Consider the following 109,663-nt stretch of genomic DNA (forward strand, 5'->3'; position numbering starts at 1 on the left):
GCTGACCGCTACCGGCGCGCGCTGCATCTTGAGCCGGTATTCCGGATCGGCCTGGCCCTTCTCGATTTCGTCCTGCGTCAGTTCGCCCGAGTGGAGCGGGTCGCGACCGGTGTACTTGCTGCTGGCGAGATCGTCGGCCATGGCCTGGACTTCCAGGATGTGGAGGCCGCAGAATTCGGCGATCTGCTCGAACGAGAGACCGGTGTTGTCGACCAGCCAGGTGGCGGTCGCATGCGGCATCAGCGGAGTGGGTTGGTCGGCCATGAATATGCCTTTTCTCAAGTCTGAAAATAGAAGGGCCGCCCCTCGCGGAGCGGCCGTTGCCCTTCGCATGTAGGCGACAGGCGCGGATTCGGCAAGCGCGATAAGCCTGCCGCGCTCAGGCGCGGATTGGTTCGCGGTGCGAGAGCGGCGCAAGTCCGTCGAGGAATTGCGCGCTGGCCGCTTCCCACGAATACTGCCGCGCAAAACGGGCGCAGGCCTTGCGGTCGCAATAAAGTGCGGCATCGATCGCACGGTCGAGCTGGAACGACAGCGCCCCCACCTCGTCAGACACGATGTCGCGCGGTCCGGCGACAGGAAATGCGGCCACAGGGGTTCCGCAGGCCAGCGCCTCTATCATGACGAGGCCGAAGGTGTCGGTGAGGCTGGGAAAGACAAAGACGTCCGCCCCGGCATAGCAACCGGCAAGCTCGCTGCCGGTCCTGCGGCCAAGGAAGAGGGCATCGGGATAAGCCCTGCGCAATTGCTCGAGCGCCGGACCGTCGCCGACCACGACCTTGCTGCCCGGACGCGAGGAGTCGAGAAAAGCTTCGAGATTCTTCTCGACCGATACTCTCCCGACGTAAAGCTGGATCGGCCGCTGCAGGCTCTCGAACTCCGGTGGTGGTGGCGCTTCGGGGGTAAAGCAGGCGAGGTCGACGCCCCTGCTCCAGTGATGGAGCCGGTCCAGGCCATGCTCCCTAAGTTCCGTGCGGATGCTCGGCGTGGCCACCAGGATCCGGCTAGCGGGTCGATGGAACCAGCCGATGTAGCGCCAGAACCAGTCGCTTGGCAGCGGGGTGCGCTTCGCCAGATAGTCAGGAAACTGGGTATGGTAGGCGGTGGTGAATTCGATGTAATGCTTCACGCAGTGATGGCGCGCCGCCAGTCCCAGCGGGCCTTCGGTCGCGATATGGATGGCATCCGGGGTGAAGGCACTCAGGCGCGCGGAGATCGTCGCCGGCCTCGCCAGTGCGAGCCTGATTTCGGGATATGTCGGGCACGGCACGCTGCGGAAAGCATCGGGCGATATCACCATCACATCATGCCCCAATCTGCGCAGATGGTCGCACGTCGTGGTGAGCGTGCGGACCACGCCGTTCATCTGCGGCAACCAAGCATCGGTGACGATGGCAATCCGCTGGGGGGTAATGGCAGACCCCTCGAATTCGAGGGAGAGGCGCTGCGCGTTCATGCGGCCTGCATGGCCGGTGCCGCCGTCGCGGGTTTTTCGGCCTCGCGCTTGGCGATTTCGTCGGGCCAGTGGAGGATTTCCATGGTGCCGTCGAAATGCTCGACGAGCGCGGTGCAGCCTTCGACCCAGTCGCCGTCATTATAATAGGCGACCTCGCCCTCGCCGTGCTTGAAGTCGCGCATTTCCGCGGTGTGGATATGGCCGCAGACCACGCCGTCGACACCGCGTTCGCCCGCGGCCCGTGCGACTACCGATTCGTACTTCGAGATGAACTCGACGGCATTCTTCACCTTGTGCTTGGCCGCTTTCGAAATCGACCAGTACGGCAGGCCCAGCAGCTTGCGCACCGAGGCGACCCAGCCGTTCAGCTGCATCATGGCATGGTAAAGCGCGTCGCCCACAAAGGCGAGCCAGCGGTGGGCCAGCATGACCGTATCGAATTCGTCGCCATGCAAGACCATCAGCCGGCGGCCATCGGCGGTATCGTGAAACGCCGCGCGAGCGATCTCCACCCCGCCGAAATTCATGCCCGAGAACGGCCGCACCATCTCGTCGTGATTGCCGGGAATGTAGACGATGCGCGTACCGCGATGCGCGCGCTTCAGGATGCGCCAGACGATGTCGTTGTGTTCGGCTGGCCAGTAGAACTTCTTCTTAAGCCGCCAACCATCGATGATGTCGCCGACCAGATACATCGTGTCGCTGTCGGTGTGGTCGAGGAAGTCGATCAGCAGTTCGGCATTGCAGCCCTTCGTGCCGAGATGGATGTCGCTTATCCAGATCGTGCGGAAGCGGCGGCGCTCCTCCATGCTGGTACGCTCGGGCACCTTCGGCTTGACCGGCAGGAAGCTGGAAACATTGGCGAAAGCGGTAAGGTCGGGCGTGAGATCGGTCATGCACATTCCCCCTGAATCTGGGGCGTGCATGGCAGGGAATTGTTACGTCAGCATCGCAGGCGCATTACACAAGCGCGTCTTTGCTACGGTTCGGAGTCAGCTTTCGCCGGACACCTTGAGCACGATCTTGCCGATGTGGTCGCCCGCTTCCATGCGGGCATGGGCCGCGCCGACTTCTTCCAGCGGGAACACCTCGTCCATGACCGGAGCGACCGTGCCGTCCTCGAACAGGGGCCACGCATGATTGTAGATTTCGTCTGCCAGCAAGGCCTTGAACTCGTCCGAGCGCGGGCGCAGCGTCGAGCCGGTCAGCGTCTGCCGTTTGCTCATCAGCTTCGCCATGTTGATTTCCGCCTTCAGCCCGCCGAGCACGGCAATCGTCACATGACGCCCGTCGACAGCGAGGCAGTCCAGGTTTCGCTGCACGTAATCGCCCGACACCATGTCGAGGATGACATCCGCCCCCTCGCCATTGGTAAACTCGTTCACCTTCTCGACGAAGTCGTCGGTCTTGTAATTGATCGCGAGATCCGCGCCGACGCCGCGTGCAGCCTCGCACTTTTCGTCGCTTCCGGCCGTGGTCACGACCTTGAGGCCGAATTCCTTGGCAAGCTGGATCGCCATCGTTCCAATCCCGCTGGTCCCGCCGTGAACGAGGAAAGTTTCTCCATCGCGCGCCCAGCCTCGCTCGAAGACATTGTGCCACACGGTGAACAGTGTTTCGGGAATTGCTGCAGCGGTTGCCATGTCCATGCCCTGCGGGACCGAGAGGCAATGTTCCGCATGGGCGAGGCAATACTCGGCATAGCCGCCACCCGACACCAGCGCGCAGACGCGGCGGTTGAGCATCTCCGGCGCGGCTTCGTCACCGACCGCCATGATCGTACCCGACACCTCCAGCCCCGGGATGTGCGAGGCACCCGGCGGAGGCGGATAGAAGCCCTGGCGCTGGATTACATCGGGCCGGTTCACGCCGGCATGGTCGACCTTGATCAGCACCTGCTTGCCGGTGGGCACCGGGACGGGCAGGGTTTCGGCACGAAAAACATCCGGACCACCCGGTGCATCAAAGCCCATCGCGGTCATCGTTTCCGGCAGATTGCTGGCCAAACCTTCCCCCTTTTCAAATGTGCGGCCTGGCGGCCACGAAGCGGTGCATTAACGCGCAGCCGTGTTGACAGCAACCGCGCAAAGGCAGAGCATGGCCGCCATGGATGACGACGCCCGTCCACGCCCCAAAGGCGATGCCGCCAGCCTCCTCGCCGGAGAAGACCTGGCCCCCTATTCCATCGACGAACTGGCCGACCGCATCCGCCTCCTCGAAGACGAGATCGCGCGGGTCGAAAAGCACCGCCTGAAAGCCGCCGCACACCGCGACGCGGCCGACGCCCTGTTCGGGCGAAAGGACTAGGCGGTGATCGGGGGGCTGAAATTCCGCCGCCCGCTTCCCATATGCACGAAACACGCCGCCGCGTGGTCAGCTTTCGTCAAGCTTGACCCCTTAGGCTCTCCCTGTCTCGCCGTTCTGCGAGTCCCTCGAAAGTAGGATCCGAATGCCAAGCTTCGCCGCGAACCTCGAAAAGACCCTTCACGCAGCCCTCACCGATGCGGGCGAGCGTCGCCACGAATATGCGACGCTGGAGCACCTGCTGCTCGCGCTTATCGGCGATGAGGACGCCGCCCAGGTCATGACCGCTTGCGGTGTGGAGTTGGGTGAACTCACGACTGTCGTGACCCAATATCTCGAGCAGGAATACCAGTCGCTCAAATCGGACGATGGCGCCGATCCGCAGCCGACCGCCGGTTTCCAGCGGGTGATCCAGCGCGCAATCCTGCATGTGCAGTCCTCGGGCAAGGACACGGTGACCGGCGCAAACGTGCTGGTGGCCCTGTTCTCCGAACGCGACAGCTATGCGGTCTATTTCCTGCAGCAGCAGGACATGAGCCGTCTCGATGCGGTCAGCTTCATCAGCCACGGCATCGGCAAGGGTGGCAAACAGGTCGAAGGCCGTCCCCCGCAAGGCGCGGAAGAAGCGCAAAGTCCCGATGCCCCCGATCAGGCGAAGGGTGGCGACAAGAAGGAAACCGCGCTCGACCAGTTCACGGTCAATCTCAACCAGAAGGCCGAAGACGGTCGTATCGATCCGCTGATCGGCCGCGGTCCGGAAGTGGGCCGCACGGTCCAGATCCTGTGCCGCCGGTCGAAAAACAACCCGCTTTATGTGGGTGATCCGGGCGTCGGCAAAACCGCCATCGCGGAAGGCCTGGCGCGCAAGATCGTCGAAGGCGACGTGCCCGAAGTGCTGCAGGATGCGGTCATCTACTCGCTCGACATGGGCGCCCTGCTTGCAGGAACGCGCTATCGCGGCGATTTCGAAGAACGGCTGAAACAGGTCGTGAACGAGCTCGAGGGCATGCCCGAGGCCGTGCTCTTCATCGACGAGATCCACACGGTGATCGGTGCCGGCGCGACCAGCGGCGGCGCGATGGACGCGTCGAACCTGTTGAAGCCGGCGCTTTCGAGCGGTTCGATCCGCTGCATCGGTTCGACCACCTACAAGGAATTCCGCAACCACTTCGAAAAGGACCGCGCCCTACTGCGCCGGTTCCAGAAGATCGATGTGAACGAGCCCACGATCGAGGACACGATCAAGATCCTCAAGGGCCTGCGCAGCGCCTTCGAAGAGCATCACAAGGTCAAGTATACCCCCGATGCGCTCAAGACCGCAGTCGAACTGTCGGCACGCTACATCAACGACCGCAAGCTGCCCGACAAGGCGATCGACGTGATCGACGAAGTGGGTGCGATGCAGATGCTGGTGCCGCCGAGCCGCCGCAAGAAGAAGATTACCGCGCGCGAGATCGAGGCCGTCATCGCGACCATGGCCCGCATCCCGCCGAAATCGGTGTCGAGCGACGACAAGAAGGCACTCGAAAACCTCGAGCGCGACCTCAAGCACGTCGTCTTCGGCCAGGACGCGGCAGTCGAGAAACTGTCGACGGCCATGAAGCTGTCGCGTGCGGGTCTGCGCGATCCCGACAAGCCGATCGGCTCGTTCCTGTTCAGCGGACCGACCGGCGTCGGCAAGACCGAAGTCGCCCGCCAGCTCGCCTCGATCATGGGTATCGAACTCAAACGCTTCGACATGTCCGAGTATATGGAGCGCCATTCGATCAGCCGCCTGATCGGTGCACCTCCAGGTTATGTTGGTTACGACCAGGGTGGTCTTTTAACCGATGCGGTTGATCAAAACCCGCATTGCGTGCTGCTGCTCGACGAAATCGAGAAGGCCCACCCGGACCTGTTCAACATTCTGCTGCAGGTAATGGATAACGGTCGCCTGACCGACCATCACGGCAAGACGGTCGATTTCCGCAACGTGGTCCTCATCATGACGACCAATGCCGGCGCGTCCGACATGGCGCGCCAGGGCATCGGCTTTGGTGACGTGTCCAAGGAAGATGCGAGCGAGGAAGCGGTGAAGCGTATGTTTACGCCGGAATTCCGCAACCGTCTCGATGCAATCGTGCCCTTCGGTTACCTCAACAAGGCAACCGTCGCCCGCGTGGTCGACAAGTTCATCCTCCAGCTCGAACTGCAGCTGGCCGAACAGAATGTCGATATCCAGTTCGACAAGGAAAGTCGCGCCTGGCTCGCCGACAAGGGCTATGACAAGCTTTACGGCGCACGTCCGATGGGCCGCCTGATCCAGGAAAAGATCAAGCAGCCGCTCGCCGAAGAACTGTTGTTCGGCAAGCTGGCGGATGGCGGCGAGGTCGCGGTGACGATGAAGGATGGCAAACCGTCCTTCGAACTTACCCCTGCTCCGCCCAAGACCAAGCCGAAACGCAAGCCTGCGGCGAAAAAGAAGGCAGCACCCAAGAAGAAGCCCGACGCAGATGCCAGCGAAAGCGGCAGCACGGGCGATAAGGGCAAGGACTGACAGCCTGCCATAAGCAATCGAAGGGGCGCGGATCGGGAACGGTTCGCGCCCCTTTCGCTTGAGTCGGCGATGGCCGCGCCTTTTTCCTGGATCAAACCCGAACCACACGGGATCTACATCGAGCCGGCCGATTGCTGGGTCGATCCTTCGCGAGCCGTAGACAAGGCGCTGGTCACCCACGGCCATGCCGACCACGCGCGTGGAGGTCACGGCCAGACCGTCGCAACCCCCGAAACGTTGGCGATCATGAAGTTGCGCTACGCAACTTCCGACGGCGCTACCCCGGTCGAATATGGCGAAACGATCCGCCTGCCCGGCGGCGTCGATGCGACCTATATCCCGGCAGGCCATGTCCTTGGCAGCGCTCAGATATTGCTGGAGCATGCGGGGGAGCGCGTGATCGTGACGGGCGACTACAAACGCCGCGCCGACCCCACTTGCCCGCCCTTCGAGGTCACGGCTTGCGACATCTTCATCACCGAGGCGACATTCGGCCTGCCAGTCTTCTGCCATCCCCCGATCGAGGAGGAGATGCAAAAGCTGCTGGATCGCCTGGCTGCCCACCCGGATCGCTGCGTGCTCATTGGCGCCTATGCCTTGGGCAAGGCGCAGCGCGTCATCGCCGAGTTGCGGGCGGCGGGGCACACCGACCCGATCTACCTCCACGGCGCGATGGAGAAGATGTGTCGTCTTTACGAAGAGCACGGTGTCGACCTGGGCGAACTTCGCATGGTTGCAGAGCACACGAAAGAGGACATGCGCGGAGCCATCGTCATATGCCCGCCTTCCGCGCTCAATGACCGCTGGAGCCGCAGGCTGCCCGATCCGATCACGGCCATGGCCAGCGGATGGATGCGCGTACGCCAGCGGGCACGCCAGCGAAACGTCGAATTGCCGCTGGTGATCTCGGACCACGCGGATTGGGGCGAGCTCACCCGCACGATCCGCGAAGTCGATGCCCAGGAAAACTGGATTACCCACGGACGCGAGGATGCGTTGCTGCGCTGGTGCCAGTTGCACCAACGGCGCGCCCGCGCGCTGGCTCTCGTCGGATATGAAGACGAGGACGATTGAGCGTGGACGAATTCGCGGCCCTCGTCGACGCCCTGGTCTACACGCGTTCGCGCAACGAGAAGTTGCGCCTGATCGCGGAATATCTGAGGGCCACACCCGATCCCGACCGCGGCTGGGCACTGGCCGCACTTGCCGATGGGCTGGATTTTCCAGCCGTGAAGAGTTCGACGATCCGCAATCTGATGAAGGACCGCGTCGATCCGATCCTGTGGACGCTCAGCCGCGACTTCGTCGGTGATACGGCGGAAACCGCCAGCCTTCTCTGGCCGGCACCGGAAGAACCACCCTCCCCGCCCACGGTGAGCGAGGCGGTCGAGCTCCTTTCCTCGATGAACCGCAAGAGCGTGGTCATCGAACTGCCGCACCTGCTCGACCGGCTTGACGCTTCCGGGCGCTATGCCTTGCTCAAGCTGGCGACCGGCGGAATGCGCATCGGCGTCTCGAGCCGCCTGGCGAAGACCGCCTTTGCGCAGGCGTTCGACGTGTCGGTCGACGAGGTGGAGGAGTATTGGCACGGCCTGGCCGCGCCTTATCCCGAACTGTTCGACTGGGCGGCCAACGGGGAAGACCCGCCCGATATCGAGAACCTGCCAACCTTCCGCCCTTTCATGCTCGCGCATCCGCTTGAAGAAACGGTCGTCGACCTGGCGGAATATGCCGCGGAGTGGAAATGGGACGGCATCCGCGTGCAACTGGTGCGCGCCGGCGGTGAAACCCGGCTCTATTCGCGCAGCGGCGACGATATTTCCGCGACGTTTCCCGAACTTCTAGATGTGTTGCCATTCAATGCCGTGCTCGACGGCGAATTGCTGGTGCGAGGCAATGTACAGGGCGGCGAGGCAGGCGGAGCGGCCAGTTTCAACGCGTTGCAACAAAGACTCGGCCGCAAGACCGTGAGCAAGAAAATGCTCAAGGAGGCGCCCGCCTTCGTGCGCCTCTATGACGTCCTCATCGCCGAGGGGAACGACCTGCGGGAAAAGGACTGGACCAGTCGCAGGGCCGCACTTGAACAGCTGATCGCACGCTTACCGGAAAGCCATTTCGACCTCTCGAGCCTGGTGGAGGCCCGCGATTTCGAGCACCTGGCAGAGATCCGCGAAGGCAGCCGCGACGATGCGATCGAGGGCCTCATGCTCAAGCGCAAGGACAGTCCCTATATCGCGGGACGACGCGTCGGATACTGGTACAAGTGGAAACGCGATCCGCTGCTGGTCGACTGCGTGCTGATGTACGCCCAGCGTGGCAGCGGCAAGCGGTCCAGCTTCTTCTCCGATTACACCTTCGGTTGCTGGGACGGCGATCCCGACCAAGGAGCCGACCTGCTGCCTGTCGGGAAAGCCTATTCCGGATTCACCGACGAGGAACTGAAAAAGCTCGACCGCCATGTGCGTAGCAATACCGTCAACCGGTTCGGGCCGGTGCGCGAGACCGACAAGAGCCTCGTCTTCGAGGTGGCTTTCGATAGCGTACACGAAAGCAAGCGGCACAAGTCCGGCCTCGCGATGCGCTTCCCCCGCATCCATCGCATCCGCTGGGACAAGCCGCCGCACGAAGCGGACCGCATCGAAGCGCTGCGCGCGCTGATCAGGGATTGATCAGCGCGCGCAGTAAATCTTAGAAACTGCGTTCCGGCTTATTGAGCCAGTCGCCGCAGCTGTAATTGTATGACGCCCACTCCCTCGTAATGCGAACGACGAAGACCTTGTCATTCTTGTCGATCAAGGCCTTCAATTCATCGCGGATGGTCCCTGGACTCTTCAACGTGTCCAGGACCCACACGGATTCCAAGCCCTTGCAGTGGGTGTATTGCTTCAAATAGTTATGCAGAGGGGCATAGTTTCGACCCGGCGCGCACAGGTCGTAGGTAACAAGAACGGTAGCCATGATGATTGTGTCCTTCCAACTGACGCAATCGCCTTGACCTCCTGAACACGCGGGGTAACGTGAACCCCGCTCACCAGAGCTCATGCCCGCCGACGACTGCAAATTCGAGGCGGAATGATCCGGGGGGCCGAGGTTCCGACTCGGCCTCCCATTTCATGTCAAATCACATGATTCCCGGTGGTGGCGCGATTCACGAGTCGGGCGGGAGAGTTATCCACACGCAGCGCCTCCCGCTTCTCGCGCTAAATCCGCAGAATTTCGAGCACTTTCTCGCGAGAAGTCGCGCCGCGCACAATCCGACAGAGTGACGTTGGCACTCCAAGGGCGCGCGCCACCAGCTTTTCGACCGAGGCGTTCGCGTCGCCATCAGTCGGCTTGGCGCGTACTTTCACCAGTACGCGCTCGCCGTCGATGACAATGCTATCGCTGCGGGCACCGGGCGTGACCCGCACGCGCAGGTGCCCGTCCGCGACGAGAGCTTGCAACTCTGCGCTGTCCGGGAAATCAGCCTTGGGTCGCGGCATCGACGGCGGCGGCGTGCGCCTTCGCGTTTTCCGCATAATGTACGACGCCCATGCGCATTCCGGCGATTGCCGCATCGTCGAGATCGCGCATCTTTCGCGCAGGGCGGCCGCCCCACAATTCGCGCTCTCCCATGACCTTGCCTTCGGTGAGCATGGCGCCCGCGGCGAGCATGGCATCGCTGCCGATCACGGCCTTGTTCATCGCGATTGCGCCCAACCCGACGAAACCCCGGTTCTCGATCACGCAACCGTGGATCATGGCCATGTGGCCAATGAGGACGTCGTCGCCGATGATCAGCGGGCTGCCGTCGGGATCACCGGGACGTTCGGGGTCGCAGTGCAGCACGCTGCCATCCTGCACATTGGTCCGCTCCCCGATGACGATGCGGCTTACATCTGCGCGCAGTACGCAATTGTACCAGATCGAGCTTTCCGCGCCGATCGTCACGTCCCCGATGATCGTGCAGCCGGGCGCAATGAATGCGCTTTCGTCGATCTTCGGGGTCTTGCCGTGGATCGGCACGATATTCACGCCGGGGCGGTTCATTGTTTCTTCTCCCATTCCTCGCGGGTCAGGCTGTACTGGATCACGCGCCGGTCTTCGGGCGGGTAATCCGGATCGTCGAAATCGAGATCGCTGCGCCGCGTCATGCCGAGCTTTTCCATCAGTTTCCAGCTTCCCACATTGGCCTCGCTCGTCAAGGCGACAACATGCGGTGCGTCGACCCGGCCGAATGCCCATTGGAGAACTGCTTCCATCCCTTCCCGCGCGTAGCCACGCCTCCACCGGTCTTCGCGCACCAGCCAGCCCACTTCGAAATCACCCCGGTTTGGCGCGAGGGGGCTATCGACCTGCTTGATGCCGCAATGCCCGACAAGATCGCCTGTTTCCTTTTCGATCATCATCAGGAAGCCGAAACCGTGCCGAGAATAGAGCGCCTGCGCCTTGGCATGCTTCGCCTCGATCTCGTGCAATTCCTTTACACCGCCCAGCCGCGCCATGACCGCAGGCGTATTGAGAACGCGCATTTGCTCTGCGGCGTCACTCTCCTCGATGGTCCGCAACACGAGGCGCTCGGTCTCGGCAATGATGTCAGCCACGCCAGCTGTCCTTGTCGATAGAATAGACGATGATTACGGGATTCTGCTTGTCGAACTCATCATTCGCGAAATCGAGGTCTTCGCGCCGTTTCATCCCGAGCCGCTCCATCAGGCCCCAGCTGGACGAATTGCCCCGGACGGTCAGCGCGATCACTTCCCCCGCACCGAAGCGGGAGAAAGCGAGGTCGAGCGACGCGATGGCGGCTTCTTTTGCATAGCCCTTGCCCCACGCATCTTCGCGCAGCCGCCAGCCGACCTCCATCATGCCGACGGGGCCGCCCGCCTGGTTGCAGCGCTTCAGGCCGCAAAAACCGAGTATTGCACCGTCTTCCTTGCGCTCGATGACCCAGAAAGTGTGGCCGTACTCTTTCTCATAGGAAAGCAGCCGGCCTTGCGCTGCCGCGCGCTTCTCATCGTCGCACACCCCGCCCAGCCAGCGCATGACCGACGGCGTATTGGTGACCTCCCAGAAAAGTGGCCAGTCCGCGTCGGTCCAGTCGCGCAGGACCAGTCTCTCTGTCTCGTGCCGGAACGAGATACCGCTCACTCTACTAGCTTGATTTTGAGATGCGGGAGGACCGATGCGTAATCGTCGGTCCAGAGTCTGTCGGCAGGCTCGCCAAGCGGCTCCCAGCCTTCCTGCGCAGTGATGCGCTCGAATTTGGAAGCGTCGGCGCTGAGCGCGATCCAGCCGGAGGTGAACGTGCGCGCGCTCTTGTCTTCCATATCGTTGCGAATGGTGGCGGATAGCCCCGCATCGCGGGCCAAGGCCTCGATCACCGGTTGAAGCTGGATGAAGCGATTGCTGATATGGATGAGCAGCACGCCGTCCGGCTGCATCACCCGCCGGTAAACTGCGATCGCTTCGCGGGTGAGCAGGTGAAGCGGAATGGAATCGGACGAAAACGCGTCGATCACGAGCACATCGAAAGCGCCGTCCGGCAGGGCCGCAAGCTCGAGACGCGCATCCCCGATGATCGTTCGGGCATCGGGCGTGCATTCGGAAAGATAGGTGAATTGCCCCCGGGTCGAATAGTCGAGAACCGCAGGGTCGATCTCGAAATAGGTCCATTGCTGCCCCGGCTGGCGATAACAGGCGAGCGTCCCGACACCGAGACCGACCACGCCGATCCGCGCATCGTCGCCGAACAGTTCCGGTGCCCGGGTCAACACCCGGCCAACGCCGGAATTGCGCCCGTAATAGGTCGTTGGCTGTGTGCTTCCGTCGACCTGCATTCCATGGGTAGTGGTGCCATGTATGAGCCAGCGCGTACCGTCCTCCGGCTCGGCAACCGTATATATCCCGAAGTAGCTGCGCGTCCTGTCTCCCACGGTGCTGAGGGCAATCTGCGTCGTGAGGCCGGTGACCATCATGACGCCGAAGACGGCCACGACCAGCCCTGTACGGATAAATGCCTGGCGGATCTGGATCCGTTCGAAGAGCGGTTTCCAGCCCTCCAGCGGCAAGAGCGCCACCAGCGCGAGGATCAGGATCGGATGTTCCCAGGTCCAGTCGAAGAGAAGCGGAGCGAACAAGGCGGTAAAGGCTCCGCCGATTACGCCGCCCAGCGACATGAAGAGGTAGAAGCGCGTTAGCTCGCTCGCGGGCGGACGTAGGGAATAAAGACGCGAATGAAGCGCGACGGCACCGATGAAAAGCAAGGCGATCGTGGCAATCCCGGCGGTGACGCCGAGATCCGCTTTCTCGCCGATCGACAGCGCGGCGCATAGCGGCACGAGGACCGGCGCAGCCAGCACGAACAACCGGGCCAGTGTCCTGTTTTCCGCAAAGGCTATCGAGAAGGAGAGCAGGTAAAGGCCGAGCGGGATCACCCACAACAGCGGCATCGCCATAATGTCGGTCGTAAGGAATGTGGTGGTCGAGAGCATGAGGCCGGACGGTACGGCGGACAGGATCAGCCAGAACGCAATCGTGGAGCCCTTGATTGCCGTGCGAGGCTCTTCGGCGACATGGGTTACGGCAACCGCCTTGCGCCGCGCGAGGGCGACGCTCGCGACCAGCAGGACCAGGGCGCCATATCCGACCGCCCAGAGCTGGCTTTGCTCGCCTAGAGGCAGGATGGGCTCTACCAGGAGCGGGTAGGCAAGCAGGCCGCCGAAGCTGCCCAGATTGCTGGCGGCATAAAGCGGGTAGGGATCGCCTGCCCCGTCTCCTGCCGCATACCAGCTTTGCATCAGCGGTGCCTGTGCCGACACGGCGAAGAACACGGGGCCCACGGTCAACAGGAAGAGCCATGGCACCCAGACGACTTCCCAGCCCGGCGAGGCGGCGCCTGCAGTTGTCAGGGCGAGCGGCAAGGTCAGGCCGGCGAGGACGAGCAGGGTCACGTGGACGATCGCTTGCCGCCTTATCGTGAACCTGCCGATGAAGTGCGCGTAGGCGTACCCGGCGAGAAGCAGCGCCTGGTAGACCAGCATGGCGCTGTTCCAGACGTTTGGCGCTCCGCCGAGACGCGGCAGTGCCATGCGGGCAACCATCGGTTGCACCATGAACAGCAAGAAGCTGCCCACGAGTATGGTGAGGGTGAAAAGCCAGCGGCGTGATGCGCTGCCCGCTTCAGCCATTGAGCAGCCTTGCCGCCACCGGCGCGTGATAGGTCAGCACGCCGGAACAGCCTGCGCGCTTGAACGCGACCAGCTTCTCCATGAGCAGGGCATCGCGGTCCCCGATGCCCGCTGCAGCGCCAGCCTCGATCAGCGCGTATTCACCGCTGACCTGATAGGCATAGACAGGTACGCCGAACGCCTGTTTCGCCCGCCAGATCACATCGAGGTAGGCGAGACCGGGTTTGACCATGACGCTGTCCGCACCTTCGGCAATGTCGAGCGCGATTTCCCGCAGGGCCTCGTCGCCATTGGCCGGATCCATCTGGTAGCTCTTCTTGTCGCCTTTCAGCAGTCCGCCGGATCCCACGGCGTCACGGAACGGGCCATAGAAAGCCGAGGCGTACTTCGCCGCATAGCTCATGATCTGGACATTGGGGTGTCCGTTCATCTCGAGCGCCATGCGAATGGCTTTCACGCGGCCGTCCATCATGTCGGACGGAGCGACGATATCCGCCCCCGCTTCGGCCTGGACCAGTGCCTGGTCGACGAGGACCGCGACGGTGTCATCGTTCAGGACATATCCGGTCTCATCGACAAGGCCGTCCTGACCGTGGCTGGTGTAAGGGTCGAGCGCGACGTCGGTCAGGATGCCGATGTCGGTCCCGCAGGCATCGCGCACGGCCTTGATCGCCCGGCACATCAGATTGTCGGGATTGAACGCTTCCGCACCGTCTTCGCTTCGTTTGCCGGAAGGCGTGTTGGGAAACAGGGCGATGCATGGAATGCCAAGCTCGACGGCTTCGCGGGCGCGCTGCGCGATCCCGTCGACCGACCAGCGGGAAACACCCGGCAGGCTTTTGACGGGATCTTCGACGCCGCTACCTTGGGTGACGAAGAGTGGCCAGATAAGGTCGTCGGTCGTCAGCACGGTCTCGCGCTGCATACGGCGGCTCCAGTCGTGAGCTCGTGTGCGGCGCATGCGTGTGGCTGGATAGGATGCGTTGATCGTCATGTGGCCCCTGTGTCGCAAATGCCTTGACGGTTCAATCTCAGGACACCGGCTTGGGCGCGTTGAGCTTGTCGATTTCCCGCTTCGGTGCCTCCTGCGCCGCTTCGTCGGCAGTAGGGGCGAGATCTTCCAGCGCCGCGCCCGCCTCGACCGTTTTGATCTTGCGCAAGGCGTCGCGGAATTTCTGCAACTCCTCACCCGAAAGCTGCGCACGCGTGACGAACTTCACAGAGGCCGGATTGACCGAGCGGCCGCCGCGATACATCTCGTAGTGAAGATGCGGTCCGGTCGAAAGGCCGGTCGACCCGACATAGCCGATGACCTGTCCGCGCTTGACCGATTGGCCGCCGCGCACCGCGATCCGGCTCATGTGGCAATAGCGCGTGTCGATGCCATTGCCGTGACGCAGTCGTACGGCATTGCCGCAGCCGCCCATACGGCCCGCCCCGGTAACCCGGCCGTCGGTTACAGCGACGATTGGCGTTCCATGTCGTGCCTTGAAGTCGACCCCGGCATGCATCCTGCGATAACCGAGGATCGGGTGGCGCCGCATGCCGTAACTCGAGCTCATCCGGCCCGGGACCGGTGCCACCAGCCCGCCGCGCTCTTCGCCTACGCCCGATGCCTCGTAGAATTGCCCGTCCTTGCCCCAGCGCATCAGCTGGATCGGCTGGCGCGATCCGCGCTCGAGACCAGCAAACAGGAGCTGCCCGGCCTGGCGCTCACCCGTGGCGGCGCGGCGATGCGACAGGATCATGTCGAACGTGTCGGTCTCGCGAACCTCGCTGTCCAGACTGACCTGTGCTGACAGTGCCTTGAGATAGGCCTGGATCGCGCTCGCGGGTGCGCCGGCAGCGCGGGCCGAGCGGTACAGGCTGTCGCCAACTGTCCCACGGATACGCAGCGGCGTCTCGTCGACCCGGATGATCTTGCGCGACAGGGTCAGGTCTGCGCCGGGATCCAGCCGACTTACTGCCAGCTCGAGGTCGAAACGCGCACGGAATTTCAGCTCTTCCAGCGGACGTGAAGCACCCGGAGCGGGCCGACGGCCCAGGGTGATATCGATCTGGGTGCCGGGCTCCAGCTCACTGACCGGCATGGCGCGTTCTACCAGCGACAGCACGTCCTGCGCCTCCGCGCGCCCTACACCCGCGCGCAGCAGCGTCCGCTCGAAGCTGCCGCCTGAACCGAGGGTCGCCAACATCTGGAGCTGGGGCCTCTCGGGTGCCTCGGCCAGGGGGCGGACGAGGTTGCTCGGTCCCATGCGGCGCCCGGTATCGGCCCCAAGGGCAAGCGGAAGGATTGCCTGGCTGTGATATTCATCCAGCACTTCGCTGTCGTCCGGCAGCGGAGAAGCGGCTTCCAGCGGCGCGAAATCGGGCCAGAATGCCAGCGCCAGGACGGACAGGCCCACGAAGGTGCCCAGCCCCCTGAACCAGCGCTTCGAACCGATGTCGGCCCCGAGATCGGGCGCGATGTCGAGGTTCTCGATGCGCTCGAAAACCTGGAATTTAAGGGTAGCGAGGGAAAAGCTGGCAGACTTGCCTGTCCGCGGCGCGCTCTCCACCACGGGAGTGGTAGCGGGACCGCTTTCTCCGGTCGCGCCCTGCTCCGTCGCCTGCTCTGGATTGTCCAGTGTGGACACCTGCACCTGAATTCCTCCGTCACGACGATTGGCGCGATCCCGCGCGCCCGCCGATCTATCCGTTCGGATTAGTCTATGCCGGATTCAAGGTAAAGGCGCGCTTAACTTCGCCCCCAAACGCCGATATTCGCGCCCAATTGCGGGTATTGCGGGCCAAGCGGTTGCGAAGCCTGCAGCGCACTGCCACCTAGGTTTCGTGAAAGACGCCTCGATCAAGGCGGTCCTCGGGCCCACCAACACCGGCAAGACCCACCTCGCCATCGAACGGATGTGCGCGCATTCGAGCGGGGTCATCGGTTTCCCGCTGAGGCTGCTCGCACGAGAAGTTTATGACCGCCTTGTGGCGATCAAGGGCGAGAAGGCGGTCGCGCTCATTACCGGTGAGCAGCGCATCGAGCCCGCGGGGGCGCGGTACCTGTGCTGCACGGTGGAGGCCATGCCTCGCTCGCCCGACGCAGCCTTCGTCGCACTCGACGAAGCACAACTCTCCGCCGACCGCGAACGCGGGCACGTCTTTACCGATCGACTGCTCAATGCGCGCGGGCGTGAAGAAACCATGCTGCTGGGTGCCGCGACCCTGGAGCCGATGGTCAAGGCGCTCGTTCCCGACGCCGAGATATCCGACAGGCCGCGCTTTTCGACGCTCACCCATATTGGACCGAGAAAACTTTCGCGCCTGCCGCCGCGCAGCGCGATTGTCGCGTTCAGCTCCGAAGCGGTTTACGCCGTCGCCGAAATGCTCCGCAGGTTTCGCGGCGGTGCAGCTGTCGTCATGGGGGCGTTGTCACCGGAAACGCGAAACAAGCAAGTCGAATTGTTCCAGAACGGTGAGGTGGATTACATCGTAGCGACCGATGCGATCGGGATGGGTCTAAATCTCGATGTGAACCACGTCGCCTTTGCAGGGCTGACGAAATTCGACGGGGTACGGATGCGCAGGCTTCATCCAGCCGAGATGGCCCAGATTGCAGGACGTGCAGGCCGCCACCAACGTGACGGGACCTTCGGCACCCTTGCGGGGGCAGGCGGCAAGATGGGCCCCGCCCCCGAATTTACCGAGGAAGAGGTGTACGCGATCGAGGAGCACCGTTTCGCGCCAATCACGAAGCTCTTCTGGAGAGAGGCCGAGCCACGTTTTGACAGCATCGCCACGTTGATCGGCGATCTCGAGACCCCGCCGCAGCACGAAGCCCTCCGCCTTGCACCCGAAGCGATCGATCTTGCGACGCTGAAGCGCCTCGCCGAAGAGCCCTTCGCCGCCGCCATCCGGGGCCACGGACAGGTACGCCGGTTCTGGGAGGCCTGCTCGCTACCCGATTTCCGCCAGCGCGGTCCGGACGTTCACGCGCGCTTTGTCGCGCGGCTGTGGCAGGACCTGCAGCGAGGCTATATCGGCGCTGACTTCGTCGCCGCGCGGATCTCGGAACTCGACAACACCGGAGGCGACATCGATACGCTGCAAGGGCGGATCGCCGCGATTCGCTCCTGGGCCTATATCTGCCAGCGCCCGGACTGGGTTCTGGCGCGTGACGAAATGGCGTCGCGCGCCCGCGCAGTCGAAGCAAAACTATCGGACGCGCTCCATGCGCGACTGACCGAAAGATTCGTGAACCGAAGGACGGCTATCCTGATGAAATCGCTGGGACAGGACGCATCCATGCTCCCCATAACTCTGACCGAAGACAATATCCTGAAGGTCGAGGACGAGCCCTTGGGCCATGTCGAGGGGTTCCGCTTCGTCGTCGATGCCGCGGCCAATCATGCGGACCGCAAGATGCTGCTGGCCGCCGCCGAAAAGGCCCTTCCGCGCCTGCTCGGCGAACGGGCCGATGCCCTTGCCGCTTCCAGCCTGGAAGATATCGAACTGGGGCGCGGAGCCATTCGGTGGAAGGGGCACATGCTTGCGAAATTGCGCACGCGCGACGGGCAGGTGAAGCCGGAGCTCGAACCTGCGCGCGAACTGGCAAGCCTGCCGGACGCATCGCGGGCCAATCTGATGGCGGCGCTGGACACATGGCTCGACAAGCAGCTCGAGCCGCTCGAACCGCTGCGCAAGATGCATATCGCCGCGACCAACCCCGATGCGGGATCGCAGGCGCGCGCCCTGTTGCTGAACCTGATTTCGGGACACGGTTTCGTCACGCGGGAGAAAGCCGGGATCGAGCATTTGCCGAAAGAGATGCGGCCATTCCTTCGCAAAATCGGGGTGACGTTCGGCGCATTGGACATTTATTCGCCGATGCTGCTCAAACCTGCGCCGCGCCAGCTGCTCAGCGCGCTCGGCATTGATCGCCGTCCCCTGCAGGAGGCCATGCTCCCGGTCATTCCGGACGCCAAGAAATTGCCTTCGGGCTATCGCCATGCCGGCTCGCAAGCGATCCGGCTCGACCTTGCAGAAAAGATCTTTCGCTCCGCCCACGAAGCGAGGGCTAAGGCGGACAAGAGCCGCAAGTTCCGCCTCGACCTGGCCCTTCCGATCTCGATCGGCCTGGAAGAAAAGAATGCCGAGCGCCTGCTGGGCCAGGCCGGATTCCGGGTCCAGCGTGCACGACCGCTGGCAGAGGCCGCCTTTGGCCCGCCGCGTCCCGACAGCTGGGAGTGGCGCCCTTCGCGCCGCAAGCAGCAACGCAGCGCCCCGGCACCGGTCCAACCTCGCGAAGGCAGCGCATTCGCCGGACTTGCCGATCTGATGAAGCAAGGCTGAGCGTGCGGATCGATCGCTTGTTATGCCTGCTCCGCTTTGTGAGAACGCGCAGCGCTGCGAACAAGCTGGTCGGTGAGGGTCACATCCGGCGCAATGGCGAGCGCGTCACCAGGTCCGGCCGGGATATCCAGCCGGGCGATGTGCTCACCCTGCCCCTCGGGAACACAGTGCGGCTGATCGAAGTTCTCTCCCTACCCGATCGCCGCGGACCCCCAAGAGAAGCCCAGGCTTGTTACCGCGAGCTTGACCCGGACGGACAAAATGGAAATAGCAGCGGCACGACCACTGCGAGACAGGGAAATATCGCACCATGACCTATGTCGTCACCGACGCCTGTATCAAATGCAAATACACCGATTGCGTCGAGGTCTGCCCCGTCGACTGCTTCTACGAGGGCGAGAACATGCTCGTCATCAACCCGTCGGAATGCATCGACTGCGGCGTGTGCGAACCGGAGTGCCCGGCCGAAGCCATCCTTCCGGACACTGAGGACAATCTGGAAAAGTGGCTGGAGCTGAACACCAAGTTCTCCGCCGAATGGCCGAACATCACCAGCCAGAAAGAACCGCCCGCAGATGCCGATGAGCACAAGGGCGAAGAGGGCAAGTTCGACAAGTACTTCTCGCCCGAGCCCGGCGAAGGCGACTGATCCAGACATCGACTTGCTGGACGATCTGAAAGCCGCCTGGTCCAAGGGCAGCGACAATAACATCGGCATCATTGCTGCAGGTGTGGCGCATTACGCGCTGCTCGCGCTGGTGCCTGCACTCGGCGCGCTGGTCCTGGGCTACGGCCTCTTCGCCAACCCGGAGACGGTGGCAGGCCATATTGCGACACTATCGGAGAATTTGCCCGCATCGGCGGCCGAACTCATCGGCGATCAGTTGAGGAATGTGAGCGAGGGGGCGGCCGGGGCGAAGGGATTCGGCTTGCTGCTATCGCTTGCAGTTGCCCTGTTCGGCGCCCGCAACGGAGCGCGCGCCTTGATTACAGGCTTGAACATCGCTTTCGGCGCGAAGGAAGAGCGCGGCTTCGTCAAAGGTAACTTGGTTGCGCTGCTAATAACGATAGCAGGCGTCATGGGACTGGCCGCCGCTGGCGGGGTGATTACCGCCATCGCCGCTTTGTCCGGCCCGATCGGCGATATCGCGGGTTTCGCGACCCTCCTGCTCGTCGCCAGCGGTGCGGCCGCCCTGCTCTACCGTTTCGCACCCAACAAGCCCGCGCCCGGCTGGGATGTCATCTGGCCCGGTGCGGTACTATTCGCAGTAACCTGGATCGTAGCGACAGCGGCCTTTGCCTATTACGCAGCAAATTTCGGTAATTATAACGCCACTTACGGTTCACTGGGCGCCGTGATCGTCCTGATCACCTGGTTCTACGCCAGCGGGTTCTTCCTGCTTCTCGGGGCGGAACTGGTGGCGCAACGCTCGCAGAAGCAGCGATCCGGATGGACCGAAAGCGTCTCGGACTCGCAATAATCCACTTTCCGTGCTATATAATGCAACAACTGCGCCGGTGTGCTCCCGGCCAGATGTGAGAATCGAAAGGGCCGGAAGAGCATTCACTCTGCATTTTGACCGTTTGACCGCACTCCGCCGAGGATTGCGGACAGGGACTTTCGCAGTACGAGAATCTTGATCGGCCCGTTGAAAGGATTGATGCATGGCGAGCAAGGCTGATGCCTTCGACGTTGGCGATTACGTCGTTTACCCCAAGCACGGTGTGGGCCGTGTAATCGAACTGCAGAGCGAGGAAATCGCCGGAATGCAGCTCGATCTCTATGTTCTTCGCTTCGAAAAAGAACGGATGACCCTGCGTGTCCCGGTCAACAAGGTCGAATCGATCGGCATGCGCAAGCTGTCTTCCGACAAGACGCTCAAGGAAGCGATGGAAACCCTGAAGGGCAAGCCAAAGGTGAAGCGCACCATGTGGTCGCGCCGTGCGCAGGAATACGAAGCCAAGATCAACTCGGGCGAAATCGTCCTTATCGCCGAAGTTACGCGCGATCTCTTCCGTCCGGACGACCAGCCGGAACAAAGCTATTCGGAACGCCAGATCTTCGAAGCGGCATCGAGCCGCCTCGCTCGCGAACTCGCCGCGATGGAAGAAACGGACGAGGCGACTGCGCTCGAAAAAATCCTCGATGTGCTGCGCGAACATGCGCCGCAATATTACGAGAACACCGAAGAAGCCTGATCGGCGAACGCCATCGGGAATTCGACGAAGGGGCTGCTCCGCAAGGGGCGGCCCTTTTCGTTCGCCTTGAACTCGCGGGCTCAGTGTATTACCTAAGCAATACGGAAAACGCGGACAATAGAGGGAAACCGCCAATGCTGACCAGAATTCTCAAGGGCCTCGCGCCCGTCGCCGCCTTGGCCGCCAGCACGCTGATCGCTGGATGCGACGGGGTGAACGTCACCATCGGTGATAGCGAAGGCGTCCCGCTGGCAGAAGTCGACATGGCAGGTGCGAATCCTTCGGAAATCGTCTTGGCCTCGCCCGACACGATCATCATCAGCAAGGGCGACGCGCTCGATATCGAAGTCTCGGGCGATCAGGCGGCGGTTGACGCGCTGCGCTTCCACCTCGACAAGGATTCGCTTGCCGTGAGCCGTGAAAAGGATAGCGGCAAGAATCTTGGCACCGCCACCGTTCGGGTCACGGTGCCCAGCCTGACTGCAATGGTCCTTGCTGGGTCCGGCACGATCGAAGCCGACGAGATGAGCGGCCCCGCCGAAGCTACCATTGCGGGTTCCGGCTCCGCCAAGGTCGGCAGCATCGACGCCGAGAAACTGGAAGTGACGATTGCCGGCTCGGGCGATTTCGAGGCATCCGGCAACGCCAAGTCGCTCGAAATGACCATTGCCGGAACCGGCAAGGGCGCGATGAGCAATCTTCAGGTCGACACCGCGGAAGTTACCGTCGCCGGTTCGGGCGATGCGGAATTCTCGTCCGATGGTACCGTCGAGGCGAATATCGTCGGATCGGGAACGGTGACGGTCAACGGCAGCGCAACATGCGAAGTCTCGTCGATGGGATCGGGCAAGCTGGTATGTCGCAGCGGCGCAAAACCGGCGCCGGAAGCGCAGGCGGAAGATTCCGAAGCCTAAGTCATCGCCCGGTAAGGGAATTTGGGCTAGGCGGCTGAGCGAAAGGATTTCGCATGCGCCGCCTAGCTACTTTTTCCCTACCCCTTGCCGCTCTTTCCACGAGCGGCTGCGTGGGTACACTCGTCGATGTTGCGACCGCTCCCGTAAAGGTTGTGAGCAAAGGTGTAGACCTGGCGACTACCAGCCAGTCGGAAGCCGATGAAAAGCGCGGGCGCGAAATTCGCCGTCGCGAGGAGCGCCTGGCCAAGCTGGAACGCGAGTACGAAAAACAACTGGATGAGTGCGAAGAAGGCGATCGGCGCGCCTGCAGCGAAGCGCGCGATACCTACGCCGAGATGCAACAAATCCTCCCGACCATCCCGGTCGAACCTGAAGACGACTAATCAGGCGGTGTTGCGGCGCGCCTCAGGCGGTCGTTGATCGCCAAACCGATTTCCCGATCGGGAATGGATGCAACAGCGATACGCGGTTTGCCCGACCGAGCGCCTGCGTGGAGGCAGGCATAAAGTCGTGACGCCGCTTCTTCCAGATTGCCGGTCTCGGAGAGCGTGCAATCACCGGTTATCGCGCCGAAGCCGATCATGAACTCGTCGGCAGCATGCTCGTCGGCATGCAGACGGAGGGGTTTACCGGGAGCATAGTGGCTGGCGAGCTGGCCGGGTGCCTCGATGGCTCCGGAGCCGGAGGACGAGTTGCGCGGCGCAACTTCAATGGGGCCCGGGCGAAGCTGCTCTAAACTACCGTCCTCCCGCACCGCGACGATCGTCGATTCCAGGCCCGACCGCGAGGGTCCGCCATCGATCACCGCATCGATACGGCCATCCAAGGAGGCAAGCACATGTTTCGCACTCGTCGGGCTGATGAACCCGCTGCGATTTGCGGACGGGGCCGCCAGGGGAAAGTCGACCGCTTCGAGCAAGGCCGCCATTACAGGATGATCGGGCATACGCAGCGCCAGGGTCGGCAGTCCGGCGGTAACCCTCGCTGCCAGGCTCGCCCTTTCGCGCTTCGGCAGGACAAGGGTCAGGGGGCCGGGCCAGTTGTCCTGCGCCAGCTCCCGCGCTTTTGCGCTGAAGAGAGCAAGGCTCTCCGCCCGTTCTACGGACGGCACGTGGACGATCAGCGGATTGAAGCTCGGTCGGCCCTTCGCCTCGTAAATGCGGCCCACCGCTTCTTCGCTATCCGCCCTCGCCGCGAGGCCATAGACCGTTTCCGTCGGCACTGCGACGAGCCCGCCGGCGCGCAAAATCGCTGCGGCACGCGCTATGCCACTTTCGTTCGCCTGAAGCGTTTCCGTAGCGTATTTGCCGCTCATGCCCGCGCGCTATATCTGACGCTCGAGAAAGCCAAGAGGAATGCATTCGTGACTTACACTCCCGCCACCCAGGACCAGCTGCTCGCCATTCGGGTAAATGCCGGAATCGAAGAGCTCGCGGCGAGCGAGAAGTTCGCTGCTGCCGAGCCCGACATGGTCGAGGCTATCGTCGAAGGCGTCGGACAGTTTGCGGCAGGGGAATTCGCCCCGCTCAACCGGATCGGCGATCTGGAAGGTGCGAAGCTCGAAAATGGCGTGGTGCGCCTGCCGGACGGCTTCGACACTGCCTATGAGGCCTATGTCGAGCAGGGTTGGAATGCGATCGCGTCCCCCGCCGAATTCGGCGGACAGGGCCTCCCCTTCACTCTTGCCTGCAACGTGCTCGAAAACCTTGGCACGGCGAACATGGCCTTTAACCTCCTGCCGATGCTGAGCGTGGGCGCGATCGAAGCCCTCGAACATCACGGTTCGGAAGAACTACAGCAGAAGTATCTTCCGAAACTGGTTAGCGGCGAATGGTCCGGGACGATGAACCTGACCGAGCCGCAGGCCGGCAGCGACGTTGGTGCCCTGAGGGCAACCGCCATCCCGATCGAGGACGGCGAGCATGCCGGAAAATACCTCATCAAGGGTCAGAAGATCTACATCACCTGGGGCGAGCACGAGCTTTCCAAAAATATCATCCATCTCGTGTTGGCCCGGCTGCCGGATGCGCCGGAAGGCAGCAGGGGCATTTCCCTCTTCGTCGTGCCAAAATATCATGTCGATGCAGAAGGAAACCTCGGCACGAGAAATGACGTGCGCTGTGTCAGCCTCGAACATAAGCTTGGTATCAACGCCTCGCCCACCTGCGTGATGAGCTATGGCGATAACGACGAATGCATCGGTGAGATGGTCGGGGCTCCGCACCGCGGCCTGATGGCCATGTTCACGATGATGAACAACGCGCGCATCAATGTCGGCAACCAGGGCGTGCAGATCGGGGAGCGCGCGACCCAGCAGGCGATGGATTACGCGAAAGAGCGCGTCCAGTCGGCGCGCGCCGGCTCTCCCGATCGCAATCCCGTTTCGATTATCGAGCATCCCGATGTGCGGCGGATGCTGCTGAGGATGAAGGCACTGACGGAAGGTTCGCGTGCCCTGCTCTATTACACTGCCGGCCAGGTCGATCGCGGAACGCTCGGCGATGATGCGGCCCGGGCGCGAGGCGAAGTCCTGACGCCGCTGGTCAAGGCCTGGGGTACAGATATCGGGATCGAGGTCGCCAGCCTTGGCATCCAGGTCCACGGAGGCATGGGTTTCGTCGAGGAAACCGGTGCGGCCCAGCACTGGCGCGATTCGCGCATTGCTCCGATTTATGAAGGCACGAACGGTATCCAGGCGGCCGACCTCGTCACCCGCAAACTGGGCATGGACGACGGTCAGGCACTGATTTCGCTCACCGAAGACATCGCCCGCGAATGTGCGGACGAACCGGCACTGTTTTCTCTCGCGGGCGATTGCGCAGCCGTCGCCAAGTGGATGCGTGAAGAAGCCAGCCTGGACGATCGTCTTTCGGGCAGCGTTCCGTTCACGACCATGCTGTCGGTAGCCGTTGCCGGATGGCAGCTCCTTCGCCAGCTGCGCGCCGTAGAGGCTGGAAGTGCTCCTTCACTGGCGAAGACCAAGCCCGCGACCGTGCGCTTCTTCCTCGACCGGATCGTGCCGGAGGCGTCCGGCCTGCGCGCCGCTGCTACGGCGGGCTCGGAAGGTCTCTACGCCATCGACACGCAGGCACTCTTGGGCTGACGCAAGTTGCGCCGCGCGACTTAGTCGACAGTCACTTCCCGGGCGAAGTCCTCTCCGGAGAAAGTCGCAGACTGCCCTCTCAGCTCACGCTGCGGAGGCAGGCTGCGTCCGGTGACCCGCTCGATCCCGCCCTGCGGCGCTGCGCCCGGCGCGCTTACCCGCCAGATGATACCTGCGGTGTCGTCGCTGACGAGAAGCGAACCGTCCTGCGCCCATTCGACCCAGGTCGGGCGGCCACGGGTCTTGCCGTCGCCGGTCAGGAAACCGCCAAGCACCTCGATCGGCTGGCCCGTCGGGTTTCCACGGTCGTCGAAGGGAACATAAACGACATCGTAGCCGGATGGCGGCTTGCGGTTCCAGGAGCCGTGACGCGCGATAAACGCCCCGCTCGAGAACCCTTCACCCAAGGCAGCCCCTTCGCGGCTGAAGACAAGTCCTAGCGCGGCGACATGGGGTCCGAGAGCATATTCCGGCGTGCGGATATAGTTGATGTAGGACGGATAGGGATATTTGACCCGGCGATCGAAATTGTCCCCCCAATATACCCATGGCCATCCATATTGCGCGCCCACAGGGACATTGGTGAGATAGTCCGGGACCAGATCCGAGCCGAGCATGTCGCGCTCGTTCACAGTCGTCCAGAGCTCGCCAGACCATGGGCTGAAATCGAGCCCGTTGGCGTTACGCAGGCCACCTGCAAAAACCCGCTGGGTTCCCGATTCGAGGTTCAGCTCCCAGATCAGGGCGCGGCCTTTTTCTGCCTCCATGCCCTTGTCGCCGATATTGGTGTCGGAGCCGACCGCTACGTATAGCCGATCGCCGTCCGGATGCAGGGCCAGGTTGCGCATCCAGTGCCCTCCGCCAGGCGCAAGGTCGGCCAGCTTCTTGGAAGGCCCCGAGACAGTTTGGGCACCCAGCTCGTAAGGGAAAGCGAGTACTTCGTCGTGATTGGCGACGTAAAGCGTCCCATCGTTCCAGGCGAGACCCGACGGCGAATCGAGATCTTCCAACAGGACGAGCTTCGTTTCCGCAGCCCCGTCCCCGTCGGCGTCGCGCAGCAAGACGACCTGGTTGGGCGATTCGCCGCCAGCTCCGGCGCGGCTCTTCAGCAAATCGGCAATCCACGCTGTCAGCCCGCCCTCGTCCTTGGCGGGAGCGCGCGTCAGGGAGACCAGAATATCGCCGTTCGGCAATGCCTGCAGCGTGCGGGGATGTTCGAGGCCGTCGGCAAAGCGCTGGACCTGCAGACCTTCCGCAGCGGTCGGCACCTCGTCCGCCTTCCATCCGATCGGCTCGGCAATGGCAACAGTGGGAAAAGCCTCGGCATCCGGTTCGTCCAGGCGGGGGTCGGTCCCGACGACTTCATCGAACGGAATGTCCGCCGTATCGCCCCTCGAGAGGAAGTAGAAAACGATCGCCAGCACGGCGATGACGACAAGGAGGGCGATGCCCAGCTTCTTGAGGATGCTCATGGAGCCTAGCGTTACGCCAGCAAGGCATGGGCCGCAACGCCCCTTGCATACCGTGTCCTTTGACCTAGATCGCCATCATGTACGATTTCCGTCCGGCAGACGACTGCCCGAAGCCCGAGGCCTACCGTCAACTCATCGACGCTGCGGACGCATTGACGTCCGGAGAAAGCGATGCAGTGGCGAATATGGCGAATATCGCAGCCCTGCTTTGGGAGTTCCTGCCCGACCTGAATTGGGCTGGCTTCTACCGCGTGGTCGGGGACGAACTCGTGCTCGGGCCGTTCATGGGGCGCCCTGCGTGTATTCGCATCCCTCTCGGAAATGGCGTTTGCGGGGCGGCTGCCAAGTCGGGGGGCACGCAACTGGTCGAGGATGTACACGCCTTTCCGGGGCACATTGCATGTGACGCCGTGACGAATTCCGAACTGGTCGTGCCCGTGCTTCGGGATGGCCGCGTAGTTGGCGTGATCGATCTCGATAGCCCCACGAAAGCGCGATTCGACGAGGATGATCGCGCCGGTATCGAGGGACTGGCTTCGGTTCTTTCCGACCGGATTTAACCTGCCCCGGGATAAGACGGGTCGATTGTCCTCTTTGCGCGATGGCGTCTGCCTTGGTAGTTGCAGCACCATTCCTGTCCCGCTTGCGGAGAACCAGAATGAAGTGCGCATCCCTCGTTATCGCCAGCATCACTCTTATCACAACCGCTCCGGCCGTTGCGCAGGGCCAAGCGGCTGCGGAAGAGGTAAGCGCTGGAGCGCAGGCTGACGTTCAAGTCAGCAACGAGGTGGTCGAAACCAATTTCCCCGCCCAGAGCGTCATTCCGCCGCGACCCGCCCCAGTCATCATAGAGCGCGTGGAAATCGAGGGGGTCCCCACCCGTGCAGGGGCCGATTTCGTTCGCTCCGGCACGCAAACGGGCCCGGTTGCTGCCTATCGTATGCAGCGGACATATCTTGAGCAGGCCGACGGTTCGCGCGTGGAGGTCGTGGGTCTGCCCACAGGGGCTCGGGTAGTAAGCTTCAATCGTGAAGCCTGGCTGTCCGAGTGCCGAAACCGGCTTGCGACTCATGACGAGAGCGAGCGTGGAAAGGTTATCGGCGCCCTCGCAGGGGCAGCGCTCGGGGGCGTGGCAGGAAATCGCATTGCCGGGAGCGGCAACCGGTTGGTGGGAACGGTCGCTGGTGCAGCAGTTGGCGCACTTGCGGGAGGCGCGATCCGGGATTCGATCGACGACAATAAAACTGCGCCGGCCTCCGCTTACGGAGAGTGCGAAGCGTATCTCGACGACTACATGCAGACCGCGATCAATGGCGGCTTTGGCAATCGACCAAGCTACGCAGGAGAGGAGTACATGCTTGTCCCGGTAACGGTCTCCGAACCGCAGAAAGCCGTCTATCGGGAAGTTGCACCCAGCGAGTAAACTAGCACCGCTGAATGCAAACCCCTGTTAAATAAAAGGGATTTTTCTAAATATCACCACCGGTAAGGCGCTGGCAGATCAGGTCGAGCTGGTCGAGCGTTCGATAACGGATCGTCACTGTACCCGTGCTCGGCGTTTCATCAGTCCTGATCTTGACCGGCAAACCCAGAAATTCCTCCAGATGGCCCTGCACCGCCGCGATGTCGGCATCCGTTTCCGCCTCGGGCACGGCAGGTTTTGGACCGCGAGCGCGAACGGGCGCCTTACCCTTGCGGACAAGCTTCTCGACTTCGCGTACCGAAAGACCTTCCTTGGCAGCGCGTGCAGCAATTTCGGACGCATCATCATTGCCGATCAGCGCGCGTGCGTGTCCCATCGATAGCCTTGAGGCCGCCAGCAAATCGAGCACATCTTCAGGCAAGGCGAGCAAGCGCTGCAAATTGGCAATGTGACTGCGTGATTTGTCGACAAGTCCTGCAATCTCGGCCTGCGTCATGCCCTCGTCTTCGGAGAGCTTTTGATAAGCCCGCGCTTCCTCAAGTGGGTTCAGGTCTTCGCGCTGCAGGTTCTCGATAAGGGCGAGCGCCAATACTTCCCGCTCGTCCAGTTCGCGGACAATTGCGGGGATCTGGTGCAAACGGGCGCGTTGTGCGGCGCGCCAGCGACGCTCACCGGCTACCAGGCGGTATTTACCGCCCCCTTTCGAGGTCACTATGACCGGCTGTATGACCCCCCGTTGGGCGATTGAGGCTGCCAGCTCGTCGAGAGCCTCGTCATCGAAGTGCGTTCGTGGCTGACCAGGTAGCGGTTCGATGTCCGCAACCGGAATTGCCGAAAGCCCCGACGCAGCGCTAGCGGCGCCCGCAGCTTCCATTTCGTTGCTTTCGTTACTAGAACTGACCAACGGCTCTTCGCGCTGGACCTCGCCAAGCAAGGCGCCCAGCCCGCGGCCCAGTTTCTTCTTACGGTCGATAGCCTGGCTCACGCGGCCTTCCTCCTCTCGGGTAGTCTTCCGATCAATTCGCGCGCCAAACCGATGTAGGCACGGCTGCCCGGACAATTATGGTCATAGACAAGCGCCGGCATCCCGTGGCTGGGCGCTTCGGACAAACGTACATTGCGCGGAATGACGTTCTCGAACACGAGATTGCCGAGGCAATCCCTTACATCGTCCGCCACCTGATCGGTCAGGCGATTGCGGCGGTCGAACATGGTCAGGGCGATCCCCACGATCCCGAGGTCGGGGTTGAAGCGTTGCTGCACCCTTTCGACCGTTTGCAGGAGCTGGCTAAGTCCCTCGAGCGCAAAAAACTCGCACTGGAGGGGGACGAGGAGCGTATCTGCAGCGCCAAGCGCATTCAAGGTAAGGAGACCCAAGGAAGGCGGGCAATCGATGAAACAGATATCGTAACTTGCGAAACCATTCTGACCGGATTGTGCAAGCGCCTTCGAAAGCCGTGAAGTCCGATCATCGACTGCGACAAGTTCCACCTCCGCCCCGGACAAATCCTGAGTAGCGGGAACGATATCCAACCCGGGAATTTCAGTGGGCTGGGCGCATTGCGTCAGTTCAGCTTCCTCCAGAAGCAGATCATAGCTCGAATTGACACGATGGGCGCTATCGATGCCCATCCCCGTCGAAGCATTACCCTGCGGATCGAGATCTATCAGGAGAGTTTTCCAGCCGGTCGCGGCCATCGCCGTGGCAATATTGATAGCGGTAGTGGTTTTACCGACTCCGCCTTTCTGGTTGGCAATTGCAACGGTAATCACTTTTTGTCCCTCACCTTGCCTCGGCCAACGATAATCCCCGCCTCGGAGCTCGTAATCGATTGTTCCACGTGAAACATTCTCGACTCTTGTTCGGGAAGATTTTGTACTTCTTGGGCTGCCGAACGCCCTTTCGGCAACACCCAATACGTGTCGGCTGTGGAGAAGCGTGCGGATAAACGCAGGAGTTTGTCCAGCGGTGCGAAAGCCCGCGCACTAATAGCGTCGGCTTGAACGGTATCTACCAACTCCAATCGCGACCCCTCGATCGTGCAATTCCGCAGGTCCATTTCCGCTTTCATTTTCTTGAGCCATTCAACCCTCAATGCGCGAGATTCTATAAGGGTGAACGACATTTCCGGCCGCAATGTTGCGAGGACCAATCCAGGAAAGCCCGCCCCGCTTCCCAGGTCGAGCCACGGCCCCTGTGTTTCACGTGGAACAAACCTCAGCAATTGGGCAGAATCCAGAAAGTGTCGTACCCACAGGCTGTCTAGGGAGCCTCTGGCCACCAGGTTCTGCCGAAAATTTTCTTCCTTCAGGCGCCCAGCCAACAGCTCAAGGCGCTTAATTGCGTCATCCCCGCCAAGATCCGAAATATACGCGCGAGCGCGACTTTCTTCCGATATGATCACGCTAGCGCCCCTTGTTCGCGCTTTACGTGAACCATCAGTGCCGCGAGCGCCGACGGGGTAATTCCCGGAACACGGCCGGCCGCAGCGAGTGTGGCAGGCCTTGCATTACTTAGGCGCTCGACCATTTCGTTCGAAAGGCCGGGTACCCCAGCATAAGCGAACGCGTCGGGGATTTTTAGATGCTCACCCGCGCTCAGTTCGCGTAGTTCGGCGTCCTGGCGGTCGAGATATGGGGCATAGAATGCATCTTCGGCGAGCTCGACGGCAAGGGCGTCCTTATGATCCAATCGTTCCAGGTGGTCAGCAATGTCGGCAAGGGACACGTGTCCCCCACGCAGCCAATCCCGTGCGCTGCGAGGCCCAGCATCTTGCTTCACTTTATGACCGGATTGGTGGAGCGTTTTCCCGGCGATCGGTTGAGACAACAGGTCATCTATAGCTTCGCGTCGCTTTTCGCGGGCCTCGAACCAAACCTTGCGGTCCTTGCCGATGATCCCTGCGATCAGCCCCAATGGTGTCAGCCGTGTGTCGGCATTGGCCGCCCGAAGCCGCAATCGATACTCTGCCCGCGAGGTCAGCATGCGATAAGGTTCAGTAACGCCCTGCAATGTCAGGTCGTCGATCATCACCGCCATATAGGAGTTTGCACGATTTAGCTCGACCGGCTCCTTCGAAAGCACTTTCGCAGCCGCATTCATCCCGGCAATGAGTCCCTGTGCCGCAGCCTCTTCATAGCCCGTGGTCCCATTGATCTGTCCTGCACAATAAAGGCCCGGAACATCTCGAACCTCAAGCGTAGCTCGCAGCACCCTAGGGTCTATATGATCATATTCGACCGCGTAGCCCGGAACCTCCATCACCACTTTCTCAAGTCCCTCCATTGCCCTCAGCATGTCCAGCTGGACGTCGACCGGCAAAGAAGTGCTGATCCCGTTTGGATAGACGAGGTGAGTCGAAAGCCCCTCGGGTTCGAGGAAGATTTGATGTCCGTCACGATCACCGAAGCGATGGATTTTGTCCTCGATTGACGGGCAATATCGAGGTCCTGCGGCACCGATTGCTCCCGAAAACAACGGAGAGCGATCGAGGTTCGCTCTGATTATGTCATGCGATTGCCCATTGGTTCGGCTGATGGCGCAGTAGACCTGAGGATTCACCCGCCGCTCGCTCAAAGACGACATCGTCCAGCTGTCACCATCCGAGGGCTGCTCTTCCAGCTTCGCCCAATCGATAGTACGCCCGTCAAGCCGGGGCGGCGTACCCGTCTTGAGACGCGCCATCGGAAGGTCTGCGTCGCGCAATTGCTGGGCGAGCCGTTGCGCTGCGTTCTCCCCGATGCGCCCGCCGGTGAAACGTTCTTCACCGCGAAACAGCGTTCCACCCAGGAATGTCCCGGTACAGAGAACGACCGCGCCACCTTGGATAGCCTGACCATCGGCAAGTTCGATCCCTTCAACCTTACCGCCCAAAAGTCTTAGTGCGGCAGCCTCGCCCTCAATCAATGTCAAATTCGGATAGTTGCTGACCACGCTCTGCACGGCCCGATGGAACAGCGCCCGATCGGCCTGCACCCGCGGCCCCCAAACTGCGCTACCCTTAGAGCGATTGAGCATCCGGTAGTGAATGGCTGCAGCGTCGGCAGCACGTCCGAGCACTCCATCCAGTGCGTCCACCTCACGAACAAGGTGGCCTTTACCCAAGCCGCCGATGGCCGGGTTGCAACTCATCGCTCCGATCTTTGACAGGTCAAAGCTTACGAGGGCTGTGCGCGCACCCATGCGCGCCGAAGCACAAGCGGCCTCCACGCCGGCGTGGCCGCCGCCGATAACGATAATGTCGAAGCTTTGCATGTGTTCGCCGATAAATGGGTTTTGTTATCGGGTCAAAGCCCGTCGTGTTCCACGTGGAACAATCCTACTTTCCGATGCAGAAGCGGCCGAAAAGGGCATCGAGCACCTCCTCCGTAGATTGACGACCAAGCAGACGGTCGAACGCCCGCCTTGCCAGCCGTAGCCGCTCCCCCGTTATAAGAAGGTCTCCTTCCGGAATGATCTCCTGGAGCGCAGACACTGCCTCGGCCAGCGCTTGCGATTGGCGAAGGTTGAAAGCCGCCTCACCGGGCTTCGGGATCAATTTCTTCGCCCTCCCGACCAATTCCTCGACAAGTTCATCGAGCCCTGTTCCATCGAGAGCGGATACCGCATGGCTGGCGCCGGGCTTAATCGCGACGCCGAGGTCCGCTTTGGATGAAACCTCTACGCAGCCCACAGGCCCCTCGCCTTCGGCCCCAAGCCAAAGGACGATGTCGGCCCTTTCCAATTCCCTGCGCGCACGATCGATGCCGATCGCCTCGATCTCGGCAGCGCCTTCGTCCCTTAGGCCGGCCGTATCGATGAGGACGAACGGCACGCCACCGAATGCTATCGGTCGCTCGATGACATCGCGCGTGGTTCCCGCCTCGTCGGCCACGATGGCCGCGCCCTCATCCAGTAAGGCGTTGAAGAGAGAAGATTTGCCTGCGTTCGGCGGCCCCGCCAATACAACCCTGACCCCGTCCCGCAGGCGCTCGGCGCGCGGAACGCTCAACGCCTTCTCAATTTCGCCGATAATCTCGGTGAGCCCGGACTCGAAAGCCTCTGGAAGCCCCTCGACATCGTCTTCATCTGAGAAGTCGAGCGCCGCTTCCACGAAGGCAGACAGCGTCAACACCCTGCTGCGCCAACCATCGACCTTGGCGGAAAGCACGCCGCCCGCAGAGGCCTGCGCCGCTATCCTTTGGAGCTCGGTTTCCGCAGACAAGAGATCGGCAAGGCCCTCGGCCTCCGCTAGATCCATCACGCCATTTGCAAACGCGCGACGCGTAAACTCGCCCGGCTCCGCGCGGCGCAAGCCGTCCAAGGCCTCCAGGGCCTTCTCGACTGCCGCGATCACTGCCCTGCCCCCGTGGCAGTGTATCTCCACAAGGTCCTCGCCTGTGGCTGTCTTCGGGCCATCGAACCGAAGCACAAGCGCCCGGTCCACAACCTCACCGGATGCGTCCCTGATCGAGCGCAGTGCCGCTCGCCGTGCTTCGGGAAGTGCGCCCGAAACAGATTCGAGAGCGCTTTTCGCCCTGCTTCCGCTGATCCTGATCACCCCGATTGCAGCTGGGGGCGACCCGCTCGAAAGAGCGAAGATCGTATCACTCATGACAAAACGGCGAGCCTAGTCGTCGGAGGACTTGTCGGATTTCGATGTGCTGCGCGCCGCGTTAGCGCCTTCCATGAAACTCTGAAACAGCTTGAATCCAGCCTGGCCCATGGGTGCGAGCTGGCGCGCGTACTCCTGGAGCTGGTCCGGGCTCGACACGCCCTTCATCGCCTTCGACATCATATCGACATAGACGGCGTTCGCCTTGCCGACATCCGGCAAGCCCATAAAGGTCCGCGCCTCCTCCGGCGTACAATCTATTTCGATATGGACCTTCATCGCGTTTCCTCCGTTGAACTCCAGAAGACCTCTGGGTCTTTTGTTATCTGGGTTTGCCAGCCCCGCAGCGCAAGCGCTAGGCCTGCAAACGATAAAGGGAGAATACACGCATGAGCGAAATGGTCACCATCTCCACTCTCGACGGAGAGAACACCTTCAACGCCTACGTGGCCCGCCCTGCCGGAGAGGCGAAGGCGGCGATCGTGGTCATCCAGGAAATCTTCGGGATCAACGCAGGCATCCGGCGCAAGTGCGACAAGCTGGCGGAAGATGGTTACCTCGCGGTGGCTCCCGACCTTTTCTGGCAATTCGAGGACGGGATCGAACTCGATCCGGATATCGAACCGGAAATGAACAAGGCCTTGGATTTGTTCGGTAAGTTCGATCAGGATCAGGGCGTCAGGGATATCGAGGCGGCGATCAAGTACGCTCGCGCCGAAGGCTGCTCCAAGGTTGGCGCAGTCGGGTACTGCCTTGGCGGACGCCTCGCCTACATGACCGCCGCACGCACGGACAGTGATGCCACCGTCGGATATTATGCCGTCGGCATCGACAACCTCCTCGACGAGAAGCACGCCATCGCAAATCCCCTCATGCTGCATATCCCCACAGAGGACGGCTTCGTGGACAAGGATACGCAGGCAGCGATGCATGCCGGCCTCGACGACCACCCCAAGGTAACGCTCCACGACTACGAAGGCCTGGATCATGGATTTGCGACCGAATTCGGCAATCGCCGCAGCGAGGAAGCAGCAAATCTCGCCGATAGCCGCACGAGCGAGTTTTTCGCGAAACACCTGGCCTGAAGGCGTCGGTCCCGATGGATAAGCTCCCTTTCCGGTACATTATCCCCGTCCTCCTTTACGCTTTGGTGGCGATTGCCGGACTGTGGGAACCGGCGAGGTGGTCCCTGTGGATCCTCGTACCCGCTCTGCTGGTCGCAGTTTGGGATTTCTCGCAGGAAAAACATACGCTTAGGAGAAATTATCCGCTGATTGCCCGGATCCGGTGGATCATGGAGGATCTGCGTCCCTTCGCTCAATCCTATGTCGTCGAAGGGGATCTCGAAGGCAGGCCCTTCAGCCACCAGGCTCGCGCACTCGTTTACGCAAGGGCAAAGGGCGATCTGGATTCCCATCCCATGGGTACCGAACTGGATGTGTACTCCGACGAGTATGAATGGGTCGGGCATTCGATCGCCCCGTCCTCCGCAGCGCCCGAAGAGTGGCGCGTCACGGTCGGCGAGAAAACTTGCGCCAAACCGTACTCGTCGTCCCTGCTCAATATTTCGGCGATGAGCTTCGGCTCGCTGTCCGGTCGTGCGATCGAAGCTCTCAACGCCGGCGCAAAGGAAGGAAACTTTGCGCACAACACCGGCGAAGGCTCGATCAGCAAATACCACCGCAAGCCCGGCGGCGACCTGATCTGGGAGCTTGGCAGCGGGTATTTCGGCGCCAGGGCGAAGGACGGCCGTTTCGATCCCGACCAGTTCAAGGAGAATGCTAGCTCCGACCAGGTCAAGATGATCGAGCTGAAACTAAGCCAGGGTGCAAAGCCGGGTCATGGGGGCGTCTTGCCCGGAGCTAAAGTGACCAAGGAAATTGCCGAAGCTCGCGGTGTGCCGGTGGGCGAGACCGTAACCTCCCCGGCAGCACATCCGGAATTCGCCACGCCTATCGAAATGCTCGAGTTCGTCACGAGACTGCGCGAATTGTCGGGCGGAATACCTGTCGGCATCAAGCTTTGCGTGGGCCTCCCGCACGAGATCTTCGCCGTTGGAAAGGCGATGCTCGAAACGGGGATGCACCCCGATTTCATCACCGTAGATGGCGCGGAAGGCGGGACCGGGGCCGCGCCGCTCGAACTGTCGAATTCGGTCGGAATGCCGCTGCGCGAAGGCCAGATTTTCGTACGGAACATGCTGGTGGGCACCGGCCTGCGCGACAAGGTCAAAATTGCTACGTCCGGCAAGATCCATTCGGGCGCGCAAATGGCCAAGAGCTTCGCCCTCGGTGCCGACTGGTGCAATGCGGCGCGGCCTTTCATGTTCTCGCTCGGCTGCGTGCAGTCGATGAATTGTCACAAGGGCACCTGCCCTACGGGCATCGCGACACAGGAAGAGTGGCGTCAGCGTGGCCTGATTGTCGAAGACAAGGCCCCGCGCGTAGCCCGCTTCCAGCGGCAGACCCTGCATTCCTTGCGCGAGATCACGATCGCCATGGGGCTCGATAACCCGTGGGACATGAAACCGCTTGATATGCGCGAGCGGATCAATGGGGCGCGATCCGATGCCTTCGACAAGATATACTATTTTGCCGAAGCGGGCGTGCTGCTCGACAAGCCCTCCTCCACTCCCCTCGCCCGCCATTGGGAGGCGGCGAGAGCCGACAGTTTCCGGAGGCACGCATGAGCGCCAAGATCGGTTTGAAGCGATGGCATGAGGTAATCGATGCCGGGTCGCAGCCGGAGGACCTCGCCGCAATCATCCGGGAAGATGCCCGGTTCCACTCACCCGTGGTGCATACGCCGCAAGAGGGCCGGGATCTGGTGGTCGGTTACCTCTCCGCTGCAGGCAAGACCCTTGGAAACGACAGTTTCACCTATGTCCGCGAACTCGTGGACGGCCCCCACGCCATGCTGGAATTCACTACGGAAATGGGCGGGATACACGTCAACGGGATCGACCTGATCGAATTCGACGACGCCGGTATGATCGTGGATTTCAAGGTGATGGTGAGACCGCTGAAGGCAGTAAACAAGGTCTGGGAAGAAATGGCAGCCATGCTGCAAAAGCAGGCGAGCTGACCTACTGACCAGCTCTCTCGGGCAAGGTTTATTTTCCCAGGAAATCATCCACCAGCGCGAAGATCTCCCGGCCGCCGGGCTTGGGCGCCAGTTTGCGCCTCAATTCCTCAATGGCCGGCTCAGCCGAAAAAGAAATCAGGTGCTTCATTTCCCAATCGGGAAACCAGCGCTCGTCTGCCGCACTGCGGTGCAGGACCTCGATAGTGTGATGCCTCGGATCCGCTTCCAGGTCTTCCAGCAAGGCTTGGAGCGCCAATGCCGGTCCTTCGATCATCTGTAAGAAGCGGTCCGCATCGTACAGCAGAAAGCCTGTCACCGCACGCTTGGGATTGTTGCGCGCCGAAACCTCCACGATCTCGAACACGTCGGGCGTGTCGGTGCCTTTGGCGGCGATGCTGCTGTAGACGATCCGATCCACTGAAGTGCCGCACGGCGGGGCGGGCCCGCCGTACCTCGTCCTCCTACTGGTTCATATTGGCGAAGAAGTCTTCGTTGGTCTTGGAATCCTTCATCTTGTCGAGGAGGAATTCCATCGCATCGACCGTGCCCATCTGCATGAGGATACGGCGCAGGACCCACATCTTCGAAAGCTTGTCCTTCTCGACCAGCAGTTCTTCCTTGCGGGTACCGGACTTGCCGACGTCCAAAGCCGGGAAGATGCGCTTGTCGGCAACCTTGCGGTCGAGGACGATTTCGCTGTTACCCGTGCCCTTGAATTCTTCGAAGATGACCTCGTCCATGCGGCTGCCGGTGTCGATCAGCGCGGTGGCGATGATGGACAGCGAGCCACCTTCTTCGATGTTACGCGCAGCACCGAAGAAGCGCTTGGGGCGCTGGAGGGCATTGGCATCGACACCGCCGGTGAGCACCTTGCCCGAGCTGGGCACAACGGTGTTGTAGGCGCGGCCGAGACGGGTGATGGAGTCGAGCAGGATGACGACGTCGCGCTTGTGCTCGACGAGACGCTTCGCCTTCTCGATCACCATTTCGGCGACCTGGACGTGGCGGTTTGCGGGTTCGTCGAAGGTCGAGGAGATCACTTCACCCTTCACGCTGCGCTGCATGTCGGTGACCTCTTCCGGACGCTCATCGACGAGCAGGACCAAGAGGAAGACTTCCGGATGGTTGTCGGTGATCGCCTTGGCGATATTCTGCAGCAGGACGGTCTTACCGGTACGCGGCGGAGCGACGATCAGCGCGCGCTGCCCCTTGCCCTGCGGCGAGATGATATCGATCACGCGCGCCGACTTGTCCTGGACCGTCGGATCGAGCGTATCGAGCGACAGCTTCTGTTCCGGATAAAGCGGGGTCAGGTTGTCGAAATTGGTGCGGTGGCGGACCTGGTCAGGATCTTCGAAATTGACGCTGGTCAGCTTCGTCAGCGCGAAATAGCGCTCGCCTTCCTTCGGCGCGCGGATTTCACCTTCGACCGTGTCACCGGTGCGCAGGCCCCATTTGCGGACCTGGTTCGGCGAGACGTAGATATCGTCGGGACCGGCGAGATAATTCGCTTCTGGGCTGCGCAGGAAGCCGAAGCCGTCCTGCAGCACTTCGATCGTGCCGATGCCCATGATCTTTTCGTCGTATTCTTCATCTTCCGCCAGTTCGCGCAGAATGCAGAACATGAGGTCCTGACGGCGCATGGTGGAAGCGCCCTCGACGCCCAGTTCCTCGGCCATTGCCACGAGGTCTGCAGGCGCTTTTGCTTTCAAATCTTTGAGATGCATGTGTTTTTACTCAGGTATGTGGAATAGCCGGCGGGTCGGTATGGGCTTGGAGAAAGCAGACCCGGCACCCTTTTGAATCGCGGGGGCCTATCGCCGGTTGGTGGAATGCAGATAAATGTCGCCCCGCCCGCCGTCAATCGGCAAACGATGGTCGCGACCGGCGTCAGAACGGTTTGACGATCACCAGGACGACAATCACCGCAAGCAGGATGCCGGGCACTTCGCCGTACAGCCGCAACTGCTTTTCGCTCAGCGGGCGGTCCCCTTTCGACATGGCCTTCGACTTGGCGACCATGAATCCGTGAAAACCGGTCAGAAGCAGCACGAACAGCAGTTTCGCATGAAACCAGCCTTGGTCGAAGGCACCGATGCTCATCGCAAGCGCGAGACCAAGGACCCAGACGACGATCAGGCTGGGCGTGAGGATGATCTTGCGCAGCAGGCCCATGCGCTTGGCCCAAGTCGCTTCCTCTTCGGATCCCGCCGCGGCCTCGTGGCAGTAAATCATCTGGCGCGGGAGCATGAACAGGCCGGCCATCCAGAACACCATGAAAATGATGTGGCCGGCCTTGAGCCAAAGATAGGTCATCGCAAGAATATCCTGCATGCAGTCGATGTAGGGATCGCAGGCGGCTTCGTCACCCCTGCCAGCCCCTGACGGTGGCGATCAACCGCTCGACATGTGCGATCGGAGTGCGGCGATCGATGCCGTGTCCCAAGTTGAAGACGTGCGGGCGGTCCGAAAAAGCCTCGAGGATTGTCTCGATGCGCGTTTCGAGGGCCGGACTACCCGAAAGCAGCAGAAGCGGGTCCAGATTGCCCTGAACGGCCATTCCAGCTGGCAATTCGCGCGCGACCCACACTGGATCGAGCGTTTCATCGACCCCTACGGCCTTCACACCGGTTTCGCGGGCATAGGCAGGGAGCTTTTCGCCAGCACCCTTCGGAAAGCCGATGATGGGCGTTTCGGGATGTCGCTCGGCCAGCGCCGTCACGATCTTAGCATTGGGAGCGATGACCCAGCGTTCGAATTCATCGGGCGCGAGACTGCCGGCCCAGCTGTCGAACAGCTGGACGGCTTCCGCCCCTGCCTCGATCTGGCCGGACAGATACTCGATCGTCTCATGGGCAATCGCATCGAGGATCGCCTGCAATTTGCCCGGGTCGCGATAGGCCATGGCCCGCGCATCGTGCTGATCGCGGCTCCCCTCGCCGGCCACCATGTAGGTCGCGACGGTCCACGGACTACCCGCAAAGCCGAGCATCGTGACATCTTGCGATAGACGCTTGCGGCAGAGCCGGACCGTCTCATAGATCGGGTTATAGCGGGAGCGGTCGGGATTCAATCCGTCGAGATCGGCATCCACCAGTGGCGGGGAAAGCTTTGGGCCTTCGCCTGCGAGGAACTCGAGATGCTGGCCAAGCGCATGGGGCACGATCAGGATATCGGAGAACAGGATCGCTCCGTCGAAGCCGAACCGGTCGATCGGCTGCATCGTGATCTCGCAAGCCGCTTCGCTGTCGTAAGCCATTGCGAGGAACCCACCCTTCTCGGCGCGCAATTCGCGATATTCGGGAAGGTACCGGCCAGCCTGGCGCATGAGCCAGAGCGGCACCTTGTCAGCGCGCTTACCGTTCAGAGTGTCGAGCAGAAGGCCGGGCATCGAGAGAGAGTCCAATCCAATAAATAAGTATTATTATAAGAGTTGAAGGAGTCTGTTGGCCCTGTGGATATCGGGCATAGCCGCCCCCTGCCCCATTTCTCCCGCAAGGAAAAGGCCGGATGCCGGATTGCGACTCGTGGCAGGCCGTGAGTCGAGTCAAACTTATCCCGCTTCTCCCCAGCCTGCGCACAAGTTCCATTTGCTGTGCGGGAATCGCCCCCGAAGAGGACTCGTTATGGGGAGTGAATCGATCCCCGAACTTGTCGCCAGACTTGTGCCGTGGTTTATCCGGTGCTTCTCCACAGGCCGAAAGTGACCACCATCGCCGACCGTATCCATCTCCACCTGCTATCCGATTCCACCGGTGAAACGCTGGAAATGCTGGCCAAGGCCGCGCTCGCCCAGTTCGACGATGCCGATGTCGTGCGCCATTTCTGGCCGATGGTCCGCTCGCGCCAGCATCTCGACCGGATCGTGCCCGAACTCAAGGCCAATCCTGGCCTCGTGCTTTTCACGCTCGTCAATCCCGAAGCGCGTGCCCGGCTTGAAGAGGTGTGCACGCAAAACGGCTTGCCCGCTGTGCCGATCCTCGACCGTGTGACCGAAGCTTTAGAGAAAGCTCTCGGCCAGGAAGCCCACGGCCGACCGGGACGCCAGCACCAGATGGACAAGGCCTATTTCGAACGGGTCGAGGCTATCCAGTTCACCATCGCCCACGATGACGGGATCGGGTGGGAAAACTGGGAGGAAGCGGACATCGTCCTTGCGGGCGTGTCGCGCAGTTCAAAAACCCCTACCAGCATCTATCTGGCCAACCGCGGGTTCAAGGTCGCGAACATTCCACTGGTCGTGGAAAGCCCCCCGCCGCCCAAGCTTTTCGAGCTGCGCAAACCGCTGGTCGTGGGCCTTACCACCGCGCCTGAGCGCCTGGTCCAGATCCGCCGCAACCGGCTGCTCACGCTGAACGAGCAATCGCAGACCGCCTATATCGACAACGAACGGGTCAAATCGGAAGTGGCCTTCGCGCGCCGCATGTTTGCAGACAATGGATGGCCGGTCATCGATGTGACGAGGCGCTCGATCGAGGAGACTGCAGCCGCCATCATTCGCCTGTGCAGCGAGCGCAGTCACAGTTCAGGCGGCGATTTCGAAGGGGTGAAGGCCATATGAGCGGCATTGCAGGTACCGGCATTGTGCTCGCCTCGAATTCCGCCTCGCGCAAGGCGATGCTCGATGCTGCAGGCGTTTCCTATGTCGCACAGGCCGCCGATATCGACGAGCGTGCGCTCGAAGCCGAGATGGAGGGTGCCGATCCTGCGGAAATCGCGCAGGCCCTGGCTGCAGCGAAGGCCACAGCGGTATCGTCGGACAAACTTGTTCTGGGCAGCGATTCCCTTGTCGAGGTCGACGGGCGAAGGTTCGACAAGCCAGCAACCCGCAATCAGGCGGCCGAACACCTCCGCTTCTTCTCCGGCAAGGTAATGACACTGCATAGCGCGGCTGCGCTGGCGCTCGACGGCCGGATTGTCTGGATGGGATCGGATTTCGCGCGCCTCCGGGTGCGCGAGCTCACCGACGAGTTTATCGAGGCATACCTCCAGGCGGAGTGGCCCGAAGTTTCCTATTGTGTGGGCGTTTTCCGGATCGAGGGTCCGGGCGTGCAATTGTTCGAAAGCATCATGGGCGACCAGTTCACGGTGCTGGGAATGCCGTTGCTCCAGGTTCTCGACGCGCTGCGCGATGAAGGCGCCCTTCCCTCGTGAAGCCTTATGCAGAAGTCATCGGCGATCCGATCGCCCAGTCGAAATCGCCTGTGATCCACGGCTTCTGGATCGAGAAGCTCGGGATCGATGCGGAATATCGCGCGCATCATGTCATACCGGGCGATCTGGAGGCGTATCTTACCGACAGGCGCAAGAATGCCGACTGGCGCGGTTGCAACGTGACCATGCCACACAAGCAGGCGATCATTCCTTATCTCGACAGGATGGAGCCGCTGGCAAAGCGGGTCGGCGCTGTAAACACGATCGTCAGGGCCAAGGATGGCGCGCTCGTCGGGCGCAATACGGATGTCGCGGGCTTCCTAGAGCCTTTATGTAAGGAGCTTGCGGCGACCCATTATTTCCGCATGGCGCGCATCCTCGGAACAGGGGGTGCGGCGCGCGCAATCGTGGCAGGCCTTGCGAAGGAAGGGTTCACCCTCGTCCTCGCCGGACGCGATACCGACAAGGCACGCGCTCTTCTCGACGAGCTGGCCGAGGGTGAACATCATGTCGCGCCTCTGTCGCATTTTGCCGAAGAAACGGACTTCGCCTTCGACGACCGCAACGGCTGCTGCGATTTGGTCATCAATGCCAGTCCTCTGGGAATGCGGGGCCAGCCGCCGCTGCCGTTCGACTGGAGCCATGCTCCACCCGGATCCATCGCCTATGACATTGTCACCGACCCGCTCGAGACAGCCTTCCTGAAGTCGGCGCGCGATGCAGGGCTGCAGACTATCGATGGCCTTTCCATGCTGATCGGTCAGGCTGCGGCCGCCTTTCGATTTTTCTTCGGCATAGCGGCACCGCGAGAGCATGATGGCGAGCTGCGCGAAAGGCTGACCTCGTGACCCGCCCGACCATAATCGGGCTCACCGGCTCCATTGGGATGGGCAAGTCTACGGTCGCCGCGATGTTCGAACGTGCTGGCGTCCCTGTTTTCGATGCGGACAGGGAAGTGCGCCGGATGCAGGGCCCCGGCGGGAGGCTCGTCGCTGCTATCGAAGGGGAATTTCCGGGCAGCACGGATGAAACCGGTGTTCTGCGTGACAAGCTTGGCAAGCTGGTGTTCGGGGACAAGGCCGCCCTGGCCCGCCTCGAGGCAATCGTTCATCCGGCGGTTGCCGAGGAAAGGGGGGCTTTCCTGATCGAACACGCAGGTCAGGACATGGTGGTATTCGACATCCCCCTGCTGTTCGAAAAAGGCGGCCACGAAGCGGTCGATGTCATCGTGGTCGTTTCGGCCCCGGCCGAGGTCCAGCGCGAACGGGTTCTTGCCCGCCCCGATATGACGCCCGAAAAGTTCGCGCATATCCTCTCGCTCCAGGTCGCGGATATCGAGAAGCGCGCTCGCGCCGACCACATCATCGATACTGGAACGACGCTTTCGCAAACCGAACAGGCGGTGCGCACCCTCATCGACGAATTGCGTAGCCAGTCGCGAATCTAAAAACCTTGTAATCCGACAGCACGAGTCCGATAGTCCCTGCAATGCGCGAGATCGTTTTCGATACTGAGACCACCGGCCTCGATCCCAAGACAGGCGACCGGATGGTCGAAATCGGTTGCGTGGAAATGGTCAATCTCGTCCCTACGGGTGAGGTGTTCCACGCTTATTACAACCCGGAACGCGATATGCCCGCAGGGGCAGAGGCTGTGCACGGATTGTCTGCGGCGTTCCTGTCCGACAAGCCGCTATTCCGCGATACCGCGCATGAATTGATCGATTTCATCGGTGACGCGCCTCTCATCGCTCACAATGCCGGGTTCGATTTCGCCTTTTTGAATGCCGAATTGACCCTGTGCGAGCGCGAAGCCATCTGCATGAGCAGGATGGTCGACACCGTCGCCATGGCCAAGAAAAGGCATCCGGGCGCCAAGCTGTCTCTGGACGCCCTTTGTTCACGCTATGGCATCGATCGCAGCCATCGCGTCAAACACGGCGCCCTGCTCGATGCGGAATTGCTCGCTCAGGTCTATGTTGAACTCAAGGGCGGTCGCCAGATCGGCTTGGAACTTGCGGCAGAGCGGGTGCAGGTCATCGAGCAGGAAGTGGTCGCCGTTCGCCAGGCCCCGGACCGTCCGCGCCGCGAACCGCGGGCTCATTCGCCCAGCGAAGAAGAGCTTGCGCGCCACAGGAAGTTCATGAGCGGGATCGAAAACCCGCTTTGGGGTTAGTTTCGTAAGAGAGCGCGGCGCGTGTCGCCACGTTCCCGACCGGCATGCTGCGGTAAAGGAGAGAAATATGGATATTCGCGTCTCGGGTCATCAGATCGATACCGGCGCTGCGCTGCAGACCCATGTCGAAGACCGTATGCAGGGCATCGTGGACAAGTACTTCAACCGCGCGATTTCCTCGCACGTGACATTCGGCAAGGCGGCTGGCGGCGCGTTCTCTTCGGATATCGTCACCCATGTGATGCAAGGCCTCATCCTTAAAGGTCATGCCGAGGCGCACGACATCCACCAGGCATTCGACCAGGCGGCGAACAAGATCGAAAAGCAGCTGCGCCGCTACAAGAGGCGGATACAGGACCGGCACGAGCAGGCGCAGTATGCCATGCGCGAGGAAGAGGCCGCCTATACGATCTTCGCCGCGCCCGAGCCGGAGAACGATGACGAGGTTACCTCGGACAGCCCGCCGATCGTCGCCGAAACCAGTGCGATGATACCGGAATGCTCGGTAGCGGACGCGGTCATGATGCTCGACCTGCAGAACACGAATGCGCTGCTGTTCAAGAACGGCGCTACGGAAGCGCACAACATGGTCTACCGCCGGCCCGATGGTTCGATCGGCTGGGTTGAGCCGCGCTGACGGGACAATTCGATGGCAATGTCTGGCAATAGCGGCGCGGAGGGTCACTGGCGCGCCCTTGAGGGATTGTACGCCTCTGCACCCGTAAACGGCCTGTTCGATTCCTCGCTCGAGATCACCGGAGAAGGCAGTGCACGCATCACTTTCGATGTGACCGAGGCTGCCTATCATGCCGCCGGCGCCGCGCACGGGACGATCTACTTCAAGATGCTCGACGATGCGGCATTCTATGCGGCGAATACGCTTGTCACGGACCGTTTCCTGCTGACCACGTCCTTCAACCTCCATTTCACCAAGCCGGTCCGCGAAGGGCGCGTTACTGCCGAAGGGCGCTGGGTCAGCGGCAAGCGCAGGGTGTTTGTGGCCGAATCGCGGCTTGTCGATGCCGAAGGGGACGAAATAGGCCGCGGAACCGGGACCTTCATGAAATCACGCATCTCACTCTCCGGCCTGCCGGGATATGCCGCTTGAGCCACGGCTTTGAAGACGCACGACTGCCGACACATATCGAGGTGAGCGGCCTGATACGCCAGGCCCAGGCCGCCGGAGGTTTTGCTACCGTCCTGCAATCGGGCGAGCGCGATGCAGGAACGCTGGGCATATTAACCACGCAAAGTGGCAAAAATACAATGTTTTGGGAGCGCATGCCGCAGCTGGATGGGACACGCCGCTTTCAGGTCACAAGAACCCAAGTCACTGAAAATGCGCGGGAATTTGACGAGTATATCCGCCGCCGCATGGATCAGGACCCCGATCTTTGGATTTTGGAGCTGGATGGCCCCGAAATGGAACGGCTCATCGATTCCGGCCCCCGTTAACTTGACACGGTTTCAATTGTGACTATTTGGCTGCCCAGCTTCGATGCGTAGGCGGCTTTGGACGACAATGGGGTCGGCAAGCTAGCACGCAGACGGGGAACGACCGGCAGGCTCGAAAAACGGATCTGAATAGCATGGCACAAGTAACGTGCCTCTGATCCCGGCCTGCGACTGCGAGTTCACCGCTTAGTCACTCGGAATAATGCGAAAGACTTACCTAGCCCTCGCGGCGAGCGCAGTTACGCTTGTTGCAAGTTTTGCCGGTGCAGAAGAAACCGGTTCCATCGCCTTCGCTGCCGAAGCGGATGGTGAAACGACCGTCTCCGAAACCGAACTGACCGATGAGGTCGTCCCGGTTTTCGTCGAAGGCGAAGTCGTCCAAGAGCTTCCTGAAGAAACGGAAGCCACCGAGGAAATTCCTGCGGAAGCGCCGAAGGCCGAAAGCCTGCACGCCCTCGTTTCCGCCATGCCGGCAGCCGGACAGCTGTCGGAAGAGATGCGCTGCCTTGCCGGCGCCGTCTATTTCGAATCGCGCGGTGAGCCGCTCGAAGGCCAGCTGGCCGTTGCCCAGGTCGTTATCAACCGTAGCGAATCGCGCCAGTTCCCCTCCAGCTATTGCGGCGTGGTTTACCAGCGTGCCCAGTTCAGCTTCGTCCGCGGTGGCAAGATGCCGCGCATCAAGCAGGGCTCTGCCGCGTGGAAGCGCGCCAAGGCCGTTGCGCGCATCGCCCATCAGGGCCTGTGGGACAGCGAAGCAGACGATTCGCTCTATTTCCATGCGAACTACGTCCGCCCCAGCTGGGCGAAGCGCAAGGTCGCTCGCGCGACCATCAAGACGCACATCTTCTACCGGTAAATTTCCCTGGACGGGAATATGAGGCCGCTGCGCTCAGGCGTGGCGGCCTTTTGCTTTCGGATCGTCAGTCGGCGATCTCGACCCAGACCGGAGTGTGGTCGCTGGACTTCTCGCGACCGCGATATTCCTTGTCGACGCCGGCTGCCGTCATCCGGTCGGCGAGTTCGGGCGAGAGCAGCAGGTGGTCGATCCTGAAACCATGGTCGCGCTGCCATGCGCCTGCCTGGTAGTCCCAATAAGTCCACACGCCGCCGCGCGGATTGAGCGTATCGATCGCATCGGTCCAGCCATCGCCAAGCAGCCGAAAATAGGCATTGCGCGATTCCGGTTGCATCAATGCATCGGACGCCATCGCCTTGGGCGACCATACGTCCTTGTCTTCAGGAATGACGTTGAAGTCGCCCAGCACGACGGCAGGCACTTCTTCGTCCCACACGGCCTTCATCCGCGCGCGAAGCTTCTCCATCCAGGCCAGCTTGTAATCGAATTTCGGCCCCGGATGCGGATTCCCGTTCGGCAGGTACAGGTTGCAGATGCGAACTCCGTTCACCTCCGCCTCCAGGTAGCGGGCCTGTTCGCCCTCCCCGTCCTTTGGTCCGTCGATGCCGAGACCGCGCTGGATTTCGACCGGCTTCACGCCATCGGCCAGGATTGCGACGCCATTGAAGCTCTTCTGGCCGTGCCAGATCGCGTGATAGCCGATGCTTTCGAATTCCTCGGCCGGAAACCCTTCGTCCATCGTCTTGATTTCCTGCAGGCAGGCGACAGTGGGGCGCGTTTCTTCCAGCCATTCCTTGAGGCGTGGCAGGCGGGCCTTGATCCCGTTGATGTTGAAGGTGGCAATACGCATGGGCGGTCTGATGCCCGAAAGCAGCGCGCGGGTCTAACCTAAATCCCGAAGCTCGAACCGCATCCACATCCGGCAGCAGCCTGGGGATTTTCAACCTTGAATGCAGCCCCGCCGAGGGATTCGACGAAGTCTACCGTGCTTCCCGCGACCAGATCGAGGCTTACAGGGTCAACCACGAGGCGCACGCCATCGGTTTCGCTGACGCTATCCTCCGCATCGGGACCGTCGGACAGATCGAACTTGTACTGGAAACCCGAACAGCCGCCGCCCTCCACCGAAAGGCGCAGGATGGCAGGTTTCGCCTGCTTTTCGGCAATGGCGGCGACTCGCGCAGCCGCCGAGGGAGTGAGGGTGAGCATATCGGCCATGTGGGTCATGTAGGGAGCAGGTCGGCCCTGCTCAAGCGTGCGTGATGTAATCCCGCAAGGCCTCGGCTTCGTGCTGGACCTCGTCGAAGCGTGACTTCACCAGGTCGCCGATCGAGATGAAGCCGCACATCGCCTCGCTCTCGATCACCGGTAGGTGGCGAATACGGCGACGCGTCATGAGTGCCAGAGCGTCGTCGATGAGCGTTGCCCGCTCGACGGTAATCGCCGGGGAGGTCATCACGTCGCCGACACGCTGCTCGAGGCAGCTTTGCCCCTCTTCGGCCAAGCGGTGGATGACATCGCGCTCCGAGAAAATACCGGCAACTCGCCCATGTTCGAGGACGGGGAGGGCGCCGATCCGTTTCTCGGCCAGGATGCGAACCGCATCGCCCACGGTCTGGCCCACTTCCACCGAGATGATGTCCGAACTTGCCCGACCCTCGATAAGTGTGCCGATATTCATGCGCGCCTCCGTGTTTCGCCTGACAAGAGAATGCCATTTTTTACCCATCTTGGCGAGTCGGCCGCGTTACGCTTGTTGAAGAGCGTTGCCGCAATCGCCATGAGGGGGTTCATGACCAGACACTCGCCGCTCGACGATCCCCAACAGGCCGCATACGCCTGGGCGCGATTCCGCCGTCTCATGCGGTTCCTTTTCCTGCTGACCGTCGGCATCGTCGCGATCGCAATGGCGCTGCTGTACAAGCAGGGAAGCGCGGCCTCGGTCCATTATTATATCGCGATCGCACTCGGCATCGGCTTTACCATGCTGCTGACCGGGGCGCTGATGGGGCTGATGTTCCTATCGTCCGGCACCGGGCATGACGAATCGGTCGAAGACCCGACCCGCGACAGCTGGCAGGACAAGGACCCGGACTAGGACAGGGGGCTATTCGGGCGCGTGAAGCCGGTATTCTTCTACCGGAACGCCGCCGATCAGATGGCGCTGGATGATGGCTTCGAGAACTTCTTCATTGCAGGAGTGGTACCAGACATTCTCCGGCCACACGACGGCGATCGGCCCTTTCGCGCAAATCTGGAGGCAGTCGGCCTTGGTGCGCTGGACCGTCGCTTCCCGGCCAACGAGGCCAAGTTCCTTCATCCTCTTCTTGAGGTAATTCCACGCCGCCTTGCCGTCCTCACGCGAGCAGCATTTCTGCTTCTCGCTTACGGCGCACAGGAAAATCTGCCGCTCGACAGTGCCCGCTCCGATCTTGGCAAAGGCGCGCCGGGCTTTCTCCAGCGACTTACTCACTATCGCTTTCCGGTTTCAGCCAGCGGTCGAGCCAGGCGAATACGGTCTCATGCCACTGAAGCGAATTCTTCGCCCCGAGCACCCAGTGGTTTTCGGTCGGGAAAACCAGCAGCTGGCTCGGGATCTGGCGCTCCTGCAGGGCAGTGAAGCTCGCGAGGCCTTGCGTGTAGGGAACGCGGAAGTCCTGTTCGCCGGCAATGACGAGCATGGGTGTCTGCCAGTTTTCGACGTAGTTCACCGGATTCCAGCGCTCGTAAGCTTCGCTGTTTTCCGCATAGGAGCCTTCGAACTCCCACTTGGGAAACCACAGTTCTTCCGTCGTGTAGTAGAAGCTGCGCATGTCGAAGAGGCCGTCGTGCTGGACAAGGCAATCGAACCGGTCGGGCCATTGCCCGGCGATCCAGTTCATCATGTACCCGCCATAGCTTGCGCCCATTGCACAAGCCCGGGTGCCGTCGATCTGGCTATCCTTCTCCAGCGCTGCAGCGAGGCCCAGCTGCAGGTCTTCGAGGGGCTTGCCGCCCCAATCATTGCGGATGCTATCGGTGAAGGCCTGCCCATAGCCCGTCGACCCATGGAAATCGACGGAGATGACGGCATAGCCCTGGCTGGCGACGACGCGGGGGTTCCACCGGCTCGACCAGCCGTCGTTGAACGATCCTTGAGGTCCGCCGTGCACATAAAGGATGGCGGGCATTGGCCCTTCGCGACCGTCGAGCTTGGTAATCTGGCCCCACACGGTATCGCCGCCCGCTCCGGTGAAGCTGAAGCGTTCGACCACGACAGGAGCGAGCCGCTCCATGACGCCGGCCGCGACCTGCGTCATCGGCTTGGCCTGGCCCCAGTCACGTGACAGGTACATTTCGGACGGCGCACCGATCGAATTGCGCGTGAACACCAGATCGCCGCCATGCAGCGGCGTGATGTCGGAAATCCGGGCCTCGTTCCCGGCCATCAGGTCGAGCCGCTCGACCGATCCGTTGCGAGGATCGATACGGTATGCGGGCGTGTCGAGAACATCCTGTGCCCCGGCAACCAGCCAGCGCGAATCGGGGGTCCAGGCAAGGCTCTGGAAGCTGCGATCGAAGGCTGAGGTAAGGGCGGTCGTCACGCCGGTCTTGAGATCGCGCAGCATGACCACCTGGCGGTCGGCCTCGTAGGTGGGGCGCGCCATGGCGACATAGGCCAGATACTGGCCGTCGGGCGAGGGGGTGGGAAGCGCATCGAGCGCCTCGTTCTCGGCGGTCAGGTTGACCGGCGCATCACCGGACAGGTCCGAGAACCAGATGTCGAGATTGGTGGAGTAGGGCTCGCCCGCGCCGGTTTCGCGCGCGGTAAAGAACACGCCGTCGCCATCGCTCGACCATGCGACGTCTTCTCCGCCGCCGAAGGGCATCGTCGGGGTATCGCCGTTCGGGCCGCCTGCACCCAGCGAGCCGTCGACAGCCGTACCTGTGCCTTTAGCGACGCCGTTTTCTATCGGGAAGGTAAAGACACGGCTGAGCGTGCCGGGCGTTTCCCAGCTATCCCAATGCCGGTAAAATCCGCCGTCACCTTCGTAGAGTCGACCGTCGCCTGGGCCGGGCAGGTGCGCCTTGGCGCTGTCATCGCAATCGATGGCGGTGCAGGTGCGTGCAATGTCGGTCCAGATCGCGATACGCTCGCCGTCGGGCGAGACGCGGTATCCGTGAACTGCGCGGGGCAAGGCGGTAACCTGGCCCTTCTCGGAAACCGTTCCGTCGGCAGCGATCCGCGCGCGCCAGACCTGGCTCGTTGCGTCTTCGCCTTCGCCGTCCGCGATGAAATAGAGCCAGTCAGCGTCGCCGAAAGATGCCGAGCTGCCGTCGAGATCGAGTTCGATAGGACTGCTGCCGGGCTGCGAAAGCGAGCTCAGGAAGAGAGTGCTCGTCCGCTTGTAGCTTTCCGGGTCGGTCGTCGTCACTGCATAGACTGCGTGGGTCCCCTCGGAATTGACCGTCGGGCTTCCTAGGCGCGGCATCGTGACGAGGTCCTGCGCGCTCATCGGTGCGGCTGCATCTTGCGCAGCGAGCGGCGTAGCGAGGAGCGCGAATGCGCTAGCGAGCGGGAGTGCGGCCCGGATGTTATGCTTCATGGCGCGCGGTGTAGCGCGCAGAAGTGGCCAAGGGTAGGGGGATTAGCTCTTCTTGCCGGCGATGCGGGCAATCTCGGCTTTCACGAGTTCTTCGACCATGCCGGGCAGGTTCGTTTCCAGCCAGTCGGCCAGCATCGGACGGAGCATGTCGCGCACCAGGCCTTCCAGCGAGGTTTCGCCCTGGCGTACGATCTGTGGCTGCTTTCCGGGTTGCGAGAGCATAGCCAGCGCCGCGAAGTTGTCGCGCATCGCCTGGCGCGTATCGCCGCGGGTCAGGGCGTCAGCATCGTAATCCTCATCGACCGAAGACGCTGTATCGGCGTCTCTACCGGCAGCCGCGGCATCGACATCGATTTCCTCGCCTAGATCATTACCCAGTTCGAGGACGTCTTCAGCTTCCTGCTCGTCGACCGGTTCGCTCGGCTCGGCTGGCGCTGCACGGCGGCTGCGACGCTCGGCAATCATCTCGCTGCGCTCTTCGCTATCGCGCGCGATGACTTTCTTGATCGAGTCGAGGATTTCTTCGACCGAAGGTTCGCCGTGCTGTCCCATGCCTGTCCCTGTTGCCTCCAACGCATCCCGAATCGGGGCGCTTGATATAGACCAGCCTAGTCGGCCGAGTCAGCAGTTTCGGGGATTTCTGCAGTTGCAGCAGGCACATCCACCGTCCGCGGCGACTGTGCCACCGGGTCGGGGTCCCTTGCCCAGTCGAAGATATTGCCGCGCACGCGGTCGTAATTGACGACCGGATCGTAGAGCACACCTTCGTCCGCGAGGCCGAGATCGCGCGCTTCGGCGCGGCCCATGGCGGCAAGTAGGCTGAAGCCCGCGACATAGGCATTGCGGCGCGCGGTCACGAGCTGGACGCGGCTTTGCAGCAATTCCTGTTCGGCATTGAGCACGTCGAGGATCGTGCGGTTGCCGATCGAGTTTTCCGCACGTACGCCTTCGAGGCTCAGTTCGGCGGCGGAAACTGCCGATTGCGAGCTTTCGATGATGGCGAGGCTGGCCTGCCAGCTTGACCACGAAGCCCTGACCTGCGCGATGACATCTCGCTCTGCGGCGATGACGTTCTCGAGCGCTGCGGAAGCGCGGGCCTGTGCCTGGCGCTGGAGAGCTGCCGTCCGGCCACCCTGGAAAATCGGAAGCCGCAGCGAAACGCCCATCGAAGCGCCCGATGCGGTCTGGTCGCTCGGGACGATCGGGCTGTCGGGATCGGTGGGATCGAGGCGCCCGTCGGCCACGCTGCCGAGGAAGTTCTGGTAATCGTAACCGGCAAAGACCGAAACGCGCGGGAGGCGGCCCGAGCCGGCGACGTCGATATCGTAGCCCGCAGCTGCCGCACGCTCGCGCGCGGCGATGAGGTCCGGATTGTATTCGAGAGCGATCTCGACCGCCGTTGCCACATCCTCCGGAAATCCCGGCAGCGGGGGAGGGGGCGCCAGATCGGTCGGAGCATCGCCTACAAGAGCGATATAGGTTTCGCGCGCCGCAATGAGATTGGCCTGCGCGCTGCGCAAGTCGCCCTGGGCGACGGCAAGGCGTGCCTCGGACTGGGCGACGTCGGTGCGAGTGAGATCGCCGATTTCGAAGCGATCGCTCGTGGCATCCACATTGACCGACAGAACATCGACCTGGTTCGACGACAGGGCGACCAGGGCCTGTCCGCGCAGCACATCCATATAGGCGGCCACGACCTGGCTGAAGATCGCGCTTTCCGTGGCGCGCAGATCGGCGCGTCCGGCCTCGACGCGTTGTTCCGCAGAACGGACCGCATTCTTGACCGCGCCGCCCGAGTAGATCGGAACACCCAGATCGACCCCGGCATTAAGCGAACGGCCGGGGGCGAAGAAACTGGTCGAATTCTGCTTCAGGACTTCGGTGTAGGTCGCAGTGCCATCGACCGACGGCAGGCCCGCAGCGCGCTCCAGAGGCACTCCGGCGTCGACCGCACGCAATTGCGCGCGCGCGGCCTCGAGTGTCGGATTATTCAAATAAGCGTCGGTAAGCGCTTCCTGCAGCGTGTCGGCAAGCGCAGCACCCTGCGGAACGGCGATTGCCCCGACCGCTGCCGAAAGCGCCAGAATTTTGCGGACCCCTCCCGAAATCATTCAGAAACTCCAGCTTTCCGGTTTATCGAATGCACCGAGGCGCGGAACGCCCATTTCGGCGAGCGGCAGAAGCGCCAGCGCCTTGCCCGACTTGCGGCCCGTGGCGAGGCGGGTGACGCCGCGCTCGACCAGGCCGGTGACGATCCGCCCTTCCTCGGCCACCAACTTGGCTACATTGGCGGGAATGTGTTCTACTGCACCGTCGATCAGGACGAGCGTGTAATCGCCCTTTTTCTTCGTTGCCGCAGCCTTGTCCGCACTCAACACCTCGACCGAAGCAACGAGGGGTTCGACCAGGGCGGGCAAATATCCGCTGCCGCCGTCGATCACGAGTACACGGTCCTCGCTCGACGGGCGCGCTTCGGCCAGCATCGCACCGTGAAACAGCGGTGCAGGCAGGAAGCCGCCATCGGCAAGACGAATGGCGCGGTCCATGTAGGCCGTGCCCTTCGCGTTTTCGGGGACGAAATCCTCGCGCGGGACGGTGCTCATGCGTTCGAGGACGAAAGCTTCGTTGACGCCGCTGGTGCGCAACTGGCTGTCGATCATCGCCTTGCGGGCGACGGAATATTCGGGGCGAGTGGTCGTTGTCGTGTTCATGGCTATCCGCGAGCTGTATTACAATAATAACACGCTTATGCAAGCTCCCGTTGCCTTAGGCGCAAGACCCGTTGCTTCCAAGCGCTTTGACCGATGGCCTCAAACGCGCCTATCGGGGAGCGCAAATCTGCAACATGGGAACGCGCGGCGATGAGCGACATGACGACCATCAAGGAACAGGACCTGATCGAGAGCGTCGCCGACGCTCTGCAATACATCTCCTATTATCATCCGATGGATTACATCCGCGCGCTGGGAGAAGCCTACGAGGCGGAGAAGGGGCCTGCGGCCAAGGACGCTATCGCGCAAATCCTGACGAACAGCCGCATGTGCGCGGAAGGTCATCGTCCGATCTGCCAGGATACAGGCATCGTCAATGTCTTCGTGAAGTGGGGCATGAATTGCCGCCTCGATTCGAAACGCTCCCTCCAGGAAGTCGTCGATGAGGGCGTGCGCCAGGCCTACAACCATCCCGACAACAAGCTGCGCGCCTCGATCCTGGCCGACCCCGCCTTCACCCGCCGCAACACGCGCGACAACACGCCCAGCGTCCTTTCGGTAGAGATGGTCCCCGGCGACACGGTCGAGATCGACGTGGCAGCGAAGGGCGGCGGCAGCGAGAACAAATCGAAGTTCAAGATGATGAACCCGTCCGACAACATCGTCGACTGGGTGGTCGAGCAGCTACCCTCCATGGGTGCCGGCTGGTGCCCTCCGGGCATGCTCGGCATCGGGATCGGGGGCACGGCCGAACACTGCATGAAGCTGGCCAAGCTTTCGTTGATGGACCCGATCGACATGGGGCAGCTCAAGCAGCGCGGTGCGCAGACGGATCTCGAACAGCTGCGGATCGATATCTTTGATGCGGTCAATGCGCAGGGCATCGGCGCGCAGGGGCTGGGTGGCCTGTCGACCGTGCTCGATGTGAAGATCATGGATGCGCCCTGTCATGCTGCGGGCAAGCCCGTGGCGATGATTCCCAATTGCGCTGCAACGCGCCACGCTCACTTTACCCTCGACGGATCGGGCCCCGCCTATCTCGACCCGCCTAACATCGACGAATATCCGCAGGTCACGTGGAAGCCGGATTCAGCCGCGCGGCGCGTAGACCTCAATTCGCTGACGCAGGAAGAGGTCGCCAGCTGGAAACATGGCGACCGCCTGCTCCTTTCCGGCAAGATGCTGACGGGTCGCGACGCTGCGCACAAGCGCATCAAGGACATGCTGGAGGCCGGTGAAGAGCTCCCCGTCGAATTCAGGGGCAGGGCCATCTATTATGTCGGCCCCGTCGATCCGGTTATGGGCGAGGTCGTCGGTCCCGCAGGGCCGACCACGGCGACCCGCATGGACAAATTCACCGAGATGATGCTCGACCTCGGCCTTCTCGCCATGATCGGCAAGGCAGAGCGCGGCCACGACGCGGTCGAGGTCATCAGCAGGTTCAAGGTGGCCTACCTCATGGCCACGGGCGGGGCCGCCTACCTGGTCAGCCGCGCGATCAAGGGTGCCGAGGTCGTCGCTTTCGAGGATCTGGGCATGGAGGCAATCTACGAATTCGAAGTGCAGGATATGCCTGTCACCGTTGCCGTGGATAGCGAAGGCAAGAACGTCCACACACTCGCCCCTGCCGAATGGCGTCGGCGGATTGCGGAAAACGATCTCGAACCCGCCGAATAGCGCCCATCATCGACCAACGGCATGAGCCGTTCGACCGCCGGACTTCCCTTGCGCGAGGCAGACGGGCACATAGAGCCTGTTTTGAACGCTGAACGCCAGATGAATTCGGAAGTCGCCAACGTACCCGTCCGGACGATCCTCGTCTCGATCGCGGGGCTTTGGCTCGCCTATTTCCTTCTGATCACGGCTCGTGGTGCCGTGGTCGGGCTCGAGATGCAGGACGCGCTGCTCTGGCGGCGTTTCATGGTCTGTGTCGCCGGGGCCGGGGTAACCGTCCTTCTGTGGCTCTGCATCCGGCTATTCATGCGGTATTCGCTGGCGGTGAAGATGTGGGTTGCCATTGTCCTGGCGGCACCCGCCTCGCTCCTCATCGCGCAAATCAACACAATGGTTTTTTCGCCGATCGAGGACCAGGTGCGGCAGGAAATAGGGGCCAAGCGGGGCCTCAACATCCGCCGCGACGAATCCGGCAACCTCCTCCTCGACGTACCGGCACCCATTCCGGATAGCGGCGCGGCAGGTGGCAGCCCGGACGATGCCGACAGCCAGCCGGTGACCGCTTCCATCGTCATCGAACCCGCACCGACCGCCGCGGACACCTGGAGGCGACTGACGGATCTGGCCCTGAGCCGGTATTTCCTGCTGCTCGCATGGGCGGCGCTTTACCTCGCGATGTTTGCGGGGGTTCAGGCGAGAGCGGCCGAGCGGCGCGGGGAGCGTTTCAGGAGCGCAGCGAAAGCCGCAGAATTGCGCAGCCTGCGCTACCAGGTAAATCCGCACTTCCTGTTCAACACGCTCAATTCTCTCTCGGCTCTGGTAATGACCGGAAAAGAGGACCGGGCGGAGCAGATGATCCAGTCCATCTCGCGGTTCTACCGCCATTCGCTTGCCGATGATTCGACCGGCGACGTGACGCTCGAAGACGAGATCGATCTGCAGGAGCACTATCTCGAAATCGAATCCGTCCGGTTCCCCGACCGCCTGAAAGTCGACATCGACCTTCCCCGCGAGCTGTCGCAGTTCAAGGTTCCGGGCATGATCCTCCAGCCGCTGGTAGAGAACTCCGTCAAATACGGCGTTTCCGCTAGTAACAAGCCCGTCACCATTCGAATCGTGGCGCGCGAGGAATACGGACGCCTCGTCTTGCGGGTGAGCGATAACGGTCCGGGCATGCCGGCCGGTCACAAGGGCGGCTTCGGTATCGGTCTTGCCAATGTGCGCGACCGCATCGAGGCGCGATTCGGACATGAGGCCTCGATCAGTTCGGGCGCATCGCTCGACGGCTACGAAACAGAACTTCGACTACCGATGGTGAAACATGGCGGATGATAACGGCGAGAAACTCAAGACGCTGATCGTCGACGACGAACCACTCGCGGTGGAGCGCATGCAGGTGATCTGCGCCAAGATGGACGCCCTGTCGGTCGTCGGCACTGCGAGCGACGGCGCTCAGGCGCTCAGGCTGATCGAAGCGCTCGGACCGGATCTCATCCTGCTGGACATGACCATGCCCGAAGTCGACGGCCTGTCGGTCGCGCGCGAGCTTGCCGGCCAGGATGAACGGCCGGCGGTCGTGTTCGTGACCGCGCATGACAATTATGCGGTGGAAGCTTTCGATCTCGACGCCGTCGATTACGTCCTGAAGCCGGTAAAGCCGGAACGCCTCGAGCGCGCAATCCAGCGCGCCCTTTCGCGCCGCAGCGATACCGAGCGCAGCGAAAGCAAGTGGCTGGAAGAGCTGTGGATCCCGCATCGCAGCGAGTTGATCAGGATAGAGACCGACGAAGTCAGCCGGATCGACGCCGAGCGCGACTATGTCCGCCTGCACGTTGGCGACCGGTCCTACCTGCTGCTGCAGACGATCGCCGGCCTCGAAAAGCGGCTGGATCCGGCAAAGTTCATCCGCATCCATCGCTCCACCATCCTCAAAAAGGAACACATCAAGGGCCTGCGCCATGATGGACTTGGCGTTTGGTCGGTCGAGATGGACGACGGGGAAGCGCTGCGCATCGGCAGGACCTATCTGCCCAAGGTGAAGGCGATGGCGGGGCGCTGAGCAGTGGCAGTCTCTCCCGGGAAAAGGGAGGACCCCGACCGGGGGACTGCATTCCGATCGGGGTCCAGAGGATTAGACGGACTGGGGGTATCAGCCGCCTTTTGCTTGCCGTTCTACGACGGCAGCAAACTGGGCATCGATCATTTCCTTGGTTTCATCGTAGCAGCGCTGCGCATCCCGGTTGCGGATGCGTGAACCGAGGCTCGATTCGTCGAGGCCGCAAACCTTCCGTGCTGCCGCTTCGACACGATATTCGAGGCGTTCCAGGCCTTCCGGCGAGGACAGGTTGAGGTCGCGATATTCGATCGCGATCGATTCTTCCTGTGCCTTGGCTGCCGACGCGGCGCCGGGCACTGCAAGAGCGAGGGCGGTGAGCATAATCAGGGGGGTTTTCATAACATCTCTCCAGTTGGCAGCAGGCCCCGGGTGTCTAGGGGGACTGTTGGGGTAGGGCCTGCTGCTGCACACCGTATTACTCAGCTACAACTGTAGTCGCACGGCCGTATCGACCGGCGGCGAGAGCCATTGGACGATATGCGTTCGAATGCCGACGAAGGGCGATTGGCAATCTGCGAACGACGAGCCTATTCTTTCGCCACTATGCTTCTGGTTGTTCTTTTTGTTCTCGGGATCGCCAACTTCGCTGTGCACCGGGCCGTCCTCGACAGTGGACACCCCATGCTGGACGCGCTTCCCGGCTTCTATCGCGCTGCTGGCGGCCGCATGTCGCTCGGCTTCGAGTTCCTGGTGCTGCTTACCGCCATGCTGCTGGCAGGGAACGGCTGGCCCGGCGCGGTGACCGCATACTGCGTCTACAGCCTGCTCAACCTCGGGACTGCGTGGCTCGTGCTTTCCGGCAAGCTATAGGAGAGGGAACCGCTGGGTATCTGGCGCGCTGAACTCCCATGGCGACTGAAGAAACCATCTGGCTCTTGTGCAACGCCGAAAGCGGGAGCAACAGCGATGCAGCGCTCCAGACGCTCGAGACATACTGCTGCGACCATGGTTTCAACATCTCGCGGCGGATTTGCTTTCCCGATGAAGCGCTCCCGACAGCGAGCGAGCTTGAGGAAGCAGGCATTAATCGTCTCGCGATTTTCACCGGGGACGGGACGCTGAACGCAGCGATTACCAATCTCTATGGATGGTCCGGATCGATCCTGGTTCTGCCGGGCGGCACGATGAACCTTCTTAGCAAGCGGCTGCACGGCGACGACGCCGATCTCGAGACCATCGTGAGCCGAATAGCCACGGGCGCCTTTCGCACGGTTAGACCCAATGTCGCACGCTGCGAAGCGGGAGATGCGCTTGCAGGATTGCTTGTAGGGCCGGCGACCGCGTGGGGCGACGTGCGCGAAGCCATGCGAGACGTGGATGTCGCCGCGGTTTCGGAAGAGGCGAACGATGCGGTCGCCCAGACCGCGGGAGGCGACAAGATCCACTGCTTGCGGCCTGAATTAGGCCGAAAAGAGGGCTATCCCCTCGTCGAAATCACGCCTTCCCATCGCGGGATGCAGCTGGACGGCTATTACGCCGACACGACGACCGATTACCTGCGCCACGGCTTTTCGCTGTTGCGCCGCAGGTTTCGCGAAGGTCCGCATGAGCGGCTGGGCCTGGTCGATGAAATGGTTTTCGAAAGCGAGCAGAAGCGCGATATTCCCGTCCTCGTGGACGGAGAGAAAGGCGAAGTGAGCGCCGGATCCGCATTCACGGTGGCTGAATGCGCCGTCGATCTGCTAGCGACCCACCATGGCTACTGACGCACGGCGCATCTTCCATCTTTCGGACATTCATTTCGGGCTCGAGAACAATCGCGCACTCGACTGGGTGAAGCAGGAAATTTCCGAGAAACGTCCCGATGCCGTGGCCATTACGGGCGACTTGACCATGCGGGCGCGGCATCGTGAATTCGCGGCGGCGACAAGCTGGATCAACTCGCTGGACGCACCGGTGACTGTCGAAGTCGGCAACCACGACATGCCCTATTTCAACCCGATCGAACGCTTCTTCGATCCTTATCGCCGCTTTCGCGGCATGAGCGAGAAGGTCGAACGCGAAATCGACCTGGGCTGTCTTGCCATCATACCCCTAAAGACAGCGGTTCGCGCACAGCCGCGCCTTAACTGGTCCAAGGGATGGGTCACCGATGCCGCGCTCGAAAAATGCCTTCGGATGATCGACAAGCTGCCAGCGGGCGAGCAGGCTCTTGTCACAGTCCATCACCCGCTTCGCGAGGTCGGCACGCAAGGGACTGCGCTGACCAAGAATGGCGACAAGGCCTTGCGCGAACTGGCCAAGCGGCCGGTTGCAGCCGTCCTGTCGGGCCATGTGCATGATGCCTTCGACATTCTCGAAGACACTGTAGAGGGCTCGGTCCGGATGATCGGTGCCGGTACGCTGTCGAAGAGGACGCGGTCGACACCGCCCAGTTTCAACGAGATTGCCTGGGACGGCGAGCGGCTCTCTGTCACAGTACGCAATCTGGAGGACGTCCAGACCGGCGACATGCAGATCGACGATGTCCCTGAAAATGCACTGCCTCCCCGCGGCCCGGGAGAACCGGTGGCGCCCGTCCGGCAAATCCCTCGCGTAGACCCACCGGTTCACTGATCGTTCGACTAAGCAGTTTTTAACCAGTTTCTGCGATGTCGGTTTTCTACAAAGGGAAACTGGCGATGGAATTTGTCAAAGCTGTGCCCCTTGGGGGCATCCTGACCTTCGTGGTCGCACTGATCATCGGATCGCAGGGGTCGCGCGGCGGCTTCCTGTCGATCTTTCGTGCCGACATGATGCAGTACGAGTTCTGGTGGAGCTGGCCGCTGTTCTTCGCGGGAACCGGCCTCGCCTGGATGATCATGATGATCCAGCGCTGACTGCCGGACGACCGGCGGCACACACATTTGGTTCAGTCCAACGGAAAAGGGCGGCCCCAACCGGAGCCGCCCTTCCTCGGTGTTCGTGAAAAACGTCGGGAAGCGAATTAACGCTTCGAGAACTGGAAGCTGCGACGTGCCTTGGCGCGGCCGTACTTCTTACGCTCGACCACGCGGCTGTCGCGGGTGAGGAAGCCGGCGGCCTTGACCGTCGACCGCAGGGCTGGCTCGTACTTGGCGAGAGCCTGCGAGATACCATGCTTCACGGCGCCTGCCTGGCCCGAGAGACCGCCACCCTTGACGGTAGCGACCACGTCGTACTGGCCCTGGCGTTCGGTGATGGCGAACGGCTGGTCGATCACGAGGCGCAGCGTCGGACGTGCGAAATACACTTCCTGGTCGCGGCCGTTGACGGTGACCTTGCCGCTGCCGGGGACGAGCCAGACGCGTGCGGTAGCGTCCTTACGACGACCGGTTGCATAAGCGCGGCCCTGTGCGTCGAGTTCCTGCTCGCGCAGGGGAACGTCGGCCTTGGCAGCGATTTCAGCCGAATCACCCTCGGGTGCGTCGCCGGCGATGTCCTTCAGATCTGCGAGATCCGAGACGGTTTCGTTCTTGGTTTCGTCAGCCATTATGCAACAGCCTTGTTCTTGCGGTTCATCGAAGCGACGTCGAGCGTCTTGGGCTTCTGGCCCTCATGCGGATGCTCGGTGCCGTTGTAGAGGTGGAGCGCCTTCATCTGCGCACGGCCGAGCGGGCCACGCGGGATCATGCGCTGCACGGCCTTTTCCAGGACGCGCTCGGGGAAACGGCCTTCCAGCACCTTGGCCGGGGTCGTTTCCTTGATGCCGCCGGGGTGGCCGGTGTGCTTGTAATAGATCTTGTCGGTCATCTTCTTGCCGGTGAACTTCACCTTATCGGCATTGATGACGATGACGTGATCGCCGCAATCGACGTGCGGAGTGTAGCTCGGCTTGTGCTTGCCGCGCAGGATGTTGGCGATGATCGCCGCAAGACGGCCGACGACGAGGTTTTCCCCGTCGATGATGTGCCAGTCCTTTTCGACCTCTGCCGGCTTGGCCGACTGGGTCACCTTGGTGAGAGCCTTCATGGCTTGATGTCCGTTTTCTCGAGTTCAACGTGCCGTAAGCCGACACGAAATCACATCGCAAGCCTTGAATCAGACCTGCTGAGCGCGCGCCAAATGGCGTTTGAACCTCGATTCGTCAAGCATTTCTGCGCGTCTTGGAGGAGGTAAAATAATACGCATGGGAAATGATCAGAGGATTTCCCATACCTCGCTGGACAGGCGTGCACTGTCGCCGACCCTGGTGGTTACGCTTCGTTCGAAACTGCGCAGAAGGCCGGTCTCGTCATGTACTTCCGCACCAATCATCACTTCGTAAGAGCCGGTCATACCGTCAGCCAGTTCGACCGGCCGCGCCTCGACCTTTCTCCCGGGCGTGGGAAAGAGGAGATCGCGGGGAATCTGGCTGACCAGCTCTGCCGCCATCCTGCCGACGCTCACGACGAATTCGCTCGTCGTCTGCTTGTCACCCGCCTTGCCGACCGATTTGTCGAACATGTCGATCGCTCGCCTGACAGCTTCGTCCACTCCCGAACCTGTCTCATGCGACCACTCCACGATCAGGCCAGTCCGATCCAGTTCGAGAGGCAGGAAGCCGCTCGCATTCCGGGCTTCCTCGATCGCGGCCATCGCCTTCAGAGCCGGCGGCGCTGCGACCTCGACAGCAACCTGGCGACCATGCATCCGCGCACCCGCGCCCAGTTTTTCGAACTGGCAGGACCATTCGCGGATCACATCGATCGTGGCCCCGTCCTTCAGACTGCGCACAAGCGTGCGCCTCAACCGGATGGGGTCCTGCGGGAACGACACCGCCGCCCTCGTCGCGGCGATTGCTCTCGTGCCGGTCAGCGGCACCAGCGCCAATGCAACCATGGCGCGAAGAAGGCTGCGCCTGTCATTGTTATTCATCCGGCCCGCTCCCCAATTGCCTAAGCCAGTCGGTCGTGGCCGATCCGCCGACGCAGGGCCATCCGAGTATCGCCGGACTGTCGTAGGGGTGCAAGTCCTCCAGCCGCGCGATTGCTCGGTCCAGAAGAATGGCGTCGGTCTTGATCAGCGCGGGAATTTCTTTCTCTTCACCCCGCTCACCGGCCCAGCTGAAAAGGGATTGGATCGCAGGGCCAATATTGATGCAGCCGATCAATTCCTCATCAAGGAGGACGCGGCCGGCTTCGCGCGCACCCTCCTCGTCGGGAAAGGGGCAGTAGATGAGTGCGGTCACACCCTGCGCCCGAGAAGATGTGCGGCCCATACGAAGGCTGCGACCAGCAGTGCGCCGACCACCTGGTGCGAAACCGCGATCCAGAGCGAGACCCCCGTCATCACGGTGGCGATGCCGAGCAGGATTTGCGTGCCGAACGCCGAATGGATCGCGACAGAAGCCTTGCGTTCAAGCGGCCGGACCTTGCGCGCCAGCACGATCAATGCCGCCACGGCCACCCAAGCCCACCAACGGTGCATCCAGTGGATCAGATAGGGATCGTGGGTCATCGCATAGAACAAGCCACGCGAATTATCGTATTCCGGGATAAAGCGTCCCTGCATCAGCGGCCAGGTGTCGCTGGCGAGCCCGGCATTGAGTCCGGCAACCCATGCGGCGAGGAGCAGCTGGATGAACAGCACTGCGCCGACCCAGCTCGCCGTCGCGGTCCAGTGAGCCATGCGCTTGTTACCGCGCGCGAATTGCCTGAGATCGAGCGCAACCCAGACCAGCGCGCCGAGAGTCAGCATGGCGGTGAGGAAATGCAGCGACAGCATGAAGTGGCTGACGTCGGTCATCGTCTCGTTGAGACCGCTCTTCACCATGAACCAGCCGAAGACGCCCTGCAGGCCGCCAAGCGCGAGGAGTGCGACCAGGCGAAGCTTGTAGCCTTGCGGGATCGCCTTGCGGACCCAGAACCAGGCGAGTGGCAGAGCGAAGGCAAGGCCGATCAAGCGGCCCCAGAGCCGGTGGAACCATTCCCAGAAATAGATGAACTTGAAGGCGGCCAGGTCCATCCCCGCTGGCCCGGTGACATTCTTGTATTCGCCGGTCGCCTTGTAGAGGTCGAACTCCGCCTGCCATGACGCCTCGCTCAATGGCGGGATCGCGCCCGTTATCGGCTTCCATTCGGTAATCGACAGGCCGCTTTCGGTGAGGCGCGTAATGCCTCCCACGGCAACCATCACGATAACCATGGCGGCGACGAAAAAGAGCCAGTTTGCAAGGGCAATCGGGCGAAGTTGCGCAGGATTGGAAATCATGACGCGCCTGTTTGCCGCCGCAGCGCCGTAGCGCAAGTGAGAATCGCTCAACCGAAGGTACGCCTCCTGCAAGTCCGGAAAAAGAAAGGTTTTAACGCGAGACCCTTGTATCACGTGATACTATCACATATCTCGCATGACATGTTGCAACGCGCCATTTCTCCGATTCGTCGGCGTCTCGACCGTGTCGGGATCGGCCTGTCGGGCCTGTGCGCGCTTCATTGTTTGCTTTCGATCGTTCTCGTTTCCGGCCTCGGCATCGGCGGGGAATTTTTCCTCGCGCCCGAACTGCACCGCTGGGGGCTGGTTGTCGCAACGCTGATTGCAGCGGTCGCGATCGGATGGGGCGCACTGCGCCACCGGATGGCTGCGCCTTTCGTTATCGCCATGACCGGATTGACCTTCATGGGCGGTGCGCTGGCCGTGCCGCACGGGTTCAAGGAAGCCGTCCTGACAATCATCGGGGTCGCGCTGGTCTCGCTCGGTCACGTGTTGAATATGCGTCACTGCCACTCCGCCGCTTGCAAGGAGCGCTGCGGAGACTAAGTCGGGCGCATGATTGCGCTGACTGTAAATGGCGAAACCCGCCGAACCGCTGCCTCGACCATCGCCGAACTCGTGCGTGAACTCGAACTCGACCCGGCCAAGGTCGCCGTCGAGCGCAATGGCGTTATCGCTCCGCGCAGCGAACTCGATTCGCATGCCATCGCGGAAGGGGACACGCTTGAGATCGTCCATTTCGTGGGCGGCGGGCAGGGCGACGACAGCTGGAGCGTTGCGGGCAGGACCTTCAAGAGCCGCCTCATCGTGGGCACGGGCAAGTACAAGGATTTCGAACAGAACGCGGCCGCCCTCGAAGCGAGCGGGGCGGAAATAGTCACCGTGGCCGTTCGGCGGGTCAACGTCAGCGATCCCAAGGCGCCCATGCTGACCGACTATATCGATCCGAAGAAAGTGACGTATCTGCCGAACACCGCGGGATGCTTCACTTCCGAAGACGCCATCCGCACCTTGCGGCTTGCGCGCGAGGCGGGCGGCTGGGACCTCGTCAAGCTGGAGGTGCTGGGCGAGGCGCGCACGCTGTATCCGAACATGCGCGAAACCCTCACCGCGACGGAAACGCTCGCCAAGGAAGGCTTTCTTCCGATGGTCTATTGCGTCGACGATCCCATTGCAGCCAAGCAGCTCGAGGATGCGGGCGCGGTAGCGGTCATGCCTCTCGGCGCACCCATCGGATCGGGCCTCGGCATCCAGAACCGCGTCACGATCCGGCTCATCAAGGAAGGGGCAAACGTCCCCGTGCTCGTCGACGCAGGTGTCGGAACGGCGAGCGATGCTGCGGTGGCCATGGAACTTGGGTGTGACGGCGTGCTGATGAATACCGCGATCGCCGAAGCGAAGGACCCGATCCGCATGGCCCGTGCGATGAAGCGGGCGGTCGAGGCCGGGCGCGATGCCTATCTCGCCGGGCGCATGGCGACGCGTAAATACGCTGATCCGTCGAGCCCGCTTGCAGGCCTTATCTGACGCTGCGCGGCGCGCTTACCGGACGTTAACCATATTCGCGGACACTCTGCCTGTAATAGGGGGGTGCCGATCATGGCCGTTGCAAATACCGCTTCGATGACCATCGCAGAGATGCGCGAGTTCGCCAGCTTCACTGCGGCGGAACAGCGATACATCCGGCGTAGCCTCGATATCGGCCTCGGCCGGTGCGATGCATTTCGTATCTGGGGGCGCAATGCGGGCGAGAACGCAGCCATCCGTAGCCAGTATGTGACCTATCAGGAGCTCAAGGCCCTGCGCGGTTCGATCCCGGTGGATTCGAGCCTCGACCGGATCGAAGGCTTCGTTGGCAAGCTGACCCGCGTTGCCGCCTTCGACCTGGCGCAGGAGCGGATCGACAGCTTCTCGGCCTTCCGGTTCCTTTACGAACGCCTGCTCGGTGCCGACGCACGGCCCTGGTTGCCGAGCGCCTTCTGCGCCGCAGCCGCCCTGCCGCAAATCAGGCCCGAACGGCGCAAGATGTTGCTGCAATCGCTCAGCGAAGCCGCCGCGACCGCACCCGGCTGGTCCGACCGCGCGCCGAGCTTCTATCCCGAATTTATCGAGGAAGCGGCGGCTTGATCGATGCCCGGCGCACTCGGCCCGATCGCGCTCGCGTGAGAGGCTGAGCTTTCAAACAACTGAGTGGTCGACTAGGGGCGGTTCCGCAAAGGGATCAGTGCCGCCTAACCCCGGTAAAGCCCGTCCAGTCGGTCGCCATAGCGTTCCCTGATCTTGTGGCGGCGGATTTTCATCGAGGGGGTCATTTCCTCGTTCTCGATGCTGAAGGCCTCGTCCGAAAAGGTGAACTGGCGGACTTTCTCGATGACCGAGAGATCCTTGTTTACGCGGTCGACCGCCTTGCGCACCGCGCTGCGAAATTCGGGATCGTCCTGCAACGCCTTGAGATCGAATTTCTTGCCGTTGGCGCGCGCCCACTCGACCGCCCATTCTGCGTCGGGCACCAGCAGTCCGACGATATAAGGGCGCTTGTCGCCCGCCACCATGGCCTGCCCGATTTCCGGCTGCAGCGTCAGCATGCCTTCGATCTTCTGGGGCGCGACATTGTCGCCCTTGTCGTTGACGATCATGTCCTTCTTGCGATCGGTGATCACGATGCGGTCTTTCTCGTCCAGATGGCCGATATCGCCCGTGTGCAGCCAGCCGTCCTTGATCGTGCGATCTGTTTCGGACTCGTTCTGCCAATAGCCGTGCATGACGAGCTCGCCCCGGCACAGGATTTCGCCGTCTTCGGCGATCTTAACATCGACCCCGCGCATGGCCGGACCGACGGAATGCATCGCAATACCGATCTTGGGGCGATTGCAAGCGATAACGGGACCGGCTTCTGTCTGGCCATAGCCTTGCAGCATGGTCAGGCCCATCGAATCGAAGAAGATGCCGACTTCGGGATTGAGCGGTGCACCGCCAGAGACCATCGCCTTCATTCGGCCGCCGAAGCGCTGGCGGATCTTCGGCTTCAACAGCCGCCCAACCATCGCATCCTTGAACCCGTCGCCGAACTGGCGCTTTCCTTCCGCCCGCCGTGCGCCGACTTCGAGCGCGGTGTTCATCAGCTTTTCTGCAAGCCCGCCCTGCTTCTGGACCTGCTTCATGATCCGCGTGCGCAGCACTTCGAACAGGCGCGGCACGACGACCATGATGGTGGGGCGGGTTTCCTCGATATTGCTGGCGAGCTTTTCCAGCCCTTCGGAATAGAAGATTTGCGCGCCGACGCTGATCGGCAGGAACTGGCCGCCCGTGTGCTCATAGGCGTGGGACAGCGGGAGGAAGGAGAGGAAGCGTTCCTCATCGCCGAGCCCGAAATCCTCGATCAGGATTTCCGCTGCGCCGGCGGAATTGCACAGGATAGCGCCATGATGCTGCTTTACACCGCGCGGTGCCCCGCCGGTGCCGCTGGTGTAGATGATACAGGCCGTATCGCCGCGTCCGATATCGGCAATGCGTTTCTCGACCGCAGCACGGGCGGCGACGGCATCGCCTTCGATCAGCGCGGACCAGTCGTGGTAGGTGAAACTGCCCGACTGCTGGCGATGCAGGTCCTCGATACCGATGACGTGTTCGGCAATGCCGGTCGATTGCAGCGCGCCGTGGAGCGGCTTGAGCAGCTTTTCGGTCGAGACGATGACGGCGCGCGAGCCCGAATTGTCGAGGATATGCGCGTGGTCCCGCTCGGTATTGGTGACGTAGGCAGGCACGGTGACGCAGCCTGCGGCCATGATCGCGAGATCGGCGATGCACCATTCCGGGCGATTTTCGGAAACGAGACACACTCGGTCGCCGTCCTTGAGGCCGAGTCCGCGCAAGGCTTCCGCAAGCAGGCAAACGCGGTTTGCCGCTTCGCCCCAGGTCATCGTCTGCCAGCTGCCGTCCTCTTTCCAGCCGAGGAACGGCTGGTCGGATTTGGCGTCGGCGCGCTTCAGGAAAAGTTCGACCAGATTGTTCGCGGAATCGATATCCGACAGCACAGGCAGGCTCCTCGAAAAACGTATTTTCTGTTCTGTTCTGATGCGGCAAATCCGCACGGCAGGGGCTTAGGCTCACGCCGCCGCCACGGCAAGAGAGGCGGGCCCGGCCCTCAGGGCATGTCGACAAAACCTTCGAGGCGCGGATCGCGTGCGCTGTGCCATTCCCCCGCCCGGTAGAGCAGTGCCCCGGCCTTGATCGGCGCCTGCCGCATGACAAGTTCTTCATGACCCAGCGCGCGGAACGCATCGGCTTTGGTTTCCAGCCAGGTGCCTTTTTCCAGCATTACGCGGTCGCCGAATGCCATCAGGAAGGGCAGGCGCAGCGCGTCTTCCACGGACAACCCGAAATCGATGGCGCCGATAATGGCGCGTGCGGTTGTCACGGGAATCGTGCTGCCGCCGGCAGCGCCGACGGCCATGAACGGGCGCCCTTGCGGATCGTAAATCACGGTCGGCGACATGGAGGACCGGGGGCGCTTCCCGCCCTCGACCCGGTTCGCCACCTCGCGACCGTCGACCACGGGCGAACGGCTGAAATCGGTCAGTTCGTTGTTGAGATAGAACCCGTCAACCATCAGCCCCGAACCGAAAGCGCCTTCAATGGTGGAGGTGTAGCTGACCATCGTGTTCGTGCTGTCGACCACGGCGAAGTGCGAAGTGCCGTGCTCTTCCGGCTCGTCGCCATCGGCAAGCGCTGTCATCGCGCCGGGAGGCGTGCCGGGCAGAGCCTCCTCCATCGATCTTTCCGGCGAGATCAGCGCGCTCCTGCCGGCAAGGTATTTCCGGTCGAGCAGGCCGTCGACCGGCACACTCACGAAGTCGGCATCGGCGAGATAGATCTCGCGATCAGCGTAGGCGAGCCGCTGGGATTCGAGGAAGAGGTGCCAGGTCACGGGATTTTCCGCGCCGAGCGCAGCCAGGTCGAAGCGCTCGAGCTGCATTAGCATCTGCTGTACCGCCACCCCGCCCGATGTCGGCGGTCCCATCGAACAGACGCGGTAGGCTCTGTAGGTGCTGCAAACCGCCTCGCGCTCTTTCGCCTCGTAGCCCGCGATATCTTCATAGGTCATCGCGGCCGGCTTCGGCGTATCGGCAGCGACGGTGGTGGCGATCGCAAGCGCTCGCGGACCCGAATAGAATGCGTCGCGGCCACCGCTTGCGAGCGCTTCGAATGTCCTGGCGAGCGCCTCGTTTCTGACCAGTGTGCCTACCGGAAGCGGCTCGCCCGATGGGTCGTAGAAGAGGGCGCGCGCTTCGGCGCTGAAGGCTGCGCGGTCCTTGGAGCGGCCAAGCGCGTCATGCATGCGCGGATTGATCTGGAAACCTTCGCGGGCGAGTGCAATGGCCGGGTCGAACAGCGTCGCCCAGTCCAGCCTGCCATGCGCGGCATGGGCCTTGGCGGCGAGTGCGATGTTGCCCGGCACGCCCACGCTCAAACCGCTGCGGACCGATTGCATGAACGGAGGGACTTCTCCGTTCGCGTCAAGGAACCAGTCGGGCTGCGCGGCGGCGGGAGCGGTTTCGCGCCCGTCGAATGTCGTTACATCGCCGTCGGGTTCACCGCGGACGAGGAAGCCGCCGCCGCCGATGCCCGAACTTTGCGGCTCGACCACCGTGAGGGCCAGCATGACCGCAATCGCGGCATCCGTTGCGCTGCCACCCTTGGCAAGTATCGCTTCGCCCGCCTCCTGCGCGCGGGGATCGGCGGCGCTGACCGCTCCCCCGCGTGTGTAATCGGCCGAATCGGCGGAGATCGGCGCCGTGTAGGTTGCGCAGCCTGCGAGCGAGAACGACGCGAGCGAAGTGATGAAGAGCTTTTTCATGACCCGCAACGCTATGCGGTTCCGACGGCCTCTGCAATCGAGGAAAAGCCGTCTCGTTTCATCAGTCGTTCCAGCCCGCGGGTGATTTTCCGGGGCAGGCCGGGACCCTCGAACACCATGGCGCTGTAGAGTTGTACCAGGCTCGCGCCTGCACGAATGCGCGCCCAGGCATCTTCGGCGGTCGCAATCCCGCCGACCCCGACGAGCGGAATGGCCGCGCCGGTTGCCGACCTGAAATCGGACAGCCGCTGCTGGGCGAGATCGCGCAGGGGCGCGCCGGAGAGACCGCCTGCTTCGTCCGCATGGCGCGATGCGAGCGCGGGCCGGGTGATCGTGGTATTCGACACGATCAATGCACCCAGCCGCTTTTCGATGGCGATCCGGGCGATCGCATCGATGTCGGCAGGTTCGAGGTCCGGGGCAACCTTGAGGAAGACCGGGGGCCCGGCCTTTCCGCGCGCTTCCAGCACCGCATCGAGCAGTCTGGTCAGTGCGGCTTCGTCCTGCAGGGCCCTGAGGCCGGGCGTGTTGGGGCTGGAAATATTGACTGCGAGATAGCTCGCCAGCGGGGCCATCATGCGGGTCATCTCGGCGTAATCGGCGACGCGGTCTTCGCTGTCCTTGTTCGCTCCGATGTTGATCCCGACGATACCGCTGCGACCGGCACGGGCCTCGAGACGCCGCTTCGCTACTGCGCCGCCCCCGTTGTTGAAGCCCATGCGATTGATGACCGCGCGATCTTCCACCAGCCGGAACAGGCGGGGACTGGGGTTTCCGGATTGCGGGCGCGGTGTGATCGATCCTACCTCGGCAAAACCGAAGCCCAGCCCGAGAAGCTGGTCGGGAACCTCAGCGTCCTTGTCGAAACCCGCCGCCATGCCGAGAGGGTTGGGAAACTCCAGCCCGGCCACTGTCACCGCAAGCTTGCCGGAGCGAACCGGCTTTCCGCGCGGCATGGCCTTCAGTCCGGCGATCGTCAGGCGGTGGGCGCGCTCCGGGTCGAGCGCGAAGAGGGCGGGGCGTGCGAGGTGGAACAACATCGCGAGGCGCTATGGCCGAGCGGAAATCGGCTGTCGAGCAAGCGCTTCAAGTCATTGTAAAAATCCGCCAAAATCAACGGTAAGCGACGGTGTGTCGCATGCATACAATCAAAGTTTGGCCGACTCGTTCTATTCAGCACCTGCGACCCGAAGGGCTCGGAGCAGCTTTGCAACGAGTTCTCTACTATAGAGGGCGGCTCTCAACGGGCCGCCCTTTTTTTGTCGAACAGGGTTTCCGTTCTTCTTCGATCTTGTCACATTCCAGACATAAACATAGGACAATTGCCTGGTGCGCTGCGTATCGCTAGGTACTGCGCACGCCTGAGAGATCGGGTCGCGGGGGACAAAGGTTGGAAAATCCGAACGGGGCAGAGGGCCTTCCTTACAGCTTTGAATTCGTCGAAGCGCCAGCGGACCTGAAGCCTTACTGCAATTCGCTGTATGTCTTCCGGGCGCAAGCTCCCGGTTTCCAGGACTGGCTGCCTGCCTATTCCGGACAGCTCGCCGTGGTGCCCCAGGGCACGGCGGATATCTTCTTCGAGAAGGGCAAGGCTTCGCGGACCGGAGATGTCGTGATGCAGGGCGCACTGCTGAAAGCGCGCGAATTCCATATTCACGGCCCCATGCTGATGCTGGGCTTCTCGCTCAATTTTCGCGGCTGGGCTGCACTGACGGGCCTGCCCGTGAACGAGTACCACGATTGCTTCGTGCCGATCGAAAAGGCCTTCGCGCCAGAGCTGCAAGACCGTCTGACGGCGCTGCCACTTGCAATGCGCAAAGGCGAAATGGACGAGAAGGCGGGGCTGGACGAGCTTGCCGATATCGTGCGCTGCGGCCTCGGCGAATTGTCAGAGCGCCATGTCCAGGTGATCGACACGACGCTCCAGTGGCTGTCCTCTTCCTTCAAGCCGGATATCGAGGAATTGCAGGACAAGCTGCCCTATTCGGAACGGCAGATGCAGCGCCTCGTCACGCGTTTCTTCGGCCAGCCGCCCGTCCGCCTCATTCGCCGCTATCGTGCGGTTCGCGCCGCCACGATCCTGTCGCTTCCGCAGCTGGCCCCCGAACTCGAAGCGGAGATTCGCGATGCGTTTTACGACCAGGCGCACATGATCAAGGAAATCCGCGAGTTCACCGGGCGCACGCCGCGCCGGCTCGAAGTGAACAAGGAAACCCCGGTGCGCGATATGCTTGGCCCTGACGGATACTCCTCGGTCGATCTGTTCGGCGGCAGCCAGGATCGCCAGCTCGGCCGAACCCCCGGCTAGCCTGTAACTGCTAACGACTCGCAACAAGCGGAAATCCGTTGAAACCGCGGGTTTGCGCCCATACGTGGCTAATCGGAACAGATTCGTCCGATTTAGACCATGCGCCTTTCGAACCTTGCAGATTACGCTGTCGTCACGATGAGCCAAGCGGCCCGCCATTGCGGCGGGGGCAGGGTGAGTGCGTCCGAACTGGCAGCGGAAACCGGCCTTCCGGCACCCACTGTGCAGAAGCTGGTCAGCAAGCTCGTGGGCGCAGGCCTGCTCCGCTCGGTACGCGGCGCGGGCGGCGGTTTGCAGCTGGCCCGACCGGCTGCGGCGATCAGCCTTGCCGATATCGTCGAGGCCGTCGAAGGCCCCATCGCCCTTACCGCCTGTGTCGAGGGAACCGATTGTTCGGTCGATCATGAATGCCGGGTCAGGCCGCACTGGCCGCTGGTCAACGAAACATTGCGCAGGGCGCTGGCTGATATCAGCCTTGTGCAGCTGGCGCAGGAAAAGGAACTCGCGTGAGCGAAGACATGGACATCCAGGACCGCGCGGAAGTGGACAAGGATGCGCGTGAAGCTGCCGAAAAAGCGGCCGAGTACGAGCATGGCTGGTCCTCCGACATCGAGACCGAATATGCCGAAAAGGGCCTGACCGAAGACACGGTCCGGTTTATCTCGGCCAAGAAGAACGAGCCGGAATGGATGCTCGACTGGCGGCTAAAGGCCTTCCGCCTGTGGCAGGAAATGGAAGAGCCGAACTGGGCGAAGCTGGGCTATCCGGAAATCGATTACCAAGACGCCTATTATTACGCCGCGCCCAAGAAGAAGGAAAAGCTCAAGTCGCTCGACGAGCTCGATCCTGAGATCAAGGCGGTCTACGACAAGCTCGGCATTCCCGTGGCAGAGCAGGAAGTGCTCGCCGGGGTCGAAGGGGCGCGCAAGGTCGCCGTCGATGCCGTGTTCGACAGCGTCAGCGTCGCGACCACTTTCCGCGAGGAATTGAAGAAGGCGGGCGTCATCTTCCTCTCGATCAGCGAGGCGATCCGGGAATATCCCGAACTGGTGAAGAAATGGCTCGGCAAGGTCGTGCCGCAGAAGGACAACTACTTCGCGACACTCAACTGCGCGGTCTTTTCGGACGGCACCTTCGTCTACGTGCCCGAAGGCGTGCGCTGCCCGATGGAGCTCAGCACCTATTTCCGCATCAATGCCGAGAATACCGGCCAGTTCGAACGCACGCTGATCGTTGCCGAGAAGGGCTCTTACGTCAGCTATCTCGAAGGCTGCACCGCGCCGATGCGCGATGAGAACCAGCTCCATGCCGCCGTGGTCGAACTGGTCGCCATGGAGGATGCCGAGATCAAGTATTCGACCGTCCAGAACTGGTATCCGGGCAATTCCGAAGGCGTCGGCGGGATCTATAATTTCGTGACCAAGCGCGGCCTGTGCCAGGGCGCGCGCTCCAAGATCAGCTGGACGCAGGTCGAAACCGGCAGCGCGGTAACGTGGAAATACCCTTCCTGCGTGCTCAACGGGGAAGACAGCGTGGGCGAGTTCTACTCGGTCGCGGTGACCAACAATTTCCAGCAGGCCGATACCGGCACCAAGATGATCCACAATGGCAAGGGCAGCCGTTCGACGATCATCTCCAAGGGTATTTCGGCGGGCAAGTCGAACAACACCTATCGCGGGCGTGTTGCCGTGGCGGCCAATGCCGACAACGTGCGCAATTTCACCCAGTGCGACAGCCTGTTGCTGGGCGACAAATGCGGCGCGCACACCGTGCCCTATATCGAGGTGAAGAACCCCTCGGCCACGATCGAACACGAAGCCACGACGTCCAAGATTTCGGACGACCAGCTGTTCTACGCCATGCAGCGCGGCCTGGACGAGGAAGAGGCCGTGGCGCTGATCGTCAACGGCTTCGCCAAGGACGTGCTGAAAGAGCTGCCGATGGAGTTCGCCGTCGAAGCGCAGAAACTGCTGGCGATTTCGCTCGAGGGGAGCGTCGGGTGATGATCCTTTCGGCAATCTTCGCAGCTGCGGCAATGCAACCTTCCCCTTCAATCGGAACGGAATTTCAGGGCGAATGGTCGACTACATTGAGTCAGTGCGGTGACCGAACCACGGGCACCGTCCTTATCGATTCCGACCGGCTGTATTTCTGGGAGTCGCAGTTCGCGCCAAGAGCACAGGGGGAGCAGACCGAAGCGAATGTGCTTCACGGTGTTTGGGATGACCTTGGCGAATTGTCTGAAACGACGATATCCTTGGCTCTTTCGAAAAACCAAACCCTCCATCTGAAAACCGAATGGTTCGAAGAAACGTATGTTCGTTGCGAAGGCTCGGACCTCTTGTCGCGATACCTTGAAGGGAAGGCCTGAGCCATGACCGAACGTAAAACCCTTCAACTCCCCGACCCGTCGGAAACGGCGGACGACACGCCTTCGATCAAGAAGAAAGGCCGCGGCTGGGAGATTTCCGAAAAGCGGCTCGATGCGCTGCACGAACAGGCGCGCGAGATGCGGCGGCACTCGTCCGAGGCGCACAAGGCGCTCGCCGAGAAGTTTGCCAGCGCCAACATGGGGCCCTTCACCTTCAAGCGCCACGCCGTCGTCGGCAGCGCAATCGTCGACTTCAACTGCCACAAGCTCGGCATGGCGATCGCCATCGACGAGGAAGGTCAGAACGACACGCTTGCCAAGCGCCGCGACAAGAGTCTCGAGGCGGTCGGCATCCGCGTGATGCGCATTGCCGCCAAGGACATCCTGGAAAACATGGATGCCGTGCTCGAACGCATCACGCTCGGCATGCGCCGCCGTATCGCCGACAAGCGCCAGCGCCGCGCCGATCACGAAGGAGCCAGCCGATGATCCTTGCTACCGCCGCCTCCCTCCTGCTTGTCGGGGCCCAAGCAGGCGAAACTGTCACGGCCGAGTATGCGGAGGATTCCGAGACCTGGGCACTCGAATATCCGAGCCTAATCGGCGCTTTCGTCGACGACTATTACAGCTGCCTCAAGAGCGGGAACTACATCGTCGGCGACGGCAGCGGATTTTCCGACCAGTATCGCGGCGATATCCAGCGCTGCGCGAAGCAGGCAGCCAAGCTGGAGCAGGGCGCTAACGACCGCTTGTCCGAGCGCGGACGTACCGATGAAGCCAGCCCCGAACAGGTCGCCGAAATCTTCGAGACAGTGCGCCGCATCCATGTCGCGCGGGGCGCCGATCTCGACGCCCTGATCGCCTCCGGCTTGTCAAATCATCGCCGGTATCGTGCGGAACAGGAAACGACGGTCGACACCGCCTGCGTGGCGCGCGTCACCGAGCTTCGCAACCAGCGCGAGGACTTCGCAGCCACACAGGGCCCGAAGCTGGAGCACATCCACGACAAGGACGAGTATAGCGCAGAAGATCGCCTCGCCCTGATGAATTATTCGACCGAGCTGCTGCGCCTGACGCGCATGATGCAGTTCGAGATGCGCCGCTGCCCGGGATCGGAAATCGCGGACAATACGGCGCAGGACCAGGTGCCCAATAGCTAAGCGGCACAAACAGGACATACCGATGCTGAAAATCGAAAACCTCACCGCCGAAATCGACGGCAAGACCATTCTCAACGGCCTCAGCCTGGAAGTGGCTGCGGGCGAAATCCATGCCATCATGGGCCCCAATGGCGCAGGCAAGTCCACGCTGTCCTACGTGCTCGGCGGCCGTCCGGGCTACGAAGTGACGGGCGGCTCGGTCACCTTCCGCGGCCAGGACCTGCTCGACATGGAACCGCACGAGCGTGCTGCGGCAGGGCTGTTTCTCGGCTTCCAGTACCCGGTCGAAATCCCCGGCGTGTCCAACGTCCAGTTCCTGCGCGAGGCGCTCAATGCGCAGCGCAAGGGCCGCGGTGAAGAACCGCTTTCGGGCGGCGAGTTCCTGAAGGTGGCGAAGGAAAAGGCAGCCCTGCTGAAGCTCGACATGGACATGCTCAAGCGCAACGTGAACGTCGGCTTTTCCGGCGGCGAAAAGAAGCGCGCCGAAATGGTCCAGATGGGCATCCTCGACCCCGCCTTCGCCGTGCTCGACGAAACCGACAGCGGTCTCGACATCGATGCGCTGCGCGTGGTGGGCGACGGCATCAATGCGATCATGCGCGACAGCGGCAAGGGTGTCCTGCTGATCACGCACTACCAGCGCCTGCTCGACGTGGTGAAGCCCGACAAGGTCTCGATCCTGAGCAAGGGCCGCATCGTCAAGACCGGCGGGCCGGACCTTGCGCTGCGCCTCGAGAACGAAGGCTATGACGCGGTGATGGCGGAGCCTGCATGACCCAGGACGTCGCCTTCCCCACCCGCAAGGACGAGGCCTGGCGCTATTCCGACACGGATACGCTGGCCGGCATGGACCTCGGTGCATTCGACCGTTGGCAGGACATCGATGTCCCCGCCGGCGAGACGGTGCGCGAAACGCTGGTTATCTCCGACGAGAATTCCGATCCCGACGGGGTCGAACTGCGCCGACTGCGGGTCAAGATCGGCAAGGGCGCGCGTTTCGAACTGTTCGGCGTCATCGCCGGTGCCCAGCTGGGCCGGGTCGAAGTTGTCTTGACCCTCGCCGAGGGGGCTCACTTCGAAATGGGCGGCATCACCGTGGGCGGCCGTTCGACCGTGCGCGAGTTCGTCACGCGGGTCGCTCATGAAGAGCCGAACGCAACCAGCAACCAGATCGTGCGCAGCGTCCACTGGGGCAAGGGCACGGGCAATTTCCTCGGCCGGATCGACGTGGTTCGCGACGCGCAGAAAACCGATGCCGCGCAAAGCTTCAAAGGCCTGCTGCTTGAAAAGGGCGCGAGCGTGAATGCCGTGCCGCAGCTGGAAATCTTCGCCGACGACGTGAAGTGCGAACACGGCGCCAGCGTCGGCCAGATGGACGAGAACGCGCGCTTCTACATGGCTGCGCGCGGGCTTTCGCCCGAAGCATCGCGGCGCCTGCTGGTGCAGGCATTCATCGGCGATGCGCTGGTGGAAGTGGACGACGAGGCCGAACAGGAACGCCTGCTGCGCATCGCGCTCGACAAGCTGGACAAGCACCTGTGAGCGACACGGCAACCCTCACGCGCAAGGTCGATTTCCCGGGTCTGCTGACGCCTGACGGCGCGCCCTGGCATTACCTCGACACGGCCGCCACGGCGCAGAAGCCGCAGGCGGTGATCGACGCCATGTCGCGCGCCATGGGCAAGGATTACGCGACGGTTCACCGCGGCGTCTATTCGCGCAGCGCGATGATGACGCAGGGCTATGAAGCCGCTCGCAGGCGCGTTGCGGATTTCATCGGCGCGCAGTCGGAAAACGAGATCGTGTTCGTGCGCGGCGCGACCGAGGCGATCAACCTCGTCGCCGCAAGCTGGGGCATGACCCGGCTGACCGAAGGCGACCGCATCGTGCTGTCGACGCTCGAACACCATTCCAACATCGTGCCCTGGCAGATGGTGGCCGAACGCACGGGCGCGCAGATCGACGTCTGCCCGCTGACCGAAGACGGCTGCATCGATCTCGGCGCGCTGGAGGCCATGATCGGCCCGCGCACCAAGCTGGTGGCATTGGCCCATGTCTCGAACGTCCTCGGCAGCGTGCTCGATGCGCGCAAGGCTGCGGACCTCGCCCATTCGGTGGGCGCGAAGATCCTGCTCGACGGGTGCCAGGCGGCACCGCGCATGACGCTCGACATGAAGGCGCTGGATTGCGACTTCTATGCCTTCTCGGGCCACAAGCTGTACGGGCCGACCGGTATCGGCGTCCTGTGGGCGCGTGAGGACATTCTCGACGCCATGCCCCCTTGGCAGGGTGGCGGTGCGATGATCGACAAGGTCTCGTTCGAAGGCACCACCTACGCCCCGCCGCCGCAGCGTTTCGAAGCGGGAACGCCGATGATCACCGAGGCGATCGCGCTGCATGCAGCAATCGACTATGTGGCCGCGCACGATCCCGACAAGCTTTACGAGCATGAGAACGGCCTTGCGCGTAAGCTGCGCGAGGAATTGCGCCGCACCAATGCCGTGACCCTGTTCGGACCCGAAGAAAGCGCGGGGATCGTCTCCTTCGCGCTCGAAGGGGTTCATCCGCACGATCTAGGCACCATATTGGATGAAGAGAACGTGGCGATCCGCGCAGGCCATCACTGCGCACAGCCCCTGATGGAGCATCTCGGCGTGCCTGCAACCGCACGCGCCAGCTTCGGCCTCTACAGCGACGAAAACGACATTGCCGCCCTCATGCGGGGCATCGAAAGGACCCGGAGGATCTTCGGATGAACAAACCGTCTGACGACAAGGATTTCATTGCCGCACCATCGCCGGCGGACACGGTAGTCGGAAAACCTCCGCGCGCGCGTGTGTCGGATGCGATCGACCCCGACGAGACAGCGGGAGAGAAGCTGGAGCGCAAGCGGGATTACCTCGAAGGCTTCCTGCAGAAGAAGCCGGAAGCCGAAAGCATTACGGGTACCGGCGGCAAGCTCCAGCAGGCGGTCGTCGATGCTCTGAAGGAAATCTACGATCCGGAAATCCCGGTGAACATCTACGACCTCGGCCTGATCTACGGCGTCGAGGTGTCGAACGAGGCCGATGTGATCGTCACCATGACGCTGACCACGCCGCATTGCCCGGTTGCCGAAACCATGCCGGGCGAAGTCGAATTGCGCGCCGCCAGCGTTCCCGGCGTGCGCGATGCGGAAGTAAACCTCGTCTGGGATCCGCCGTGGGGCCCCGACAAGATGACCGACGAGGCACGGCTCGAACTGGGCATGCTCTGATGGGCGAAATCACCACCCGGATTGCCGATTATGGCGACGAAAGCGATGCGAGCACGGTGGTCGAATTACTCGACTGCTACGCCCGCGATCCGATGGGTGGTGGCGAGCCGCTGGGCGACGAGGTTCGTGAAAGCCTCATTCCGGGCCTTGCGAAGACGCCCGGCGCCTTCTCGATCCTCGCCTTCGATGGCGATGATGCGGTAGGCCTCTCCAATTGCTTCACCGGCTATTCGACCTTCGCTGCAAAACCGCTGGTCAACATCCACGACATGGTGGTTCGCGATGGCCAGCGCGGCAAGGGCGTCGGCAAAGCGATGTTCGATGCCATCCATGCAAAGGCCCGCCGCATCGGCGCCTGCAAGGTGACGCTCGAAGTCCTCAGCGGCAACCACCCCGCCAAGGGGCTCTACACCGCCCAAGGCTATGGCGACTATGAACTGGACCCGGACAAGGGCCACGCGCTATTCTGGCAGAAGAGACTGTAATGACCGAGACAAGCACCCGCCCCGCCCCCAAGGCCGCCGTCAACCTGACGCCGCGTGCCGAGCAGCGCGTTGCCGATCTCATGGCCAAGGCTCCAGACGATGCCATCGGCGTGAAGCTTTCGACCCCGCGCCGCGGGTGTTCGGGCCTTGCCTATTCGGTCGACTACGTCACCGAAGAGGCCAAGTTCGACGAGAAGATCGAGACCCCCGGCGGCGTTTTTTACATCGACGGTGCCAGCGTGCTTTACCTCGTGGGCAGCACGATGGACTGGGTGGAGGACGATTTTTCCGCCGGTTTCGTATTCGACAACCCCAACGCCAAGGGCGCGTGCGGTTGCGGCGAGAGCTTCATGGTCTGAACCGGTCCACCCGGCTCCGCCGACTCACCCTTCCGCGAGGAAATCCAGCAGGGCCTGTTCGTAGTCGTCGACTTCGCCGTCGGCGTGGATCTTGCCGTCGAGCCAGGCCTGCTCGGTCGTGGTGACCTTCTCGGCTTCGACGATGCGATTTTCCATCGACGGGGCAGTGCCGCGCTTGCCGAAGACCTGTCCGAAGACATTGGGCGAAGCCTTGGCCATGCGACCGACGAACCGCCCGACGCTGCGCGAGGTATCGGCCATGAAAATGTCCAGTTCGGCAGCGCGTTCGCGGCTGATCTGGGCGTTGGGTAGGTGAAATCCCTGCAAATAGCTGGCGATACCCTGCACGAAGAGGCGTTTCCATTCTGGGTCGTTGTCGGCGTGGAGGGTGGCGTCCTTCAGGCGGAAAAGGAGGTCGGCTTCCGATCGACCCACCGCGCCCGGGCGTGCGCTGGAGGGGGCAAAGATCGCGCGGCGCAGGATTTGCGCTTCGGCGGCGGTGACATTGCCCTTCTCCATCTGGCCGCCGCGATGGGTCGGTCCGGTGCCGTTCAGGACGGCATCTTCGATGCGCTCGATCACCCAGTCCTTCAGGCTTTGGGGGACGTTCTTCGCGCGCTCGAAAATCTTCACGACCAGTTCGCATTCGGCCATCGAACCGAATTCGCCGTCATGGTCGATCCTGCTGACTAGCCAGTCTGCATTTTCCTGGCTGACATAGCCCTTTGGCTCGAGCTGCATGACCGCGAAAACGCTCAGCGCCTCGACGAAAAACTCGGTCCATTCGGGGCCGCGCTCGGTCAATTTGTCGTTGAGCGCGAAGATCGCGTCCGCCTCTGCCCTGGTGATGATACCATCGGGCCAGCATTCGCGGCGCAGCCGCAGAACTTCTTCGGGAGTGACCTTGCCGTCTGCCGCAGCCTGTTCGGCGATCTGGTCGAATTGCGTACTCATTGTTCCAAGTCCCCCTGAATGGACCCGATTTCCCTAGTATTACGCTGTTAATTTCATCTTACCGACGCAGCGCAGCGACGCAAGCTGCGCGGTCGACGTCAAGGGAATCGCTGGCCCTGCGCGCCGATACATAGGTCGCGCTGGGCTGCGCCCCGGGTGACAGCGGGTAGAGGTAGATATCGAGCACGCAGGCCGACCCGGTGAATTGCAGTTTCAGCGCGTCGCCCTCCTTCACCTCCAGCCGCGGCGGGCCGAAGATATTGGCGAGCGCGGTCGCATTCTTGCCGATTACACCCTCGAGGCCGGGGACATTCATGACCCGCGGGGCGATGAAGCCTCCAGAAGACGGGGCGACTTCGACCGGTTGCTGGGGCGGGGGCGTCGTGACCGGTGCGCGCGGCGGCGGGGCCGAAGGTGCGGGCGGGGCGCTGACGCAGGCGGAAAGCCCGGTGGCGACCAGCAGCAGCGGGGCGAGGTTACGCATCGGTGTGTCTCCCGCGATGGACCATATGGGTTGCGCTCGCCGCGCCGATTACCGGGGCGAGCAAATTGGCGAAGGGCACGAGTAGGATCGCCGCCACCGTGCCGCCGAGGAAGAACCTCTGCGCGGCCGAAATCGGCGCAATCTCCTGCGCATGTCCGCGATGACGCAGCCACACCATGTCCTGCAGTTCGCGGCCGAGCAGCCAGCCGTTGACGACCCAGAACAGGATTGCTGTCCCCACGCCGGTGACCAGCAGGATCAGGGCGAACGGTAAAACGGCAAGGTTCACCAGCAGCGCCCGGAGTGTCGATCGCATGCTATTTACCAGCTCCTGCCGAAACGGGAGATCGGCTACGCTTGCCGCATGGGGGTAATGACGCGCCTCCACAGCCCGCACGATCTCGTCGGCGAAGAACTGCAGGACGAACAGTGCCACGAAGCGAAACAGCAGCCAGCCGGCGACGACTGTAAGCAGGACGGCGGCAATGGCGCTGATCTCTGCACTAAGCTCTACACCATAGGCTAGAAGTGCTCTGTAAAGCGCCGTGAGGACTACAGAACCCAAGGCGAGGAAGATCAGGATCGTGACGGCCACGCTCTTTACCAGCACCTTGACGATGGCCGGATCGCCCAACTGGCCGAGTGACAGGGTAAGGGCGCGGGGAAGCGATATCATCTCCTGCCTGCGATTGCGCGGATGGGCGGCGCAAGTCAACGCCGCCCTTGGCCAATGCCCGACGAAGCGCTAACGGCGCCCGACACACCGTTTTCAGACCTCCCGGAGTACCAATGTCCCAGCCCCGTTACGACGTCATCGCAATCGGCAACGCTATCGTCGATGTCATGGCCCCTTGCGAAGACGATCTCATCGAAGAACTGGGACTGGCCAAGGGCGGCATGACCCTGGTCGATACGCCGCGCGCGAAGGAACTCTACGATGCCATGGGCCGCGCGACCGAGATTTCCGGCGGTTCGGCGGCCAATACGCTGGCGGGCATGTCCTCGCTCGGCGCGCAGTGCGCCTTTGTCGGCCAGGTTGCCAGCGACCAGCTGGGCGAGATTTTCAGCCACGACATCCGCGCCGTCGGGATCGATTTCGACACCGCGCCGCGCGAAGGCGATCCGCCGACCGCCCGCTGCCTGATTTTCGTGACGCCCGATGGCGAGCGGACGATGAACACTTTCCTCGGCGCCAGCCAGTTCCTGCCCCCCGCTGCGCTCGATGACGAACTGATCGCCAGCGCGGGAATCCTCTATCTCGAAGGTTATCTCTGGGACCCGGAAGAACCGCGCAGCGCCATGCGCCGTGCGATCGACGTCGCCCGCGAAGCCGGCCGCAAGGTCGCTTTCACCGCCAGCGAAAGCTTCGTCATCGAACGCCATGGCGACGATTTCCGCGCCCTGATCGAAGAGGGCAAGATCGATATCCTCTTCGTCAACGAGCACGAACTGGCGACCCTGACCGGTGAAGACGAATTCGACGCCGGCCTCGCCGCGCTGACGGATAAGGTCCCCGTCCTCGTCGCAACGCGTAGCGCCAAGGGTGCCGTGGGCATTGCGAATGGCGAGCGCGTGGCAATCGAAGCCGAACCGATCGAGCAGGTCGTGGATACGACGGGCGCGGGCGACCTCTTCGCCGCGGGCTTCCTTACCGGCCACGCACGCGGCGAAAGCCTTGAGACCTGCCTGCGGATGGGTGCGATCTGTGCGGCCGAAATCATCAGCCACATCGGCGCACGCAGCGAGAAGGACCTGAAGGCGCTCGTCGCCGAAAAGCTCGGCTGAGGCCCTATCAGGACGGGGGCGTGTGGTAATCCTCGTCCTTCAGGCTGAGGATGTAGTGGGCAAGTTCTGCCGCCTGCTCGGGATCGAGATCGAAATCCATCACCAGCGGATAATTATGCGCGTCGGTGAGATAAGTCTGTAGCGTTTCCTCGGTCACGCCCTCGCGATTGGCAATATCGGCAAAGGTCGGGGCGGCCGGATTGGGCGAAAGCCACGGTTTCTCGACCGCGTGACATCCGCCGCAGGCGCCCTGCGCGAAGGCCAGCGGATTGTCGTGCGCCATGTCCGATGGGGCGGCGCTCGCCATTGCGGTTTCGCTTTCCGGATAGGCGGACTGGCAAGCTGCAAGCGCGATGCCTGCAGAAGCAATCAAAGCGAAGCGAAATTGCGAAGCAGCTTTCATCATCAAGGCAGTTTGCCGCGAAGTTTCGCAAATTTGCAAGCGCAATGCGTGGTCGATCATTCAGAGCGCTTTAGCGGCCTTCCCTACCCCCGCTCGCGCCTGACCTCTCGCTGGCCGATGTCGCGGCGGCAGAATCCTTCCGCGAAATCGATGGCGTCGACTGCGGCGTAGGCATTGCGCTGGGCCTCGGTCGCGCTCGCCCCTTTTGCGGTCACGTTGAGCACCCTGCCGCCGTTCGCGACAAGCTGGCCATCTGCCATCTTCGTGCCTGCATGGAAGACCTTGGCCCCGTCCGTTTCCGCATTGCCGAGATGAATGGCGCCGCCCTTCTTCGGAGTATCGGGATAGCCTTCTGCAGCCATGACGACCGTCAGCGCGAACTGGTCCGCCATGCGCGGCGCATCGATCTGGCCGAGCCTCCCTTCCGCGCAGGCGTGCATGATCTCGACCAAATCGCTATCAAGCCGCATCATCAGCACCTGGCATTCCGGATCGCCGAAGCGCACGTTGTATTCGATCAGTTGCGGACCCGTCTTTGTCAGCATGAGACCCGCGTAAAGGACGCCTGAATAGGGGTGGCCTTCTTCGCGCATGGTCCGGACCGTGGGTTCAATGATCTCGCGCATGACCTGGTCTTTCAGCGCGTCGGTCAAAACCGGGGCGGGCGAATAGGCACCCATGCCGCCGGTATTGGGGCCGGTGTCGCCCTCGCCCACGCGCTTGTGGTCCTGTGCGCTCCCGATCGGGACGATGGTCTCGCCATCGGTGAGAGCGAAATAGCTCGCCTCCTCTCCCTGCAGGAATTCCTCGATCACGACTTCGCTGCCGGCGCTGCCGAATTTGCCGTCGAACATTTCGGAAAGGGCGTGCTGCGCTTCCTCGCGGGTTTCGGCAATGACCACACCCTTGCCTGCCGCAAGACCGTCTGCCTTGAGGACAAATGGCGGGTCGAATTTCTTGAGCGCACCCCAGGCCGCCTCGAGCGAGGTACAGCGTTCGAACCGCGCGGTCGGGATGCGGGCACGCTGGCACAACTCCTTTGTGAAGCTCTTGCTGCCTTCCAACTGTGCGGCCGCCTTGGAGGGACCGAACACCGCCACGCCTGCTGCGCGCAGATCGTCTGCCAGCCCGTCCACCAGCGGCGCTTCGGGGCCGATCACGACCAGTCCGATGGACTTGTCGCGGCAAAACTGCTCCACCGCTGCGTGATCGCCCGCATCGAGAGCGATGCATTCTGCACATTCGGCCATTCCCGGGTTGCCGGGACTAGCCCACAGCTTGTCGCATTGCGGCGATTGCGCCAGTTTCCAGCCAAGCGCATGTTCGCGACCACCGCCGCCCAGCAAAAGGATATTCATGCCCGCCGATTTCCCGTCAGATTCCGAAGATGACAGTCTGGTAGCGAAGGGGCGCGCCGGGGACAACGCCGCCCCGCTCTCGATCAGCGAGATTTCCGGCCTGCTCAAGCGCACGGTGGAGGAACAGTTCGGCTATGTGCGCCTGCGCGGCGAGCTTTCCGGCGTCAAACGCGCGGCCAGCGGGCACATGTATTGCGCGCTCAAGGACGAGAAGGCAGTCATCGACGGTGTGATGTGGCGCGGCAATACCCAGCGCCTCGCATTCCAGCCGGAAGACGGCCTCGAAGTCGTCGCCAGCGGAAAGCTGACGACCTATCCCGGCCGCTCGAAATATCAGATCGTGATCGAGCGGATGGAGCTGGCTGGTGAAGGTGCCTTGCTGGCGCTGCTCGAAAAGACGCGCGCGCGCCTCGCTGCAGAAGGGCTGTTCGACGAGGGGCGCAAGCGGTCACTCCCGTTCCTGCCGCGTACCATCGGCGTGGTGACCTCGCCCACCGGCGCAGTCATTCGCGACATCCTCCACCGCCTTGCCGACCGCTTCCCCAGCCGTGTGATCGTGTGGCCTGTCCTCGTACAAGGGCAGGGCGCGGCAGAGCAGGTCGCAGGCGCAGTGCGCGGTTTCTCGGCGCTACCCGACGGGCATCCCGACCGGCCGGACCTCGTCATCGTTGCTCGCGGAGGCGGTTCGATCGAGGATTTGTGGAGCTTCAACGAAGAGGCGGTCGTTCGCGCGATAGCCGAATGCTCCATCCCGACGATCAGCGCGGTCGGTCACGAGACCGATACCACTCTTGCCGATCACGCTGCCGACAGGCGCGCGCCGACGCCGACCGCGGCCGCGGAAATCGCAGTGCCGGTACGGCAGGAACTTGCCGCTACGCTTGCCGATTTCGGCGCACGGCAGCAACGCGCCATACTGCGTCCCGTGCATCTCGGTCGCGAGCGTCTGGAGGCCCGGGTCCAGCGCATGCCCAAGCTGGAGGTCCTGCTGCAGCCCCAGGCGCAGCGGCTGGACGATGCGGCGGCGAGGCTCGCCAACGGGCTCCGCGATCGGGCGGCCCGCGCAAGGGACAGGCTGCAATCCGATCGCGCCCGGCTCAATGCTCCCCTACTCAAAAGCCGGGTCGAGCAGGCGCAGCAGCGCCTGACTGCGGTGTCCCGCCTGATGGTGTCCCTCGATCCGGATAATGTGGTCAAACGTGGCTATGTGCGCGTGCTCGGACCTGACGGGAAGACGCTGACCACGCACGCGATGGCCGCGCAGGAGAGAGCCCTCACCCTGAAATTCCGCGACGGAGATCTTGCCGTGACCACCGGCGGGAAAGCGCCCCCTCCCAAGGCCCCGAAGCCGCGCGCCACGCGTCCTGCCAAGGGAACGCCGCCAGCACAGGATGATTTGTTCGGATAGGCGCGAAGTGCTAGGACGTTTGCCATGCTGATGAACAAGAATTCCGGCCCCGCTTCGGGCGAGGCGAAACTGCAATATGGTCCCAACGGCTTTCGCGTCCTGCGCGCAGGCCAGCACGTGTTTTGCGCCGCCTCGGGTGAGGCGATCCCGCTCGACGAGTTGCGCTACTGGTCGGTAGAATACCAGGAAGCCTACGCGACGCCGCAACTCGCCACGGAGCGCCTGAAACCGTGAGGCGCGAAAGGGTCGCGCCACTTCTCCTTATCCTCACTGCCGCTTGCGTCGCTCCGGCGCAGAGCGCTTCCGTGGCCGAGCCCGATGTTGTGGCCGCACCTGCGCCGTCGCCAGCGCCAAGCGTAGTCCAGGAGCCTCCTGCCGAGCCGGCTAAACCGGTCGACTTCACCTTCACCGGAGAGCTGGAGCAGGGCGGCTGGATGCGCGGCGATCTGGGGCCGGGCCAATGGACGGCCAGGCTTGGAGAGGAAGAGATCGAGGTCGATCCGGACGGGCTGTTTTTCGCAGCATTCGACCGGGATAGTCCGTCCACCCTGGTGTTCGAGGCGACCAGCGGCAATCTCGTCTACGCGAAGGAAGTGATCAAGGTCGCTCCGCGCGACTGGGATATCGAGTATGTCGACGTTGCCCTTCGCCCGCGTTCCTCCTCCGAAAGCTTTATGAAAAAGCGCAGGCCCGAGCTCGATGCGATCTGGGATGCGCGCCTCAAGAAAACGGGCTCCGAAGGCTGGAAGCAGAGTTTCATCTGGCCGGCCACTGGCCGGATATCGGGGCGCTTCGGTTCGCAACGTGTCTACAGGGGCGAACCGGGAAGCTATCATTCGGGCCTCGATATCGCCGGTGGCAGCGGGACGACATATGTCGCGCCGGCCGACGGGGTCGTGGTCCTGGCAGAGCGCGATTTCAGCCTCGAGGGGCAATTGCTGATCATCGACCATGGTCAGGGCCTGAACAGCGCCTTCCTGCATTCCTCCGAGCTCTTCGTCCGCGAAGGGGACAGGGTGCAGCAAGGCCAGCCGCTGGGCCGTATCGGCTCGTCAGGCAGGGCGACGGGGCCGCACCTTCACTGGAGCCTGAAGTGGAAGAACTTCCGGCTCGATCCTCTCCTCTTCCTGCCGCCCCAGCCCTGACCGGGCTGGTACCGAGCAAGCCCCGCTTTGCGTCCGGCCCGCCTTCTCCTGGCCATTTTTGTGACAATCGGCTTCGTGCCGAGCGTCTTCATGCGCGCGCCTCCGAAGCAATATGATTTCGATGCGCCGGTCCTGATCACGGCACTCGAAGTCGACAGCCAGCGCGTCGGCGAAATGACGCTCGAGGGGGCATGGGTACTCGAAAGCGAAAACGACCTGTTCGGCGGCTGGTCGGCCATGGTCGAATGGATCGACGACAGGCTCCTGCTTGGCAGCGATTCGGGGCGCATGATGACGATCGGCAAGCCGGACCGGGCCCGGGCGATGCCAATCCTGGCGGTCTTGGATAGACCGGTCCGCGACGACAAGCGCCAGAACGACCTTGAGGACCTCGCCCGCGATCCGGAAACAAATGACGTCTGGGCGAGTTTCGAGCGATCGAACGAAATTGTCCGGATCAGGCGGCCGCTGATCGTGGCCGAGAGCTTCGCGCCGGCCGCCATGGCCGAATGGCCCGCAAATGCCGGAGCCGAATCGCTGGTGCGCTTCGCGGATGGAAGGATGATCGCGATTGCCGAGACGGCGATCTCCGATGGACGCCATGAAGCAGTTCTCTTTCCGGCGGGGCCGGGAAATGGGCGAGAGCCGGTGCGCTTTCTGCTCGAAGCGGACGAGGACTACCGCCCGGCGGGCGCGACAGAGCTACCCCACGGGAGAATGCTCATTGTCCTGCGGAAGCTTGAGTGGGGTGTGCCACCGCGCTTCGCAGCCATGCTGGTCACTGCCGATCCGCGCGCGATTCGACCCGGTCAGGCGCTTGCGACCCAGGTGGTGGCGAAGATCGAGGACCCGCTTCCAAGCGACAATTACGAAGGGGTAGCGGTTGCGCGCGAAGCAGACGGGAGCTGGACCGTGTGGCTCGTCTCGGACGACAACAACATGCGCTACCAGCGCACCATCCTCCTGAAATTGGGTTGGGAAACGGACGGCAACGGCAAACGCCAAAAAGCGCGCGAGTAGGCCCGCGCGCTTCAGGTTTTTCCAATAAGGTAAGTCAGCGAAGCCTTAGGCGGCTTCTGCAGCAGCCTTCTTCAGCTCGCGCTTCACCTTGAGCGCGTTAGCCGAAAGCTTTTCGTCCTTGGTCTTCAGCAGCCAGTTGTCGAGACCGCCGTTGTGCTCGACCGAACGCAGGCCCTGGGTCGAAACGCGGAACTTGAAGCTGCGGTCGAGCTTTTCGCTCAGCAGCGTAACGTTCTGCAGGTTCGGCAGGAAGACGCGCTTGGTCTTGTTGTTGGCGTGGCTCACATTGTTGCCGACCTGGCGGCCCTTGCCGGTGAGTTCGCAAATACGCGACATGGTTCAGTCTCTTCGTTCGAATGGGCGGGCGAGTTCCCTTGGCCGCATTTGCGGGTGAGGGGCTCATAAATCCCGGAAAGCGGCGCGCATAGCGGTGAGGGTGCGAATCGTCAAGCACGTTGCGCCCTGCCACGCCGGGGGCTAGCGAGGTCTTACCTATGACCGGCTGGACCCTCCCGCAACCCATGAAGCGCGCATTGCAGCTTGCAGAGGCTTCTGCAGCGACGGGCGAAGTACCGGTAGGCGCCGTCATCACCCGCGCTGGCGAGATCATCGCGGAAGCGCACAACATGCCGCGCGAGACCTGCGACCCGACCGCTCACGCCGAAATGCTCGCCATCCGCCGCGCTGCCGGAGCGCTCGGTCTGGAGCGCCTCACCGATTGCGAATTATGGGTGACACTGGAGCCATGCGCCATGTGCGCCGGCGCCATCGTTCATGCGAGGGTCGCTAAAGTCTATTATGGCGCGAGCGACCCGAAGGGAGGCGCGGTCGAGCATGGCGCGCGGGTGTTCGAGCAGAAGCAATGCCTGCACCGCCCGGAAGTCTACGCCGGGATCGGGGAGGCGAGGGCTGCACAGATCCTGCGCGAATTTTTCAAGGCGCGTCGATGAGTAGGCGCCTCTCCCCTAAAGTCTATGCTCCGCTCGTTTTCGGGGCAGCACTGGTCGGATGCCTGGATCAATCGCAGGCCGATCCAGCTCCGGTTGCGGTGGAAGAGTCCCGTCCGGTTCCGTCGGTCGAATTGCTTGGGCCGGTTTCGGACCATGCCGATCTTCTCACGCCGGCAGCAGAGCAGGCAATCGGTCGGAAACTCGTCGATCTCGAGAAGGCTACCGGGCACCAGATGGTGGTCGTGACCATCGGCAGCCTCGAGGGGCGCGACATCGCGGATTACACGACCGATCTGGGCAATGCCTGGGGTATTGGGCGCAAAGACTTGAACGATGGTGTCATCCTGCTGGTCGCACCGAACGAGCGCAGCGTCAGGATCGCTGTCGGCTACGGTCTTGAGGAGGTGTTGCCGGATGAGTTCTGCTCAGCGGTGATCCAAAACTCGATCCTGCCCCAAGTCAGGCAAGATGATTATCTTGCGGGCATCGCTGCCGGGACCGATGCTCTGGTCGAAAGGCTTTCGAATAGACGCTGACTGCGCCGTGAGCATTCCTTTCACAACCCCCTCCAAATCCTCGCAGCCTGCTTTTCCTTTGCGCCGTAGCGCCGCGCATCGCAGGCTTCGGGCATGAAGCGCTTGTCGTAGCAGAGGCGCAGTTCTTCCAGCCATCCCTTGCGATCGAGGTGTACGCCTACAGCCTCGGGAAACCATCCCGGGTTGGCGTCGGCGAAGCGGGTGCGAATGGTGCCGGCGGTGAGATCGTCCTCGCGGCTGATGCGCACGAAATCCGGCCACCGCAGACCGTTGTAGAGTATGCGCGTAACCTTGAAATAGGTCGCCGGGCGCCGGGTCATGCAACTGCCGTGCTTTTGCCACTGGCGGGCAAGGAGGGACGCATCGGGGCTCATGCAAAGGTTTGGCTTGAGGACATCGGTGCTGACCGGTGTCCGCGCACACCACTGGGGCCATGTACGCCCGCTGTTCGGCCACAGGCCGTGCACGGTAAATCCGAAGCGCCCCTGTTTGCCGGAACACTGTCTGGAATGACGCTGGTTGTCTTCGCGGAAGCGGCAAAACTCCGGGCTCCAGCTGAGCGCAAGGGTGTAGCCCGTCAAGGGCAGGTTCCGCGCGCGGCCTTCGGCGCGAAGCTGCGGCGTCTCCACGTTCGCAGGAATGCGGCATTGATAGGCCTGCGCCTGGGCAACGCTGGCAAACCCCAGCGAGGCGATGACCCACGCGGCGATAAGAACGCGTCTAATCGCCCGAGCCTCGCTTCTGCGCGAACCAGGCCTTCGCTTCTGGAGTGAACAGGAAATACACGGCACCAACCGTCATGATCGTACTGATCCAGCTGATGATCACGGTGACTATCGGCGCCTCGCCCCCGCTTCCCATCGCCGCCGCGTAGACGCCATAAGCGGCAAAGAGCGCGAGCACGTATTTGACGAATTCGATCCGCAATTTCGAAATTAGGAACCACAGTGCCAGAGAGATGAAAATCCAGAATGCCAGACCGGCAATCAGGAACCCTTGTCCCATCGGCGCTATACCCTGGGCGGCGAGCTCGTCGTTGGAAATCTCGACCATGGTGTCGAAGACCAGCAACACGCCGAGCAAGGACACGGCCACCGAGCCCAGATAGAGCAAATCGAATTTCTTGATCGCAGCAGGTTTCATCGGCTTCCCCCTTGTCGCACGCCTGAGGGGGATGCACTCGAATTACAGCGGGGTAAAGTCCAGACCGATATCTGCGGCAGGTGCACTCTGGGTGAGCCTGCCGACGGATACGTAGTCGACACCGGTGGCGGCCTTTGCCTTGATCGTTGCGAGATTGATGCCGCCGCTGGCCTCGGTCGGAACCCGGCCCGCCACCAGTTCGACGGCTTCGCGCAATGTCGACGGCTCCATATTGTCGAGCAAGAGGCGCGTGGCCCCTGCGTTGAGCGCTGGCTCGATCTGGTCGATACGGTCGACTTCGCAGATGATGTCCTCGACGCCAGCCTCGACCGCGCGGCGGACCGCCTCGCCAACGCTGCCTGCGACGAGAACATGATTGTCCTTGATCATTGCCGCGTCCCACAGGCCCATGCGGTGGTTCGCACCCCCGCCCATGCGGACCGCGTATTTCTCAAGATGGCGCAGGCCCGGAATGGTCTTGCGGGTGTCGAGCAGAGTGCAGTCGGGGTTGTCCATCGTAGCGACATATTGCGCGACCATGGTGGCGATGCCAGACAGGTGCTGGACTGTATTGAGTGCGCTTCGCTCTGCCGTCAGCATGGCGCGGGCGTTGCCTTCGAGGCGCATCAGGTCGGTGCCGGCCGGAACGCTCGCGCCTTCGTCCACCAGCAGTTCGATCGCCATGTGCGGGTCGAGCGTGCGGAAGAAAGCCTCGGCTATCGGGAGACCTGCAACGCGGATGTCGTCGCGTGTGTCCATGACACCCGAAAACCGAGCATCGGCAGGAATAACGCTTTCGCTGGTTACGTCACGCCCGCCGCCCGGAAGCCCCTGGCCCAGATCCTCGGCGAGCGTCTCGCGCACGAAGGCAGCGAGGTCGAATCCGTCCAGATCGAAGCCCATCAGTGGACGAAGCGGGCCACGACATCGCGATAGGAGCGCGACACCTTCACTTCGGCGCCACTGTCTAGCACGAGGAAGCATTCGCCATTGGTGTGCGGCTTCACCTGCCGGACTTGGTCGAGGTTGACGATAGTGGACCGATGGACGCGCTGGAATTTGCGCGGATCGAGCCGGCGTTCGAGGTCCTTCATGGTCTCGCGCAGGATAAGCGAATTATCGCCCGTGTAGATGCACATATAGTCGCCGGCAGCCTCGATATGCTCGATCGTGCCCACTTCGACGCGGAATATCTGGCCGCGATCCTTGACGTTGATCAGCTTCTCGTAACGACCGGCGGCCTCGGCATCATCCTCGCTCGTTTCGACCGCTTCGGGTGCGACTTCGGAAAGGACGCCGCGCAGGCGATCGGCTTCGTCGGAAGACTTCTTTTCGGCCAGGCGCTGGCGGACGCGTTCGATGGTGTCGGCAAGCTTGTCCTCGTCCACCGGCTTCATCAGGTAGTTCACCGCATTCGCCTCGAAAGCGCGAATGGCATGTTCCTGGAAGGCGGTGACGAACACGAACAGCGGGGGTTCGATTTCCATGACGCCCTGGACGACGGAAAAGCCGTCGAAACCCGGCATCTGGATGTCGAGGAAAACGAGGTCTGGTTTCAGGGTCTTGATCGCCCGGATGGCTTCGCGTCCGTTCTGGCAGGTCTCGATGATTTCGACATCTTCGAAAGGTTCGAGGCGCAGTTGGAGCCCCTGTATGGCGAGCTTCTCGTCGTCGACGAGGATCGTGCGAATGGTCATGGCTTGGTACTTACCTTCTGGGGGGCAGACGGGGGATTAACGGTCAAGGCACTGGCTTGTTTCGCAGCCAAAGTCCTCTTCGGTGCGGCAGGCGGCTCCTCATCGTCGGCGAGTTCGTGCGGAATCTCGATCAGCACGGTGAAACCGCCCGTTTCCGGAGAGCGGATTTCGAAGCGGTGGTCGTCGCCATAGGCCTGTGCCAGGCGATCGCGGATATTGGCGAGGCCGACGCCGGTCGAATCGCGGCGCTTATGGGTTGCCATCACAGCCGGCAAATCTTCGGCCAGCCCTCCGACGTCGACCCCGGGGCCGGTGTCGGAAACTGTGATACGCAGCCGCGGGCCGACGATCTGGGCGAGAAGGGAGATTTCAGCTCCTTCTTCCTGCGGGCTCACGCCGTACTTGATCGCATTCTCGATCAGCGGCTGCAGCAGCATCGACGGGATCTGCGCCTTGGCTGCGCGGTCCTCGATCCGGAAATCGGTTCGCAGACGGTCTTCGAAGCGCATCTTCTCGATGCTGAGATAAAGCTGAAGAGTTTCCGCTTCCTGCGCCACGCTCACCTTGCCGCCCGGCTGGGTGACGAGCGTGTGCCGCAGGAAGCTGGACAGGCGGGTAAGCATCGCATTCGCCGGCTCGGTCTGTTTCAGCAGCACCAGCGTGCTGATCGAATTGAGCGTGTTGAACAGGAAATGCGGATTGAGCTGGTAACGCAGCATCGCCAGCTGGGCGCTGGTGGCCTGCGTTTCCAGCCGTTCGAGCCGGTCCGATTGCTCTTCCACCTGGAGGAAGAAATTGATCGCGTAGTACAGCGCAGACCAAGCCCCCAGCAGGGTGAGGTCGAAGAAGTAGATGCCTACGAACAGGCTTACGAAACTGCCGCTCGACGAGGTGCCTGCCACCTCGAGCACCCAGCTGTCGATGAAAGCATAGATGCCGGTAGCAAAGCCGAGGACTATGGCCGTGCTGGCCCAGGTCACGATGGGCTTCTGCGCAATGAGGTAATTGTAGATGACCGACAGGATCAGGCTGAGCGAGAAGCCGGTGATCGTCGCGATCAGGATGATGACGAGGCGTTCGACCGGCTGGTCGTTCGCCACTGCCGACATGACACGCAACATCGTCGCCCCGCCCCAGCCCAAGAGCTGGAGGTTCCAGAACGCCTGGTTCTTGTTCGCGAAGAACGGCGTAGGGCGAAAGGGCAGCACGGCCATCGTAAGGCTTCCCTAGCGCAATTGCCGCGCACTGCGCCAGTCGCTAGGATATATGGCAAGAAAGCACTTGGGAGAGAGCCGATGAACAAGCCCGAAAACCTGACCCACGCGATCGAGGAACGCGCCAAGTTCCGCGAAATGAAGGAAGGCACGCAGGAAGACTGGGCGATCATCGGGGCGGAATACATGGCTTTTGCCAAGGACTTGCCTGATCGCGTGCTCGATCACCTCAAGCTGCTCGACGGCGATTTCGGCGGTTTCCCCGTATGCCGCCTCGAACATTCGCTCCAAACCGCGACTCGTGCGCACCGTGACGGGCGCGACGAACAATATGTCGTGATGGCCCTGCTGCACGATATCGGAGACACGCTGGGAAGCTACAACCATCCGGAAGTGGCCGCCTCCATCATCAAGCCCTTTGTGACCGAGGAAATCCACTGGATCTGCCAGAATCACGGCGCTTTCCAGGGCTATTACTACTTCCACCACCTCGGCATGGACCGCAATGTGCGCGACAAGTTCCAGGACAACCCGCACTACCAGGCCTGCGCGGAGTTCTGCGAGAAGTACGACCAGGCGGCTTTCGATCCCGATTACGAGAGCGAGCCGCTGGAATTCTTCGAACCGATGGTACGCCGCGTGATGGCGAAGCCGCTTGCCTCGATGTACGCCAAGGCGATCGAGGAATAGGGCCTAGCCGCCGATCGCCTTCGCCAGCTGGTCGTAGCCGACCGCGCCTTCGAAAGCCTTGTCACCCGTCACCCAGCTGGGTGTTCCGGAAAAGCCCAGCTGCTGGGCGAGCGCCTGGTTGCGTGCCAGTTCTGCCGTGACTTCTTCCGATGCGCCGTATTCCTGCGCCGCCGCAAGATCGAGACCCGCCTCGCGCGCTGCCGCCATGACATTTTCCGGCGCTGTCGATTCCATCGCGAACATGGCGTGGTAGAACGCATCGAACTTGCCCTGTTTCGCTGCGGCCAGGGCCATGCGTGCAGGCACATCGCTGCCCTGGAACAGCGGAAGTTCGCGGATTACCACGCGCAGTTCGGGATCGTCGGAGACCAGGCGATCGATATCTTCGGTGCTGATCCTGCAATAGCCGCAGGCATAGTCGGTGAACTTAACCAGCGTGCGCGAGCCTTCGGGATTGCCGAGGACGGCGCCGGGGAACGGCTTTGTCACTTCGCTGGAAATCGAGGCCAGCGAATCGCGCGATTGCTGTTCCTGGTAGGCGTTCGCCATCGCGGGCAGGATGTCGGGGTTGGCGACGAGAAACTCGCGGGTCTGCGAGTTACCCAATCCGCTGAACGAGAAGAGGGCCGCGCCCGCAAACCCGAACACCAGCGCGATCAGCGCTGTTACAAAATGCCGTGCCATTGACCTATCCCCGTTCCTGCTGCCCTATCGCCGCCTGCGGCAGCTGCGATCCTTGCTCATTTCGCACTGCTGTTCGAGCAATGCGCGTGCCTGCATCCCGATGTCCTGGGCACGCAGCCAGTCGGGCGATCCGACGGGCAGCCCTGCCTCGGCTGCCTGCGCACTGCGCATGGCGAGCGCATATTCGCGCTTCATAACCTGCTGTTCCGCACTGGCCAGACGTGCGCGGGGCATGTCTCCCCGTGCTGCATACACCACGCCCAGCTGGTACCAGGCGAAAGGATTGTAGCGGTCGCGCCCGACGGAGGCGCGCAGGACGCGTTCTGCTTCCTCGTAATTGCTTTCGTCCTCGGTAGCGATCAGTGCGTGTCCGAAGAGCGATGCGATAAGTGGCTCCGAGCGGCTCAGCTGGGTCGCTTCGCGCAAGTAATCCAGCGCCTCGCCGGGGCGGCCCGATTCGAGCAGCACCTGGCCTTTGAGTTCGAGGAAGTACGGATCGGCCGGTTGGCGCTCGATCAGCCTGTCTGCCGTATCGAGTGCCATCTCCATCTTGGCCTGCTTGTGATAGGCATAGGCGCGTGCCACCAGAGCGGGCGTCGACGCGTCGCTTTCGGGATAGTCGCGCAGGGTGTGTTCGGGATCGGCGACATAGCCCTTGAGCTTGGCCTTGATCCGCTGGAAGCGCGCCTCGATCGCGGGATCGCTCGGCCTGTTCCAGGCGGGGTCTTTCTCGTAGGTGCCGCGCAGGGTGGAGATACGATCGCCCGAGAGCGGGTGAGTGCGCCAGAAGCCCGCTTCCTCGTCCTGGCTGAAGCCGCGGCGCATCTCCATGTTCAACAGCTTGCCGAAGAATGTGAGTGAGCCGCGTCCGGTAATGCCCGCGCGCGAAAGATACTCCGCCCCCGCAGCGTCGGCGCTGGCTTCCTGAGTACGGGTGAACGACAGGACAGAGCTTATTGCCGCGCTCTGTCCGGCCATCATCAGGCCCATCGCGGCGTCGGTCGAGCCTGCGAGGGCCGCACCGATGCCGGCGAGCATCGAGAGCAGCGAGATATTGCCTGCCTTGGCATAGCCTTCGCCGATACGGTTGATGTGGCCGCCGGTTATATGGCCGAGTTCGTGCGCGATAACGCCCTGCACTTCGTTGGCGCTGTCGGCCGCGTCGATCAGGCCGCTGTGGAGGTAGATCGCCTGTCCACCTGCGACGAAAGCGTTGAGGCTCGGGTCGTTGATGAGCACCACCTCGACATTACCCGGTTCCAGCCCGGCGGCTTCCACCAGCGGAGCCGATATTTCATCAAGGAATGCTTCGGTCTCTGCGTCGCGCAGGACCGATTGCGCTGCCAGCGGCTGGGCTGCCAGCACAAGCAGCGCCAGGATAGCGGAGAGGTGGGATAGCAGGCGCATCAGGCCCTTCTTAAGGTGTTTCGGCCTGAACCGGAACTGAAAGCGCGGCGTGCTGCTCGATGAAGCGGGTAACCGCGTCGAATATCTGCGGGTCGCGTCGCCAAGGATTGGCGAGGGCAAGCAGCGGATCGTTATGCGTCATGGCCGGCATGAACAGCGTATCGACTTCGGCCCCGCTATCTTCCAGCGCAGCGGCGAGAGCGCGGGTATTGCGCGGCTTTACAAGCGAATCCTGCTCACCATGCACCAGCAGCATGGGCGGTGCATCGCTGCGGACGTGATTCACCGGCTGGCTTTCTGCGCCCACGCCGACAGATCCGAAGGCTGCGCGCGTCGAATCGCTGTCGTAGGGGTAAAAATCGTATGGCCCGGCCAGGCCGACCACTCCCCGGATCGACCGGGCCGGCACGCCCGCTTCTGCGAGCCATCGCTGTTCCAGCGCGACTTGCGCGACATTGTATGCTCCGGCCGAATGTCCGGCGAGCACGAGGCGCTCGGGATCGCCGCCGAATTCTGCGATGTTTTCATGGACCCAAGCGGTCACTGCCGCAGTGTCCTGCAACATGGCGGGATAGCGGCCGTTTTCGCGCAGGCGGTATCCGCCCAGTACGACGATAAAGCCTTTTGATGCGATATTGCGGGCAATGAAGCCGTAATCGTCCGGATTGCCGTTGCGCCAGCTGCCGCCGTGAACGAAAATGAAAACGGGCAGGGCCTTGCTGGAAAACGGATCGCCATAGACCAGCAGTTTCTGGCGCGGATCTTCGCCGAGGCTTTGCTTGTGCAGCAACTCGATATTGTTCTTGCCGCCGGCAATCCGGTCGACCGTGTCGAGCACCGCCGGTCCGTTGCGGTTGATCGCGATCAATATCGCGCCGCCGGCGATCAGGGCGAGGCCCACGATCACGGCCACTACAAGCACCACTGTCTTCATGCTGCCTCCGTGTCGCCCTTGCCGACCGACTTGACGATGTTCTGCGCTTCATCATCCTCGAGCAATCCGATCGAGGCCAGGAACTTGCGCCCCTCCTCGTATCCCTCACCGAGCCAGAGCGGGATATTCGCGGATTTCAACGACTGTTCGGCAGCAAGTTCTTGCGGGCTCATCGCCTCGCCGACCTTGCGGATGAAGACCGCCCTTACCCTGCCCGGATTGCTGGCCGCGACATCGGCGAAAGCGGTGAGGTCACCCTGGCTGTCGTCGCCGATCAGGGCGAATTTCACGTCCGGATAGGTCGCCAGAATGCCGTCGATTGCCGCACGCTTATGCGCTCCGTGGCTGGAGGATCCGAATGTCGCGCGATTGAGCCCCCAGTCGCGCAGCATGATCGGGCCAAGCGGCAATCCGCGGCCTTTCATGTAGGTGACGAGATAGGAAAACAGGTTCCACGGGCTCGATGACACGTAAAAGAACGGGCGTCGCGAAGCCCGCTGGTGATCGCCCGCGTGACCATTCTGTCCGTGATGGTCCTGCCCGCCACCTAGCGCATTGTAGAAAACGTCGGCGCCGGGCACGAGGATGCGCTCTTCGGGCATTTGCATGAGCACTCGCCGCCAATTGCGCATCACTGCGCGAAAGTTCCCGGTGATTCCCGTCTCGATGATCGTGTCGTCGATGTCCGAAATGAAGCCGAGTGAAGTGCTCTTGCCGGGTGCCAGCACGTGCCCGTCGAGACAGTGTTCGCCCTCGCCATTGGACCAGTGGAAGCTGACCGTCTCCCATTCCGGATTGTCGGCATAGGGCCATTCGCCCTCCAGCCTGATGTCGAAGTGGACGAAGCCTTCCTTGTCGGTCACTCCCTGATGGCGCTGGGAAGATTTGCCGGGCGCGGCGATTTCCAGCTCGACCGGCAGGTTCGCCACCTCGTGGCTGGCGAATTGGCTCATCATCGTGCGCATCGCGCGCCACTTTCCCGATTTCGAGAAAGATCTGTCACGCGATCGCAGGGCGCGGGCGGTGATGAACAGCCGCTCCTCGTTGCGATAGCCGAAGTAGGGCTGGATGCGGACAGGTGCGTTGGGGAAAAACGGCATGGGCCGCAGCGCTAGCGCGTGCGGCCCATCCATCTCAAGCACTTATTGGCTGTGCGTTATTAGGCCAGCAGCTTGCGCGCCGCCTTTTCAAGCAGAGGCCGGTCCTCGTCCAGTTCGCCCACGACGACCAGCTCGCCAGTTTCGGTTCGGCGCACCATTACCAGCGCGAATTCCGGGCCTTCCTCGGCGATTTCGTCGAGTTGCGAAGGTTCGATCGCGCGAAGCTTCTTGGCCAGCGTTGAGCGAATGCCCTTGCCATCATCCTCGACCGGCTTGCCCTGTTCTTGCTTTCGGGCGCGGCGTTCTGCCTGGACGACGCCCTTGAGGCCGCCTTCCGCTTCGCGCAGGAAATCCGCAAGGTGGCCGCGTTCGATGCCGACACGGTGTGCATGGGTCAGCACGGCCGCATATTCGGTCAGGCGCGTCTTGTCGTAATCGGCCCCGAAAACCAGTTTCACGATCGGCGTCATCGGCGCGCGATCCTGCACGGTCAGGCCATTGTCGGCGATGATTTCGCCGAAGTCCTCGGGCGAATTCTGTGCCTCGAGGCTGAAATCGTAGGCCAGGCCAACCGCTGCATAAAGAGCCTTGCGACTGCGGTCTTCGGTGCTCTGCGCTGCCTGTGCCAGTTCGCGTGCTGCGGCAAGGCAATCGTACAGGCCTTCCGGCGCAACCTCTTCGGCAGCTGCGATAACCGCTGCATCTTCGGCCGCTTCGGCGACGATGGGATCGTCGGCCGTCGGGACCGGCAGTTCGGAAATCTCTTCGACTGCAGCAGGCGAGGGAGCAACTTCATCCTCTAGCTCAAGCGGCTCGGGCTGGCCTTCGAAGGTATCAACGGGTTCTTCGGCTTGGCCTTGCTCTTCGAAGGTTTCCGGCGTGCTGTGGGCTGCGACCTCGAAAGATTCGGATGCTTCATCCGGTTCGTAGGCTTGCGGAATGGGCGAGGGTACCGTGGCGGGCGTGGCGGAAAAGCCAGTAAGGTCCACCGTCTTTTTCTCGCGTTCGCCGCGGCTGACCAGCGACATCAGGCTGCTGCCGGCTTCTTCGTCCGCGAGGGGATCGACGAGGTCGTCGACGTCGTCTTCCTCGATATCTTCATCGTCCCAGTCGGGCAGGCCGTAATCGGCTGCGGTTTTCATGCCACTGTCGAAATCGGCCCCGTCCATGTCGGCATCTTCGCTGCCGGGATCGGGAGCGAGACTGCCGAGCGGATTGCCGAGTGCATCGACGCCGCGTTCCTTCCGGCCGGGCAGGTCGTCACTCTCCCGGTCACCGAAACCCGGTGTCGGAAGCACATTTTCTTCAGGCTCATCGAAGATCTCGGCGCTACCGAGATCGAATACCTCGTCTTCGCCCCAGTCGCATTCATCCTCTGCGGACAGGTTCTCTTCGGGCTGCGTCAGGTCGAGGACATCGTCGAAATCGTTTTCGTCGCCGTCATCATGATCGTCCTCGCCCGCCAGTGCCTGGTCGATCTGAAGCAACAGCTCGTCCGCGGTCTTGGCGTCGGCCAATTCCTTCCAGTTGATCACGCCGAAGATGAAATCGATGGTCTCGTTATTGCTGGAATAGGGCAGCAGAATGCCGCGATACAGGATTGTGAGGCCGCGTTGGTTCACGAATTCCGCTTCGAAGCCGATCGGGGCTTCGTTCGCGATAATCTGCATGTAGTGGTCGGTGATGCGACTCAGCAGTGAACGCGGCGGTACGTCTTCGAGATGGGTCAGTTCGCCATCGACGTCGCATTCTGCGCGCAATTCGTCGCCCACGAAACGGACAGCCGGATTTTCGACCCCGCTGGTGAAATCGAGCAGCACCGAATAGGGGCCGAAATCGTCGAGCAACTCCGGCTCCAGGTCCTCGATATCCGGATAGTTCGCATCGCCCAGCAGGCTGGCCCAGTGATTGTAAGCGCGCACCTGCATGCGGCGCTCGTCCTGGCCGACGGGGGACGGCGGCGGATCGAGATCGGCAGCGTCCTCCTCGACGAAATCGTCGAGATGGTCCTGTGCGTCCTGCGCGTCAAAAGCGCCGCCAAACCTGTCCATCGCTCAAAAGCCCCCGAATGCGAGTTGCGGTATTCGAGACAGGCTATGAGGCAGGTGTAGTAAAAATAGGGTTAAGGTTAATGCCGGTTAGGCGGCGCGCACGCTCAGAGCATGTAGCGCATCTTGATAGTCAGTTCGCGATCACTCGATCCCATATCGAATGCGGCATCCTGAAACTTGGGCGGGCCCATGCGCACAGGCGCATCGCGCGAAAAACCGAAACCTTCTTTGGGCATCATCCCCAAGACGCGGTCGGCCTTGCCGTTGGAATTTTCGTCATGAAGCAAGGCGATTGCATAGCGGCCAGGCTTCACGCCGTCGAAAGTGAAAGTCACTCCGCCTTCGCGCGCATTGATACTGGTGGCGTGGATGCTGGCGGTTTTCTTGCATTCCGGGAAATCGCTTTGCGCCGTTGTCATGCAGGCGCGAAGCAAGCCCTTGTCGTTGCGCAAGTCCGTGACCTTTACGGTGATGCGGAGCCCGGCATCCTTCGCCGGAAGGGGGGCGCCTGCGCCCAGGGCGAGAGCGCACAGCGGCAACAAGGCGTAGCGGGCGCTCATACGCGTTCGCTCAGGCCGCGATCGGTCTTGCACAGCCGGTCCCAGAACCGGAAATAGAGGCCGTAGTTGCATCGATACTCTTCATGATGACGCTGGTGATGGCTGGCGGTTATCAGCCAGCCTCCCAACCGTGAATGAACGAGGCGGCGAGGAAACAATTCCCACCCCATGTGATTCGTGACCCCCATGATTGTCATTACGGCCAGAACGAGGCCGAGCATCGCGAGATGGATCGGAATGACGAAGACAAGCACGGGGATGACGATGGCGCCGGTAAGCGCTTCCCAAGGATGGAAGCTCATGGCCGCCCAAGCGGTCGGGGGGCGGCTGGCGTGATGCACCGCATGCATGGCGCGGAACAGGCGCGGGCGATGCATCCAGCGGTGCGTCCAGTAGAACCACGTGTCGTGCAACGCCAGGTAGGCCAGCGGCGCGAGGGGCAGATACCACAGGGGCATCGCGTCCCATTGCGTATAGATCTGCGTCCAGCCGCGTTCCTGCCAGCCCCAGGCGACTATGCCCGCGGGGACCCCGTAGATTGCTGCGGACACAAGCGACCAGGAGATTTCGCGTCGTATCTGCGGTCCGAGACGATCGTGGTAGCCCGGACGCGTGAAGCGCGTAGCGAGCGCAAACGCTCCGCTCGATGCGAAGTATCGTACGGCAATGATCGCCGTCATGGCCAAGGCCGAAAAGAAAATGGCGTCCCACATGATCCCGCGCGCATTATGGCGCAGGATGCGTTAAAAAAAAGCCGAGAACTTATTCTGCGTTGCCCCAGGGAGCGCAGTGTGGATCGCCGGCAACGGTTATGCGCCGCATCGCAGCCCGCGCGAGCCGCTCCACCTCCACCTTGCGGCGGGCGGCGGCAAGCGGATGAAGCGGCGCCGGACGCACGATTTCCCCGTCATAACCATCGGCCAGGATGATGCCGCAGCAATCCGGGCGATAGTCTTCCCCCTCAAGCACGGACCGGTCTAGGCTGGGCGGAAGACCCCAGTAGAAACGGTCGCAAAAATCGAGATAATCGGGCCACTTGCCGTCGCCGAGCAGATCGCCGCGTTGCACCTTGATTTCCACGATGACGACGCGGCCCTTGTTGTCGAGCCCCATGAGATCGGCCCTGCGACCGTTGCGCAGCGGCACTTCGGGTATCAGCCAGACATCGTTTCGCGCAAAGAGCCGGGCGATGCCGCGTGCCACTTCGACAGCGGTTTCGTTGCCCGCTGCGCGTTCGGCAGGTTCGATGACGGGGGAATCACTCATACCCCCGAAATGGAACAGAATGGGAACGCGGTCAAGCGTGTGGGAGCGTTCAGTTTTCGGGGGCCAAGGCGATGATCGCATCGCGCGAAGCGTGGAACTCGCGCCACAAGGTGAGGGCTGCGCTGGTCGTGTCCTGTCCGGCGGCGCTCAACGCCAGAAGTGCTCTCAGGCCCGGCTGCATCACCGCGGCCAGGTCGTCGACGCCGCGTAACACCATGTCGTATTCGTATCCGCCATTGGCTTCGGCGCGCTCGGGCAGCCGCGTCACGGCTTCGCTTTCATCTGGACGGCCAAGCTGGGCAAGCACGCCGATGGCGGCGGCAGCTTCGTGAACCGCTTCCCACTGCGCGGCCAAATTTGCACGGTCGCGCGCATTGCGCGCACGCCCGCCCAGAGGTGGAAGCATCGTCGCGTTCGACAGGTCGAATTCGTGGCTCAGCGCGTTCATGGGGGGGATGTGTAGGACGCCGGCAATTGCCAAATCGCTAACGCTGCGCAACGTCGGCGAGGAATTTTCTCTGGCAGGGCGCCAGCGGCCTTGCTAAGCGCCCGCATCGCCCAGGCGGCAAGGCCAGGCACCCGTAGCTCAGCTGGATAGAGCGCTGCCCTCCGAAGGCAGAGGCCACAGGTTCGAATCCTGTCGGGTGCGCCACTTGCTTCGGGCGTTTCTCCCACCCTCGCATTGCAGGCCGGACGGCGCTGCACTATCGAGAGGGCTCTCTTTCACGGCGACCGTAGTGGAGCGCACCATTCATAACCATCGGACAGCGCCTGAGGCAGGGACGCGCACGCCCGGCAGCGAGCCGCCGTTCGTGGTCGACAAGCCGCGCATAGCGATGGTCCATAACCCCCGCTCCCATCGCAACAAGGGCAGGCAGGCGGAGCATGTGGATGGCGCCGACATCACTGTCGTCCAGCCGCGGACGAAGGATGAGTTGTCGGAGGCGCTGGCGCAGCTCCGCGACGACGGTGTCGAATTTCTCATCATCAATGGCGGCGACGGCACAATCCGTGATGTACTGACCATGGGCCAGGTCGTGTTCGGCGAGAATTGGCCGACGCTCGCGGTCCTGCCACGCGGCAAGACCAACGCGCTCAACGTCGATTTGGGCGCGCCTTCCGACTGGAGCCTTGCGGCGGCGGTCGAGGCGTTTCGGGCCGGCAAGCGCGTTGAACGCCGCGCTTTGACGATTTCGCGCGACGGCAGCGAAGAGCTGCCCATGCTCGGTTTCATCTTCGGCGCGGGTGCTTTTACGCTTGGCATCGAAGCGGGGCAGGATGCCCACAAGATCGGGTTTTTCGATTCGCTTGCGGTGGGGGCGACAACCGCCTGGGGCGTGTTGCAGGTGTTGTTCGGCAGCAATGGCAATCGCTGGCGTCGGGGAACCGCCATGCAGCTCGCTTATGAGCCGTCGGGTGAAAAAATGCCGCATTCGCGCCACGGCGACCCGGGGCGAAGGCACATCGTACTCGCCACGACGCTCGAGCGCATGCCAATGGGTATCCAGCTATTCGGCAAGGGGCAGGCACCGATCCGTCTTGCAATACTGGATCGGCCGAGGCGACGGATATTCATGTCGCTGCCGGCCATCCTGGCGGGCTGGCACCCGGCGTGGCTGGCGCCCGCAGGCTTGCACCAGATCAGCGCGGAGGCTTTCTCGATCGAACTGGATGCACCGTTCATCCTCGATGGCGAGCATTTTCCCGAGGGCCGCTACCATGTGGGTCAGGGCCCCGCGCTGACTTTCGTGACCTCGTGATCGAAACGCTTGAGCAGCGTATCGAAGCCTCGCTCGATGCAGAGGTTCGCCCTGAAGTGTCGGCGTACGCTGCAATGCTCGCCGCAGAGGCCGATGCGCGCGCCGTGCTTTTCTACGGCTCGAACCTGCGCACGGGATCGCTGGAGGGCGTGCTCGACTTCTACGTCCTGCTTCCTGGCCCGCAGGCGGAGCGGATCTGGCCGCGGGTCAGCTACCGCGAATGGCGCCACGGCGGTGAGGTATTGCGCGCCAAGATCGCGACCATGTCGCTTGAACAGTTTGCCGAGGCCGCCAGCGGAAGGAGCCGCGATACCACGATCTGGACGCGTTTCGTGCAGCCGAGCGCACTGGTATTCGCCCAAGACGACGCGCGGGGCGAAGTTCTGGAGGCGATTGCAGACGCGGCCGAAACGGCCGCACGTTTCGCGGCGGCGCTCGGCCCCCGGGGAGGCACGGCCGAGGATTTCTGGCGCGCACTCTTCCAGGCGACCTATCGCGCCGAGTTCCGCGTCGAGAAGCCGGGTCGCGAAGATTCCATCCTGTCAGTGAATGCAGCGCACTTCCATGGTCTGCTGCCCTTGGCATGGTCGGCCCAGGGAATCGCCTTCGAGCGAAGCGAAGAGCTGTTGCAGCCGGACCTGCAGGAGCCCGCGCGCAGAAGAATCCTGCAAGATTGGCGAAAGCGGGAACGGCTGGGCAAAGCGCTCAATATCCTTCGTCTCGCCAAGGCAACGACCACTTTCGAAGGTGCCGCACGCTATGGCGCGTGGAAGCTCGAACGCCACACGGGAATCGCGCTCGAAGTCACGCCTTTTCGGGAGAAGCATCCGCTCTTGGCGATGCCGGGTGCAGCCTGGGAGCTATGGCGCGCACGGCGCAATCAGCGGTAGCGCATCCGGATCGAGATCGATTCGACGCCATTGCCGACGGTGAAGCCCACTTTCTTGTAGCTGGGCTTGCCAAGGTTGAAGATGTTGAGGCTGGGATTATTCGACATCGCGCCGCCATCCGCAAAGATGTCCGTCTTGCCATTGCCGTTGATGTCGTGGCGAACGGCAATCCCGTATGTCCCCGGCGTCGCAATGGGCATGCAGAATCGCATCGTTCCTGCCTTCGCAGGCACCTCCATGCGGGTGAGCCAGCGGCCCTTCTCGAGCCAGTCTGCCTCGGTCGCGCGATAGGACTGGATGCGCAGCGTACCCTTGCTCTCCTTGATGCCGGTCACGCTCACCCACACGCCCGGCTTCCCGCTCTGGCAGCGGGCCGGGTCATGCGGAATTTCCTGGCCATAGCCGCCTTGTGCCACGGCAGCGGGGGCGATCGCAGCCAGTGCGATCGCGGCAGAGCCTGCGAGTGCAAGTGGTTTGAAGGTCATGAAAAAGCCCCGGTCAACAAAGTGCGAATCATGGAAGCCACGCTGGCGCGGCAACCGAAAATCTGACGCCTTTGTAGCAAAAAGCTCTGAATTACGGCTGAATTGCCATCGATGACCCCGTTAAGACACGGCGACGCGCCCGCGTTCCAAACGTACGATGTGGTCGGCCATTTCGGGCAGCAGGCCGCGGTGGGCGATGGCGAGAACAGTCCTTCTGGACGTCATTGCCCGCAGCGCTTGTGCGATGGCATTCTCGCTTTCCGGATCGAGCGCGCTGGTCGCTTCGTCGAGGATGATGAGGTCGGGCGATCGCAGCAGCGCCCGCGCCAGGGCGATCCTCTGGCGCTCGCCGCCAGAAAGTTCTCGCCCCGAGGCGCCCACCTGGCAATCGAGGCCGCCAGGCAGCCGGGCTACGAAGCCCGCGTTGGATTCCTGCAGGGCGTTCCACAAGCGCTCGTCATCTGCCGAGGGGTCGGCAAAGAGCAAGTTGTCCCGGACGCTCCCGCCGAAAAGCACCGTTTCCTGTTGCACATAGGCCGTCCGGCTTCGCCAGCTGCGCAAGACGAGAGCATTCAGGACCTCGCCGTCCACGGCGATCGTCCCCGCGTCCGGCTCGGTCAGGCCCGAGCAGATGTCGGCGAGCGTGCTCTTGCCGGACCCCGAAACGCCGCACAGAACGACCATAGTGTTGACCTGTATGTCCAGATCGACGCCCTCCAGCGCACCGTCGCGGTCCGGAAAATCGACTTTCACCCCTTTCAAAGAGAGCGAGGATCCGAGCCGCGGCGCATTCATCTGGACAGCCGGTTCGCGGTGAGCCTCGGCCGCCGCAATGAATTTACCCGCATTCTCGAAAGCGGGCGCCGCATAGGCCCAACCTTGCGCACTGGCCTGCAATTGACCGATCAAGGGCAGCGCGCGCACGAATATCGCCGCCAGGGCAAGAACGGCAGGCAACGGAATGGCGAGCCGCTCCATCGCCGCCCAGATCGCGATCGCAGCCAGGGTTGCGCCGCCTATCTGGAGGACACCCTGCGCCAAGGCGCTCGATCCGACATAGGCTCGCTCGGTATGGCGCAGGCCGCGGAACCCGGTCTCCAGCAAGGCCGCTTCTTCGTCTTCCTTTTCGAAGCTCTTTATGACCCTCAGCCCGCGCGTCATCCGTGAAATCCGGGCATGAACCGCTTCGTGACGCGTCGACAGATCCTCTCCGATTGCGCGCGCCCTGCGCCGGACGGGAGCGAACAGGAGGTAGGCAACGACACCTCCTGCTATCGCGACGAAGGCAGCGGGCAGCGAGATCATTGCTGCGGCAGCCATAAGGGCGAGGAGCGCCAGGACCAGTCGTACGAGGCCGGCAAGCATCTGGACCGCATAGGCGCAGCGGTCGATATCGGACGCCAGGAGGCCCTCGGCCTCGCCTTCCTCCAACCCCGCCAACCACCGCCAACGCGCGCCGAGAAGGCTGCGGACCGCCTTCATGCGTAGCCCGTCCACCAATGCGTGGGACAGGTCTTGCACGCTGATGGCGCGCCAATATTCCGCGACCGCGCGCACGGCGATCAGCGCGATGAAAAGCGCGAGAAGCGCGGGGAGGTCGAACTGGTTGGCGAAAGGAATGCCCGGCCCGTCAATTGCGCCGGGGTCGAGCGAGGACAGCAGCGGGACGAGCAGTGCGAAGCCGATGCCTTCCGAGGCCGCAGCCACCAGCGATGCCAGCACCATCCTGAGCGTGCCGCAGCGCATCTTGGGCTTGGCCAATTCGGTCAGGGCCTGAAGCAATGCCATATTCGCGGCTCTACCGCCCTTGCCGAGCTGAGGTCAAAGTCTTCGCTCAAAGGTCATTGCGGTTCTCGAGATGACCGATGAACCGTGCGGCCAATATCGCACGCGGGAGGGCGAGTATCCGCGGCCAGTCGGTATCGATGTCATGGCTTGGGCGTTCCGGCCAATCATCCACCAAGGCTATCATCCTGTCGATGTCCAGCATTTCCCCGAGCACGCGGTGGCTGCGCGCTGTCTCCAGAACGCGCCGCATCTCTTCGCGCTCGCCGGTCATCCGCGCGTGCCAGTCGATATTGTGAAGGCCATGCTTGCGGTTCGTGCGGATCGCTTCGGGAAGCCTGCCAATGCCCATGAGGCGAGCGAGCCGCCGCTCTTCGCCATCCCACGCGAAGGCCCTGGCAGGGAGGGAGAGGCAGAACTCGATCAGCGGGCGATAGGCCGAAACGTCGCGTTTGCGCACACCATAGAGCTGCTCGAATGCCAGATCGACATCGAAGGCCGGGCCATCGGCATCCCGCAATTCGCGCTCGACTGCCTCCTTGCGGTTGCGATCGAAAGTGAGGTCGCTCCATGCCGAGCTGGTTCCCCTCATCTCCGCTCTCGCAGCTTGTCGCTTGCGCGCATCGCCCGATAGCGGCGTGAGCAAGGCGACCATGTCCGCGCGCCCGGGATGTACCAGGGTGCGAAGCGCGCGCCGGATAGGCCGGGGTAAACGGGGCAGGACGGTCAGCGCCATGAACTTTCGCGACAAGCTCCGGCCGTCGCCGGGACGGTTCTTCAGCAACCGCACCAATTGTCCCAGTCTCCCGGGCGCTGCATATTCGCAATAGGCATAGCGGCCTGCGTCACTGAAAGTGGCGTTGCCCAAATCGGCCGTCAGCAGGCTGTCGCATCCCAGTTCGCGGGCCTTGCGATACACTCCGTGATACATCCCGACATTCGCGAGGCCGGGGGCGAAAACCTCGGACGCAGCGAACATTTCCCTGGCCGAACGATCGGGGGGCCCGATGTCGTGATCGGCAAGGTGCCAATCCAGCCGGGGGTTCTGTGCGACCAGTTTTCCGACGAGTTCGCTTTCGTCTCCGATGGTCCCTTCGGGAGCGGTTCCATCCCAGCGGGCATCCGGCACGAATGTGATTGCCGGCAGATGTCGACCCTCCGGCAAGGCTTGCAAAAGCGACGTGGCGACGAGAGGAGAGTCCAGTCCGCCGGATAAAGTGACTGCCGGCTTCGTGGCCCACTCCAGTGCCTTTCCCGCGGCCTCGTCCAGCAATTCGCGGGCGCGCAGCGCAGCGGTATCCGCATCGAAATCTGCATCGGCCAAGGGCGCAGGGAGGGAGTACCAGCGGCGAGTGCGATGCTCCGCCCCTTCGACATGTACCGTGGCGCCAAGCGGCACCATCCGGATGCCCTTGTACCACGCCTCTTCCTCGCCCGACCGCCAGTCATAGGCGAGCTCGTCGACCATTCTTTCGAAGTCCGGCTCTCGAGGAGCATCGGCCGCGAACAGAGCGCGCAGGAGTGGCGATGCAACGCAGCGCTCTTCCGCAGCGTGGTAGTAGAGCGGCGGCGCACTCCAGGGCGAGCGAGAGAGGCGCAGTGTACCGTCGGGAAGGCGTGAAATAGCGGCATAGCAACCGATGATCGCCTCATCGGCCCGATCGCCTAATTGGGCTAGTGCCGCCGAATACAGGGCAGCCGGACTGTCCGGATCCCCCGAAAACCGGCGCGCCAACTCGTCGGTATTGTCGATCCAGCCAGAAAAGGCCGTGTCTACGCGATGCGCGCTTGCGATCGAGTCTCGCGTGGATACGGCAAAGAACAGACCCCCCCTTCGATGGGTTTGCGGCGCGGTCTTTTCGTAAAGCGATACCGCGTCCAGCACAGCCTTGGCGCGGTCAGGTTGCGCACCGGACCAGTCGACAGTTCCAGCGATCATTCCGATCGTCCGGTGCTGTCGTCAGGAATGCTTGTTACCGGCAGCCTGCGCAAAGGGAACGGGCGGACCAGCGATGTCGCGGATCGTGCCGAGGCGCACCAGTTCGGGACGCTGCCATTTGGCCTTGCCGGTCTTGTCGTCATTCTTTCGGGTCATGCTGGTCGGCCTTTCGGTGCCGACCATACCATTCAAGCGCCGGTGGTCAAAAGCCCGATTTCAGTCAATTTTCTCCACCAGCCGCGCGTCTTCCAGCGCCCTGACCAGATCGGATGCGTCCCGCTCTATTACCTGCGCTGTCGCATCGAAACCAGGTGCAAGAACGGCAGCGATCGCCCCTGTGTCGCGCTGCCCGTCGATGGCTTCCCAGATTGCACGGGCGGTGCCGCTCAGAGAAAACAGTTCGCCACCATCGAGATCGATCAGCAGGATCTCGTCTCCGACCTCGGTCGCGATGAAGTTGCCTGTAAGCTTTCGGATGGCGGACATGCTCGCGACCTTATCGGGAAAACGCACCCGTTCCACCCCGTATCGTGGAAAAGCGTGGGCGCGCGGCTTGTGAGGTGGTGGCTCGCGCGCGTAGGCGAAAGGCAGGCTCATCGCGAACCGCCGGAAAGCGCCCATGACTGCCCCGTTGATTTCCCCCTCCATCCTGTCCGCCGATTTTGCCCGGCTGGGCGAGGAGGTGCGTGCAGTCGATGAAGCCGGTGCCGACTGGATCCATATCGATGTGATGGACGGGCACTATGTC

General features: G+C 62.4%; 125 protein-coding genes, 1 tRNA gene and 1 pseudogene (2 of these 127 cut by a window edge). 61 read left to right on the plus strand and 66 right to left on the minus strand.

Going from position 1 to position 109,663, the window contains the following annotated elements:
- From K3179_RS05015 to K3179_RS05030, 4 genes are all read right to left on the minus strand, one after another.
- Nucleotides 1-264: the 5' portion of a DUF1013 domain-containing protein gene (locus K3179_RS05015; protein WP_221562744.1), read on the minus strand. It extends 474 nt beyond the left edge of the window; 264 of the gene's 738 nt are visible here — the first part of the coding sequence; the start codon lies at nt 262-264; the stop codon falls past the left edge of the window.
- A 115-nt stretch (nt 265-379) separates the two neighbouring features.
- Complete coding sequence (locus K3179_RS05020) at nt 380-1,456, minus strand: glycosyltransferase family 4 protein (protein ID WP_221562745.1); 1,077 nt, start codon at nt 1,454-1,456, stop codon at nt 380-382.
- Entirely contained in the window at nt 1,453-2,358 is a 906-nt protein-coding gene (locus K3179_RS05025) for a UDP-2,3-diacylglucosamine diphosphatase (protein WP_425594735.1), read from the minus strand. The genes K3179_RS05020 and K3179_RS05025 overlap by 4 nt, the downstream gene beginning before the upstream one ends.
- 90 nt (nt 2,359-2,448) lie before the next feature.
- Complete coding sequence (locus tag K3179_RS05030; RefSeq protein WP_247712800.1) at nt 2,449-3,462, minus strand: NAD(P)H-quinone oxidoreductase; 1,014 nt, start codon at nt 3,460-3,462, stop codon at nt 2,449-2,451.
- Nucleotides 3,463-3,562: 100 nt separating this feature from the next.
- On the opposite strand from K3179_RS05030, the gene K3179_RS05035 reads away from it, so the two are divergent.
- The 4 genes from K3179_RS05035 (at nt 3,563) to K3179_RS05050 (ending at nt 8,965) form a co-directional block, all read left to right on the plus strand.
- The gene (locus K3179_RS05035; protein ID WP_090478415.1) at nt 3,563-3,763 is read left to right on the plus strand and encodes a DUF1192 domain-containing protein; all 201 of its coding nucleotides are present in this window, start codon (nt 3,563-3,565) and stop codon (nt 3,761-3,763) included.
- A 142-nt stretch (nt 3,764-3,905) separates the two neighbouring features.
- Nucleotides 3,906-6,296: an ATP-dependent Clp protease ATP-binding subunit ClpA gene (gene clpA, locus K3179_RS05040; RefSeq protein WP_221562747.1), complete on the plus strand. Its 2,391-nt coding sequence runs from the start codon at nt 3,906-3,908 to the stop codon at nt 6,294-6,296.
- Between the two features lie 69 nt (nt 6,297-6,365).
- Nucleotides 6,366-7,370 carry a ligase-associated DNA damage response exonuclease gene (locus tag K3179_RS05045; protein ID WP_221562748.1) on the plus strand — a complete coding sequence of 335 codons (1,005 nt, stop codon included), beginning with the start codon at nt 6,366-6,368 and terminating at the stop codon, nt 7,368-7,370.
- Between the two features lie 2 nt (nt 7,371-7,372).
- Nucleotides 7,373-8,965, plus strand: coding sequence for a cisplatin damage response ATP-dependent DNA ligase (locus K3179_RS05050; RefSeq protein ID WP_221562749.1), 1,593 nt, complete (start codon nt 7,373-7,375; stop codon nt 8,963-8,965).
- Nucleotides 8,966-8,984: 19 nt separating this feature from the next.
- On the opposite strand, the gene K3179_RS05055 is transcribed toward K3179_RS05050, so the two are convergent.
- The 8 genes from K3179_RS05055 to K3179_RS05090 all read right to left on the minus strand — a co-directional run bounded on the left by K3179_RS05055 (nt 8,985) and on the right by K3179_RS05090 (nt 16,101).
- On the minus strand, nt 8,985-9,254 hold the full coding sequence (locus K3179_RS05055; protein WP_221562750.1) for a hypothetical protein: 270 nt from the start codon (nt 9,252-9,254) through the stop codon (nt 8,985-8,987).
- Between the two features lie 242 nt (nt 9,255-9,496).
- Complete coding sequence (locus K3179_RS05060; protein WP_221562751.1) at nt 9,497-9,778, minus strand: DUF167 domain-containing protein; 282 nt, start codon at nt 9,776-9,778, stop codon at nt 9,497-9,499.
- The gene (locus tag K3179_RS05065) at nt 9,759-10,325 is read right to left on the minus strand and encodes a gamma carbonic anhydrase family protein (protein WP_221562752.1); all 567 of its coding nucleotides are present in this window, start codon (nt 10,323-10,325) and stop codon (nt 9,759-9,761) included. Before K3179_RS05065 ends, K3179_RS05060 begins: the two co-directional genes overlap by 20 nt.
- Nucleotides 10,322-10,879, minus strand: coding sequence for a GNAT family N-acetyltransferase (locus K3179_RS05070; RefSeq protein WP_221562753.1), 558 nt, complete (start codon nt 10,877-10,879; stop codon nt 10,322-10,324). The genes K3179_RS05065 and K3179_RS05070 overlap by 4 nt, the downstream gene beginning before the upstream one ends.
- The gene (locus K3179_RS05075; RefSeq protein ID WP_345722092.1) at nt 10,872-11,426 is read right to left on the minus strand and encodes a GNAT family N-acetyltransferase; all 555 of its coding nucleotides are present in this window, start codon (nt 11,424-11,426) and stop codon (nt 10,872-10,874) included. The genes K3179_RS05070 and K3179_RS05075 overlap by 8 nt, the downstream gene beginning before the upstream one ends.
- Complete coding sequence (locus K3179_RS05080; RefSeq protein ID WP_221562754.1) at nt 11,423-13,465, minus strand: fused MFS/spermidine synthase; 2,043 nt, start codon at nt 13,463-13,465, stop codon at nt 11,423-11,425. The genes K3179_RS05075 and K3179_RS05080 overlap by 4 nt, the downstream gene beginning before the upstream one ends.
- Nucleotides 13,458-14,459 (minus strand): porphobilinogen synthase, encoded by a 1,002-nt coding sequence (hemB, locus tag K3179_RS05085; RefSeq protein ID WP_221562755.1) that lies wholly within the window; start codon nt 14,457-14,459, stop codon nt 13,458-13,460. Before hemB ends, K3179_RS05080 begins: the two co-directional genes overlap by 8 nt.
- A 37-nt stretch (nt 14,460-14,496) precedes the next feature.
- Entirely contained in the window at nt 14,497-16,101 is a 1,605-nt protein-coding gene (locus K3179_RS05090) for a peptidoglycan DD-metalloendopeptidase family protein (protein WP_345722095.1), read from the minus strand.
- Between the two features lie 196 nt (nt 16,102-16,297).
- Between K3179_RS05090 and K3179_RS05095 the strand changes: the two genes are divergently transcribed.
- The 7 genes from K3179_RS05095 (at nt 16,298) to K3179_RS05125 (ending at nt 22,301) form a co-directional block, all read left to right on the plus strand.
- Complete coding sequence (locus K3179_RS05095; RefSeq protein WP_221562756.1) at nt 16,298-18,805, plus strand: helicase-related protein; 2,508 nt, start codon at nt 16,298-16,300, stop codon at nt 18,803-18,805.
- Nucleotides 18,806-18,807: 2 nt separating this feature from the next.
- Nucleotides 18,808-19,119: an RNA-binding S4 domain-containing protein gene (locus K3179_RS05100; protein ID WP_221562757.1), complete on the plus strand. Its 312-nt coding sequence runs from the start codon at nt 18,808-18,810 to the stop codon at nt 19,117-19,119.
- On the plus strand, nt 19,116-19,454 hold the full coding sequence (fdxA, locus tag K3179_RS05105; protein ID WP_040964444.1) for a ferredoxin FdxA: 339 nt from the start codon (nt 19,116-19,118) through the stop codon (nt 19,452-19,454). Before K3179_RS05100 ends, fdxA begins: the two co-directional genes overlap by 4 nt.
- A 13-nt stretch (nt 19,455-19,467) precedes the next feature.
- Nucleotides 19,468-20,286 carry a YihY/virulence factor BrkB family protein gene (locus K3179_RS05110; RefSeq protein ID WP_221562758.1) on the plus strand — a complete coding sequence of 273 codons (819 nt, stop codon included), beginning with the start codon at nt 19,468-19,470 and terminating at the stop codon, nt 20,284-20,286.
- A gap of 184 nt (nt 20,287-20,470) precedes the next feature.
- Nucleotides 20,471-21,004, plus strand: coding sequence for a CarD family transcriptional regulator (locus K3179_RS05115; RefSeq protein ID WP_221562759.1), 534 nt, complete (start codon nt 20,471-20,473; stop codon nt 21,002-21,004).
- Between the two features lie 134 nt (nt 21,005-21,138).
- Nucleotides 21,139-21,918 (plus strand): head GIN domain-containing protein, encoded by a 780-nt coding sequence (locus K3179_RS05120; protein ID WP_221562760.1) that lies wholly within the window; start codon nt 21,139-21,141, stop codon nt 21,916-21,918.
- A gap of 53 nt (nt 21,919-21,971) precedes the next feature.
- On the plus strand, nt 21,972-22,301 hold the full coding sequence (locus K3179_RS05125) for a hypothetical protein (RefSeq protein WP_221562761.1): 330 nt from the start codon (nt 21,972-21,974) through the stop codon (nt 22,299-22,301).
- Here the strand turns inward: K3179_RS05125 and K3179_RS05130 are convergent.
- Complete coding sequence (locus tag K3179_RS05130; RefSeq protein WP_221562762.1) at nt 22,298-23,233, minus strand: L-threonylcarbamoyladenylate synthase; 936 nt, start codon at nt 23,231-23,233, stop codon at nt 22,298-22,300. The two genes, K3179_RS05125 and K3179_RS05130, sit on opposite strands and share 4 nt — an antisense overlap.
- Nucleotides 23,234-23,281: 48 nt before the next feature.
- On the opposite strand from K3179_RS05130, the gene K3179_RS05135 reads away from it, so the two are divergent.
- Entirely contained in the window at nt 23,282-25,021 is a 1,740-nt protein-coding gene (locus K3179_RS05135) for an acyl-CoA dehydrogenase family protein (RefSeq protein WP_221562763.1), read from the plus strand.
- Nucleotides 25,022-25,041: 20 nt separating this feature from the next.
- Here the strand turns inward: K3179_RS05135 and K3179_RS05140 are convergent, their stop codons facing one another.
- The gene (locus tag K3179_RS05140; protein ID WP_221562764.1) at nt 25,042-26,493 is read right to left on the minus strand and encodes a PQQ-dependent sugar dehydrogenase; all 1,452 of its coding nucleotides are present in this window, start codon (nt 26,491-26,493) and stop codon (nt 25,042-25,044) included.
- 77 nt (nt 26,494-26,570) lie between these two features.
- Here K3179_RS05140 and K3179_RS05145 point away from each other — a divergent pair, with 77 nt between their 5' ends.
- On the plus strand, nt 26,571-27,053 hold the full coding sequence (locus K3179_RS05145; protein WP_221562765.1) for a GAF domain-containing protein: 483 nt from the start codon (nt 26,571-26,573) through the stop codon (nt 27,051-27,053).
- Between the two features lie 98 nt (nt 27,054-27,151).
- Entirely contained in the window at nt 27,152-27,916 is a 765-nt protein-coding gene (locus K3179_RS05150) for a glycine zipper 2TM domain-containing protein (protein WP_221562766.1), read from the plus strand.
- A gap of 46 nt (nt 27,917-27,962) precedes the next feature.
- On the opposite strand, the gene K3179_RS05155 is transcribed toward K3179_RS05150, so the two are convergent.
- The 6 genes from K3179_RS05155 to K3179_RS05180 all read right to left on the minus strand — a co-directional run bounded on the left by K3179_RS05155 (nt 27,963) and on the right by K3179_RS05180 (nt 33,789).
- Complete coding sequence (locus tag K3179_RS05155; protein WP_221562767.1) at nt 27,963-28,901, minus strand: ParB/RepB/Spo0J family partition protein; 939 nt, start codon at nt 28,899-28,901, stop codon at nt 27,963-27,965.
- Complete coding sequence (locus tag K3179_RS05160) at nt 28,898-29,689, minus strand: ParA family protein (RefSeq protein ID WP_221562768.1); 792 nt, start codon at nt 29,687-29,689, stop codon at nt 28,898-28,900. Before K3179_RS05160 ends, K3179_RS05155 begins: the two co-directional genes overlap by 4 nt.
- Complete coding sequence (gene rsmG / locus K3179_RS05165; protein ID WP_345722103.1) at nt 29,686-30,321, minus strand: 16S rRNA (guanine(527)-N(7))-methyltransferase RsmG; 636 nt, start codon at nt 30,319-30,321, stop codon at nt 29,686-29,688. The genes K3179_RS05160 and rsmG overlap by 4 nt, the downstream gene beginning before the upstream one ends.
- Nucleotides 30,318-32,171 (minus strand): tRNA uridine-5-carboxymethylaminomethyl(34) synthesis enzyme MnmG, encoded by a 1,854-nt coding sequence (mnmG, locus tag K3179_RS05170; RefSeq protein ID WP_221562769.1) that lies wholly within the window; start codon nt 32,169-32,171, stop codon nt 30,318-30,320. The genes rsmG and mnmG overlap by 4 nt, the downstream gene beginning before the upstream one ends.
- A gap of 64 nt (nt 32,172-32,235) precedes the next feature.
- Nucleotides 32,236-33,510, minus strand: a complete 1,275-nt coding sequence (gene mnmE, locus K3179_RS05175) for a tRNA uridine-5-carboxymethylaminomethyl(34) synthesis GTPase MnmE (protein WP_221562770.1) — start codon at nt 33,508-33,510, stop codon at nt 32,236-32,238.
- 15 nt (nt 33,511-33,525) lie between these two features.
- Nucleotides 33,526-33,789, minus strand: coding sequence for a DUF6489 family protein (locus K3179_RS05180; protein WP_221562771.1), 264 nt, complete (start codon nt 33,787-33,789; stop codon nt 33,526-33,528).
- 110 nt (nt 33,790-33,899) lie between these two features.
- On the opposite strand from K3179_RS05180, the gene K3179_RS05185 reads away from it, so the two are divergent.
- Genes K3179_RS05185 through K3179_RS05195 form a run of 3 tightly spaced genes read left to right on the plus strand, consistent with a single transcriptional unit; the run spans nt 33,900 to nt 36,594 of the window.
- Nucleotides 33,900-34,595 (plus strand): dienelactone hydrolase family protein, encoded by a 696-nt coding sequence (locus tag K3179_RS05185; protein ID WP_221562772.1) that lies wholly within the window; start codon nt 33,900-33,902, stop codon nt 34,593-34,595.
- Nucleotides 34,596-34,609: 14 nt separating this feature from the next.
- Entirely contained in the window at nt 34,610-36,199 is a 1,590-nt protein-coding gene (locus tag K3179_RS05190) for an FMN-binding glutamate synthase family protein (RefSeq protein ID WP_221562773.1), read from the plus strand.
- Nucleotides 36,196-36,594 carry a nuclear transport factor 2 family protein gene (locus K3179_RS05195; RefSeq protein ID WP_221562774.1) on the plus strand — a complete coding sequence of 133 codons (399 nt, stop codon included), beginning with the start codon at nt 36,196-36,198 and terminating at the stop codon, nt 36,592-36,594. Before K3179_RS05190 ends, K3179_RS05195 begins: the two co-directional genes overlap by 4 nt.
- A gap of 28 nt (nt 36,595-36,622) precedes the next feature.
- Here the strand turns inward: K3179_RS05195 and K3179_RS05200 are convergent, their stop codons facing one another.
- The 4 genes from K3179_RS05200 to hemE all read right to left on the minus strand — a co-directional run bounded on the left by K3179_RS05200 (nt 36,623) and on the right by hemE (nt 39,985).
- The gene (locus K3179_RS05200) at nt 36,623-37,012 is read right to left on the minus strand and encodes a BLUF domain-containing protein (protein WP_221562775.1); all 390 of its coding nucleotides are present in this window, start codon (nt 37,010-37,012) and stop codon (nt 36,623-36,625) included.
- A 43-nt stretch (nt 37,013-37,055) separates the two neighbouring features.
- Nucleotides 37,056-38,321: a transcription termination factor Rho gene (gene rho, locus K3179_RS05205; RefSeq protein WP_090477067.1), complete on the minus strand. Its 1,266-nt coding sequence runs from the start codon at nt 38,319-38,321 to the stop codon at nt 37,056-37,058.
- A gap of 163 nt (nt 38,322-38,484) precedes the next feature.
- Nucleotides 38,485-38,928 (minus strand): CopD family protein, encoded by a 444-nt coding sequence (locus K3179_RS05210; RefSeq protein ID WP_221562776.1) that lies wholly within the window; start codon nt 38,926-38,928, stop codon nt 38,485-38,487.
- 31 nt (nt 38,929-38,959) lie between these two features.
- Complete coding sequence (gene hemE / locus K3179_RS05215; protein WP_221562777.1) at nt 38,960-39,985, minus strand: uroporphyrinogen decarboxylase; 1,026 nt, start codon at nt 39,983-39,985, stop codon at nt 38,960-38,962.
- A gap of 312 nt (nt 39,986-40,297) precedes the next feature.
- On the opposite strand from hemE, the gene K3179_RS05220 reads away from it, so the two are divergent.
- From K3179_RS05220 to K3179_RS05260, 9 genes are all read left to right on the plus strand, one after another.
- Nucleotides 40,298-41,155 carry a pyruvate, water dikinase regulatory protein gene (locus tag K3179_RS05220; protein WP_345722107.1) on the plus strand — a complete coding sequence of 286 codons (858 nt, stop codon included), beginning with the start codon at nt 40,298-40,300 and terminating at the stop codon, nt 41,153-41,155.
- On the plus strand, nt 41,152-41,748 hold the full coding sequence (locus K3179_RS05225; RefSeq protein ID WP_221562778.1) for a Maf family protein: 597 nt from the start codon (nt 41,152-41,154) through the stop codon (nt 41,746-41,748). The genes K3179_RS05220 and K3179_RS05225 overlap by 4 nt, the downstream gene beginning before the upstream one ends.
- Entirely contained in the window at nt 41,745-42,596 is an 852-nt protein-coding gene (aroE, locus tag K3179_RS05230) for a shikimate dehydrogenase (protein ID WP_221562779.1), read from the plus strand. The genes K3179_RS05225 and aroE overlap by 4 nt, the downstream gene beginning before the upstream one ends.
- A complete protein-coding gene (gene coaE / locus K3179_RS05235) occupies nt 42,593-43,195 on the plus strand; it encodes a dephospho-CoA kinase (protein ID WP_221562780.1) in 603 nt (200 codons plus the stop codon). The genes aroE and coaE overlap by 4 nt, the downstream gene beginning before the upstream one ends.
- Before the next feature lie 41 nt (nt 43,196-43,236).
- Complete coding sequence (gene dnaQ, locus K3179_RS05240) at nt 43,237-43,923, plus strand: DNA polymerase III subunit epsilon (protein ID WP_221562781.1); 687 nt, start codon at nt 43,237-43,239, stop codon at nt 43,921-43,923.
- A gap of 67 nt (nt 43,924-43,990) precedes the next feature.
- A complete protein-coding gene (gene hpf / locus K3179_RS05245; RefSeq protein ID WP_221562782.1) occupies nt 43,991-44,560 on the plus strand; it encodes a ribosome hibernation-promoting factor, HPF/YfiA family in 570 nt (189 codons plus the stop codon).
- An 18-nt stretch (nt 44,561-44,578) separates the two neighbouring features.
- The gene (locus K3179_RS05250) at nt 44,579-45,031 is read left to right on the plus strand and encodes a PaaI family thioesterase (RefSeq protein WP_425438791.1); all 453 of its coding nucleotides are present in this window, start codon (nt 44,579-44,581) and stop codon (nt 45,029-45,031) included.
- On the plus strand, nt 45,028-45,378 hold the full coding sequence (locus K3179_RS05255) for a DUF1491 family protein (protein ID WP_221562783.1): 351 nt from the start codon (nt 45,028-45,030) through the stop codon (nt 45,376-45,378). Before K3179_RS05250 ends, K3179_RS05255 begins: the two co-directional genes overlap by 4 nt.
- Nucleotides 45,379-45,580: 202 nt before the next feature.
- Nucleotides 45,581-46,234 carry a cell wall hydrolase gene (locus tag K3179_RS05260; protein ID WP_221562784.1) on the plus strand — a complete coding sequence of 218 codons (654 nt, stop codon included), beginning with the start codon at nt 45,581-45,583 and terminating at the stop codon, nt 46,232-46,234.
- Nucleotides 46,235-46,298: 64 nt separating this feature from the next.
- On the opposite strand, the gene xth is transcribed toward K3179_RS05260, so the two are convergent.
- The 3 genes from xth to K3179_RS05275 are packed head-to-tail and all read right to left on the minus strand — an operon-like array spanning nt 46,299 to nt 47,915.
- A complete protein-coding gene (gene xth / locus K3179_RS05265) occupies nt 46,299-47,084 on the minus strand; it encodes an exodeoxyribonuclease III (RefSeq protein WP_221562785.1) in 786 nt (261 codons plus the stop codon).
- A gap of 38 nt (nt 47,085-47,122) precedes the next feature.
- Complete coding sequence (locus K3179_RS05270; RefSeq protein ID WP_221562786.1) at nt 47,123-47,452, minus strand: HesB/IscA family protein; 330 nt, start codon at nt 47,450-47,452, stop codon at nt 47,123-47,125.
- A 31-nt stretch (nt 47,453-47,483) separates the two neighbouring features.
- A complete protein-coding gene (locus K3179_RS05275) occupies nt 47,484-47,915 on the minus strand; it encodes a CBS domain-containing protein (RefSeq protein WP_221562787.1) in 432 nt (143 codons plus the stop codon).
- Between the two features lie 111 nt (nt 47,916-48,026).
- Between K3179_RS05275 and K3179_RS05280 the strand changes: the two genes are divergently transcribed.
- Nucleotides 48,027-48,332 (plus strand): hypothetical protein, encoded by a 306-nt coding sequence (locus K3179_RS05280; protein ID WP_221562788.1) that lies wholly within the window; start codon nt 48,027-48,029, stop codon nt 48,330-48,332.
- Nucleotides 48,333-48,341: 9 nt separating this feature from the next.
- Here K3179_RS05280 and K3179_RS05285 read toward each other — a convergent pair whose 3' ends face one another.
- From K3179_RS05285 to K3179_RS05305, 5 genes are read right to left on the minus strand one after another with little or no spacing between them, the layout of a single operon-like run.
- On the minus strand, nt 48,342-48,710 hold the full coding sequence (locus tag K3179_RS05285) for a (2Fe-2S) ferredoxin domain-containing protein (protein WP_221563047.1): 369 nt from the start codon (nt 48,708-48,710) through the stop codon (nt 48,342-48,344).
- Nucleotides 48,700-50,820, minus strand: coding sequence for a dipeptidyl-peptidase 5 (locus K3179_RS05290; protein WP_221562789.1), 2,121 nt, complete (start codon nt 50,818-50,820; stop codon nt 48,700-48,702). Before K3179_RS05290 ends, K3179_RS05285 begins: the two co-directional genes overlap by 11 nt.
- Nucleotides 50,821-50,862: 42 nt before the next feature.
- Nucleotides 50,863-51,372 carry a DUF2497 domain-containing protein gene (locus K3179_RS05295; protein ID WP_221562790.1) on the minus strand — a complete coding sequence of 170 codons (510 nt, stop codon included), beginning with the start codon at nt 51,370-51,372 and terminating at the stop codon, nt 50,863-50,865.
- A 56-nt stretch (nt 51,373-51,428) separates the two neighbouring features.
- Complete coding sequence (locus tag K3179_RS05300; protein WP_221562791.1) at nt 51,429-52,931, minus strand: TolC family outer membrane protein; 1,503 nt, start codon at nt 52,929-52,931, stop codon at nt 51,429-51,431.
- The gene (locus K3179_RS05305) at nt 52,932-53,531 is read right to left on the minus strand and encodes a protein-L-isoaspartate O-methyltransferase family protein (protein WP_247712802.1); all 600 of its coding nucleotides are present in this window, start codon (nt 53,529-53,531) and stop codon (nt 52,932-52,934) included. It lies immediately after the preceding gene.
- Between the two features lie 159 nt (nt 53,532-53,690).
- Between K3179_RS05305 and K3179_RS05310 the strand changes: the two genes are divergently transcribed.
- The 3 genes from K3179_RS05310 to K3179_RS05320 all read left to right on the plus strand — a co-directional run bounded on the left by K3179_RS05310 (nt 53,691) and on the right by K3179_RS05320 (nt 57,264).
- The gene (locus K3179_RS05310; RefSeq protein WP_221563051.1) at nt 53,691-55,208 is read left to right on the plus strand and encodes a fumarate hydratase; all 1,518 of its coding nucleotides are present in this window, start codon (nt 53,691-53,693) and stop codon (nt 55,206-55,208) included.
- A 99-nt stretch (nt 55,209-55,307) separates the two neighbouring features.
- Complete coding sequence (locus tag K3179_RS05315) at nt 55,308-56,537, plus strand: sensor histidine kinase (protein WP_221563053.1); 1,230 nt, start codon at nt 55,308-55,310, stop codon at nt 56,535-56,537.
- Nucleotides 56,527-57,264, plus strand: a complete 738-nt coding sequence (locus K3179_RS05320; protein ID WP_221562792.1) for a LytR/AlgR family response regulator transcription factor — start codon at nt 56,527-56,529, stop codon at nt 57,262-57,264. Before K3179_RS05315 ends, K3179_RS05320 begins: the two co-directional genes overlap by 11 nt.
- 90 nt (nt 57,265-57,354) lie before the next feature.
- Here the strand turns inward: K3179_RS05320 and K3179_RS05325 are convergent, their stop codons facing one another.
- Nucleotides 57,355-57,660, minus strand: coding sequence for a UrcA family protein (locus K3179_RS05325; RefSeq protein ID WP_221562793.1), 306 nt, complete (start codon nt 57,658-57,660; stop codon nt 57,355-57,357).
- A gap of 204 nt (nt 57,661-57,864) precedes the next feature.
- Between K3179_RS05325 and K3179_RS05330 the strand changes: the two genes are divergently transcribed.
- The 4 genes from K3179_RS05330 (at nt 57,865) to K3179_RS05345 (ending at nt 60,140) form a co-directional block, all read left to right on the plus strand.
- Nucleotides 57,865-58,131 (plus strand): hypothetical protein, encoded by a 267-nt coding sequence (locus K3179_RS05330; protein ID WP_221562794.1) that lies wholly within the window; start codon nt 57,865-57,867, stop codon nt 58,129-58,131.
- Between the two features lie 38 nt (nt 58,132-58,169).
- Nucleotides 58,170-59,027, plus strand: a complete 858-nt coding sequence (locus tag K3179_RS05335; protein WP_221562795.1) for an acylglycerol kinase family protein — start codon at nt 58,170-58,172, stop codon at nt 59,025-59,027.
- Entirely contained in the window at nt 59,017-59,877 is an 861-nt protein-coding gene (locus tag K3179_RS05340; protein ID WP_221562796.1) for a metallophosphoesterase family protein, read from the plus strand. Before K3179_RS05335 ends, K3179_RS05340 begins: the two co-directional genes overlap by 11 nt.
- Nucleotides 59,878-59,942: 65 nt before the next feature.
- On the plus strand, nt 59,943-60,140 hold the full coding sequence (locus K3179_RS05345; RefSeq protein WP_090478394.1) for a hypothetical protein: 198 nt from the start codon (nt 59,943-59,945) through the stop codon (nt 60,138-60,140).
- Nucleotides 60,141-60,247: 107 nt separating this feature from the next.
- Here the strand turns inward: K3179_RS05345 and rpsI are convergent, their stop codons facing one another.
- From rpsI to K3179_RS05370, 5 genes are all read right to left on the minus strand, one after another.
- Nucleotides 60,248-60,772 (minus strand): 30S ribosomal protein S9, encoded by a 525-nt coding sequence (gene rpsI, locus K3179_RS05350; RefSeq protein WP_090477020.1) that lies wholly within the window; start codon nt 60,770-60,772, stop codon nt 60,248-60,250.
- Nucleotides 60,772-61,251 (minus strand): 50S ribosomal protein L13, encoded by a 480-nt coding sequence (rplM, locus tag K3179_RS05355; protein ID WP_090477018.1) that lies wholly within the window; start codon nt 61,249-61,251, stop codon nt 60,772-60,774. Before rplM ends, rpsI begins: the two co-directional genes overlap by 1 nt.
- 168 nt (nt 61,252-61,419) lie before the next feature.
- Nucleotides 61,420-62,136, minus strand: coding sequence for a hypothetical protein (locus tag K3179_RS05360; RefSeq protein WP_221562797.1), 717 nt, complete (start codon nt 62,134-62,136; stop codon nt 61,420-61,422).
- The gene (cutA, locus tag K3179_RS05365; protein WP_345722124.1) at nt 62,129-62,449 is read right to left on the minus strand and encodes a divalent-cation tolerance protein CutA; all 321 of its coding nucleotides are present in this window, start codon (nt 62,447-62,449) and stop codon (nt 62,129-62,131) included. The genes K3179_RS05360 and cutA overlap by 8 nt, the downstream gene beginning before the upstream one ends.
- Complete coding sequence (locus K3179_RS05370; RefSeq protein ID WP_221562799.1) at nt 62,446-63,471, minus strand: COX15/CtaA family protein; 1,026 nt, start codon at nt 63,469-63,471, stop codon at nt 62,446-62,448. The genes cutA and K3179_RS05370 overlap by 4 nt, the downstream gene beginning before the upstream one ends.
- Nucleotides 63,472-63,612: 141 nt before the next feature.
- Between K3179_RS05370 and K3179_RS05375 the strand changes: the two genes are divergently transcribed.
- The 3 genes from K3179_RS05375 (at nt 63,613) to K3179_RS05385 (ending at nt 65,598) form a co-directional block, all read left to right on the plus strand.
- Nucleotides 63,613-64,017: a MerC domain-containing protein gene (locus K3179_RS05375; RefSeq protein WP_221562800.1), complete on the plus strand. Its 405-nt coding sequence runs from the start codon at nt 63,613-63,615 to the stop codon at nt 64,015-64,017.
- A 9-nt stretch (nt 64,018-64,026) separates the two neighbouring features.
- Nucleotides 64,027-64,998, plus strand: a complete 972-nt coding sequence (gene thiS / locus K3179_RS05380) for a sulfur carrier protein ThiS (RefSeq protein WP_221562801.1) — start codon at nt 64,027-64,029, stop codon at nt 64,996-64,998.
- A 72-nt stretch (nt 64,999-65,070) separates the two neighbouring features.
- Nucleotides 65,071-65,598, plus strand: a complete 528-nt coding sequence (locus K3179_RS05385) for a hypothetical protein (protein ID WP_221562802.1) — start codon at nt 65,071-65,073, stop codon at nt 65,596-65,598.
- 104 nt (nt 65,599-65,702) lie between these two features.
- On the opposite strand, the gene K3179_RS05390 is transcribed toward K3179_RS05385, so the two are convergent.
- The 3 genes from K3179_RS05390 to K3179_RS05400 form a co-directional block, all read right to left on the minus strand.
- Entirely contained in the window at nt 65,703-67,505 is a 1,803-nt protein-coding gene (locus K3179_RS05390; protein WP_425594732.1) for an AMP-dependent synthetase/ligase, read from the minus strand.
- A gap of 110 nt (nt 67,506-67,615) precedes the next feature.
- On the minus strand, nt 67,616-69,328 hold the full coding sequence (gene ggt, locus K3179_RS05395) for a gamma-glutamyltransferase (RefSeq protein ID WP_221562803.1): 1,713 nt from the start codon (nt 69,326-69,328) through the stop codon (nt 67,616-67,618).
- An 11-nt stretch (nt 69,329-69,339) separates the two neighbouring features.
- On the minus strand, nt 69,340-70,368 hold the full coding sequence (locus K3179_RS05400) for a quinone-dependent dihydroorotate dehydrogenase (protein ID WP_221562804.1): 1,029 nt from the start codon (nt 70,366-70,368) through the stop codon (nt 69,340-69,342).
- A 350-nt stretch (nt 70,369-70,718) separates the two neighbouring features.
- On the opposite strand from K3179_RS05400, the gene K3179_RS05405 reads away from it, so the two are divergent.
- From K3179_RS05405 to K3179_RS05460, 12 genes are all read left to right on the plus strand, one after another.
- Nucleotides 70,719-71,636 carry an AraC family transcriptional regulator gene (locus K3179_RS05405; RefSeq protein ID WP_221562805.1) on the plus strand — a complete coding sequence of 306 codons (918 nt, stop codon included), beginning with the start codon at nt 70,719-70,721 and terminating at the stop codon, nt 71,634-71,636.
- 99 nt (nt 71,637-71,735) lie between these two features.
- Nucleotides 71,736-72,146 carry an SUF system Fe-S cluster assembly regulator gene (locus tag K3179_RS05410; protein WP_090477000.1) on the plus strand — a complete coding sequence of 137 codons (411 nt, stop codon included), beginning with the start codon at nt 71,736-71,738 and terminating at the stop codon, nt 72,144-72,146.
- A gap of 8 nt (nt 72,147-72,154) precedes the next feature.
- Nucleotides 72,155-73,639 (plus strand): Fe-S cluster assembly protein SufB, encoded by a 1,485-nt coding sequence (gene sufB / locus K3179_RS05415; protein ID WP_247712881.1) that lies wholly within the window; start codon nt 72,155-72,157, stop codon nt 73,637-73,639.
- Nucleotides 73,639-74,007, plus strand: a complete 369-nt coding sequence (locus tag K3179_RS05420) for a hypothetical protein (RefSeq protein ID WP_221562807.1) — start codon at nt 73,639-73,641, stop codon at nt 74,005-74,007. The genes sufB and K3179_RS05420 overlap by 1 nt, the downstream gene beginning before the upstream one ends.
- A 3-nt stretch (nt 74,008-74,010) precedes the next feature.
- Nucleotides 74,011-74,496 (plus strand): endonuclease domain-containing protein, encoded by a 486-nt coding sequence (locus tag K3179_RS05425; RefSeq protein ID WP_221562808.1) that lies wholly within the window; start codon nt 74,011-74,013, stop codon nt 74,494-74,496.
- On the plus strand, nt 74,493-75,167 hold the full coding sequence (locus K3179_RS05430) for a hypothetical protein (RefSeq protein WP_221562809.1): 675 nt from the start codon (nt 74,493-74,495) through the stop codon (nt 75,165-75,167). The genes K3179_RS05425 and K3179_RS05430 overlap by 4 nt, the downstream gene beginning before the upstream one ends.
- A gap of 22 nt (nt 75,168-75,189) precedes the next feature.
- Nucleotides 75,190-75,942, plus strand: a complete 753-nt coding sequence (gene sufC / locus K3179_RS05435) for a Fe-S cluster assembly ATPase SufC (RefSeq protein ID WP_221562810.1) — start codon at nt 75,190-75,192, stop codon at nt 75,940-75,942.
- The gene (locus K3179_RS05440; RefSeq protein ID WP_221562811.1) at nt 75,939-76,709 is read left to right on the plus strand and encodes a SufD family Fe-S cluster assembly protein; all 771 of its coding nucleotides are present in this window, start codon (nt 75,939-75,941) and stop codon (nt 76,707-76,709) included. Before sufC ends, K3179_RS05440 begins: the two co-directional genes overlap by 4 nt.
- Nucleotides 76,706-77,923: an aminotransferase class V-fold PLP-dependent enzyme gene (locus tag K3179_RS05445; RefSeq protein WP_221562812.1), complete on the plus strand. Its 1,218-nt coding sequence runs from the start codon at nt 76,706-76,708 to the stop codon at nt 77,921-77,923. Before K3179_RS05440 ends, K3179_RS05445 begins: the two co-directional genes overlap by 4 nt.
- Nucleotides 77,920-78,423 (plus strand): SUF system Fe-S cluster assembly protein, encoded by a 504-nt coding sequence (locus K3179_RS05450; RefSeq protein ID WP_221562813.1) that lies wholly within the window; start codon nt 77,920-77,922, stop codon nt 78,421-78,423. Before K3179_RS05445 ends, K3179_RS05450 begins: the two co-directional genes overlap by 4 nt.
- Nucleotides 78,423-78,908: a GNAT family N-acetyltransferase gene (locus K3179_RS05455; RefSeq protein WP_221562814.1), complete on the plus strand. Its 486-nt coding sequence runs from the start codon at nt 78,423-78,425 to the stop codon at nt 78,906-78,908. The genes K3179_RS05450 and K3179_RS05455 overlap by 1 nt, the downstream gene beginning before the upstream one ends.
- On the plus strand, nt 78,908-79,267 hold the full coding sequence (locus K3179_RS05460) for a HesB/IscA family protein (RefSeq protein WP_100260052.1): 360 nt from the start codon (nt 78,908-78,910) through the stop codon (nt 79,265-79,267). Before K3179_RS05455 ends, K3179_RS05460 begins: the two co-directional genes overlap by 1 nt.
- 24 nt (nt 79,268-79,291) lie before the next feature.
- On the opposite strand, the gene K3179_RS05465 is transcribed toward K3179_RS05460, so the two are convergent.
- From K3179_RS05465 to K3179_RS05475, 3 genes are read right to left on the minus strand one after another with little or no spacing between them, the layout of a single operon-like run.
- The gene (locus K3179_RS05465; RefSeq protein ID WP_221562815.1) at nt 79,292-80,221 is read right to left on the minus strand and encodes a hypothetical protein; all 930 of its coding nucleotides are present in this window, start codon (nt 80,219-80,221) and stop codon (nt 79,292-79,294) included.
- 58 nt (nt 80,222-80,279) lie between these two features.
- The gene (locus K3179_RS05470) at nt 80,280-80,705 is read right to left on the minus strand and encodes a hypothetical protein (protein ID WP_221562816.1); all 426 of its coding nucleotides are present in this window, start codon (nt 80,703-80,705) and stop codon (nt 80,280-80,282) included.
- Nucleotides 80,698-81,381 (minus strand): EI24 domain-containing protein, encoded by a 684-nt coding sequence (locus tag K3179_RS05475; RefSeq protein ID WP_221562817.1) that lies wholly within the window; start codon nt 81,379-81,381, stop codon nt 80,698-80,700. Before K3179_RS05475 ends, K3179_RS05470 begins: the two co-directional genes overlap by 8 nt.
- A gap of 113 nt (nt 81,382-81,494) precedes the next feature.
- Here K3179_RS05475 and K3179_RS05480 point away from each other — a divergent pair, with 113 nt between their 5' ends.
- On the plus strand, nt 81,495-82,490 hold the full coding sequence (locus tag K3179_RS05480; protein ID WP_221562818.1) for an adenosine kinase: 996 nt from the start codon (nt 81,495-81,497) through the stop codon (nt 82,488-82,490).
- A gap of 7 nt (nt 82,491-82,497) precedes the next feature.
- On the opposite strand, the gene K3179_RS05485 is transcribed toward K3179_RS05480, so the two are convergent.
- Together K3179_RS05485 and purD are read right to left on the minus strand one after the other, a co-directional pair.
- A complete protein-coding gene (locus tag K3179_RS05485) occupies nt 82,498-82,896 on the minus strand; it encodes a hypothetical protein (RefSeq protein ID WP_247712803.1) in 399 nt (132 codons plus the stop codon).
- Between the two features lie 80 nt (nt 82,897-82,976).
- The gene (gene purD / locus K3179_RS05490; RefSeq protein ID WP_221562819.1) at nt 82,977-84,251 is read right to left on the minus strand and encodes a phosphoribosylamine--glycine ligase; all 1,275 of its coding nucleotides are present in this window, start codon (nt 84,249-84,251) and stop codon (nt 82,977-82,979) included.
- Between purD and xseA the strand changes: the two genes are divergently transcribed.
- The 4 genes from xseA (at nt 84,250) to K3179_RS05510 (ending at nt 87,824) form a co-directional block, all read left to right on the plus strand.
- Entirely contained in the window at nt 84,250-85,659 is a 1,410-nt protein-coding gene (gene xseA, locus K3179_RS05495) for an exodeoxyribonuclease VII large subunit (protein WP_221562820.1), read from the plus strand. The two genes, purD and xseA, sit on opposite strands and share 2 nt — an antisense overlap.
- 24 nt (nt 85,660-85,683) lie before the next feature.
- Complete coding sequence (locus K3179_RS05500) at nt 85,684-85,893, plus strand: DUF2093 domain-containing protein (RefSeq protein ID WP_090476968.1); 210 nt, start codon at nt 85,684-85,686, stop codon at nt 85,891-85,893.
- Between the two features lie 71 nt (nt 85,894-85,964).
- Nucleotides 85,965-86,804: a M23 family metallopeptidase gene (locus tag K3179_RS13565; RefSeq protein ID WP_345722135.1), complete on the plus strand. Its 840-nt coding sequence runs from the start codon at nt 85,965-85,967 to the stop codon at nt 86,802-86,804.
- 60 nt (nt 86,805-86,864) lie between these two features.
- Nucleotides 86,865-87,824, plus strand: a complete 960-nt coding sequence (locus tag K3179_RS05510; RefSeq protein ID WP_221562822.1) for an esterase-like activity of phytase family protein — start codon at nt 86,865-86,867, stop codon at nt 87,822-87,824.
- A gap of 45 nt (nt 87,825-87,869) precedes the next feature.
- Here K3179_RS05510 and rpmB read toward each other — a convergent pair whose 3' ends face one another.
- Nucleotides 87,870-88,160 carry a 50S ribosomal protein L28 gene (gene rpmB, locus K3179_RS05515; RefSeq protein ID WP_100260042.1) on the minus strand — a complete coding sequence of 97 codons (291 nt, stop codon included), beginning with the start codon at nt 88,158-88,160 and terminating at the stop codon, nt 87,870-87,872.
- Between the two features lie 158 nt (nt 88,161-88,318).
- On the opposite strand from rpmB, the gene K3179_RS05520 reads away from it, so the two are divergent.
- Both K3179_RS05520 and K3179_RS05525 read left to right on the plus strand, forming a co-directional pair.
- Nucleotides 88,319-88,774 (plus strand): nucleoside deaminase, encoded by a 456-nt coding sequence (locus K3179_RS05520; protein ID WP_221562823.1) that lies wholly within the window; start codon nt 88,319-88,321, stop codon nt 88,772-88,774.
- Nucleotides 88,771-89,310 (plus strand): TPM domain-containing protein, encoded by a 540-nt coding sequence (locus tag K3179_RS05525; RefSeq protein ID WP_221562824.1) that lies wholly within the window; start codon nt 88,771-88,773, stop codon nt 89,308-89,310. Before K3179_RS05520 ends, K3179_RS05525 begins: the two co-directional genes overlap by 4 nt.
- Nucleotides 89,311-89,330: 20 nt before the next feature.
- Here the strand turns inward: K3179_RS05525 and K3179_RS05530 are convergent, their stop codons facing one another.
- From K3179_RS05530 to K3179_RS05550, 5 genes are all read right to left on the minus strand, one after another.
- Entirely contained in the window at nt 89,331-89,891 is a 561-nt protein-coding gene (locus K3179_RS05530; RefSeq protein WP_345722139.1) for a ribonuclease T2 family protein, read from the minus strand.
- Between the two features lie 139 nt (nt 89,892-90,030).
- Nucleotides 90,031-90,453 carry a hypothetical protein gene (locus tag K3179_RS05535; protein WP_221562825.1) on the minus strand — a complete coding sequence of 141 codons (423 nt, stop codon included), beginning with the start codon at nt 90,451-90,453 and terminating at the stop codon, nt 90,031-90,033.
- 42 nt (nt 90,454-90,495) lie between these two features.
- On the minus strand, nt 90,496-91,356 hold the full coding sequence (nadC, locus tag K3179_RS05540; RefSeq protein ID WP_221562826.1) for a carboxylating nicotinate-nucleotide diphosphorylase: 861 nt from the start codon (nt 91,354-91,356) through the stop codon (nt 90,496-90,498).
- A complete protein-coding gene (locus K3179_RS05545) occupies nt 91,356-92,150 on the minus strand; it encodes a LytR/AlgR family response regulator transcription factor (protein WP_221562827.1) in 795 nt (264 codons plus the stop codon). The genes nadC and K3179_RS05545 overlap by 1 nt, the downstream gene beginning before the upstream one ends.
- Nucleotides 92,147-93,364 carry a sensor histidine kinase gene (locus tag K3179_RS05550; protein ID WP_221562828.1) on the minus strand — a complete coding sequence of 406 codons (1,218 nt, stop codon included), beginning with the start codon at nt 93,362-93,364 and terminating at the stop codon, nt 92,147-92,149. Before K3179_RS05550 ends, K3179_RS05545 begins: the two co-directional genes overlap by 4 nt.
- A gap of 81 nt (nt 93,365-93,445) precedes the next feature.
- Here K3179_RS05550 and K3179_RS05555 point away from each other — a divergent pair, with 81 nt between their 5' ends.
- The gene (locus K3179_RS05555) at nt 93,446-94,054 is read left to right on the plus strand and encodes an HD domain-containing protein (protein ID WP_221562829.1); all 609 of its coding nucleotides are present in this window, start codon (nt 93,446-93,448) and stop codon (nt 94,052-94,054) included.
- Nucleotides 94,055-94,057: 3 nt separating this feature from the next.
- On the opposite strand, the gene K3179_RS05560 is transcribed toward K3179_RS05555, so the two are convergent.
- The 9 genes and pseudogenes from K3179_RS05560 to K3179_RS05600 all read right to left on the minus strand — a co-directional run bounded on the left by K3179_RS05560 (nt 94,058) and on the right by K3179_RS05600 (nt 102,504).
- Entirely contained in the window at nt 94,058-94,738 is a 681-nt protein-coding gene (locus K3179_RS05560) for a DsbA family protein (protein ID WP_221562830.1), read from the minus strand.
- A 24-nt stretch (nt 94,739-94,762) separates the two neighbouring features.
- Nucleotides 94,763-96,145, minus strand: a complete 1,383-nt coding sequence (locus K3179_RS05565; protein WP_221562831.1) for a M48 family metalloprotease — start codon at nt 96,143-96,145, stop codon at nt 94,763-94,765.
- A 10-nt stretch (nt 96,146-96,155) separates the two neighbouring features.
- The gene (locus K3179_RS05570; protein ID WP_221562832.1) at nt 96,156-97,079 is read right to left on the minus strand and encodes an alpha/beta hydrolase; all 924 of its coding nucleotides are present in this window, start codon (nt 97,077-97,079) and stop codon (nt 96,156-96,158) included.
- Nucleotides 97,076-98,179, minus strand: a complete 1,104-nt coding sequence (locus K3179_RS05575; RefSeq protein WP_221562833.1) for an App1 family protein phosphatidate phosphatase — start codon at nt 98,177-98,179, stop codon at nt 97,076-97,078. The genes K3179_RS05570 and K3179_RS05575 overlap by 4 nt, the downstream gene beginning before the upstream one ends.
- Before the next feature lie 1,463 nt (nt 98,180-99,642).
- Nucleotides 99,643-100,230, minus strand: a pseudogene (locus K3179_RS13420) (PAS domain-containing protein); the annotation flags it as partial.
- A 104-nt stretch (nt 100,231-100,334) separates the two neighbouring features.
- Nucleotides 100,335-100,790: a DUF2141 domain-containing protein gene (locus K3179_RS05585; protein ID WP_221562835.1), complete on the minus strand. Its 456-nt coding sequence runs from the start codon at nt 100,788-100,790 to the stop codon at nt 100,335-100,337.
- On the minus strand, nt 100,787-101,503 hold the full coding sequence (locus tag K3179_RS05590; protein ID WP_221562836.1) for a sterol desaturase family protein: 717 nt from the start codon (nt 101,501-101,503) through the stop codon (nt 100,787-100,789). The genes K3179_RS05585 and K3179_RS05590 overlap by 4 nt, the downstream gene beginning before the upstream one ends.
- A 49-nt stretch (nt 101,504-101,552) precedes the next feature.
- Nucleotides 101,553-102,056: an MmcB family DNA repair protein gene (locus tag K3179_RS05595; RefSeq protein WP_221562837.1), complete on the minus strand. Its 504-nt coding sequence runs from the start codon at nt 102,054-102,056 to the stop codon at nt 101,553-101,555.
- Nucleotides 102,057-102,105: 49 nt separating this feature from the next.
- On the minus strand, nt 102,106-102,504 hold the full coding sequence (locus K3179_RS05600) for a hypothetical protein (protein WP_221562838.1): 399 nt from the start codon (nt 102,502-102,504) through the stop codon (nt 102,106-102,108).
- A 127-nt stretch (nt 102,505-102,631) separates the two neighbouring features.
- On the opposite strand from K3179_RS05600, the gene K3179_RS05605 reads away from it, so the two are divergent.
- From K3179_RS05605 to K3179_RS05615, 3 genes are all read left to right on the plus strand, one after another.
- Nucleotides 102,632-102,708, plus strand: a tRNA-Arg gene (locus K3179_RS05605).
- An 85-nt stretch (nt 102,709-102,793) separates the two neighbouring features.
- Nucleotides 102,794-103,816, plus strand: a complete 1,023-nt coding sequence (locus tag K3179_RS05610) for a diacylglycerol/lipid kinase family protein (RefSeq protein ID WP_221562839.1) — start codon at nt 102,794-102,796, stop codon at nt 103,814-103,816.
- A complete protein-coding gene (locus K3179_RS05615) occupies nt 103,813-104,706 on the plus strand; it encodes a hypothetical protein (RefSeq protein WP_221562840.1) in 894 nt (297 codons plus the stop codon). The genes K3179_RS05610 and K3179_RS05615 overlap by 4 nt, the downstream gene beginning before the upstream one ends.
- Here K3179_RS05615 and K3179_RS05620 read toward each other — a convergent pair.
- From K3179_RS05620 to K3179_RS05635, 5 genes are all read right to left on the minus strand, one after another.
- Nucleotides 104,697-105,191, minus strand: a complete 495-nt coding sequence (locus tag K3179_RS05620; RefSeq protein ID WP_221562841.1) for a DUF2141 domain-containing protein — start codon at nt 105,189-105,191, stop codon at nt 104,697-104,699. The two genes, K3179_RS05615 and K3179_RS05620, sit on opposite strands and share 10 nt — an antisense overlap.
- A 120-nt stretch (nt 105,192-105,311) precedes the next feature.
- Nucleotides 105,312-106,979, minus strand: coding sequence for an ABC transporter ATP-binding protein (locus tag K3179_RS05625; protein ID WP_221562842.1), 1,668 nt, complete (start codon nt 106,977-106,979; stop codon nt 105,312-105,314).
- Between the two features lie 46 nt (nt 106,980-107,025).
- On the minus strand, nt 107,026-108,915 hold the full coding sequence (locus K3179_RS05630; protein ID WP_221562843.1) for an asparagine synthetase B family protein: 1,890 nt from the start codon (nt 108,913-108,915) through the stop codon (nt 107,026-107,028).
- 21 nt (nt 108,916-108,936) lie between these two features.
- A complete protein-coding gene (locus K3179_RS13515) occupies nt 108,937-109,071 on the minus strand; it encodes a hypothetical protein (protein ID WP_282098703.1) in 135 nt (44 codons plus the stop codon).
- Between the two features lie 60 nt (nt 109,072-109,131).
- On the minus strand, nt 109,132-109,401 hold the full coding sequence (locus K3179_RS05635) for a PqqD family protein (RefSeq protein WP_221562844.1): 270 nt from the start codon (nt 109,399-109,401) through the stop codon (nt 109,132-109,134).
- A gap of 133 nt (nt 109,402-109,534) precedes the next feature.
- Between K3179_RS05635 and rpe the strand changes: the two genes are divergently transcribed.
- A protein-coding gene (gene rpe / locus K3179_RS05640; RefSeq protein ID WP_221562845.1) for a ribulose-phosphate 3-epimerase crosses the window boundary here: on the plus strand, nt 109,535-109,663 show its 5' end (the start). The gene runs 534 nt beyond the window's last position; 129 of the gene's 663 nt are visible here — the first part of the coding sequence; it begins with the start codon at nt 109,535-109,537; its stop codon lies beyond the right edge, outside the window.

The sequence above is a fragment of the Qipengyuania intermedia genome, assembly GCF_019711615.1.
GTDB lineage: Bacteria > Pseudomonadota > Alphaproteobacteria > Sphingomonadales > Sphingomonadaceae > Qipengyuania > Qipengyuania intermedia.

Excerpts from the sequence above, each read along its gene's own strand:
- K3179_RS05020 (WP_221562745.1), bottom strand. The coding sequence starts at position 1,456 with ATGAACGCGCAGCGCCTCTCCCTCGAATTCGAGGGGTCTGCCATTACC.
- K3179_RS05025 (WP_425594735.1), bottom strand. The coding sequence starts at position 2,358 with ATGTGCATGACCGATCTCACGCCCGACCTTACCGCTTTCGCCAATGTT.
- K3179_RS05035 (WP_090478415.1), top strand. The coding sequence starts at position 3,563 with ATGGATGACGACGCCCGTCCACGCCCCAAAGGCGATGCCGCCAGCCTC.
- clpA (WP_221562747.1), top strand. The coding sequence starts at position 3,906 with ATGCCAAGCTTCGCCGCGAACCTCGAAAAGACCCTTCACGCAGCCCTC.
- K3179_RS05045 (WP_221562748.1), top strand. The coding sequence starts at position 6,366 with ATGGCCGCGCCTTTTTCCTGGATCAAACCCGAACCACACGGGATCTAC.
- K3179_RS05055 (WP_221562750.1), bottom strand. The coding sequence starts at position 9,254 with ATGGCTACCGTTCTTGTTACCTACGACCTGTGCGCGCCGGGTCGAAAC.
- K3179_RS05060 (WP_221562751.1), bottom strand. The coding sequence starts at position 9,778 with ATGCCGCGACCCAAGGCTGATTTCCCGGACAGCGCAGAGTTGCAAGCT.
- K3179_RS05065 (WP_221562752.1), bottom strand. The coding sequence starts at position 10,325 with ATGAACCGCCCCGGCGTGAATATCGTGCCGATCCACGGCAAGACCCCG.
- K3179_RS05080 (WP_221562754.1), bottom strand. The coding sequence starts at position 13,465 with ATGGCTGAAGCGGGCAGCGCATCACGCCGCTGGCTTTTCACCCTCACC.
- hemB (WP_221562755.1), bottom strand. The coding sequence starts at position 14,459 with ATGACGATCAACGCATCCTATCCAGCCACACGCATGCGCCGCACACGA.
- fdxA (WP_040964444.1), top strand. The coding sequence starts at position 19,116 with ATGACCTATGTCGTCACCGACGCCTGTATCAAATGCAAATACACCGAT.
- K3179_RS05115 (WP_221562759.1), top strand. The coding sequence starts at position 20,471 with ATGGCGAGCAAGGCTGATGCCTTCGACGTTGGCGATTACGTCGTTTAC.
- K3179_RS05120 (WP_221562760.1), top strand. The coding sequence starts at position 21,139 with ATGCTGACCAGAATTCTCAAGGGCCTCGCGCCCGTCGCCGCCTTGGCC.
- K3179_RS05125 (WP_221562761.1), top strand. The coding sequence starts at position 21,972 with ATGCGCCGCCTAGCTACTTTTTCCCTACCCCTTGCCGCTCTTTCCACG.
- K3179_RS05130 (WP_221562762.1), bottom strand. The coding sequence starts at position 23,233 with ATGAGCGGCAAATACGCTACGGAAACGCTTCAGGCGAACGAAAGTGGC.
- K3179_RS05140 (WP_221562764.1), bottom strand. The coding sequence starts at position 26,493 with ATGAGCATCCTCAAGAAGCTGGGCATCGCCCTCCTTGTCGTCATCGCC.
- K3179_RS05145 (WP_221562765.1), top strand. The coding sequence starts at position 26,571 with ATGTACGATTTCCGTCCGGCAGACGACTGCCCGAAGCCCGAGGCCTAC.
- K3179_RS05150 (WP_221562766.1), top strand. The coding sequence starts at position 27,152 with ATGAAGTGCGCATCCCTCGTTATCGCCAGCATCACTCTTATCACAACC.
- mnmG (WP_221562769.1), bottom strand. The coding sequence starts at position 32,171 with ATGCAAAGCTTCGACATTATCGTTATCGGCGGCGGCCACGCCGGCGTG.
- mnmE (WP_221562770.1), bottom strand. The coding sequence starts at position 33,510 with ATGAGTGATACGATCTTCGCTCTTTCGAGCGGGTCGCCCCCAGCTGCA.
- K3179_RS05180 (WP_221562771.1), bottom strand. The coding sequence starts at position 33,789 with ATGAAGGTCCATATCGAAATAGATTGTACGCCGGAGGAGGCGCGGACC.
- K3179_RS05185 (WP_221562772.1), top strand. The coding sequence starts at position 33,900 with ATGAGCGAAATGGTCACCATCTCCACTCTCGACGGAGAGAACACCTTC.
- K3179_RS05190 (WP_221562773.1), top strand. The coding sequence starts at position 34,610 with ATGGATAAGCTCCCTTTCCGGTACATTATCCCCGTCCTCCTTTACGCT.
- K3179_RS05195 (WP_221562774.1), top strand. The coding sequence starts at position 36,196 with ATGAGCGCCAAGATCGGTTTGAAGCGATGGCATGAGGTAATCGATGCC.
- rho (WP_090477067.1), bottom strand. The coding sequence starts at position 38,321 with ATGCATCTCAAAGATTTGAAAGCAAAAGCGCCTGCAGACCTCGTGGCA.
- K3179_RS05210 (WP_221562776.1), bottom strand. The coding sequence starts at position 38,928 with ATGCAGGATATTCTTGCGATGACCTATCTTTGGCTCAAGGCCGGCCAC.
- hemE (WP_221562777.1), bottom strand. The coding sequence starts at position 39,985 with ATGCCCGGCCTTCTGCTCGACACTCTGAACGGTAAGCGCGCTGACAAG.
- K3179_RS05225 (WP_221562778.1), top strand. The coding sequence starts at position 41,152 with ATGAGCGGCATTGCAGGTACCGGCATTGTGCTCGCCTCGAATTCCGCC.
- dnaQ (WP_221562781.1), top strand. The coding sequence starts at position 43,237 with ATGCGCGAGATCGTTTTCGATACTGAGACCACCGGCCTCGATCCCAAG.
- hpf (WP_221562782.1), top strand. The coding sequence starts at position 43,991 with ATGGATATTCGCGTCTCGGGTCATCAGATCGATACCGGCGCTGCGCTG.
- K3179_RS05250 (WP_425438791.1), top strand. The coding sequence starts at position 44,579 with ATGTCTGGCAATAGCGGCGCGGAGGGTCACTGGCGCGCCCTTGAGGGA.
- K3179_RS05260 (WP_221562784.1), top strand. The coding sequence starts at position 45,581 with ATGCGAAAGACTTACCTAGCCCTCGCGGCGAGCGCAGTTACGCTTGTT.
- xth (WP_221562785.1), bottom strand. The coding sequence starts at position 47,084 with ATGCGTATTGCCACCTTCAACATCAACGGGATCAAGGCCCGCCTGCCA.
- K3179_RS05270 (WP_221562786.1), bottom strand. The coding sequence starts at position 47,452 with ATGGCCGATATGCTCACCCTCACTCCCTCGGCGGCTGCGCGAGTCGCC.
- K3179_RS05275 (WP_221562787.1), bottom strand. The coding sequence starts at position 47,915 with ATGAATATCGGCACACTTATCGAGGGTCGGGCAAGTTCGGACATCATC.
- K3179_RS05280 (WP_221562788.1), top strand. The coding sequence starts at position 48,027 with ATGACCAGACACTCGCCGCTCGACGATCCCCAACAGGCCGCATACGCC.
- K3179_RS05290 (WP_221562789.1), bottom strand. The coding sequence starts at position 50,820 with ATGAAGCATAACATCCGGGCCGCACTCCCGCTCGCTAGCGCATTCGCG.
- K3179_RS05295 (WP_221562790.1), bottom strand. The coding sequence starts at position 51,372 with ATGGGACAGCACGGCGAACCTTCGGTCGAAGAAATCCTCGACTCGATC.
- K3179_RS05300 (WP_221562791.1), bottom strand. The coding sequence starts at position 52,931 with ATGATTTCGGGAGGGGTCCGCAAAATTCTGGCGCTTTCGGCAGCGGTC.
- K3179_RS05305 (WP_247712802.1), bottom strand. The coding sequence starts at position 53,531 with ATGAACACGACAACGACCACTCGCCCCGAATATTCCGTCGCCCGCAAG.
- K3179_RS05310 (WP_221563051.1), top strand. The coding sequence starts at position 53,691 with ATGACGACCATCAAGGAACAGGACCTGATCGAGAGCGTCGCCGACGCT.
- K3179_RS05315 (WP_221563053.1), top strand. The coding sequence starts at position 55,308 with ATGAATTCGGAAGTCGCCAACGTACCCGTCCGGACGATCCTCGTCTCG.
- K3179_RS05320 (WP_221562792.1), top strand. The coding sequence starts at position 56,527 with ATGGCGGATGATAACGGCGAGAAACTCAAGACGCTGATCGTCGACGAC.
- K3179_RS05325 (WP_221562793.1), bottom strand. The coding sequence starts at position 57,660 with ATGAAAACCCCCCTGATTATGCTCACCGCCCTCGCTCTTGCAGTGCCC.
- K3179_RS05330 (WP_221562794.1), top strand. The coding sequence starts at position 57,865 with ATGCTTCTGGTTGTTCTTTTTGTTCTCGGGATCGCCAACTTCGCTGTG.
- K3179_RS05335 (WP_221562795.1), top strand. The coding sequence starts at position 58,170 with ATGGCGACTGAAGAAACCATCTGGCTCTTGTGCAACGCCGAAAGCGGG.
- K3179_RS05340 (WP_221562796.1), top strand. The coding sequence starts at position 59,017 with ATGGCTACTGACGCACGGCGCATCTTCCATCTTTCGGACATTCATTTC.
- K3179_RS05345 (WP_090478394.1), top strand. The coding sequence starts at position 59,943 with ATGGAATTTGTCAAAGCTGTGCCCCTTGGGGGCATCCTGACCTTCGTG.
- rpsI (WP_090477020.1), bottom strand. The coding sequence starts at position 60,772 with ATGGCTGACGAAACCAAGAACGAAACCGTCTCGGATCTCGCAGATCTG.
- rplM (WP_090477018.1), bottom strand. The coding sequence starts at position 61,251 with ATGAAGGCTCTCACCAAGGTGACCCAGTCGGCCAAGCCGGCAGAGGTC.
- K3179_RS05360 (WP_221562797.1), bottom strand. The coding sequence starts at position 62,136 with ATGAATAACAATGACAGGCGCAGCCTTCTTCGCGCCATGGTTGCATTG.
- K3179_RS05370 (WP_221562799.1), bottom strand. The coding sequence starts at position 63,471 with ATGATTTCCAATCCTGCGCAACTTCGCCCGATTGCCCTTGCAAACTGG.
- K3179_RS05375 (WP_221562800.1), top strand. The coding sequence starts at position 63,613 with ATGTTGCAACGCGCCATTTCTCCGATTCGTCGGCGTCTCGACCGTGTC.
- thiS (WP_221562801.1), top strand. The coding sequence starts at position 64,027 with ATGATTGCGCTGACTGTAAATGGCGAAACCCGCCGAACCGCTGCCTCG.
- K3179_RS05385 (WP_221562802.1), top strand. The coding sequence starts at position 65,071 with ATGGCCGTTGCAAATACCGCTTCGATGACCATCGCAGAGATGCGCGAG.
- ggt (WP_221562803.1), bottom strand. The coding sequence starts at position 69,328 with ATGAAAAAGCTCTTCATCACTTCGCTCGCGTCGTTCTCGCTCGCAGGC.
- K3179_RS05400 (WP_221562804.1), bottom strand. The coding sequence starts at position 70,368 with ATGTTGTTCCACCTCGCACGCCCCGCCCTCTTCGCGCTCGACCCGGAG.
- K3179_RS05410 (WP_090477000.1), top strand. The coding sequence starts at position 71,736 with ATGCGCCTTTCGAACCTTGCAGATTACGCTGTCGTCACGATGAGCCAA.
- sufB (WP_247712881.1), top strand. The coding sequence starts at position 72,155 with ATGGACATCCAGGACCGCGCGGAAGTGGACAAGGATGCGCGTGAAGCT.
- K3179_RS05420 (WP_221562807.1), top strand. The coding sequence starts at position 73,639 with ATGATCCTTTCGGCAATCTTCGCAGCTGCGGCAATGCAACCTTCCCCT.
- K3179_RS05425 (WP_221562808.1), top strand. The coding sequence starts at position 74,011 with ATGACCGAACGTAAAACCCTTCAACTCCCCGACCCGTCGGAAACGGCG.
- K3179_RS05430 (WP_221562809.1), top strand. The coding sequence starts at position 74,493 with ATGATCCTTGCTACCGCCGCCTCCCTCCTGCTTGTCGGGGCCCAAGCA.
- sufC (WP_221562810.1), top strand. The coding sequence starts at position 75,190 with ATGCTGAAAATCGAAAACCTCACCGCCGAAATCGACGGCAAGACCATT.
- K3179_RS05440 (WP_221562811.1), top strand. The coding sequence starts at position 75,939 with ATGACCCAGGACGTCGCCTTCCCCACCCGCAAGGACGAGGCCTGGCGC.
- K3179_RS05450 (WP_221562813.1), top strand. The coding sequence starts at position 77,920 with ATGAACAAACCGTCTGACGACAAGGATTTCATTGCCGCACCATCGCCG.
- K3179_RS05455 (WP_221562814.1), top strand. The coding sequence starts at position 78,423 with ATGGGCGAAATCACCACCCGGATTGCCGATTATGGCGACGAAAGCGAT.
- K3179_RS05460 (WP_100260052.1), top strand. The coding sequence starts at position 78,908 with ATGACCGAGACAAGCACCCGCCCCGCCCCCAAGGCCGCCGTCAACCTG.
- K3179_RS05465 (WP_221562815.1), bottom strand. The coding sequence starts at position 80,221 with ATGAGTACGCAATTCGACCAGATCGCCGAACAGGCTGCGGCAGACGGC.
- K3179_RS05470 (WP_221562816.1), bottom strand. The coding sequence starts at position 80,705 with ATGCGTAACCTCGCCCCGCTGCTGCTGGTCGCCACCGGGCTTTCCGCC.
- K3179_RS05475 (WP_221562817.1), bottom strand. The coding sequence starts at position 81,381 with ATGATATCGCTTCCCCGCGCCCTTACCCTGTCACTCGGCCAGTTGGGC.
- K3179_RS05480 (WP_221562818.1), top strand. The coding sequence starts at position 81,495 with ATGTCCCAGCCCCGTTACGACGTCATCGCAATCGGCAACGCTATCGTC.
- K3179_RS05485 (WP_247712803.1), bottom strand. The coding sequence starts at position 82,896 with ATGATGAAAGCTGCTTCGCAATTTCGCTTCGCTTTGATTGCTTCTGCA.
- xseA (WP_221562820.1), top strand. The coding sequence starts at position 84,250 with ATGCCCGCCGATTTCCCGTCAGATTCCGAAGATGACAGTCTGGTAGCG.
- purD (WP_221562819.1), bottom strand. The coding sequence starts at position 84,251 with ATGAATATCCTTTTGCTGGGCGGCGGTGGTCGCGAACATGCGCTTGGC.
- K3179_RS05500 (WP_090476968.1), top strand. The coding sequence starts at position 85,684 with ATGCTGATGAACAAGAATTCCGGCCCCGCTTCGGGCGAGGCGAAACTG.
- rpmB (WP_100260042.1), bottom strand. The coding sequence starts at position 88,160 with ATGTCGCGTATTTGCGAACTCACCGGCAAGGGCCGCCAGGTCGGCAAC.
- K3179_RS05520 (WP_221562823.1), top strand. The coding sequence starts at position 88,319 with ATGACCGGCTGGACCCTCCCGCAACCCATGAAGCGCGCATTGCAGCTT.
- K3179_RS05525 (WP_221562824.1), top strand. The coding sequence starts at position 88,771 with ATGAGTAGGCGCCTCTCCCCTAAAGTCTATGCTCCGCTCGTTTTCGGG.
- K3179_RS05535 (WP_221562825.1), bottom strand. The coding sequence starts at position 90,453 with ATGAAACCTGCTGCGATCAAGAAATTCGATTTGCTCTATCTGGGCTCG.
- nadC (WP_221562826.1), bottom strand. The coding sequence starts at position 91,356 with ATGGGCTTCGATCTGGACGGATTCGACCTCGCTGCCTTCGTGCGCGAG.
- K3179_RS05545 (WP_221562827.1), bottom strand. The coding sequence starts at position 92,150 with ATGACCATTCGCACGATCCTCGTCGACGACGAGAAGCTCGCCATACAG.
- K3179_RS05550 (WP_221562828.1), bottom strand. The coding sequence starts at position 93,364 with ATGGCCGTGCTGCCCTTTCGCCCTACGCCGTTCTTCGCGAACAAGAAC.
- K3179_RS05555 (WP_221562829.1), top strand. The coding sequence starts at position 93,446 with ATGAACAAGCCCGAAAACCTGACCCACGCGATCGAGGAACGCGCCAAG.
- K3179_RS05560 (WP_221562830.1), bottom strand. The coding sequence starts at position 94,738 with ATGGCACGGCATTTTGTAACAGCGCTGATCGCGCTGGTGTTCGGGTTT.
- K3179_RS05565 (WP_221562831.1), bottom strand. The coding sequence starts at position 96,145 with ATGCGCCTGCTATCCCACCTCTCCGCTATCCTGGCGCTGCTTGTGCTG.
- K3179_RS05570 (WP_221562832.1), bottom strand. The coding sequence starts at position 97,079 with ATGAAGACAGTGGTGCTTGTAGTGGCCGTGATCGTGGGCCTCGCCCTG.
- K3179_RS05575 (WP_221562833.1), bottom strand. The coding sequence starts at position 98,179 with ATGCCGTTTTTCCCCAACGCACCTGTCCGCATCCAGCCCTACTTCGGC.
- K3179_RS05585 (WP_221562835.1), bottom strand. The coding sequence starts at position 100,790 with ATGAGCGCCCGCTACGCCTTGTTGCCGCTGTGCGCTCTCGCCCTGGGC.
- K3179_RS05590 (WP_221562836.1), bottom strand. The coding sequence starts at position 101,503 with ATGTGGGACGCCATTTTCTTTTCGGCCTTGGCCATGACGGCGATCATT.
- K3179_RS05595 (WP_221562837.1), bottom strand. The coding sequence starts at position 102,056 with ATGAGTGATTCCCCCGTCATCGAACCTGCCGAACGCGCAGCGGGCAAC.
- K3179_RS05600 (WP_221562838.1), bottom strand. The coding sequence starts at position 102,504 with ATGAACGCGCTGAGCCACGAATTCGACCTGTCGAACGCGACGATGCTT.
- K3179_RS05620 (WP_221562841.1), bottom strand. The coding sequence starts at position 105,191 with ATGACCTTCAAACCACTTGCACTCGCAGGCTCTGCCGCGATCGCACTG.
- K3179_RS05625 (WP_221562842.1), bottom strand. The coding sequence starts at position 106,979 with ATGGCATTGCTTCAGGCCCTGACCGAATTGGCCAAGCCCAAGATGCGC.
- K3179_RS05630 (WP_221562843.1), bottom strand. The coding sequence starts at position 108,915 with ATGATCGCTGGAACTGTCGACTGGTCCGGTGCGCAACCTGACCGCGCC.
- K3179_RS13515 (WP_282098703.1), bottom strand. The coding sequence starts at position 109,071 with ATGACCCGAAAGAATGACGACAAGACCGGCAAGGCCAAATGGCAGCGT.
- K3179_RS05635 (WP_221562844.1), bottom strand. The coding sequence starts at position 109,401 with ATGTCCGCCATCCGAAAGCTTACAGGCAACTTCATCGCGACCGAGGTC.